The 112,950-nt window shown below is 70.5% G+C and carries 105 protein-coding genes, 1 tRNA gene, 5 pseudogenes and 1 riboswitch (1 of these 112 only partly in view); of the genes and pseudogenes, 77 read left to right on the top strand and 34 right to left on the bottom strand.

Going from position 1 to position 112,950, the window contains the following annotated elements; translation table 11 throughout:
• Positions 1-469: the 5' portion of an N-acetylmuramoyl-L-alanine amidase gene (locus ACFV6X_RS02600; protein WP_365456205.1), read on the bottom strand. It extends 122 nt beyond the left edge of the window; only the first 469 of its 591 coding nucleotides appear in the window; it begins with the start codon at positions 467-469; its stop codon lies off the left edge, out of view.
• Between the two features lie 291 nt (positions 470-760).
• Between ACFV6X_RS02600 and ACFV6X_RS02595 the strand changes: the two genes are divergently transcribed.
• The 6 genes and pseudogenes from ACFV6X_RS02595 (at position 761) to ACFV6X_RS02570 (ending at position 6,120) form a co-directional block, all read left to right on the top strand.
• On the top strand, positions 761-2,167 hold the full coding sequence (locus tag ACFV6X_RS02595; RefSeq protein WP_385376528.1) for a family 2B encapsulin nanocompartment shell protein: 1,407 nt from the start codon (positions 761-763) through the stop codon (positions 2,165-2,167).
• Between the two features lie 118 nt (positions 2,168-2,285).
• Positions 2,286-3,431 carry a family 2 encapsulin nanocompartment cargo protein polyprenyl transferase gene (locus ACFV6X_RS02590; RefSeq protein WP_385376525.1) on the top strand — a complete coding sequence of 382 codons (1,146 nt, stop codon included), beginning with the start codon at positions 2,286-2,288 and terminating at the stop codon, positions 3,429-3,431.
• Between the two features lie 185 nt (positions 3,432-3,616).
• Positions 3,617-3,772: pseudogene (locus tag ACFV6X_RS02585) on the top strand (dihydrofolate reductase); the annotation flags it as partial.
• Positions 3,773-4,178: 406 nt separating this feature from the next.
• Positions 4,179-4,595 carry a YciI family protein gene (locus ACFV6X_RS02580; RefSeq protein ID WP_385376522.1) on the top strand — a complete coding sequence of 139 codons (417 nt, stop codon included), beginning with the start codon at positions 4,179-4,181 and terminating at the stop codon, positions 4,593-4,595.
• 9 nt (positions 4,596-4,604) lie between these two features.
• Positions 4,605-5,831 carry an RNA polymerase sigma factor gene (locus ACFV6X_RS02575; protein ID WP_385376519.1) on the top strand — a complete coding sequence of 409 codons (1,227 nt, stop codon included), beginning with the start codon at positions 4,605-4,607 and terminating at the stop codon, positions 5,829-5,831.
• A gap of 37 nt (positions 5,832-5,868) precedes the next feature.
• Positions 5,869-6,120 (top strand): hypothetical protein, encoded by a 252-nt coding sequence (locus ACFV6X_RS02570; protein ID WP_385376516.1) that lies wholly within the window; start codon positions 5,869-5,871, stop codon positions 6,118-6,120.
• On the opposite strand, the gene ACFV6X_RS02565 is transcribed toward ACFV6X_RS02570, so the two are convergent.
• A complete protein-coding gene (locus ACFV6X_RS02565) occupies positions 6,107-6,841 on the bottom strand; it encodes a VOC family protein (RefSeq protein ID WP_385376512.1) in 735 nt (244 codons plus the stop codon). The genes ACFV6X_RS02570 and ACFV6X_RS02565 overlap by 14 nt on opposite strands.
• Before the next feature lie 126 nt (positions 6,842-6,967).
• Between ACFV6X_RS02565 and ACFV6X_RS02560 the strand changes: the two genes are divergently transcribed.
• Both ACFV6X_RS02560 and ACFV6X_RS02555 read left to right on the top strand, forming a co-directional pair.
• Positions 6,968-8,122, top strand: coding sequence for an anion permease (locus ACFV6X_RS02560; RefSeq protein WP_385376509.1), 1,155 nt, complete (start codon positions 6,968-6,970; stop codon positions 8,120-8,122).
• An 18-nt stretch (positions 8,123-8,140) separates the two neighbouring features.
• A pseudogene (locus ACFV6X_RS02555) lies at positions 8,141-8,375 on the top strand (hypothetical protein).
• A 128-nt stretch (positions 8,376-8,503) separates the two neighbouring features.
• Here ACFV6X_RS02555 and sodN read toward each other — a convergent pair.
• A complete protein-coding gene (gene sodN, locus ACFV6X_RS02550; protein ID WP_141312035.1) occupies positions 8,504-8,899 on the bottom strand; it encodes a superoxide dismutase, Ni in 396 nt (131 codons plus the stop codon).
• Positions 8,900-9,044: 145 nt separating this feature from the next.
• Between sodN and sodX the strand changes: the two genes are divergently transcribed.
• Positions 9,045-9,479: a nickel-type superoxide dismutase maturation protease gene (gene sodX, locus ACFV6X_RS02545; RefSeq protein ID WP_385376889.1), complete on the top strand. Its 435-nt coding sequence runs from the start codon at positions 9,045-9,047 to the stop codon at positions 9,477-9,479.
• Here the strand turns inward: sodX and ACFV6X_RS02540 are convergent.
• A complete protein-coding gene (locus ACFV6X_RS02540; protein ID WP_385376507.1) occupies positions 9,383-10,012 on the bottom strand; it encodes a CGNR zinc finger domain-containing protein in 630 nt (209 codons plus the stop codon). The two genes, sodX and ACFV6X_RS02540, sit on opposite strands and share 97 nt — an antisense overlap.
• 100 nt (positions 10,013-10,112) lie before the next feature.
• Here ACFV6X_RS02540 and ACFV6X_RS02535 point away from each other — a divergent pair, with 100 nt between their 5' ends.
• The gene (locus ACFV6X_RS02535; RefSeq protein WP_385376504.1) at positions 10,113-10,871 is read left to right on the top strand and encodes a class I SAM-dependent methyltransferase; all 759 of its coding nucleotides are present in this window, start codon (positions 10,113-10,115) and stop codon (positions 10,869-10,871) included.
• Between the two features lie 68 nt (positions 10,872-10,939).
• Here ACFV6X_RS02535 and ACFV6X_RS02530 read toward each other — a convergent pair whose 3' ends face one another.
• The 3 genes from ACFV6X_RS02530 to ACFV6X_RS02520 all read right to left on the bottom strand — a co-directional run bounded on the left by ACFV6X_RS02530 (position 10,940) and on the right by ACFV6X_RS02520 (position 13,717).
• Positions 10,940-11,692, bottom strand: coding sequence for an amino acid ABC transporter ATP-binding protein (locus ACFV6X_RS02530; RefSeq protein WP_385376886.1), 753 nt, complete (start codon positions 11,690-11,692; stop codon positions 10,940-10,942).
• An 86-nt stretch (positions 11,693-11,778) separates the two neighbouring features.
• Positions 11,779-12,717, bottom strand: a complete 939-nt coding sequence (locus ACFV6X_RS02525) for an amino acid ABC transporter permease (RefSeq protein ID WP_385376502.1) — start codon at positions 12,715-12,717, stop codon at positions 11,779-11,781.
• Between the two features lie 37 nt (positions 12,718-12,754).
• Positions 12,755-13,717 carry an ABC transporter substrate-binding protein gene (locus ACFV6X_RS02520; protein ID WP_385376499.1) on the bottom strand — a complete coding sequence of 321 codons (963 nt, stop codon included), beginning with the start codon at positions 13,715-13,717 and terminating at the stop codon, positions 12,755-12,757.
• A 569-nt stretch (positions 13,718-14,286) separates the two neighbouring features.
• Here ACFV6X_RS02520 and ACFV6X_RS02515 point away from each other — a divergent pair.
• The 5 genes from ACFV6X_RS02515 (at position 14,287) to ACFV6X_RS02495 (ending at position 18,746) form a co-directional block, all read left to right on the top strand.
• Positions 14,287-15,510 (top strand): NADP-dependent malic enzyme, encoded by a 1,224-nt coding sequence (locus ACFV6X_RS02515; protein WP_385376496.1) that lies wholly within the window; start codon positions 14,287-14,289, stop codon positions 15,508-15,510.
• Between the two features lie 627 nt (positions 15,511-16,137).
• Positions 16,138-17,103 carry a zinc-binding dehydrogenase gene (locus tag ACFV6X_RS02510; protein ID WP_385376493.1) on the top strand — a complete coding sequence of 322 codons (966 nt, stop codon included), beginning with the start codon at positions 16,138-16,140 and terminating at the stop codon, positions 17,101-17,103.
• 104 nt (positions 17,104-17,207) lie between these two features.
• On the top strand, positions 17,208-17,417 hold the full coding sequence (locus ACFV6X_RS02505) for a helix-turn-helix domain-containing protein (protein WP_365447533.1): 210 nt from the start codon (positions 17,208-17,210) through the stop codon (positions 17,415-17,417).
• A complete protein-coding gene (locus ACFV6X_RS02500; RefSeq protein ID WP_385376883.1) occupies positions 17,417-17,998 on the top strand; it encodes a Clp protease N-terminal domain-containing protein in 582 nt (193 codons plus the stop codon). Before ACFV6X_RS02505 ends, ACFV6X_RS02500 begins: the two co-directional genes overlap by 1 nt.
• Before the next feature lie 124 nt (positions 17,999-18,122).
• Positions 18,123-18,746, top strand: coding sequence for a hypothetical protein (locus ACFV6X_RS02495; RefSeq protein ID WP_385376490.1), 624 nt, complete (start codon positions 18,123-18,125; stop codon positions 18,744-18,746).
• A 37-nt stretch (positions 18,747-18,783) separates the two neighbouring features.
• Here ACFV6X_RS02495 and ACFV6X_RS02490 read toward each other — a convergent pair whose 3' ends face one another.
• The 3 genes from ACFV6X_RS02490 to ACFV6X_RS02480 form a co-directional block, all read right to left on the bottom strand.
• Complete coding sequence (locus tag ACFV6X_RS02490) at positions 18,784-19,821, bottom strand: helix-turn-helix transcriptional regulator (protein WP_385376487.1); 1,038 nt, start codon at positions 19,819-19,821, stop codon at positions 18,784-18,786.
• A gap of 1 nt (position 19,822) precedes the next feature.
• Positions 19,823-20,767, bottom strand: coding sequence for a DUF4097 domain-containing protein (locus tag ACFV6X_RS02485; RefSeq protein WP_385376484.1), 945 nt, complete (start codon positions 20,765-20,767; stop codon positions 19,823-19,825).
• A 405-nt stretch (positions 20,768-21,172) separates the two neighbouring features.
• Positions 21,173-21,352: a DUF6104 family protein gene (locus ACFV6X_RS02480; RefSeq protein ID WP_023586593.1), complete on the bottom strand. Its 180-nt coding sequence runs from the start codon at positions 21,350-21,352 to the stop codon at positions 21,173-21,175.
• A 135-nt stretch (positions 21,353-21,487) separates the two neighbouring features.
• Between ACFV6X_RS02480 and ACFV6X_RS02475 the strand changes: the two genes are divergently transcribed.
• From ACFV6X_RS02475 to ACFV6X_RS02460, 4 genes are all read left to right on the top strand, one after another.
• Positions 21,488-21,838: a CU044_2847 family protein gene (locus tag ACFV6X_RS02475; protein ID WP_385376481.1), complete on the top strand. Its 351-nt coding sequence runs from the start codon at positions 21,488-21,490 to the stop codon at positions 21,836-21,838.
• Positions 21,835-23,799 (top strand): trypsin-like peptidase domain-containing protein, encoded by a 1,965-nt coding sequence (locus ACFV6X_RS02470; protein WP_385376478.1) that lies wholly within the window; start codon positions 21,835-21,837, stop codon positions 23,797-23,799. Before ACFV6X_RS02475 ends, ACFV6X_RS02470 begins: the two co-directional genes overlap by 4 nt.
• Before the next feature lie 169 nt (positions 23,800-23,968).
• Positions 23,969-25,009 (top strand): AAA family ATPase, encoded by a 1,041-nt coding sequence (locus tag ACFV6X_RS02465; RefSeq protein WP_385376475.1) that lies wholly within the window; start codon positions 23,969-23,971, stop codon positions 25,007-25,009.
• A 4-nt stretch (positions 25,010-25,013) separates the two neighbouring features.
• Positions 25,014-28,265 carry an SAV_2336 N-terminal domain-related protein gene (locus tag ACFV6X_RS02460; RefSeq protein ID WP_385376472.1) on the top strand — a complete coding sequence of 1,084 codons (3,252 nt, stop codon included), beginning with the start codon at positions 25,014-25,016 and terminating at the stop codon, positions 28,263-28,265.
• Between the two features lie 93 nt (positions 28,266-28,358).
• On the opposite strand, the gene ACFV6X_RS02455 is transcribed toward ACFV6X_RS02460, so the two are convergent.
• From ACFV6X_RS02455 to ACFV6X_RS02440, 4 genes are all read right to left on the bottom strand, one after another.
• A complete protein-coding gene (locus ACFV6X_RS02455; protein WP_385376469.1) occupies positions 28,359-32,165 on the bottom strand; it encodes a multifunctional oxoglutarate decarboxylase/oxoglutarate dehydrogenase thiamine pyrophosphate-binding subunit/dihydrolipoyllysine-residue succinyltransferase subunit in 3,807 nt (1,268 codons plus the stop codon).
• 281 nt (positions 32,166-32,446) lie between these two features.
• Positions 32,447-33,556 carry an ATP-binding protein gene (locus ACFV6X_RS02450; RefSeq protein ID WP_385376466.1) on the bottom strand — a complete coding sequence of 370 codons (1,110 nt, stop codon included), beginning with the start codon at positions 33,554-33,556 and terminating at the stop codon, positions 32,447-32,449.
• On the bottom strand, positions 33,553-34,293 hold the full coding sequence (locus ACFV6X_RS02445; protein ID WP_365447553.1) for a response regulator transcription factor: 741 nt from the start codon (positions 34,291-34,293) through the stop codon (positions 33,553-33,555). The genes ACFV6X_RS02450 and ACFV6X_RS02445 overlap by 4 nt, the downstream gene beginning before the upstream one ends.
• Positions 34,294-34,406: 113 nt before the next feature.
• Entirely contained in the window at positions 34,407-35,084 is a 678-nt protein-coding gene (locus ACFV6X_RS02440) for a spermidine synthase (RefSeq protein WP_385376463.1), read from the bottom strand.
• 203 nt (positions 35,085-35,287) lie between these two features.
• On the opposite strand from ACFV6X_RS02440, the gene lon reads away from it, so the two are divergent.
• Together lon and ACFV6X_RS02430 are read left to right on the top strand one after the other, a co-directional pair.
• The gene (gene lon / locus ACFV6X_RS02435; protein WP_385376460.1) at positions 35,288-37,702 is read left to right on the top strand and encodes an endopeptidase La; all 2,415 of its coding nucleotides are present in this window, start codon (positions 35,288-35,290) and stop codon (positions 37,700-37,702) included.
• Between the two features lie 228 nt (positions 37,703-37,930).
• Positions 37,931-38,422, top strand: coding sequence for a MarR family winged helix-turn-helix transcriptional regulator (locus ACFV6X_RS02430; protein ID WP_385376458.1), 492 nt, complete (start codon positions 37,931-37,933; stop codon positions 38,420-38,422).
• A 10-nt stretch (positions 38,423-38,432) separates the two neighbouring features.
• Here the strand turns inward: ACFV6X_RS02430 and ACFV6X_RS02425 are convergent, their stop codons facing one another.
• Entirely contained in the window at positions 38,433-39,221 is a 789-nt protein-coding gene (locus ACFV6X_RS02425; RefSeq protein WP_385376455.1) for a protein phosphatase 2C domain-containing protein, read from the bottom strand.
• A 375-nt stretch (positions 39,222-39,596) separates the two neighbouring features.
• Between ACFV6X_RS02425 and ACFV6X_RS02420 the strand changes: the two genes are divergently transcribed.
• Genes ACFV6X_RS02420 through ACFV6X_RS02400 form a run of 5 tightly spaced genes read left to right on the top strand, consistent with a single transcriptional unit; the run spans position 39,597 to position 45,634 of the window.
• Positions 39,597-42,809, top strand: coding sequence for a nitrate- and nitrite sensing domain-containing protein (locus ACFV6X_RS02420; protein WP_385376452.1), 3,213 nt, complete (start codon positions 39,597-39,599; stop codon positions 42,807-42,809).
• A complete protein-coding gene (locus ACFV6X_RS02415; RefSeq protein WP_365447565.1) occupies positions 42,806-43,309 on the top strand; it encodes a roadblock/LC7 domain-containing protein in 504 nt (167 codons plus the stop codon). Before ACFV6X_RS02420 ends, ACFV6X_RS02415 begins: the two co-directional genes overlap by 4 nt.
• Positions 43,306-43,725, top strand: coding sequence for a DUF742 domain-containing protein (locus ACFV6X_RS02410; protein ID WP_385376449.1), 420 nt, complete (start codon positions 43,306-43,308; stop codon positions 43,723-43,725). Before ACFV6X_RS02415 ends, ACFV6X_RS02410 begins: the two co-directional genes overlap by 4 nt.
• On the top strand, positions 43,706-44,344 hold the full coding sequence (locus ACFV6X_RS02405) for an ATP/GTP-binding protein (RefSeq protein ID WP_365447569.1): 639 nt from the start codon (positions 43,706-43,708) through the stop codon (positions 44,342-44,344). The genes ACFV6X_RS02410 and ACFV6X_RS02405 overlap by 20 nt, the downstream gene beginning before the upstream one ends.
• Positions 44,345-44,368: 24 nt before the next feature.
• Positions 44,369-45,634: a styrene monooxygenase/indole monooxygenase family protein gene (locus ACFV6X_RS02400; protein WP_385376445.1), complete on the top strand. Its 1,266-nt coding sequence runs from the start codon at positions 44,369-44,371 to the stop codon at positions 45,632-45,634.
• On the opposite strand, the gene ACFV6X_RS02395 is transcribed toward ACFV6X_RS02400, so the two are convergent.
• The 4 genes from ACFV6X_RS02395 to ACFV6X_RS02380 form a co-directional block, all read right to left on the bottom strand.
• Positions 45,609-46,787, bottom strand: coding sequence for an NlpC/P60 family protein (locus tag ACFV6X_RS02395; RefSeq protein ID WP_385376442.1), 1,179 nt, complete (start codon positions 46,785-46,787; stop codon positions 45,609-45,611). The genes ACFV6X_RS02400 and ACFV6X_RS02395 overlap by 26 nt on opposite strands.
• A 103-nt stretch (positions 46,788-46,890) precedes the next feature.
• Positions 46,891-47,187, bottom strand: a complete 297-nt coding sequence (locus ACFV6X_RS02390) for a hypothetical protein (RefSeq protein ID WP_385376439.1) — start codon at positions 47,185-47,187, stop codon at positions 46,891-46,893.
• 10 nt (positions 47,188-47,197) lie between these two features.
• Positions 47,198-47,854 (bottom strand): helix-turn-helix domain-containing protein, encoded by a 657-nt coding sequence (locus ACFV6X_RS02385; RefSeq protein ID WP_365447575.1) that lies wholly within the window; start codon positions 47,852-47,854, stop codon positions 47,198-47,200.
• A gap of 119 nt (positions 47,855-47,973) precedes the next feature.
• Positions 47,974-48,912, bottom strand: coding sequence for a diiron oxygenase (locus tag ACFV6X_RS02380; protein WP_365447577.1), 939 nt, complete (start codon positions 48,910-48,912; stop codon positions 47,974-47,976).
• A gap of 88 nt (positions 48,913-49,000) precedes the next feature.
• Between ACFV6X_RS02380 and ACFV6X_RS02375 the strand changes: the two genes are divergently transcribed.
• Positions 49,001-50,113, top strand: coding sequence for a ferritin-like domain-containing protein (locus ACFV6X_RS02375; protein WP_385376436.1), 1,113 nt, complete (start codon positions 49,001-49,003; stop codon positions 50,111-50,113).
• 7 nt (positions 50,114-50,120) lie between these two features.
• Here the strand turns inward: ACFV6X_RS02375 and ACFV6X_RS02370 are convergent, their stop codons facing one another.
• From ACFV6X_RS02370 to ACFV6X_RS02345, 6 genes are all read right to left on the bottom strand, one after another.
• Positions 50,121-51,578: a penicillin-binding transpeptidase domain-containing protein gene (locus ACFV6X_RS02370; RefSeq protein ID WP_385376433.1), complete on the bottom strand. Its 1,458-nt coding sequence runs from the start codon at positions 51,576-51,578 to the stop codon at positions 50,121-50,123.
• Positions 51,575-52,939 carry an FtsW/RodA/SpoVE family cell cycle protein gene (locus tag ACFV6X_RS02365; protein ID WP_385376431.1) on the bottom strand — a complete coding sequence of 455 codons (1,365 nt, stop codon included), beginning with the start codon at positions 52,937-52,939 and terminating at the stop codon, positions 51,575-51,577. Before ACFV6X_RS02365 ends, ACFV6X_RS02370 begins: the two co-directional genes overlap by 4 nt.
• A 43-nt stretch (positions 52,940-52,982) precedes the next feature.
• Positions 52,983-54,170: an SH3 domain-containing protein gene (locus ACFV6X_RS02360; RefSeq protein WP_385376428.1), complete on the bottom strand. Its 1,188-nt coding sequence runs from the start codon at positions 54,168-54,170 to the stop codon at positions 52,983-52,985.
• A gap of 76 nt (positions 54,171-54,246) precedes the next feature.
• Positions 54,247-55,542: an ATP-binding protein gene (locus ACFV6X_RS02355; RefSeq protein ID WP_385376426.1), complete on the bottom strand. Its 1,296-nt coding sequence runs from the start codon at positions 55,540-55,542 to the stop codon at positions 54,247-54,249.
• Positions 55,539-56,282 (bottom strand): hypothetical protein, encoded by a 744-nt coding sequence (locus ACFV6X_RS02350; protein WP_385376423.1) that lies wholly within the window; start codon positions 56,280-56,282, stop codon positions 55,539-55,541. The genes ACFV6X_RS02355 and ACFV6X_RS02350 overlap by 4 nt, the downstream gene beginning before the upstream one ends.
• A 141-nt stretch (positions 56,283-56,423) precedes the next feature.
• Positions 56,424-56,930 carry a dual specificity protein phosphatase family protein gene (locus tag ACFV6X_RS02345; protein WP_385376420.1) on the bottom strand — a complete coding sequence of 169 codons (507 nt, stop codon included), beginning with the start codon at positions 56,928-56,930 and terminating at the stop codon, positions 56,424-56,426.
• A gap of 111 nt (positions 56,931-57,041) precedes the next feature.
• Here ACFV6X_RS02345 and ACFV6X_RS02340 point away from each other — a divergent pair, with 111 nt between their 5' ends.
• Positions 57,042-57,848: a nuclease-related domain-containing protein gene (locus ACFV6X_RS02340; protein WP_385376417.1), complete on the top strand. Its 807-nt coding sequence runs from the start codon at positions 57,042-57,044 to the stop codon at positions 57,846-57,848.
• A 6-nt stretch (positions 57,849-57,854) separates the two neighbouring features.
• Here ACFV6X_RS02340 and ACFV6X_RS02335 read toward each other — a convergent pair whose 3' ends face one another.
• The gene (locus tag ACFV6X_RS02335) at positions 57,855-59,147 is read right to left on the bottom strand and encodes a vanadium-dependent haloperoxidase (RefSeq protein ID WP_385376414.1); all 1,293 of its coding nucleotides are present in this window, start codon (positions 59,145-59,147) and stop codon (positions 57,855-57,857) included.
• Positions 59,148-59,190: 43 nt separating this feature from the next.
• Complete coding sequence (gene ligD, locus ACFV6X_RS02330; protein ID WP_385376412.1) at positions 59,191-60,072, bottom strand: non-homologous end-joining DNA ligase; 882 nt, start codon at positions 60,070-60,072, stop codon at positions 59,191-59,193.
• Positions 60,073-60,143: 71 nt separating this feature from the next.
• Here ligD and ACFV6X_RS02325 point away from each other — a divergent pair, with 71 nt between their 5' ends.
• Together ACFV6X_RS02325 and ACFV6X_RS02320 are read left to right on the top strand one after the other, a co-directional pair.
• Positions 60,144-61,184 carry a Ku protein gene (locus ACFV6X_RS02325; protein WP_385376409.1) on the top strand — a complete coding sequence of 347 codons (1,041 nt, stop codon included), beginning with the start codon at positions 60,144-60,146 and terminating at the stop codon, positions 61,182-61,184.
• Between the two features lie 126 nt (positions 61,185-61,310).
• A complete protein-coding gene (locus tag ACFV6X_RS02320) occupies positions 61,311-61,535 on the top strand; it encodes a hypothetical protein (protein ID WP_385376406.1) in 225 nt (74 codons plus the stop codon).
• 22 nt (positions 61,536-61,557) lie between these two features.
• On the opposite strand, the gene ACFV6X_RS02315 is transcribed toward ACFV6X_RS02320, so the two are convergent.
• The 4 genes from ACFV6X_RS02315 to ACFV6X_RS02300 are packed head-to-tail and all read right to left on the bottom strand — an operon-like array spanning position 61,558 to position 64,227.
• Positions 61,558-62,412 (bottom strand): energy-coupling factor ABC transporter ATP-binding protein, encoded by an 855-nt coding sequence (locus tag ACFV6X_RS02315; RefSeq protein WP_385376403.1) that lies wholly within the window; start codon positions 62,410-62,412, stop codon positions 61,558-61,560.
• Positions 62,409-63,158 carry a cobalt ECF transporter T component CbiQ gene (gene cbiQ, locus ACFV6X_RS02310; RefSeq protein ID WP_385376400.1) on the bottom strand — a complete coding sequence of 250 codons (750 nt, stop codon included), beginning with the start codon at positions 63,156-63,158 and terminating at the stop codon, positions 62,409-62,411. Before cbiQ ends, ACFV6X_RS02315 begins: the two co-directional genes overlap by 4 nt.
• Before the next feature lie 5 nt (positions 63,159-63,163).
• Positions 63,164-63,523, bottom strand: a complete 360-nt coding sequence (locus tag ACFV6X_RS02305; RefSeq protein WP_385376398.1) for an energy-coupling factor ABC transporter substrate-binding protein — start codon at positions 63,521-63,523, stop codon at positions 63,164-63,166.
• Positions 63,520-64,227: an energy-coupling factor ABC transporter permease gene (locus ACFV6X_RS02300; RefSeq protein WP_385376395.1), complete on the bottom strand. Its 708-nt coding sequence runs from the start codon at positions 64,225-64,227 to the stop codon at positions 63,520-63,522. Before ACFV6X_RS02300 ends, ACFV6X_RS02305 begins: the two co-directional genes overlap by 4 nt.
• 33 nt (positions 64,228-64,260) lie before the next feature.
• A riboswitch (cobalamin riboswitch) is annotated at positions 64,261-64,445 on the bottom strand.
• Positions 64,446-64,734: 289 nt separating this feature from the next.
• On the opposite strand from ACFV6X_RS02300, the gene ACFV6X_RS02295 reads away from it, so the two are divergent.
• The 10 genes and pseudogenes from ACFV6X_RS02295 (at position 64,735) to ACFV6X_RS02250 (ending at position 75,174) form a co-directional block, all read left to right on the top strand.
• Positions 64,735-66,177: a tol-pal system YbgF family protein gene (locus ACFV6X_RS02295; RefSeq protein WP_385376393.1), complete on the top strand. Its 1,443-nt coding sequence runs from the start codon at positions 64,735-64,737 to the stop codon at positions 66,175-66,177.
• 1,501 nt (positions 66,178-67,678) lie between these two features.
• Complete coding sequence (locus ACFV6X_RS02290; protein WP_385376390.1) at positions 67,679-67,930, top strand: hypothetical protein; 252 nt, start codon at positions 67,679-67,681, stop codon at positions 67,928-67,930.
• A gap of 175 nt (positions 67,931-68,105) precedes the next feature.
• A complete protein-coding gene (locus tag ACFV6X_RS02285) occupies positions 68,106-68,552 on the top strand; it encodes a hypothetical protein (RefSeq protein WP_385376387.1) in 447 nt (148 codons plus the stop codon).
• A gap of 12 nt (positions 68,553-68,564) precedes the next feature.
• The gene (locus ACFV6X_RS02280) at positions 68,565-69,623 is read left to right on the top strand and encodes a zinc-dependent alcohol dehydrogenase family protein (RefSeq protein ID WP_385376385.1); all 1,059 of its coding nucleotides are present in this window, start codon (positions 68,565-68,567) and stop codon (positions 69,621-69,623) included.
• Positions 69,624-69,808: 185 nt separating this feature from the next.
• Positions 69,809-69,964 carry a hypothetical protein gene (locus tag ACFV6X_RS02275; RefSeq protein WP_385376382.1) on the top strand — a complete coding sequence of 52 codons (156 nt, stop codon included), beginning with the start codon at positions 69,809-69,811 and terminating at the stop codon, positions 69,962-69,964.
• 474 nt (positions 69,965-70,438) lie between these two features.
• A pseudogene (gene snpA / locus ACFV6X_RS02270) lies at positions 70,439-71,092 on the top strand (snapalysin); the annotation flags it as partial.
• Between the two features lie 181 nt (positions 71,093-71,273).
• Positions 71,274-71,462: pseudogene (locus ACFV6X_RS02265) on the top strand (site-specific integrase); the annotation flags it as partial.
• 731 nt (positions 71,463-72,193) lie between these two features.
• Positions 72,194-72,841, top strand: a complete 648-nt coding sequence (locus ACFV6X_RS02260) for a hypothetical protein (protein WP_385376379.1) — start codon at positions 72,194-72,196, stop codon at positions 72,839-72,841.
• An 18-nt stretch (positions 72,842-72,859) separates the two neighbouring features.
• Positions 72,860-73,846 (top strand): McrB family protein, encoded by a 987-nt coding sequence (locus tag ACFV6X_RS02255; protein ID WP_385376376.1) that lies wholly within the window; start codon positions 72,860-72,862, stop codon positions 73,844-73,846.
• Entirely contained in the window at positions 73,846-75,174 is a 1,329-nt protein-coding gene (locus ACFV6X_RS02250; protein WP_385376373.1) for an McrC family protein, read from the top strand. Before ACFV6X_RS02255 ends, ACFV6X_RS02250 begins: the two co-directional genes overlap by 1 nt.
• Before the next feature lies 1 nt (position 75,175).
• Here the strand turns inward: ACFV6X_RS02250 and ACFV6X_RS02245 are convergent, their stop codons facing one another.
• Positions 75,176-76,483 (bottom strand): DNA-methyltransferase, encoded by a 1,308-nt coding sequence (locus ACFV6X_RS02245; RefSeq protein ID WP_385376370.1) that lies wholly within the window; start codon positions 76,481-76,483, stop codon positions 75,176-75,178.
• Between the two features lie 672 nt (positions 76,484-77,155).
• On the opposite strand from ACFV6X_RS02245, the gene ACFV6X_RS02240 reads away from it, so the two are divergent.
• Entirely contained in the window at positions 77,156-77,950 is a 795-nt protein-coding gene (locus tag ACFV6X_RS02240) for an NUDIX domain-containing protein (RefSeq protein WP_385376367.1), read from the top strand.
• Here the strand turns inward: ACFV6X_RS02240 and ACFV6X_RS02235 are convergent.
• The gene (locus ACFV6X_RS02235) at positions 77,934-78,977 is read right to left on the bottom strand and encodes an XRE family transcriptional regulator (RefSeq protein ID WP_385376880.1); all 1,044 of its coding nucleotides are present in this window, start codon (positions 78,975-78,977) and stop codon (positions 77,934-77,936) included. The two genes, ACFV6X_RS02240 and ACFV6X_RS02235, sit on opposite strands and share 17 nt — an antisense overlap.
• A gap of 422 nt (positions 78,978-79,399) precedes the next feature.
• Between ACFV6X_RS02235 and ACFV6X_RS02230 the strand changes: the two genes are divergently transcribed.
• The 12 genes from ACFV6X_RS02230 (at position 79,400) to ACFV6X_RS02175 (ending at position 86,621) form a co-directional block, all read left to right on the top strand.
• On the top strand, positions 79,400-79,756 hold the full coding sequence (locus ACFV6X_RS02230; RefSeq protein WP_385376364.1) for a hypothetical protein: 357 nt from the start codon (positions 79,400-79,402) through the stop codon (positions 79,754-79,756).
• A 2-nt stretch (positions 79,757-79,758) separates the two neighbouring features.
• Entirely contained in the window at positions 79,759-81,114 is a 1,356-nt protein-coding gene (locus ACFV6X_RS02225) for an FtsK/SpoIIIE domain-containing protein (RefSeq protein WP_385376361.1), read from the top strand.
• An 83-nt stretch (positions 81,115-81,197) separates the two neighbouring features.
• Positions 81,198-81,884, top strand: coding sequence for a DUF2637 domain-containing protein (locus tag ACFV6X_RS02220; protein WP_385376359.1), 687 nt, complete (start codon positions 81,198-81,200; stop codon positions 81,882-81,884).
• Positions 81,885-81,903: 19 nt separating this feature from the next.
• The gene (locus ACFV6X_RS02215) at positions 81,904-82,098 is read left to right on the top strand and encodes a hypothetical protein (RefSeq protein ID WP_385376357.1); all 195 of its coding nucleotides are present in this window, start codon (positions 81,904-81,906) and stop codon (positions 82,096-82,098) included.
• Position 82,099: 1 nt separating this feature from the next.
• Entirely contained in the window at positions 82,100-82,291 is a 192-nt protein-coding gene (locus ACFV6X_RS02210) for a mobile element transfer protein (RefSeq protein WP_385376354.1), read from the top strand.
• 10 nt (positions 82,292-82,301) lie between these two features.
• A complete protein-coding gene (locus ACFV6X_RS02205) occupies positions 82,302-82,457 on the top strand; it encodes a hypothetical protein (RefSeq protein ID WP_004987943.1) in 156 nt (51 codons plus the stop codon).
• A gap of 12 nt (positions 82,458-82,469) precedes the next feature.
• On the top strand, positions 82,470-82,790 hold the full coding sequence (locus tag ACFV6X_RS02200; RefSeq protein ID WP_385376351.1) for a SpdD-like protein: 321 nt from the start codon (positions 82,470-82,472) through the stop codon (positions 82,788-82,790).
• Between the two features lie 94 nt (positions 82,791-82,884).
• Positions 82,885-83,436, top strand: a complete 552-nt coding sequence (locus tag ACFV6X_RS02195) for a GGDEF domain-containing protein (RefSeq protein WP_385376349.1) — start codon at positions 82,885-82,887, stop codon at positions 83,434-83,436.
• A gap of 85 nt (positions 83,437-83,521) precedes the next feature.
• A complete protein-coding gene (locus ACFV6X_RS02190; protein WP_385376346.1) occupies positions 83,522-83,707 on the top strand; it encodes a hypothetical protein in 186 nt (61 codons plus the stop codon).
• A complete protein-coding gene (gene repSA, locus ACFV6X_RS02185; protein ID WP_385376343.1) occupies positions 83,700-85,064 on the top strand; it encodes a replication initiator protein RepSA in 1,365 nt (454 codons plus the stop codon). The genes ACFV6X_RS02190 and repSA overlap by 8 nt, the downstream gene beginning before the upstream one ends.
• A gap of 16 nt (positions 85,065-85,080) precedes the next feature.
• The gene (locus tag ACFV6X_RS02180) at positions 85,081-85,251 is read left to right on the top strand and encodes a helix-turn-helix transcriptional regulator (RefSeq protein WP_385376877.1); all 171 of its coding nucleotides are present in this window, start codon (positions 85,081-85,083) and stop codon (positions 85,249-85,251) included.
• Positions 85,248-86,621: a tyrosine-type recombinase/integrase gene (locus ACFV6X_RS02175; RefSeq protein WP_385376340.1), complete on the top strand. Its 1,374-nt coding sequence runs from the start codon at positions 85,248-85,250 to the stop codon at positions 86,619-86,621. Before ACFV6X_RS02180 ends, ACFV6X_RS02175 begins: the two co-directional genes overlap by 4 nt.
• Positions 86,622-86,834: 213 nt before the next feature.
• Here the strand turns inward: ACFV6X_RS02175 and ACFV6X_RS02170 are convergent.
• Positions 86,835-86,906: transfer RNA gene (locus ACFV6X_RS02170), tRNA-Arg, on the bottom strand.
• Positions 86,907-86,970: 64 nt separating this feature from the next.
• Here ACFV6X_RS02170 and ACFV6X_RS02165 point away from each other — a divergent pair.
• From ACFV6X_RS02165 to ACFV6X_RS02050, 24 genes and pseudogenes are all read left to right on the top strand, one after another.
• Positions 86,971-87,550, top strand: a pseudogene (locus tag ACFV6X_RS02165) (response regulator).
• Between the two features lie 274 nt (positions 87,551-87,824).
• Entirely contained in the window at positions 87,825-88,964 is a 1,140-nt protein-coding gene (gene nrtL / locus ACFV6X_RS02160; protein WP_385376337.1) for an ArgS-related anticodon-binding protein NrtL, read from the top strand.
• 16 nt (positions 88,965-88,980) lie between these two features.
• Positions 88,981-90,372 carry a diaminopimelate decarboxylase gene (lysA, locus tag ACFV6X_RS02155; protein ID WP_385376334.1) on the top strand — a complete coding sequence of 464 codons (1,392 nt, stop codon included), beginning with the start codon at positions 88,981-88,983 and terminating at the stop codon, positions 90,370-90,372.
• Positions 90,373-90,744: 372 nt separating this feature from the next.
• Positions 90,745-92,037, top strand: a complete 1,293-nt coding sequence (locus ACFV6X_RS02150) for a homoserine dehydrogenase (RefSeq protein WP_385376331.1) — start codon at positions 90,745-90,747, stop codon at positions 92,035-92,037.
• A gap of 6 nt (positions 92,038-92,043) precedes the next feature.
• Positions 92,044-93,102 carry a threonine synthase gene (thrC, locus tag ACFV6X_RS02145; protein WP_385376329.1) on the top strand — a complete coding sequence of 353 codons (1,059 nt, stop codon included), beginning with the start codon at positions 92,044-92,046 and terminating at the stop codon, positions 93,100-93,102.
• Between the two features lie 279 nt (positions 93,103-93,381).
• Positions 93,382-94,326: a homoserine kinase gene (thrB, locus tag ACFV6X_RS02140; protein WP_385376327.1), complete on the top strand. Its 945-nt coding sequence runs from the start codon at positions 93,382-93,384 to the stop codon at positions 94,324-94,326.
• 405 nt (positions 94,327-94,731) lie between these two features.
• Positions 94,732-96,759, top strand: a complete 2,028-nt coding sequence (gene rho / locus ACFV6X_RS02135) for a transcription termination factor Rho (RefSeq protein ID WP_385376324.1) — start codon at positions 94,732-94,734, stop codon at positions 96,757-96,759.
• A gap of 224 nt (positions 96,760-96,983) precedes the next feature.
• The gene (locus ACFV6X_RS02130) at positions 96,984-98,120 is read left to right on the top strand and encodes an LCP family protein (protein WP_385376321.1); all 1,137 of its coding nucleotides are present in this window, start codon (positions 96,984-96,986) and stop codon (positions 98,118-98,120) included.
• A 162-nt stretch (positions 98,121-98,282) separates the two neighbouring features.
• The gene (gene rpmE, locus ACFV6X_RS02125) at positions 98,283-98,504 is read left to right on the top strand and encodes a 50S ribosomal protein L31 (RefSeq protein ID WP_365262144.1); all 222 of its coding nucleotides are present in this window, start codon (positions 98,283-98,285) and stop codon (positions 98,502-98,504) included.
• A 146-nt stretch (positions 98,505-98,650) separates the two neighbouring features.
• Positions 98,651-99,727 (top strand): peptide chain release factor 1, encoded by a 1,077-nt coding sequence (gene prfA, locus ACFV6X_RS02120; RefSeq protein ID WP_365456781.1) that lies wholly within the window; start codon positions 98,651-98,653, stop codon positions 99,725-99,727.
• A gap of 71 nt (positions 99,728-99,798) precedes the next feature.
• Positions 99,799-100,638 (top strand): peptide chain release factor N(5)-glutamine methyltransferase, encoded by an 840-nt coding sequence (gene prmC / locus ACFV6X_RS02115; protein ID WP_385376874.1) that lies wholly within the window; start codon positions 99,799-99,801, stop codon positions 100,636-100,638.
• Positions 100,639-100,689: 51 nt separating this feature from the next.
• Positions 100,690-101,337, top strand: coding sequence for an L-threonylcarbamoyladenylate synthase (locus tag ACFV6X_RS02110; protein ID WP_365456784.1), 648 nt, complete (start codon positions 100,690-100,692; stop codon positions 101,335-101,337).
• Between the two features lie 52 nt (positions 101,338-101,389).
• Positions 101,390-102,052, top strand: coding sequence for a protein-tyrosine-phosphatase (locus tag ACFV6X_RS02105; protein ID WP_385376316.1), 663 nt, complete (start codon positions 101,390-101,392; stop codon positions 102,050-102,052).
• Positions 102,053-102,146: 94 nt separating this feature from the next.
• Positions 102,147-103,382, top strand: coding sequence for a serine hydroxymethyltransferase (glyA, locus tag ACFV6X_RS02100; protein ID WP_385376313.1), 1,236 nt, complete (start codon positions 102,147-102,149; stop codon positions 103,380-103,382).
• A gap of 129 nt (positions 103,383-103,511) precedes the next feature.
• Entirely contained in the window at positions 103,512-104,816 is a 1,305-nt protein-coding gene (locus ACFV6X_RS02095) for an MraY family glycosyltransferase (RefSeq protein WP_385376310.1), read from the top strand.
• A gap of 286 nt (positions 104,817-105,102) precedes the next feature.
• Entirely contained in the window at positions 105,103-105,540 is a 438-nt protein-coding gene (locus tag ACFV6X_RS02090) for a hypothetical protein (RefSeq protein WP_385376307.1), read from the top strand.
• Positions 105,541-105,813: 273 nt separating this feature from the next.
• A complete protein-coding gene (atpB, locus tag ACFV6X_RS02085) occupies positions 105,814-106,584 on the top strand; it encodes a F0F1 ATP synthase subunit A (protein WP_385376304.1) in 771 nt (256 codons plus the stop codon).
• Between the two features lie 77 nt (positions 106,585-106,661).
• Complete coding sequence (gene atpE, locus ACFV6X_RS02080) at positions 106,662-106,898, top strand: ATP synthase F0 subunit C (RefSeq protein ID WP_189701479.1); 237 nt, start codon at positions 106,662-106,664, stop codon at positions 106,896-106,898.
• Positions 106,899-106,940: 42 nt separating this feature from the next.
• Positions 106,941-107,489, top strand: coding sequence for a F0F1 ATP synthase subunit B (locus ACFV6X_RS02075; protein ID WP_385376301.1), 549 nt, complete (start codon positions 106,941-106,943; stop codon positions 107,487-107,489).
• Entirely contained in the window at positions 107,486-108,301 is an 816-nt protein-coding gene (locus ACFV6X_RS02070; RefSeq protein WP_385376298.1) for a F0F1 ATP synthase subunit delta, read from the top strand. Before ACFV6X_RS02075 ends, ACFV6X_RS02070 begins: the two co-directional genes overlap by 4 nt.
• Before the next feature lie 129 nt (positions 108,302-108,430).
• The gene (atpA, locus tag ACFV6X_RS02065) at positions 108,431-110,020 is read left to right on the top strand and encodes a F0F1 ATP synthase subunit alpha (RefSeq protein WP_385376295.1); all 1,590 of its coding nucleotides are present in this window, start codon (positions 108,431-108,433) and stop codon (positions 110,018-110,020) included.
• Positions 110,021-110,041: 21 nt separating this feature from the next.
• Complete coding sequence (locus ACFV6X_RS02060) at positions 110,042-110,959, top strand: F0F1 ATP synthase subunit gamma (protein ID WP_385376292.1); 918 nt, start codon at positions 110,042-110,044, stop codon at positions 110,957-110,959.
• The gene (atpD, locus tag ACFV6X_RS02055) at positions 110,959-112,395 is read left to right on the top strand and encodes a F0F1 ATP synthase subunit beta (protein ID WP_385376289.1); all 1,437 of its coding nucleotides are present in this window, start codon (positions 110,959-110,961) and stop codon (positions 112,393-112,395) included. Before ACFV6X_RS02060 ends, atpD begins: the two co-directional genes overlap by 1 nt.
• A gap of 118 nt (positions 112,396-112,513) precedes the next feature.
• Positions 112,514-112,891: a F0F1 ATP synthase subunit epsilon gene (locus ACFV6X_RS02050; protein WP_385376286.1), complete on the top strand. Its 378-nt coding sequence runs from the start codon at positions 112,514-112,516 to the stop codon at positions 112,889-112,891.
• The last annotated feature ends 59 nt before the right edge of the window (positions 112,892-112,950 follow it).

Raw genomic sequence — 112,950 nt, 5'->3', positions numbered from 1 at the left:
GGCAGATCGCGGCGGACGCCCGCTCGATGGCCTCCAGCTGCACCTCGGGCCAGGGGTCCTTGCCGTCGCCGAGGTTCTCGCACTCGAAGCCGTAGAAGTGGCGGTTGCCGTCGGTGTTCGCCTCGTTGTCCGGTGGCAGCGCCTTCTCCGCGATCACCGCGCGCAGGACGTCGTCGTCGCCGAGCCCCGCGTGGTTGGCGCGGCCGTAGCCGACGAGGTGGACCCTGCCGTCCTTGGTGATGACGCCGTGGCACAGCGGGCCGGGCAGGCCCTCGTAGCCCTTGCGGCACAGCTCGACGGTCTGCGCGCTGCCCCGGGTCACGGTGTGGTGGATCATGACGCCGTGCACGGGGGCCCAGGGGCCCTTGTGGTTGCGGTTGTGTTCTCTCCAGTTGCCGACCTCGACGACGGTGAGGCCCTCGTCCCGCAGGCAGTCGAGGAAACGGTTCGCGGACAGGGGTGAGGCCATCGGTGCCTCCTTCGCGGCGCGACGGCCGCCCGGCGCGGCCGCCTCGTACATGCTGCTTGTACCGAATCGGGAAGAAACGGAACCTCCCGTTCGTACAGTGAGCGAGCTTATTCGGCCAAGGGGGTGGTGGGGTGCTGTTCGGAGCGAAACCCGCGTGTGCCCAGGGGGAGTTGATCCATTCCCGCTCTTTCGGGTAATAGCACGATCACGGTCCGTGCTGGAAGGCTTTTCCGCGGAGATCGGTGCCCGGGGCAATCCGTTGCCAGGGCATGACCGGGAGGGCAATTCCTTATGTCGGTAGGCGAAGAGGTCCGCACGGAGCAGACCAAGCCGCAGCAGAGCCTCGGCACGGCGGCCGCGCGGAACCTGGCCACCACGACCAAGTCCGTACCCCAGATGCAGGAGATCAGCTCGCGCTGGCTGCTGCGCATGCTGCCGTGGGTGGATGTACAGGGCGGCACGTACCGCGTGAACCGACGGCTCACCTATGCCGTGGGAGACGGACGCATCACCTTCGTGAAGACCGGCGACCGCGTCGAGGTCATCCCCGCGGAGCTGGGCGAACTGCCGGCGCTGCGGTCCTACGAGGACGAGGAGGTGCTGGCCGAACTGTCCCGGCGCTGTGAGCAGCGCGAGATCGCCGCGGGCGAGGTGATCGCCGGCTTCGGCAACCAGACCGACGAGGTGTACCTGCTGGCGCACGGCAGGGTCGAGAAGATCGGCACCGGCCCGTACGGCGACGACGAGAGCCTCGGTGTGCTCGCCGACGGCGCGTACCTGGGCGAGCAGGCGCTGCTCGACCCGGACGCCATCTGGGAGTTCACGGCCCGCGCCATCACGCCCTGTACGGTCCTCGTGCTGTCCCGGCAGGACGTCGAGCAGCTCGCCGAGCGCTCGGACTCGCTGCGGGAGCACCTGGAGGAGCGGCGCGCCGTCCCCCAGCAGCGCACCAACAAGTACGGCGAGAAGGAGATCGACCTCGCGGCCGGACACGCGGGCGAGCCGGACATCCCGCACACCTTCGTGGACTACGAGGCGCGGCCCCGCGAGTACGAACTGAGCATCGCCCAGACGGTGCTGCGCATCCACTCCCGCGTGGCCGACCTGTACAACCAGCCGATGAACCAGACCGAGCAGCAACTCCGGCTGACGGTGGAGGCGCTGAAGGAGCGCCAGGAACACGAGCTGATCAACAACCGTGAGTTCGGCCTGCTCACCAACTGCGAGTACGACCAGCGGATCCAGCCGCACGACGGTGTGCCCGGCCCGGACGACATGGACGAGCTGCTCAGCCGCCGGCGCGGGACCAAGATGTTCCTCGCCCACCCGCGCGCGATCGCCGCTTTCGGCCGCGAGCTCAACAAGCGGGGCCTGGTGCCGGAGACGATCGACGTCGGCGGCAACCGCATCCCGACCTGGCGCGGTGTCCCGATCTACCCGTGCGGCAAGATCCCGGTCACGGAGGCCCGGACCACCTCGATCATCGCGATGCGTCTCGGCGAGGCGGACCAGGGTGTGATCGGCCTGCGCCAGTCCGGCCTCCCGGACGAGCTGGAGCCGAGCCTGTCGGTGCGGTTCATGGGCATCAACGAACAGGCCATCATCAAGTACCTCGTGACGGCCTACTACTCGGCGGCGGTCCTGGTGCCGGACGCGCTCGGCGTGCTGGAGAACGTCGAGATCGGCCGCTGGCGGTGACCTACCCGGTCTCAGTGTCGTGTCCCCGCCCGGCAGGGCGGGTACACCTCGGGGTACGCGCCCGGCCGGAGCGGAAGCGCCGCTGTCCGCAGACTCTCCGAGGGGGGACCTCGCTCTCATGACCGAGTCCGTGACCGAGTCGAAGAACGACTCCCCGGCACCTGCCGTGCGGCGTCCGGCCGGGGTGCCCGAAAGCCGCAGCACCCTCGCGCCCCGGTCGGACGGCGGGCCGGGGCCGCTCGACGGTCCCGAGGCGGCGGTGATCCTGGAGCGCGCGCGGGCGTCGGTGGACCCCGAGTTGCACTCGGCGATCGACTCGCTGCCCGCCGCGATGCGCCGGGTCGCGCGCTACCACTTCGGCTATGAGCACGCGGACGGCACCCCCGCGTCCGGCAACGCGGGCAAGGCGATCCGGCCCGCGCTCGTCCTCACCGCGGCGTCCGCGCTCGGCGGTTCCCAGGCGCAGGCGAGCGCGGCACGGGCGGCCGCGGCGGTGGAGCTGGCGCACAACTTCACGCTGCTGCACGACGACGTGATGGACCGGGACACCACGCGCCGGCACCGGCCCACCGCGTGGACGGTGTTCGGCGTCAACGACGCGATCCTCGCCGGGGACGCCCTCCAGGCGCTCGCCCTGCGACTGCTCGCGGAGGACCCCCACCCGGCGTCCTCCGCAGCCGCCGCCCGGCTCGCGTCCTGTGTCGTCGAGCTGTGCGAGGGCCAGCAGGTCGACACGGCGATGGAGCGCCGCGGGCCCACGGAGGTCACCCTCGACGAGGTGCTCGCCATGGCCGAGGCCAAGACCGGGGCGCTGCTGGGGTGCGCGTGCGCGGTCGGCGGGCTCTACGCCGGGGCGTCCTCGGCCGATGTGGAGGCGCTGGACGCGTTCGGCCGGCAGGCCGGGCTCGCCTTCCAGCTCATCGACGACGTCATCGGCATATGGGGCGACCCGAGCCGCACCGGAAAGCCGGCCGGGGCGGATCTGGCGGCCCGCAAGAAGTCCCTGCCGGTGGTCGCCGCGCTGGCCTCGGGGACACCGGCCGCCGTCGAGCTCGCCGGGCTGTACGAAGTGCCGTACGAGGGCGGTGACCTGGAGCCCACGGTGATGGCCGTGGAGCGGGCGGGCGGACGGGACTGGGCTCAGGTCCAGGCATCCGAGCGGATGGCGCGGGCGATGCAGGAGCTGTCCCGCGCGATTCCCGACCCGGAGGAGGCAGGCGGGCTGCTCGCCCTGGCCGAGTTCGTGACGCGGCGCAGCACCTGAGCGCCGGGCGCGGCGAGAAGGACCCCGGACCGGCCGGGGCGGGCGGTTCCTGACCCGCACGCCCCGGCCGTTCCGGCTCGGGCGGTCCCGGACATCCCCACGGTGTGCGGGGCCCGCCCTCGTTCCGCCCGTCCCGCCGCCCCCACCGGGGACGCCACCTGCGCCCACCGGATGCGCCGCCTTACGAGATCGACGAGCTCGTCATCAAGACGTACCCGATCGTGCTGGGGAGCGGCATGCCGATGTTCGGCTCCGGCTTCGCGGTCGGCGAGTGCACGCCGGAGTCGGGGCGCACATTCGGCAACGGCGTGCTCGTGCGGACGTACAGCAGGAAGCGCTGAGCCGCCGTCCGCCCTACGCTTGGGGCATGGACAGCGCACAACATGTCTGTCCCGACTGTGGACAGCCCGTCGATACGGTCGTCCGGCGTCACAAGACGCTGGGCGCGTGGGTCCCGGTGTGGGTTGCCGGACCGTGCCAGAACCCCCACTGCGGAGCGTCCGCCACGGAAGGTGCCGCATCCGAGCAGGAGCGGCCGGCGACGCCCGACGTGGAGCAGACCGAAACCGGGACCGTGGCGAAGAACCCCTGAGAAGCTGGGTGGACGTCCGGGGAGAATCCCCGGACGCATGCCCGGCAGAAGTCCCGGGGAAAAATTCTCCGACTCCGTGTCGAGAATCCCCGGCCGGCTCCGACGTCCCTTGCGAGAGTCGCCCACGCCGGGCGGCCCGAGCCGAGGAGACGACAATGAAGTACCTGGTCATGGTGCTGGGCACGCAGGCGGACTACGAGGCGATGGGGGGCAACGCGTCCGAGGACTCGCCGGCCTGGGGCGAGCAGGATCTGCAGGCCATGTACGCGCACATGAGCGCGCTCAACGACGACCTCGCCGAGACCGGTGAGCTCGTCGACGGGCAGGGTCTCGCGGAGCCCGCCAGGACCCGGCTCGTCGGCCTCGACGCGGACGGCAAGACGGTGATCACCGACGGCCCGTACGGCGAGACCAAGGAAATGCTGGCCGGCTACTGGGTGCTGGACTGCGCGAGCCTGGAGCGGGTCACGGAGATCGCCGAGCGGGTGGCCCGCTGCCCGCAGCCCCCGGGCGTCCCGGAGTACCCGGTGGTGATCCGGCCCATCATGGACGGCGCCGGCGACATCGGCTGACCGGCACCGATGCACCGCACCGACGAGGTCGAGGACCTGCTGCGCCGGAACGCGCCGCAGGTCCTCGGCGCGCTCGTGCGCCGGTACGGGCATTTCGACGCCGCCGAGGACGCCGTTCAGGAGGCGTTGCTGGCGGCGGCCGGGCAGTGGCCCTCGGCCGGGGTCCCGGACAATCCACGGGGCTGGTTGATCAAGGTCGCCGCGCGGCGGCTGACCGACGCGCTGCGCAGTGAGGCGGCGCGGCGGCAGCGGGAGGAGCGGGCGGCGGCGCTCACCCCGCGCGACGCGTTCACCGCTCCACCGCCCGGCACGGACCGGGGGCCGCGCGAGGACGACACCCTGACGCTCCTCTTCCTGTGCTGTCACCCCGGCCTCACCCCGCCCGCGCAGATCGCCCTCACCCTGCGCGCGGTCGGCGGCCTGACCACGGCCGAGATCGCCCGCGCCCACCTGGTGCCCGAGCCGACCATGGCCCAGCGGATCAGCAGGGCCAAGCAGAAGGTGCGGCGGGCGCGCTTCGGCCGCCCGGACGACTGGACGGACAGGCTGCCCGCCGTCCTGCACACGCTCTACCTGATCTTCAACGAGGGCTACACCGCCACCTCAGGCGCCGCCCTCCAGCGGCGCGAACTGGCCGGCGAGGCGATCCGGCTCACCCGTACGGTCCACCGGCTGCTCCCCGACGACGGCGAGGTGGCCGGGCTGCTCGCCCTGATGCTGCTCACCGACGCCCGCCGCGAGGCGCGCACGGGGCCGCACGGCGAGCTGATCCCGCTCGACGAGCAGGACCGGGCCCGCTGGGACACGGCGGCGATCGAGGAGGGGGTCGGCCTGGTCACCCGGGCGCTGTCCGGCGGCCGCCCGGGCCCGTACCAACTGCGCGCCGCCATCGCCGCCGTGCACGACGAGGCCCCGTCGGCGGAGGCGACGGACTGGCGGGAGATCCTCGGCCTGTACGACGTCCTCGTACGCCTGGTCCCCGGCCCCGTCGAACGCCTCAACCGTGCCGTCGCCGTCGCCATGGTGCACGGCCCACGGGCCGGCCTGGGCGAACTGGACGCGCTGGCCGACGATCTGGGCACTGGTCACCGTCTCGACGCGGTGCGGGGGCATCTGCTGGAGCGGACGGGGGAGCACGAGGCCGCCCGCGCCGCCTACGAGTCGGCGGCCGGAAAGACACTGAGCCTGCCGGAGCAGCGGTACCTTCAGGCGCGGGCGGCGCGGCTGAGGCCGTAGCGCGGCTCTCAAGTGCGGCGACACGGGGAGGGTCGGAGTGACGACGGAGGCCGGGGGCAGGCGGTGCGGGCTGTGGCGGGGGGCCGTGCTGGTGTGGGCCGTGACCGTGGCCGTCGCGGGCGGGCTGACGCTGTGGATGCAGGACTCGGTGGAGCCGTCGGGGCCGTATCGCTGGGAGAAGGCGACACCCACGCCGCTGCTTCAGCAGGACCGGTACACCGCATGCCCCTCGGCGCCGACGCCCGCCGGCGACGGGCATGCCGTGCTCTGCGTCCTCAAGGCCGGCTAGGCAGCCCGCCGGTCTGCGGGTCCCGGCCGGTCAGGCAGTAGGTGCCGCCCGCCGGGTCGCGCATCACCGTCCAGTGGGCGCCGGCGGCGACGGACGTGGCCCCGAGCCGCTCGTGCTCGGCGCGGGTCGCGACGATGTCCGCGCAGGCCAGGTCGAGGTGGGCGGAGAGGGGCTGCTGGGCGTCGAGCCGCTGGAGCAGCATCCGCACCGGCAGCCCGGCCGGCGGCCTGACCACATGGAACTCGGGGCGCGCGCCCGGCACGGACTTCCAGCCGTCCAGCAGCCCGGTCCAGAACGCCACCTCGGCGTCGAACGACGCGGGCGGCACGTCGACGCACACCTGATCGAGCCGGCTGCCCCGCACGACGGGCGGCCGCACCGACTCCCCGTGCCACGGCACGGCACAGAACAGCTGACCCGCCGGCGAGCGCAGTACGGCCCACCCCTCGTGCCCGGCGGCCACCTCGGCGCCCGCACGCACCGCGGACGCGGTGAACTCCTCCACGTCGTCGACGGCGAAGTCGAGATGCGCGCCCCCGGGCCCCTCGTCGACGCCCTGAACCTTCACGCACGGGTCCGTTCCCTCGGCCGGCAGGAGGGTGACGAACTCGCCCCGGCGTGCGGAGAGCCGGGTGTCCGTGACGGCGGTCCAGAACTCCTCGGCCGCCGGGAGGTGCCCGGCCGGGCGGTCGATGAAGGCGTGGGTCCAGTGGATCGTCATGGCGGTGATCGTAGGCCGCGGGGGCCGGTCGCGAGGGACGCGCGGGCCGGGCGGGCGCCCTGGAGTCCAGACGCAGCCTTTGCCTCTCGTTCAGCGGCAGTTGGGACGGGGCGGAATACATCCAGCATGGACCACATCACGTTTCTCGTGGCGGTCGTCGTCGTCACCGCGCTCGCCTTCGACTTCACCAACGGATTCCACGACACGGCGAACGCGATGGCCACGTCCATCGCCACCGGCGCGCTGCGACCCAGGACAGCGGTCCTGATCAGCGGCGTCCTCAACGTCGTGGGCGCCTTCCTGTCCACCGAGGTGGCGAAGACGATCTCCGGTGGCATCGTGGACGACTCCCTGGTCACACCAGGGATGATCTTCGCGGGGCTGGTCGGGGCGATCCTGTGGAATCTGCTGACCTGGCTGCTGGGTCTGCCGTCGAGTTCGTCGCACGCGCTGTTCGGCGGGCTGATCGGAGCGGTGTGGGTGGGCGCGGGCACGCACGGCGTCAACTTCGACATGGTGGTCGAGAAGGTGATCATCCCGGCGGTGGCCTCCCCGCTGGTCGCCGGCGTCGCGGCGCTGGCCGCGACGTACCTCGCCTACCGGATCACCGCCCGCGCCTGCCGCCACCCGGTCGAGAAGGGGTTCCGGGCCGGGCAGGTCGCCTCGGCCTCGCTGGTCTCGCTCGCGCACGGCACGAACGACGCGCAGAAGACCATGGGTGTGATCACGCTGACCCTGATCTCGGCGGGCGCGCTCAGCCCCGGCTCGGGTCCGCCCCTGTGGGTGATCGCCTCGGCGGGCCTCGCCATCGGCCTCGGCACCTACCTCGGCGGCTGGCGGATCATCCGCACCATGGGCAAGGGACTGACGGAGATCCAGTCACCGCAGGGTTTCGCCGCGGAGACCGCCTCCACCGCCGTCATCCTCTCCTCCGCGCACCTCGGGTTCGCGCTGTCCACCACCCAGGTCTGCTCCGGGGGCATCCTCGGCGCGGGCCTCGGGCGACGGCTGGCGGAGGTGCGCTGGGGAGTGGCCGGCCGGATGCTGATCGCCTGGATGGTCACCCTGCCCGCGGCCGCCCTGGTCGGCGGCCTCGCGGCGAGCGCCGTCACGCACGGCGGCACTCCGGGCACCGCGCTGGTCGCGCTGGTCGGCCTGGCCCTCGCCGTCGGGATCTTCGTCCTCTCGCGCCGCAATCCGGTGGACGCCCGCAACGTCAACGAGACCTACGAGGTGACCGTTCGCCCCGCCTCGCACAACAAGGTCAAGACGGCAACCTGACGCAGGAGTTGAGTATCGATGCAGCTGAACTGGAGCGCGCTCGGCGAGGTCGCCGCGGTGAGCCTCGGCGCCACCGTGGCGGTGGTGGTCGTCTTCGCCCTCGGCGTCCTCGGACTCGACCCGGGTGGAGCAGGGGCGCGAGCAGGGGCGTGGGACGCCGGTACTGGCACTCACCCAGGCGGGGGTGTGCTTCCTCGCGTGCGCGACCGTGGTCGCGTACGGGATCTATCTGCTCGTGCCGCACTTCCACTGAGGCACGAGGCATTTCAGGTGGCGGGGCAGGCGGTCGGAACGCCGACGGGGCCCGGCCGCACATACGGCCGGGCCCCGTCGCTTGCCTCTGACAGGCGGTGGTGCACCGACCGCCGGTCCTGTGCGAGGTCAGGCCTTCTTGGTCTCCCAGAAGATCTTGTCGATCTGGGCGATGTAGTCGAGGGCCTTCTGGCCGGTGGCCGGGTCGGTGGACGCCTTGGCGGCCGAGAGGGCCTTCAGGGTGTCGTTGACCAGCTGGTGCAGCTCCGGGTACTTCTCGAAGTGCGGGGGCTTGAAGTAGTCGCTCCAGAGCACCGAGACGTGGTGCTTGGCAAGCTCGGCGCGCTGCTCCTTGATCGTGGTGGCACGAGCCTGGAAGTGCGGGTCGTCGTTGCCGGCCATCTTTTCCTGGATGGCCTTGACCGACTCCGCCTCGATGCGGGCCTGGGCAGGGTCGTACACACCGCAGGGCAGGTCGCAGTGCGCGCTGACCTTGACCTTGGGGGCAAACAGGCGGGAAAGCATGGAGCATTCCTTCCTCGTGATCGTCTTCTCAGGGGGGACATTACTCCCTGAGCGACCTGTTTTCGCGAGTGCCCCCATGGGCTTAGGACAAAAGTCCGGGGTGAGACTGAGACTGGTGGAGGATCGGACCGGGGAGGTGCCGGGGATGCCGGAGCTGTCGCAGGAGACCGGGCGTGAGAGGGGTGACCCGCCCTTCGGACTGGCCGAGGTGACCGGCCCGTCGATGGTGCCGACGCTGTACCACGGGGACCGGCTCCTGCTGCGCTACGCCGCCCGGGTCCGGCCGGGTGACGTCGTGGTGCTCCGTCACCCCTTCCAGCAGGACCTGCTCGTCGTCAAGCGGGCCGCGGAGCGACGCGAGGGCGGCTGGTGGGTGCGCGGCGACAACGCGTACGCGGGCGGGGACAGCACCGACTACGGGGTCGTGCCCGACGAGCTGGTCCTCGGCCGGGTGATGTTCAGGTACCGGCCGCGCAAGCCGGGTCAGCGCTCGCCGACGGCGGTGCTGCGCTGGGCGCTCTCGGCGGCCAGGCCCGTCTTCTCCGGCCGGTCGGCCTCCAGGCGTTTGCGCGCCCGGTAGGCGGCCACGTTGGCGCGGGTGGCGCAGCGGTCGGAGCAGTAGCGCCGGGAGCGGTTGGTGGACGTGTCGAGGTAGGCGTTGTGGCACGGCGCCGCCTCACACAGGCCCAGGCGGTCAACGCCGTGCTCGGTGAGGTGGAAGGCGAGACCCATCGCCGCGATGGCCGCGTAGCCCGCGGTGGCGTTCGACGGGTGGTCCGCGAGGTGCATGTGCCACAGCGGGCGGCCGTCGTCGTCGCGGAAGTCGTGGCCGGAGATCTGGGGGCTGACCGGGAACTCCAGCAGCAGGGAGTTCAGCAGGTCCACGGCGAGGGTCTCGTCGCCGCTGTCGGCCGCCTCGAAGACCGCGCGCAGCCGGGCCCGGACCGAGCGGAACCGCGTCACGTCGGCGTCGGTGGCGCGACGGGCCGCGGACTGGTTGGCACCGAAGAGCTCCCGGACGGCCTCTACCGACGTCAGCGAGTCCTTGCCCCGGGCCGGCTCCTCGCTGTTGACGAGGCGTACGGCATAGTCCGAGTAATAGGCCAGTTCCACTTGTAGTCCTTACGGTCGGGCTCTATGGTCATGTCTGCGGTCACGTAACAGCCGATCGTGCTTCCAGGGTATTACGCGGCTGCGTCAAGGAGGGGTTCCCATGACCACGAGCATCGGCACCGACTGGAACGCGTGGCAGGAGAGCTGGGACCGGCAGCAGGAGTGGTACATGCCGGACCGGGAGGAGCGCTTCCGGGTCATGCTCGACATGGTCGAAACGTTCGCCGGCACCGCACCGCGCGTGCTGGACCTCGCCTGCGGCACCGGCACCATCACCGCCCGCCTGCTCACCCGCTTCCCCGACGCGACCAGCACCGGAGTCGACCTCGACCCGGCCCTGCTCACGATCGCCCGCGGCACGTTCGACGGCGACGAGCGGGTCTCCTTCGTCGAGGCCGACCTGAAGGATCCGGACTGGCCCGCGCGGCTGCCCCACGAGACGTACGACGCGGTCCTGACCGCCACCGCCCTGCACTGGTTCCATGCCGAACCCCTCCAGGCGCTGTACGGGCGGATCGCCGGGCTCGTGCGGCACGGTGGCGTCTTCATGAACGCCGACCACATGATCGACGACACCACGCCCCGCATCAACGCCGCCGAGCGCGCCCTCCGTCATGCGCGCATGGGCCGGGCACAGCAGGAGGGCGCCCTCGACTGGGCCGACTGGTGGCAGCTCGCCGCCAAGGACCCGGCCCTCGCCGAGCCCACCGCCCGCCGCTTCGAGATCTACGGCGACCACGCGGACGGCGACATGCCCGCACCGGCGTGGCACGCGCGCGTGCTGCGGAAGCAGGGCTTCGCGGAGGCGCGGGCGGTGTGGTGCTCGCCGTCGGACACGCTGCTGCTCGCGGTGAAGTAGGCCCCGCGCACGCGAAGGGGCGGTACGGAGACTTCCGTACCGCCCCTTTTCGGCTCTGCCCGGCCGCGTTACAGCACCTTCGACAGGAAGGCCTGCGTCCGCTCGTGCTGCGGGTTCGTCAGCACCTCGCGAGGATCGCCCGACTCGACGACCACGCCACCGTCCATGAAGACCAGGCTGTCGCCCACCTCACGGGCGAAGCCCATCTCGTGGGTGACCACGATCATGGTCATGCCGGACTCGGCGAGGTCGCGCATGACGTCGAGGACGTCACCCACCAGCTCCGGGTCCAGCGCCGACGTCGGCTCGTCGAACAGCATCAGCTTCGGGTCCATGGCGAGGGCCCGGGCGATGGCCACGCGCTGTTGCTGGCCGCCGGAGAGCTGCGAGGGGTAGTTCCCGGCCTTGTCGGCCAGGCCGACGCGGTCCAGGAGTTCGAGCGCCCGTCCCCTGGCCTGGGCCCGGCTGGTGCCCTTGACCTGGATCGGCGCCTCGATGATGTTCTCCACCGCCGTCATGTGCGGGAAGAGGTTGAAGCGCTGGAAGACCATGCCGATGTCGCGCCGCTTGAGCGCGACCTCGCTGTCCTTCAGCTCGTACAGTTTGTCGCCCTTCTGGCGGTAGCCGACGAGCTCGCCGTCGACGTACAGCCGCCCGGCGTTGATCTTCTCCAGGTGGTTGATGCACCGCAGGAAGGTCGACTTGCCGGAGCCGGAGGGGCCGATCAGGCAGAAGACCTCGCCGGTCTTCACCTCCAGGTCGATGCCCTTGAGGACCTCGACGTGACCGAAGGACTTGTGCACGCCCTCGGACTTGACCATGGGGACGCCGTCGGCCTTGACCGTCTTGCCGGCCTGGTCGGTCTTCCCGGCCTCACCGGACTCGTCCGTCTTCTGGATCTTCTCGGTCATGCCACGCCTCCCTTCGGGCGGCCGAAGGAGAACATGTTGGCCCTGATCTTCTGCATCGGTGTCGGCGGCAGCGAGCGGCTCGAACCGCGGGCGTAGTACCTCTCGAGGTAGTACTGGCCGACGCTGAAGACCGAGGTCAGCAGCAGGTACCAGGCCGCGGCGAGGAAGAGCATCTCGGCCGGGGCGCCGGAGGTCTGGCCGATGTCCTGGGCGACGCGGAGCAACTCGGAGTACTGGACGACCGACACCAGCGAGGTCGTCTTCAGCATGTTGATGACCTCGTTGCCCGTCGGCGGCACGATCACGCGCATCGCCTGCGGGATGACGATCCGGCGCAGCGTCTTGGCGTGGCTCATGCCCAGCGCGTGCGCCGCCTCGGTCTGGCCCTCGTCGACCGCGAGCAGACCGGCACGGCAGATCTCCGCCATGTACGCGGCCTCGTTCAGGCCGAGGCCCAGCAGCGCGGTCAGGAACGGGGTCATGAAGTCCGACCACTCGTCCCGGTAGACCGGCCCGAGGTTGATGTACTCGAAGACCAGGCCCAGGTTGAACCAGACGATCAGCTGGACCAGGACCGGGGTGCCGCGGAAGAACCAGATGTAGAACCACGCGATGGACGAGGTCACCGGGTTCCGCGACAGGCGCATCACCGCCAGCAGGACGCCGCCGACGATGCCGATCGCCATGGACAGCACGGTCAGCAGGAGCGTGTTGCCCACGCCGCCGAGGATGCGGTCGTTGAAGAAGTAGTCCGGGATCGCTCCCCAGTTGATCCTGCCCTGGGAGAACGCGTAGATGACGCTGCCCAGCAGGGCGAGCGCGACGACGGCGGTGACGTACCGCCCGTAGTGCCGGACCGGGATGGCCTTGATGGCCTCCGGTCCGGCCGGGGGCGTGTCGGCCGGACCCGTCGTCTTGTCGATGTCAACAGTCACGGGTGTTGCCTTTCAGTGCCGCTCGATGACCGAGCGGTCACTTGCCGCCGTTGATGGTGGCCTTGTCGACGGCGCCGTCCTCGACGCCCCACTTCTCTATGATCTTGTCGTACTCGCCGTTGGCGATGATCGCATCCAGGGCGGCCTGCAGGGCGTCCCGCAGCTGGGTGTTGCTCTTGGCCACCGCGATGCCGTACGGAGCGGCCTCGACCTGCTCGCCGACCAGCTCGAAGTCGTTGCCGCCACCGGAGGTCTTCACCGCGTACGCCGCGACCGGGAAGTCGGAGGAGCCGGCGTCGGCGCCGCCCGCGCGCAGGCGGGTCTGCGCCTGCTGGTCGTTGTCGAAGGCCTCGATGGAGAGCTTCTTGTTCTTCGGGCACTTCGCGGCCTCGGCCTTGGCCAGGTCCTCGGAGACCGTGCCGCGCTGCAGCACGATCTTCTTGCCGCACAGGTCGGACCAGGTCTTGATGCCCTGGTCGTCGCCCTTCTTGGTGTAGATCGAGACGCCGGCGGTGAAGTAGTCCACGAAGTCCACGCCTTCACCGACCTTCTTGCCGGTGTCGGAGTCGACGCCCTCCTGGCGGTCCTTGGTGTCGGTCATCGCGGACATGGCCATGTCGTAGCGCTTGGAGCGCAGACCGGTGAGCAGGGTGTCGAAGGTGCCGTTCTCGAACTCGAACGTCACACCGAGCTGCTTGCCCATGGCGGCGGCGACGTCCGGGTCGATGCCGACCGTCTTGCCGGAGCTGTCCTTGAATTCGACCGGCGCGTACGCGATGTCCGAACCGACCTTGATCACGCCCTTGTCGCGGATCTCCTGGGGCAGCTTGTCGGCCAGCGGGGCCGCGCTCTTCGACGCGGTGTCCGTGCTGTCCGAGCCGCCGCTCTCCGTCTGGTCACCGCAGCCGGTGAGAAGCAGGGCGCCTGCGACCGCGATCGCACCGACCGCGGCTAGCCGGGAACGCGCGGCGGTCGTACGACGGGTGGAGCTTGCGGTCATTGTGGGTTCCTCCGGCGGATGGGTGAAGTGCCGATGGGTCGGCAGTTGCCGATGGGTCGACGAGAACACACAGCTTCGGGTGTCGCGACCTCGTGTGATTACGGCATCTTGCCATTCGGACTGGCCCATTCAGGTGAGCCGTCATGTCAAAATCGGATAACGGGTGACCCCCGAACCCGACCACTCCGGTACATCACGACCGGACCTTCTACGGGAATATCAGCTTCCGGCCGCAAGATCTTCGGTATGTCTCAGGATGTGGATGTACGGAAGCCGGTACTTGGCGGCCCTTGCGGCTTTGTCAAGGGTTTAGCGGGCTCTTGTCCCCATATTCGGTCATGAGTCATGTCACCGGCATGTGATCTTCCCGCTACGGACTCGTCGGCGGTGCCCTCCGTCCGGTAAGAAGGTTCTTTACACCCCTCATCCGGGGCTCAGGGCGCGTGTGCGGCGCGCCCGTCGCGTAGCTGCCCGAACGCATCACCGACAGGGCCTGCGCGGTGCCCGCCCGCTCCTCACCAGGAGTGGAACCCACCCTCAAACCATGAAGACTTAAGGGGTCAGACAAAGTGGCAGCGGAGATCGTCAATCCTCGCAGCGACAGCAGTACGGAGAAGGAGGGAGGGGCGGAGCCCCTCGATTCCTTCGATCCGGCGTTCGCGCTGCACCGCGGCGGCAAGATGGCCGTGCAGGCCACCGTGCCGGTCCATGACAAGGACGACCTGTCCCTGGCGTATACGCCCGGCGTCGCGAAGGTGTGCACCGCGATCGCCGAGCAGCCGGAACTCGTCCATGACTACACGTGGAAATCGTCCGTCGTCGCCGTCGTGACCGACGGTACGGCGGTGCTCGGACTCGGTGACATCGGGCCCGAGGCCTCCCTCCCGGTGATGGAGGGCAAGGCGATCCTGTTCAAGCAGTTCGGCGGGGTGGACGCGGTGCCGATCGCGCTCGCCTGCACCGATGTGGACGAGATCGTCGAGACCGTGGTTCGCCTCGCTCCCTCCTTCGGCGGCGTGAACCTGGAGGACATCTCGGCGCCGCGGTGCTTCGAGATCGAGCGCAAGCTCCAGGAGCGGCTGGACATCCCCGTCTTCCACGACGACCAGCACGGTACGGCGGTCGTGACGCTGGCGGCCCTGCGGAACGCCGCACGGCTGACCGGCAAGACGCTCGCCGAACTCCGGGCGGTCATCTCGGGCGCGGGCGCGGCCGGTGTCGCGATCGCGAAGATGCTGATCGAGGCCGGTATCGGGGACGTCGCGGTCGCCGACCGCAAGGGTGTCGTCTCCGCCGACCGGGAGGACCTGACGCCGGTCAAGCGCGAGGTCGCCGGGTTCACCAACAAGGCAGGGATCTCCGGGTCGCTCGAGGCGGCGCTGGAAGGCGCGGACGTCTTCATCGGCGTCTCCGGCGGTACGGTGCCCGAGGAGGCAGTCGCCTCCATGGCCGAGGGTGCCTTCGTGTTCGCGATGGCCAATCCGGATCCCGAGGTGCACCCCGATGTGGCGCACAAGTACGCGGCGGTCGTCGCCACGGGCCGGTCGGACTTCCCGAACCAGATCAACAACGTGCTGGCGTTCCCGGGGATCTTCGCCGGGGCGCTGCAGGTGCGGGCGTCCCGGATCACCGAGGGCATGAAGATCGCGGCGGCCGAGGCGCTGGCGGGCGTCGTCGGGGACGACCTTGCCGCGGACTACGTCATTCCGTCGCCGTTCGACGAGCGGGTGGCGCCTGCGGTGACGGCCGCTGTCGCGGCGGCGGCGCGGGCGGAGGGCGTGGCTCGTCGCTGAGGCTCGCTTGCGTGGCCCCGTCCTTTTGGGCGGGGCCATTTTCTTTGCCCACCCGCCCGTCCGTTCGGGTGGAGGAGGGGTGGGCGTCGCTGGTGGGGGCGGGGCGCCGTTGGCGGGTGCGGGTGCGGGTGCGGGTGCGGGTGCGGGTCGGGTGCGGGCGCGGGCCGGGTGCGGGTCGGGTGCCGGCTTTGGGTGCGGGTGGGGTCCGGTGTGGGTCCGGGTGTGGGTGTGGGTGCGGGTGGGGTCCGGTGTGGGTGTGGGGTCCGGTGGGGGTCGGGTGCGGGCCGGGTGCCGGCTTTGGGTGCGGGTGGGGTCCGGTGGGGGTCGGGTGCGGGTTTGAGTGCGGGCGCGGGGTCCGGTGGGGACCGGGTGTGGGTGTGGGTGTGGACGTTGGGTCCCGTGGCCGGGTGGGGGGGGCGTTCGTGCGGGCCGTGGTGGTGTGGGGGACGGGCGCGCGGTGGTGCAGTCCCCGGCGTGGGGTTGCGGGGAGGGGCGCGGCGGAGCCGTGGGCACGGATTCCGGGCCGGGGTGTTAGAGGCGGCCGTACGGGGTGGTCCTGGCAAGTGGGTATGTGTCACAGGGGTGTGTGGTTCCGTCCGGGCGGGGGTGGAGCCTATCGTCGGCCCCATGTTCGCTGTCTACGCCGCCCGAATCGACCGCGACCAGCCGCTCGACGGCCTGGAGTTGGGGGAGCGCCCCGCCCCCGAGGCCAGGCCCGGCTGGAGTGTCGTCGACGTCAGGGCCGCCTCCCTCAACCATCACGACCTCTGGTCCCTGCGCGGCGTGGGCCTCGCCGAGGACAAGCTGCCGATGATCCTCGGCTGTGACGCCGCCGGCGTCGACGAGGACGGCAACGAGGTCGTCCTGCACTCCGTCGTCGGCCAGACGGGACACGGGGTCGGCCCGAAGGAACCCCGTTCCATCCTCACCGAGCGTTACCAGGGCACGTTCGCCGAACAGGTCGCCGTACCCACCTGGAACGTCCTGCCCAAGCCCAAGGAGCTGTCCTTCGAGGAGGCCGCCTGTCTGCCGACCGCCTGGCTGACGGCGTACCGGATGCTGTTCACCAACGCCGGTGTACGCCCCGGTGACTCGGTCCTCGTGCAGGGCGCCGGCGGTGGTGTCGCCACGGCCGCGATCGCGCTCGGCAAGGCAGCGGGGCTGCGGGTCTTCGCGACCAGCCGGGACGAGGCCAAGCGCAAGCGCGCCCTGGAACTCGGTGCCGTGGAGGCGCTGGAGTCGGGTGCGCGGCTGCCGCAGCGCGTGGACGCCGTGATCGAGACGGTCGGCGCCGCCACCTGGTCGCACTCGGTGAAGTCGCTGCGCCCCGGCGGCACGCTCGTCATCTCCGGTGCCACGAGCGGTGACCGCCCCTCCCACGCCGAACTGACCCGGATCTTCTTCCTGGAGCTGAAGGTCGTCGGTTCCACGATGGGCACCAAGGACGAGCTGGAGGACCTGCTGTCCTTCTGCGCCGCCACCGGCGTCCGCCCCGTCATCGACGAGGTGCTGCCGATGGAGCGCGCCCGCGAGGGCTTCGAACGGCTGGAGTCGGGCGAGCAGTTCGGGAAGGTCGTGCTCACCAACGGCTGAGGTTCCGCCGGTCGCCGGCCGGCACCCGGCACCCGGCACCCGGCACCCGGCACTGATGTCAACTTGGGTTGACAGGGTCTCGCCTGTCAATCTAAGTTGACATCATGACCGATGCCACGGAACTCGCCGAGCGAGCCGGTGATCGCGACCCACGGGTGGGACTGCGTGCCGTCGCCGCGTTGCGGAAGCTGCTGGAGCAGTTGGAGGCCGTGCAGGTGCGCAGTGCGCGCCATCAGGGCTGGTCCTGGCAGGAGATCGCCGCGGAACTCGGTGTGAGCAGGCAGGCCGTGCACAAGAAGTACGGGAGGCGATGATGTTCGAGCGGTTCACGAAGGACGCCCGTGCCGTGGTGAAGGGCGCCGTCGAGCACTGCGAGCGAGTGGGGGCGCAGACCGTCGCCGCGGAGCACCTGCTGCTCGCCCTGCTCGATCACGGGGCCGGCCGGGGCTCGTTCGCGCTGGCCGCGCTCGGGCTGGTCGAGCGCCGGGACTCCGTGGTGCGGGCGCTTGACGAGGCGCGGCGGCGTGCGGGGCTGTCGCAGGCGGACGCCGACGCGCTGGCCGGGCTGGGGATCGACGTCTCGGAGATCGTCTCCCGGGTGGAGGAGGCGCACGGCGTGGGCGCGATGTCCGGCGGCCGGGCGGGCCGGCGCGGGGACGGGGAAAAGGGCTGGTGGGGCGGGCATCGCCCGTTCGGCCGGGACGCCAAGGACGTACTGGTGAAGTCCCTGCGCATCGCCGTCGCCCGCCGCGAACGCACCATCGGCGACGAGCACATCCTCCTCGCCCTGACCACCGGCCCCGGCGTCCCCGCCGAGGTGCTCGCCGACCACGGCGTCACCCACGAGTCGGTGACACGGGTGATCGGCGGCGGGGGAGAGGCGAAGGCGGGCTGAGCGGTCGGGGCCGCTCCCTCGGCCCAGGCGCGCCCATGCCGGAATGTCAGTGGTGGGTCCTACGGTGGGCGGTGTCGACGTCGTTTCCCGGGCGTCCCGGACATCTCGCTGCCGAGGAGCTTCCATGACCGTGTCCGAGCCGGTGCCGATCGCTTTCGTGCGGACGGAGGACGTCGTCCGAGGGGCGGTGACGAAGGTCGGCGGGCAGCCGGTGTGGCTGGCGGAACCGCAGTGGCCGTTGTCGCGCAGGACCGGCGAACCGATGGAGTTCCTCGGGCAGTTCGCCCTGGACGACGGGCGTCTGGCCTATCTCTTCATGACGGACGACGAGGACGAGTTCATCGACGGCACCTACGAGCCGGAGGCCGGGGAGAACGCGTTCGTGATCCAGCCCGACGGCCGCATCCCCGACTTCGTGACGGTGGACGGGCGGGCCGTCGGGCCGAGCGCGGGCACCGACCATTTGCCGCAGCCCTCCACGGACGAGGCCGGTGAGGGTGACGAGGGCGACGAGACCGACGACGGGGAGGAGGACGGCGACGGGCGGCCGTTGCAGTTCCTCGGCGGACCCGGCATCGAGCCGAACTGGCTCCAGGGCGAGGAACTGCCCGGCGAGGGCTGGCGACTCGTCGCTCAGCTGGACTCCTGCGACCTCCCCTTCTCCGTCAACTTCGGCGATGCCGGTATCGGATACGCCTTCGTCTCGCCGGACGGCAAGGAGGGTCGCTTCCTCTGGCAGTGCTGCTGACGGCTCCTGAGGCGCTCGGACGGCAGGCCGCCGATCCCTACGCCTTCGGCGCCCGCAGCAACGCCCCGATGTGTGCCGCCGCCGTCGACAGATGGCGTCGCGCGTCCCGGAGCTGGTCCTGCGTCACCCCGTGGTCGCGGGCCGCGTCGCGGATGTCGTCGCGGAAGCGGTCGAGGAGGCGGTCCAGGTCGCGGGCCGGGTCGCCGCTGGGGGAGTCCTCGTGGGCCCAGACCGGCTCGTGGTCGGCAGGGAAGTCCTCCGGCGTCGTCGAGTACTCCGGCGTCGGCCTGGCCGCTGCGCCGCGCCCGAAGCCGAGGTCCTTGCCGAACTCCTTGCCGAAGTCCTTCCCGAACTCACCGAACTCCTTGGCGAGTTCCGTCAGGCCCTCGCGCAGCCCTGTCGGCCAGTCCCCCCGCGCGAAGTGGTCCTGCACCTGCTTCTGCACCTTCTGGGCGATGCGCTGCATCTCCTCCTGGGCCTGCTCGTGGGCGCGGTCCTGCGCCTCCTTGGCCTGACGCCGCGCCCGCTGGGCCTCCTCGCGGGCCCGGCGGCTCTCGTCCTTGGCGCGCCGGGCCTGCTCCTTCCACTCCTGCTTGACCCGCCGCATCTCCTCCTTCGCGGCGCGCCAGGCCTCCTTGTCGGTGTGGTCGGTGAAGTCCCCGGCGTCGCCGTTGACCGTGCCGGTCCTGCGGGCCTCGGTCGCCGCCGCCCGCATCTCGCGCCGCAGATCACCCGCCGCGCCCCGCACGTCGGCGCGGATCTCGGCGGCGAGTTCCGCCACCGACTCACGGATCTCCAGCTCCAGATCGGCCAGTTCACCGCTGCGGTCGGCCAGCTCGGCGCGTCCGGCGTCCGTGATGGCGTACACCTTGCGGCCGCCCTCGGTGGTGTGGGTGACCAGGCCCTCGGCCTCCAGCTTGGCCAGGCGCGGGTAGACGGTGCCCGCCGAGGGGGCGTACAGCCCCTGGAAGCGTTCCTCGAGGAGGCGGATCACCTCGTAGCCGTGTCGCGGGGCCTCGTCGAGCAGCTTCAGCAGGTAGAGGCGGAGACGGCCGTGAGCGAAGACGGGGGGCATGTCAGAGCACCTTCTTGTCGGTCGTGCCATCGGCCGGGGCGCTGGACGGACCTGTGTCCTCGCCCGGACCGGAATCCGAATTGTCCCCCGATGTGGTGTGCTGCCCGTCCGCCGGGGCGGGCCAAGGTCCGTCGTCCTCCACGGGCGGGCGGCGCAGCAGCGCGATCGAGCCGGAGACGGTCGTGGCCTTCAGCCGGCCGCTGCCCGCGCCGAGGCGGCCGGTGATGCGCTTGGCGCCCCACTGGCCGGTGACCCGCAGGTCCTCGAAGGCGTTGGAGACGGCGCCGCTCGCCGTGTTGGCCTCCACCTCCGCGTCGGCCGGATGCGGAAGCCGGATCGCGATCTCGCCCGAGACGCTGGTCAGGGTGATGTCGCTCGGGCCGCCGGTCGGGTCGAGGTCGACGATCATCGAGCCGCTGACCGAGTCGGCCTTGACGGAGGAGCCCGCGCCCTCGACCACGGTCAGGTCGCCGGAGACCGAGTTGAAGCGCAGATGGCCGCTGAGCGCCTGGGCCTCCAGGCTCCCGGAGACGGTGTCCGCGCGGACCGGTCCGGCGAGCCCGACGAGCGTGGTGTCCCCGGAGATGCCCTTGACCTCCGCGCGCCCCTCGATCCCGGAGAGCACGGCGGCGGCGCTGACGGCGCCGACCTCCACGCGCGTGCCCGCCGGAACAGCCAGCGAGACCTCCGCGCTGCGGCGCCAGCCCTTGCGGTCGAGCCACTTGAGGAAGCCCTTCCAGGGCAGGTCCTCGTAGGCCACCGTGAGCGTGCCGCCCTGCTGGGTGACGATCAGGGGCGGTCCCTCGATCCGGCCGATCTCCAGGCGGGCGGAACCTTCGTCGGTGCCCACTACGTTCACCGTTCCCCCCACGATGCGTACGTGGAGCTCGCTCACGGGCTCGTCGAAGGTGAGCTTCCTGGGCTCGGCGACGGACCATTCGGGCATGGTGCTGACCTCCTCGACCTGCCTGACCGCACGCGGGAAGGACGGACAGACTCGACACGCCATATCGCGTCTTACGTGATTCACGATATATCGTGGCAGCCGGAAGTCAAGACACCCTTTCCGGTGACCCCACGACATCGCGCCCCGAGGTGCGCATGGGATCAGGCGGCCGCCTGCTGGGCGACGACGCCGGTGACGACGACCCGGGCTGGATCATGGGGGGCGACCCGCCCCGATCACACGCCTCCCGCCCGGCGGACCACGACCGTCTCGCCCGGCACCGAGCACAGGCACCTCCACCCGCGCCGGTTACGCGCCCCCGCCTCCACTCCGCGTACTACGCGCCCCCCGCCTCCACTGCGCGTACTACGCGCCCCCGCCTACTCCGCCAACTGCGGGCCCGCCCTACTCCTCGTCCTCGTCGTCCAGTCGCGCCAGCCACGTGGCCAGGCGCTCCACCGGCACCTCGAAGTCCGGGTTCAGGTCGACGAACGTGCGCAGTTGCTCGGCGAGCCACTCGAAGGTGACCTCCTCCTCGCCGCGCCGTTTCTCCAGTTCTTCGATGCCTCGGTCGGTGAAGTACATGCCTTCAGAATATGCGTCACTTGGCGAGTTAACGGCCTCCCCCGTGAGCGGTACGGAAGGCTGGCCTCGTCGCACTCCAACGGTGCGCCGGCCGTGGTCGGCCGACCGGAAACGCAAGCTCGTCGGGGGAACGCCATGAGTCACATCCAGGACATCGAACTGCCCAACGGCATGGTGGTCACCGCCCGGATCGGGAGCACGGACGCCTACGGCGACCAGGAGGACGTCGGCTTCGCGGAGACCGCGCGGGCCAAGGTCGAACAGCTCCACGAACTGATCACCGGCGTGGGCGGCACGGTGCTCGACGCCGCCCGCGCCGCCGGACCCACCGAGGCCGCCATCACCTTCGGCGTGGAGCTGACCGCCAAGGAGGGCCTGGCCGTCGCCGTCCTCGCCCGGGGAGAGGCCAAGGCCTCGCTCCAGGTCACCCTCACCTGGCAGCTCGACCGCCAGGCCGACCACGCCCCGGAGCCCACCGGCGCATGACCGAGCCGAACGAACGCCTGCACGCCCTGGCCAAGGCCGCCACCGTGCACCTCCTCCCGGCCGGCGGCGACGACAAACCCCTGTGGGGCAGCGGTTTCTTCGTGGCCCCGGGCTGGGTGCTGACCGCGGCCCATGTGGTGCGCCAGCACCTGAGGGCGGACCGGGAGCTGACCTTCCGGGTGCGGGGCGAGGGCGTCGACGCCGAGGCGCGGCTCGCCGAGTGGCTGCTCACCGACCCCGACCGGCCCGTCGTACCACTGGACGAGGACCTGGCGCTGGTGCGCCTGCTCGGGGAGGCCGACGAGCAGCCCCACGAGTGTGTCTGGCTCGCCGACCGGGCCGTACGGCACTCCGGTCCCGTCAAGGTGTACGGCTACTACCCCGAGCCGCCGCACACCCACGCCCGCGCCGTGGACGCCGACATCAACGGCCACGAGGACGGGTACGGCCTGATCATCAGGCCCGACATCGACTTCCCGGCCGGCGTCTCGGGCGGCCCGCTGCTCGACCCGGCCACCGGGGCCGTCGTGGGCCTGGTCAAGTCGCGGCGCAAACAGCAGGACGGTGGGAAGGCGGTCGCGATCGCGGCGCTGCGCCGGTTCGGCGAGACCTACCGCACCGTCATCGCCGCGCACGACCGGTGGCACGGCACGGAGCCGGTCTCCGAGAGCGGGGACAACTGGATCGACCAGCAGTCCGGTCCCGGCGCCGACGGCGGCGCCGGATGGACGCCGGCGGACCGCCGGGAGGCGCTGAACCTGCTGGCCGCGCTGCCCGCGCCCCCCGACGCGCCCACCGTGGAGGCGCTCGCGACACGCGCCCGCAGCGGCACCAGGTGGCCGGGCCCGCCGCCCGACCTGCGCACCTGGCGCGACGGCTACGGGCTCCTCTACGAGGGCGCGCACCCGCTCGACCCCCTCGCGTTCCTGCGCTACCTGAGGTTCGTCGACGCCTACGTGCGGTCCCGGGGCGAACCGTGCGCCCCGCTCGACGCCTGGATCGAGCGGCGGCTGCGCCGGGACCCGCGCCGCGAGATGCACGCCTTCGTCCGGGACGTGCGGCTCCCGGACGAGCTGTCCGCCGCACCGGCGGAGCGGACCGGCCGCATCGTGATCCCCTACCCCGGTCCCGGCGAGGGCCCCACGGTCGCCGTCCTCCTCGACCCGGTGATCGGCTCGGAGCCCACCCGCTTCTTCTGGCAGATCTGGCTCGACGACGGCGACGGCACGGGCGAGCCGGAGCTCTACCAGACCGACGACTCCGTCCACGGCCGGCTGCCCGGCGAACTGGTCCAGGCGCTGCGCAGACCGCTGGGCGACCTGCTGCGGGCCAAGGACCGGCAGAACCGTCCGGTGCCCCTGGAGGTGGCCCTGCCCACCGAGCACCTCGACACCGCGGTGCACCGCTGGCGGTTTGACGACATCGCACAGCTCGACGACGCCGGACACCTCGGCGCGCGCCGCCATGTGGTACTGCGCTCCCTCGCACGCCGTGGAGATCCGGACAAACTGTGGGCCGACCGCTGGCAGGGCATGACCGCCCAGCAGCGCTTCGCCTGCTGGCGCACCCCGCAGCGCGGGGTCGTGACCACGGGCCGCGGCTACCGGGAGGCGGCCTTCGACCGCATCCCCGTGATGTGCCGCCCGGCCGGCCGCGGACCGGGGCGGACCGCGCTGAAACTCGCCCTGGAGAACGGGCACGGCGTCGCCCTCTGGCACATCGACGGCCATGTCACCCGAACCTGCGCCGAGGACTGCGACACCCTCCACGCCAAGGCGCAGGAACTGCTCGGCAGCCTCGGCTCGCTGGCCGAGCTCCCCGACCGGCTGCGGCAGCTGCGGCAGGACATCAGCGAGCGCCGCGCCGACCACACCTGGGCCGAACCGCTCGCGCTGCTCTACGACGACCCGGGGCGCCCGCTCCCCGCCGAGGAGACCGAGACCCTGGACGCGCCCCTGTGAGCACCCCGCCCGCCCGCCGCCGCCGGCCGCCGGGCCCCGGTGGCGGGCGGCCGAAAAGATCGGTGCCGCAGGTCGGATCTGGGTACATTTCGATGGGCCCGTCGTGGGTGCGCGACGCCCCCGTCAGCCAGGACGTGGACCACCACCGACCGTCGACGAGGAGCGCAGCATGAGCGAGTGGTTCGTCTACCAGGGAGACGGGCGCCCGGATCCGGCCAGGATCGACCGGCTGCCCGACCCGCCGCCGTGGCGGGCCTTCGACGCCCCGGTCGTGGCGTACGACGTCCCGGGCCTCGACTCCGCCACCCACCGCAGGCTCGGCGCCGTCACCGCGCCGCTGCCGATCCAGGACCCCGACACCCTCGAACTGGTCAACGCCGCCCTGTACCTGAGGCGCCCGCTGCTGGTCACCGGCGAACCCGGCGTCGGCAAGTCGACGCTCGCGCACTCCGTCGCCCACGAGCTCGGACTGGGCCGGGTCCTGGAGTGGCCCATCGTGAGCCGCAGCGAGCTGCGGGACGGCCTCTACACGTACGACGCCATCGGCCGGCTCCAGGACGCCCAGCTCAGACGGGCCGGCGAGGACCTCACGCCGCGTGTCCGCCGCCGGCGTTCCGCCGGACCGGAGTCCGAGGACATCGGCCGGTACATCAAGCTCGGCCCGCTCGGCACCGCGCTGCTCGCCGCCGGGCGGCCCCGCGTGCTGCTCATCGACGAGCTGGACAAGAGCGACATCGACCTGCCGAACGACCTCCTGAACGTGCTGGAGGAGGGCAGGTTCCCGATCCCCGAGCTGGAGCGGATCGCCGACCGGACGCCGGTGGTGCGGGTGCTCACCGACGACGGCCGCAAGGTCGAGGTCACGGAGGGGCAGGTGCGCTGCCGCGCGTTCCCGTTCGTCGTCATGACCAGCAACCGCGAGCGTGAGTTCCCCGCCCCGCTGCTGCGCCGCTGCATCCCGCTGGACCTCAAGGCGCCCCGCGACGAACGTCTCGCCGCGCTGGTCCAGGCCCACTTCGGCCAGGACGCCCACGAGGCCCACCACGACATCGTCGACCACTTCACGGAGGCCGAGGCGGACGGCGCGCTGCGCCCCACCGACCAACTGCTCAACGCCATCTTCCTGGCCCAGCACGCCGCCCGGGACGCGGCACGGCGCGAGGAGATCGCGGAGCTGCTGATGCAGCCCCTGGACCGCGGGCCCAGGTAGCGCGATGTCCCCACGGGCCCCCGGCGTCCCCGCCGGCGTCACGAGCGACGCGCTCGCGGCGCTGGTCGCACGCCTGCGCCACGCGGGCGTCGCCCCCGGCGTGGAGGAGCTCGCGGACGCCCTGTGGCTGGCCCGCCACCTGCCCGCCCCCGACCGGCCGCAGGACCCCGCCGCCACCGGGCCCCGGGCCGCGGCGCCCGCACCGGTGGACGGCGTCGACCCGGTGTCCGTGCGGCTGGGCCCGGACGGCCCGGTCACCGCGGACGGCCAGGACCGGCAGCCCGACGGCGCCCGGCTGTTCGCCCCCGGCCACGGCGGCGACGCCACCGGCATCCGGACGGCGCCCGTCAGCGTGCCGGCGGCCCCGGTCCTGCCCGAACCCCTCGCCCTGCAACGCGGGTTACGCCCCCTCCAGCGCTACCGCGCACCGGTGCGCCCCGTGCCGCGCGTCCTCGACGAGCGGGCCACCGCCGAACGGGCCGCCGAATCCGGGATCGTGCTGCCCGTGCTGCGCACCGAGCGGCGCCGCGAGGCACGGCTGCTGCTCCTGATGGACGTCTCCACCTCGACGGTGGTCTGGCAGCAGGTGCTCGACGAACTGCGCCAGGTCTGCGAGCGGGCCGGTGCCTTCCGCGAAGTACGGGTGCAGTACCTGCACGAGGCCCCCGGCGGCCTCCCCGGCTACGCCGCCGCACCCGAGCGCGTCCGCCCGCTGCACGCTCCCGAGCAGCTCAGCGACCCGACCGGACGGCGCCTGACCCTCGTCCTCAGCGACTGCGCGGGCCCCATGTGGCGCAGCGGCCGGATGCAGCGGCTGCTCCACCGCTGGGCGTCGACCGCGCCCGTCGCCGTTGTCCAGCCGTTGCCGCAACGGATGTGGATGCGCACCCATCTGCCCGCCAGGCGCGGCATGCTGCGCCGTCGTGAAGGGCCCGCCGGAACCCTGGAGTTCCGGCCGGACAAGGGGCGCGTCGAGCGGGGCGCGCTGCCCGTCCCCGTGCTGGCGCTGCGCCGGGGCTCGGTGGAGGGCTGGGCCCGGCTGGTGTCGGGCACCACGGGGCAGTCGCTGGCCACGGCGGCCGGCTGGGTGCACGCCGACCACGCCGAGTCCCGTGCGCCGGTGCGGGCCGCCGAGGACGTCAGCGGCGCCGACCGCGTGCGGGTGTTCTGGCGGGCCGCCTCCCCGGAGGCCCGCCGCCTCGCCGTGTACCTGTCGGCGGTGCCGCTGTACCTGCCGGTCATGCAGCTCGTCCAGCACGCCATGCTCGCCGGCAGCGGCCCCGAGGCGCTGTCCGAGGTGCTGCTCGGCGGGCTGCTCAGACGCCGCGAGGACGCGGACGACCCGCGTGCCGTGCGCTACGACCTCCTGCCGGGGGTGGCGAGCGAGCTGCGGTCCCGGCTGACCCTGGAAGAGGCCCAGCTCCTGTTCAAGCACTGCTCCGAGTACGTGGACCGGAAGTTCGGGCGCAGCGCCCGCAATTTCCCGGCCCTGGCAGGGGCGTTCCTGCGGGGCGCGGTGGACCCGCAGGTACCCGGGCCGCCCGTCGGTCCGGTCGAGGACGAACCGGCCGGGCTGCGCGCGTTCGCCGAGGTCTCGGCCGACGTGCTGCGGGACCTCGGGGCGCGGATCCCGGCGGTCCCCAAGCGGCCCGAGCTCACCGCCGGAGAGCTCCTCGGCAAGGGCAAGGAGGCGATAGGCCGGTTCGAGGGGGAGGGCCTCACCCGCGCCCTCGACGCCGCCGTACGGTACCTGCACCAGGCCCTGGAGGTCTCGGCACCGGACCCGGAGCGGCTGTCCGCCGCCGAGGAACTGGCCAACGCCCTGCTGGTGCGCTGGCGGGTGCGGCGGGTCGGGGACGATCTACGCGACGCCTGGGAGGTGATCAGGGACCCGGACCGCTTCGGGGCCTCCGGAAGCCTCACCCGCGGACTGGTCTGCTGGGCGCTCGCCGGTGAACTGAGCGGCCGCGACCTCGACTTCGAGGGCGTACCCGCCGCCCTGCGGGACTGGGCGCGTGGGGCGGCGGACGGCCGGTACCGGGCCGAGGAGTTCGCCCGCGCCGTGCTGCTGTACGTGGCCGACCGGGACCTGTCCCTCGCGATGCGGGGCGCTGGCTCCTGCCCCGACGGACTCAACGGCCCGCGGACCGCCGCGGCGACGCTTCCCTATGTGCGCCGGGCCGTCGCGGAGGCGGGCGTCGACCACCCCGGGGCGCAGGGGCCGTACCGGGCGCGCGACGCCGAGCAGTGGTACCTGACGCACCTTCACCGGGCCGTCGACGCGGCCGACGTACGGCTGGCGTTCCCGAGCCGGGAGCGCGCGCAGATCGTACGGGGGCAGCTGCTGCTGGACCTGGCGCGCCAGTACGCCGGGGAAGGGCGGGTTCGCACCTCCCGGCCGCTGCCGGAGCGGGCCGCCGAACTGGCGTTGCGCGCCATGGACGACTTCCAGGGCGCGGCCCGCACCAAGCGCGTCCTGTCGGACGAGGAGCGCTGCCGGACCTGGCTGGCGGTGGCGTCGGCCACCGAGCTCGCCCGGCCCGCGGACGACGAGGGCCGGGAGCGGCAGACGCTGTACGCCGTGGACCAGGCGCTGCGGGCCGCCGGCGAGGACCTGGCGCTGCGGCGCGAGTGCTACGCGCGCTCGGCGCGGCTCTACCGGGCCGCCTACCGGCGGACCCGTGACGCAGCCCGGCTGGATCACGCCGTCGAGGCGTGGGCGCAGGCCGAACGGCTGCTGGGCGCCGACGACCCCGACCGCAGCGACCTGCTCTTCGAGTACGGCACGGCCCTGATGGACAGGGGCGTGGCGAGAAAGTCCGCCGACGACGCCGCCCGGGCCGTCTCCGTACTGCGTACCGCCCTCCAGGACACCCCGCCCGGCCACTCCGGCCTCGCCGGACGCTGGTCCGGCCTGGGGCGGGCCCACTACGGGCGTTACGACATCAAGCGGGTGCTGTCCGACCTCTACGAGGCCGAGTGGACGATCGGCGAGGCCCTCCGCAGCTCCGAGGAGCCCGCGTTCCTCGCGGACCACTGGCGGCTGCGCGCCTCCATGCTGGCGCTGCTGCACCACCGCACGGACACCCTCACGCATCTGCACCGGGCGATCGAGGCCTACGGGCGCGCCGCCGAGCACGCCGAGGAGGCGGGCCTGGACGACGTACTGGCCGAGGCCCGACGGCAGCGCGCCCAGCTCGGTGAGCGACTCGGCCGCAGCCTTCGTACCGCGGGCCCCGAAGCGGCGCCGGAGTGACCGGATGGGCCCGGCCCCGAGTTCTGGGAACTCGGGGCCGGGCCCTTCCGTGAGCCGATGCGCGGACGCACCGACGCACCGACGCTCAGAGGCTCACGCCTCGAACACCTCGCGCACCAGCTGCTCCTGCTCCGCCTGGTGCCGCTTCGCGGAACCCACCGCGGGGGACGAGCCGTGCGGCCGCGAGATGCGGCGCAGGCGCTCGCCGTGCGGGACGTCCGCGCCGACCGCCAGGTCCAGGTGGTCGATCAGGTTGAGCGCGATGAACGGCCAGGCACCCTGGTTCGCCGGCTCCTCCTGGGCCCACAGGTACTTCTCGGCGTTCGGGTACTTCTTGATCTCCGCCTGGAGCTCCGCGCCCGGCAGCGGGTACAGCCGCTCGATGCGGATGATCGCCGTGTCCGTGACGCCGCGCTTGACCCGCTCGGCCTCCAGGTCGTAGTAGACCTTGCCCGCGCAGAAGACGACCTTCTTCACCGCGGCCGGGTCCACCGACGCGTCGCCGATGACCGGGCGGAAGCCGCCCGTGGTGAACTCCTCCGCCTTCGACGCGGCGGCCTTCAGGCGCAGCATCGACTTCGGCGTGAAGACGACCAGCGGCTTGTGGTGCGGGTTGTGCACCTGCCACCGCAGGAGGTGGAAGTAGTTCGACGGGGACGTGGGCATCGCGACCGTCATGTTGTTCTGGGCGCAGAGCTGGAGGAAGCGCTCCGGGCGGGCGGACGAGTGGTCCGGGCCCTGGCCCTCGTAGCCGTGGGGGAGGAGCAGCGTCACACCGCTCGTCTGGCCCCACTTCTGCTCCGCCGACGAGATGAACTCGTCCACGACCGTCTGCGCACCGTTGACGAAGTCACCGAACTGAGCCTCCCACAGCACGAGTGCGTCGGGGCGGGCCAGCGAGTAGCCGTACTCGAAGCCCATCGCCGCGTACTCGGACAGCAGGGAGTTGTAGACGTTCAGGCGTGCCTGGTCCTCCGACAGGTACTGCAGCGGCGTGTACTCCTCGCCGGTGCTGCGGTCGATGATGACCGCGTGCCGCTGGCCGAAGGTGCCGCGCTGGGAGTCCTGGCCCGCGAGGCGGACCGGGACGCCCTCCAGGAGCAGCGAGCCGAAGGCGAGGGTCTCGCCCATGCCCCAGTCGATCGTGCCGTCCTCGACCATCGACGCCCGGCGCTGCAGCTGCGGCAGCAGACGCGGGTGGACGGTGATGTGGTCGGGGATGTTGACCTGGGACTCGGCGATCCGCTTGACGATCTCCGAGGAGACGGAGGTGTTCACGGCGACCGGGAACTCGGCCTGCGCGTCCGGGGTCTCCACCGTCGCCGGCTGCGAGGTGGCCTCGCGGACCTCGGTGAAGACCTTCTCCAGCTGGCCCTGGTAGTCCTGGAGCGCCTGCTCGGCCTCCTCCAGGGTGATGTCGCCGCGACCGATGAGGGACTCGGTGTACAGCTTGCGCACCGAGCGCTTCTTGTCGATCAGGTCGTACATCAGCGGCTGGGTGAAGGCCGGGTTGTCCGACTCGTTGTGACCGCGGCGGCGGTAGCAGATGAGGTCGATCACCACGTCCTTGTTGAACGCCTGGCGGAACTCGAAGGCCAGTCGCGCGACGCGGACCACGGCCTCCGGGTCGTCGCCGTTCACGTGGAAGATCGGGGCCTCGATCATGCGGGCCACGTCGGTGGCGTACATCGAGGAGCGCGAGGACTCGGGCGCCGCGGTGAAGCCGACCTGGTTGTTGATGACCACGTGGACCGTGCCGCCGGTGCGGTAGCCCCGCAGCTGCGACATGTTCAGGGTCTCGGCCACCACGCCCTGGCCCGCGAAGGCCGCGTCGCCGTGGATCGCCACCGGCAGGACCGTGAAGTCCGTGCCGCCCTTGTTGATGATGTCCTGCTTGGCGCGGGCGATGCCCTCCAGGACCGGGTCGACCGCCTCCAGGTGCGAGGGGTTCGCGGCCAGCGAGACCGTGATCTGCTCGCCGTCCAGGCCCGTGAAGGTGCCCTGGGCGCCCAGGTGGTACTTCACGTCGCCGGAGCCGTGCATCGACTTCGGGTCGAGGTTGCCCTCGAACTCGCGGAAGATCTGCGCGTAGGACTTGCCGACGATGTTGGCCAGCACGTTCAGGCGGCCGCGGTGGGCCATGCCGATGACGACCTCGTCCAGGCGGGACTCGGCCGCGCTGTCGATGACCGCGTCCAGCAGCGGGATGACGGACTCGCCGCCCTCCAGGGAGAAGCGCTTCTGGCCGACGTACTTCGTCTGCAGGAAGGTCTCGAAGGCCTCCGCCGCGTTCAGGCGGCGCAGGATGCGCAGCTGCTCCTCGCGCTCCGGCTTGGTGTGCGGGCGCTCGATGCGGTCCTGGATCCACTTGCGCTGCTTGGGGTCCTGGATGTGCATGAACTCGATGCCGGTGGTGCGGCAGTACGAGTCGCGCAGCACGCCGAGGATGTCACGCAGCTTCATCAGGGACTTGCCGGAGAAGCCGCCGACCGCGAACTCGCGCTCCAGGTCCCACAGGGTGAGGCCGTGCTCGGTGATGTCCAGGTCGGGGTGCTTGCGCTGGCGGTACTCCAGCGGGTCGGTGTCGGCCATGACGTGGCCGCGGACCCGGTAGGAGTGGATCAGCTCGAAGACGCGGGCGGCCTTGGTGACGTCGTCGTCGTGGCTGGCGTCGATGTCCTTGAGCCAGCGGACCGGCTCGTAGGGGATGCGCAGCGCCTCGAAGATGTCGTCGTAGAAGCCGTTCTCGCCGAGCAGCAGGTTCGCGACCTGGCGGAGGAACTCGCCGGAGGCGGCGCCCTGGATCACCCGGTGGTCGTAGGTCGACGTGAGCGTCATGACCTTCGAGATGCCGAGCTTGTTCAGGGTGTCCTGGGAGGTGCCCTGGAACTCCGCCGGGTAGTCCATGGCGCCGACGCCCATGATCACCGACTGGCCGGGCATCAGGCGCGGGACCGAGTGGACGGTGCCGAGGCCACCGGGGTTGGTCAGGGAGACCGTCACGCCGGTGAAGTCGTCCATCGTCAGCTTGCCGTCGCGGGCGCGGCGGACGATGTCCTCGTAGGCCTGCCAGAACTCGAAGAAGTTCAGCGTCTCGGCCTTCTTGATCGCCGCGACGACCAGCTGGCGGTCGCCGTTCGGCTTGACCAGGTCGATGGCGAGACCGAGGTTGACGTGCGGCGGCTTGACGAGGGTCGGCTTGCCGTCCTTCTCGCCGAACGACCAGTTCATCGCCGGCATGGCCTTGATGGCCTGCACCATCGCGTAGCCGATCAGGTGCGTGAAGGAGATCTTCCCGCCCCGGGCGCGCTTCAGGTGGTTGTTGATGACGATGCGGTTGTCGAAGAGCAGCTTCACCGGGACCGCGCGGACCGAGGTGGCCGTCGGCAGCTCCAGCGAGGCGTTCATGTTCTTCGCGACGGCGGCGGCCGGCCCGCGCAGCGTGACCAGCTCGGGGCCGTCGGGGGCACCGGCGGCAGGCTCGGCGGCCTTGGCCTTCTGCTGCTGCGGCTTGGCGGCGGCCGGGGCGGGAGCCGGGGCCGGGGCCTTCGGCTGCGCGGGGGCCTGAGCCGGCGCGGCAGCGGCGGGCTTCGGCGCTGGAGCCGCGGGTGCGGCCGGGGCCGCCGGAGCGGGCTGGGCGGGCGCCTGAACCGTGCTGGTGGTCTCCGCGGCCCCCGCGGCCGCGGGGACCACCGGCGCCGGGGTGGCAGCCGCCCCCGGCTTGTAGTCGGCGAAGAAGTCCCACCAGGCGCGGTCTACCGAATTCGGGTCCTGGAGGTACTGCTGATAGATCTCGTCGACGAGCCACTCGTTCGGACCGAACGCGGCAGCGGGATTCTTGCCCGCTTGGTCTGCGTCGGTCGAGATGCTCGATGCGTTACTGGGGGACTGTGGCGACACGGCGGCAACCGCCCTCTTCCGCTTCACAAGGTGATGGACAGCGGGAATCAAGGCTACGCCTCCCTGACCGTGAAGGTCAGGCCAGGTCCGTTCAACGTCGCGCACATCACATCGAAGGGCGTGTTTCGGGGGTTGAAATGGCGGGAAACAAGCGTGGTTCTGTTGCGAAAGGGGTGCGACGACCCGGGCCCGGCGCGTACGCGGCGCGGGCCTCTGCCTGATCACACGTGTCCTGCTGTGCGGACGCCCGTGGATCTTGTGGCTCCGCTTCGAACTTTACGTCAACTTGGCAGAGAAGGCAGGCCCGGAAGGGTGATAAGAATCCGGCAACCCCGCTCGGATTCGGCCACTCCGATCCTGCCGCCGTGCAGATCCACCGCCCAGCGGGCGATCGCCAGGCCGAGGCCGGTGCCGCCGTCGCTGCCGGGGCCGTGCGGCCGGCTGACCGCCCCCCGGTTGAAGCGCTCGAAGACCCGGTGCCACTCCGAGCGCGGAATGCCCGGACCCTCGTCCAGAACCTCCAGCTCCAGCGACTCCGGCAGCGACCCGCGCCGCGCCTTCACCGTCACCCGGCCGTGCGGGGGGCTGTGCTTGACCGCGTTGTCGATCAGGTTGACGACGACCTGGTGGATCCGCTCCGGGTCGGCGTGCGCGGTCAGCTCCGGCGGGGACACGTCGAGGTGCAGATGGACGTCCGTACGGGTGTGGCTGCCCGAGCCGGAGGCCATGCCCGCGCGCGCGGAGGCGACCATGTTGGCCTCCTTCAGCACCCCGGACAGATACGGCCACACCTCGAAGCGCCGCTGCTTCAGCGGTACGACGCCGTTGTCCAGGCGGGACAGGTCGAGCAGCGTCTCGACGAGGCGCCCCAGCCGCTCGGTCTGTTTCAGGGCCGTGCGCATCGTCTCGGGGTCGGCCTGCGTGACGCCGTCCACGATGTTCTCCAGCACGGCGCGCAGCCCCGCGATCGGGGTCCGCAGCTCGTGCGAGACGTTGGCCACCAGCTCCTTGCGCTGGCGGTCCTCGGCCTCCAGGTCGTCGGCCATGCGGTTGATGGTGACGGCCAGGTCGCCCAGCTCGTCCCAGCGGTTCTCACGCACCCGGCGTGTGTAGTCGCCGTGCGAGATCGAGCGGGCCACGGCGTTCATCTCGTCCAGCGGCGAGGTGAGCGAGTGCGCCACGAACTGCGTTATCAGCAGTGTGGCGATCATCGAGAACACCGTGATGAAGCGCAGCTCCGTCTCGGTGCGCAGGGCGATCATCATCAGGCCCGTGGTGATCAGCACCGAGATGACGACCAGCGCGCCCAGCTTTGTCTTGATCGAGAACGGGCGTACGCCGCCCCAGGGTTCCCCGGGGCTCCTCCGTGCGGCCGACCGCCCTTCGCTCATGGCGTCGGTGTCTCCAGCGCGTAGCCCACGCCGTGCACCGTGCGGATCCGCTCGGCGCCGATCTTCCGGCGCAGCGCCTTGATGTGGCTGTCGACGGTCCGGGTGCCGGAGGCGTCCGCCCAGTCCCACACCTCGGCCAGCAGCTGCTCCCGGGAGAGCACCGCGCGCGGGGTGTTCGCCAGGCAGACGAGCAGGTCGAACTCGGTGGGCGTGAGGTGGACGTCCTCGCTGCGCACCCGCACCCGGCGCTGCGCGTGGTCGATCTCCAGCTCGCCGAGGCGCAGGATGCCGGTGCGCGGCGTGGCGGCCGCGACCGCGGCCCGCTCCACCCGGCGCAGCAGCACGTGCACGCGTGCGGCCAGCTCACGCATGGAGAAAGGCTTCGTCATGTAGTCGTCGGCGCCGACGCCGAGGCCCACCAGCATGTCGGTCTCGTCGTCGCGCGCGGTCAGCATCAGCACCGGCACCGGCCGCTGGGCCTGCACACGACGGCAGACCTCCAGGCCGTCGAAGCCCGGCAGCATGATGTCGAGGATCAGCAGATCGGGCTGCCAGGCCTCGGCCGTGTCGACGGCGGCCGGACCGTCGCCGGCCGTCTGCACGAGAAAACCCTCGGCACGCAGGCGGGCCGCGATGGCGTCGACGATCGTCGGGTCGTCCTCGACCACCAGAACCCGGCGCTGTGCGCCCGGGGTGGCCGCCGCCGTGCCGTTCTGGGAGGTGTGTGTCTGCTCCATCGCCCGCCCCTGAAGTGTGCTTTCCGGAATCCGTGGGGTGATCCCATGACTGCGATTGACGCTTGAATGATCGGCGTCAGGCAAGCAGGGTACGGGGAGTCACCGCAGCTCGGCTATTCAGGTCGGACGCCGAGGTGCACGACGTCGGGAACGCCCCGGGCAACCGGGATCTCTTCGGTACGCACATGCCGGAAACCGGCATTCCGCAAGGTTCCTTCAAATTCCGGGGAGGGTTTCGCCGACCATACGGCGAGTACCCCGCCTGGTCTCAACACCCGTGCGCAGCCTGCGAGTCCGGCCTTCGAGTACAGCCCTGAGTTGGCCTCCGTGACGGTCCAGTCGGGCCCGTTGTCGATGTCCAGGCACAGCGCGTCGAACGTGTCGGAAGTCTCATTGACGTAGGCGATCAGATCCGCTTCGACGATCCGCGTGCGGGGGTCGGCAAGCGTTTTGCCCGAAACCGTGGAAAGCGGGCCCGCGCGGTGCCAGTCGATGACCGCGCGTTCCCGCTCGACCACCGTGATCCGGCCCCAGCGTGGGTTGCCTCCGGCATGTGCGAGCGAGAATCCGACGCCGAGGCCGCCGATCAGTACCCCCGGGTCGGGGCGGTCGTCGAGGGCGTCGAGCGCCGCGTCGACCAGCAGCCGTTCCGAACGTCCGTCGGAGGTGTCCATCAGGAAGCAGCCGTTGGCGATGATCTGCAGCAGCGCCCCGTGCCGCCGCAGCACGACCTCGCCGTACGGGCCCTCACGACGGTCCAGGACCTCGGGGATGTCGTAGGTGGTGGGCATCGGCCCATCCTGGCACTTCTCTGACGGAATGTTGACGGAATTGCGGAGACCTCATCTACAGGAGGAGGCCCCTCGGCAGGGAGGCGGTCCCCCGCACCCAGGGATCCTCCTCGATCGCTGACAGCGAACGCCTCCAGGGGAACAATGCGCCGCGGCCAAGCATTGAGTCGGCATAGCTCAACTTGACTGCCGAAGGGGAGATCATGGCTTCGACGTCCACACCGCTCACTCTGCCCGTGCTGCCGCTCGACGGCGAGGTCGTCCTGCCCGGCATGGTGGTCCCGCTGGACCTGAGCGACGCAGATGTCCGGGCGGCGGTGGAGGCCGCGCAGGCGGCTGCCCGTGCCACGTCCGGGAAGCCCAAGGTGCTGCTGGTGCCGCGCAACGACGGCGCCTACGCGAGCACGGGTGTGCTCGGCACGGTCGAGCAGGTCGGGCGGCTCGCCGACGGTGACCCGGGCGCCTTGATCAGGGGCCGGAGCCGGGTGCGGATCGGCGCCGGGACCACCGGGCCGGGAGCGGCGCTGTGGGTCGAGGGGACCAGCCTCGACGAGAACGTGCCGGACCCGTTGCCCGGGCACGTGACAGAACTGGTCAAGGAGTACAAGGCGCTGGCCTCCGCATGGCTGAAGAAGCGCGGTGCCTGGCAGGTCGTCGACCGCGTGCAGGCCATCGACGACGTGTCCGCCCTCGCCGACAACTCGGGGTACTCGCCCTTCCTGACCCTCGACCAGAAGATCCAGCTGCTGGAGACCGCCGACCCCGTCGCGCGCCTCAAGCTCGCCACCCAGCAGCTGCGCGACCACATCGCGGAGCAGGACGTCGCCGAGACGATCGCCAAGGACGTCCAGGAGGGCGTCGACAAGCAGCAGCGGGAGTTCCTGCTGCGGCGTCAGCTGGAAGCCGTCCGCAAGGAGCTGCGCGAGCTGAACGGCGAGCAGAAGGGCGAGGAGTCCGACGACTACCGGGCCCGTGTCGAGGCCGCCGACCTGCCCGAGAAGGTCCGTGAGGCCGCGCTCAAGGAGGTCGACAAGCTGGAGCGGTCCTCCGACCAGTCCCCCGAGGGCTCATGGATCCGCACCTGGCTCGACACCGTGCTCGAACTGCCGTGGAACGAGCGGACCGAGGACGCGTACGACATCCAGGGCGCGAAGGCCGTGCTGGACGCCGAGCACGCGGGCCTGGAGGACGTCAAGGAGCGGATCACCGAGTACCTGGCGGTGCGCAAGCGGCGTGCGGAGCGCGGGCTCGGGGTCGTCGGCGGGCGGCGCGGCGGCGCCGTGCTGGCCCTGGTCGGCCCGCCGGGCGTCGGCAAGACGAGCCTCGGCGAGTCCGTGGCCCACGCCATGGGGCGGAAGTTCGTCCGGGTCGCCCTCGGCGGCGTGCGCGACGAGGCCGAGATCCGCGGGCACCGGCGTACGTACGTCGGCGCGCTGCCCGGCCGGGTCGTCCGCGCCATCAAGGAGGCCGGGTCGATGAACCCGGTCGTGCTGCTCGACGAGATCGACAAGGTGGGGTCCGACTTCCGGGGCGACCCGGCCGCGGCCCTGCTGGAGGTCCTGGACCCCGCGCAGAACCACACCTTCCGCGACCACTACCTCGAAGTCGAACTCGACCTGTCCGACGTCGTCTTCCTGGCCACCGCGAACGTGCTGGAGGCCATCCCGGAGGCCCTGCTCGACCGGATGGAGCTGGTCCGTCTCGACGGGTACACCGAGGACGAGAAGGTCGTCATCGCCCGCGACCACCTGGTGCCGCGACAGCTGGAGCGCGCCGGGCTGGAGAAGGACGAGGTGACCCTCGACGAGAGCGCGCTGCGCAAGCTGGCGGGCGAGTACACCCGCGAGGCGGGCGTGCGCAACCTGGAGCGGTCCGTCGCGAGGCTGCTGCGCAAGGTGGCGGCCCAGCACGAACTGGGCGAGCGCAAGCTGCCGTTCACCGTCACCGACGAGCACCTGCGCGACCTGATCGGCCGGCCGCACCACGTCCCCGAGTCCGCCCAGGACCCGGCGGAGCGGCGCACGGCGGTGCCGGGTGTCGCGACCGGCCTCGCGGTCACGGGCGCCGGCGGTGACGTGCTGTTCGTCGAGGCGTCGCTGGCCGACCCCGAGACGGGCGCGGCGGGCCTGACGCTGACCGGTCAGCTGGGTGACGTGATGAAGGAGAGCGCGCAGATCGCCCTGTCCTTCCTGCGCAGCCACGGCGCCGAGCTGGAGCTGCCGGTCGCCGACCTCAAGGACCGGGGCGTGCACATCCACTTCCCGGCGGGCGCGGTGCCGAAGGACGGCCCGAGCGCGGGCATCACCATGACGACCGCGCTGGCCTCGCTGCTCTCCGGCCGCCTGGTCCGCACGGACGTGGCGATGACCGGCGAGGTCTCGCTGACCGGCCGGGTGCTGCCCATCGGCGGCGTGAAGCAGAAACTGCTCGCCGCGCACCGGGCGGGAGTCACCACCGTGATCATCCCCAAGCGCAACGAGCCCGACCTGGACGACGTCCCGGCGGAGGTGCTGGACAAGCTCGACGTCCACGCCGTCACCGACGTCCGCCAGGTCCTGGAGCTGGCGCTGTCGCCGGCCACGAACGGCGCGGCGTCGGAGGTTCCGGTCGCGGCGTGACGGGCGCGACCGGAAAGGCAAGGCCCGGGTCCCCTGAGGGAGGCCCGGGCCTTCGCCGTGCGGCGGCCGTGGCCCGCCGCGTCCGGGCCGGTCCGGGTGTACTCCAGGTGACCGTCGGGGGCCCGGCGGCTGCCGTCGGCCCGCGCCTGCGAAATACTGACAGTGCTGCGGTGACGACCGCCGTCGGCGGCAGGTTCCACGACCAGGAAAACGGATCAGGGTGCTGACGTGCACGAGGGTGGAAACGACGGCAGACATCACGGCGAGGCGGATGCGTCGCGAAGTGGTGTGGACCAGGAGTTCCTGGAGCTGGAGCGCGAACTGACGGTGTTCCTGCGGCGGGCCCGCGCCAACCAGGGCGAGATGGCCCGCGAGGTCCACCCCGACCTGGAGTCGGCGGCGTACGGACTGCTCGTGCGCCTGGACGAGTGCGGTCGGCAGCGGGCCACCGACCTCGCCGCCTACATCGGGGTGGGCAAGGCCACCATGTCGCGTCAGCTGCGCGCCCTGGAGGACCTGGGGCTGGTGGCCCGTGAACCGGATCCGGCGGACGGCCGCGCCTGGCTCGTGCACCTCACCGAGGAGGGGCGCGCCCGGGTGCAGCGGGTCCGTGTGGCCCGCCGCGCCCGTTACGTCAGCAAGCTCGACCACTGGGACCGCCGCGAGGTGGCCGAACTGGCACGGCTGCTGCACCAGATGAACTCCGGGATGGAGAAGTAGCGCGGGGCGCTCACAGCTCCGCGTAGACGACCGTCGCGTCGTCGTGGGTCTTGCTGCGGCCCAGATACGTCCGCTGCTCGCGGTCGGCGGCCTCCAGCGCCCGTACCCGGTCGACCAGGGCCTCGGCGCCCTGCTTGCGGACCACGGCGAACAGGTCCGCCCAGTCGCCCTCCCGGAAGGTCTCCGTCCACCGGCTCGCGCCGTCCGTCAGCGCGGCCAGCGCCCGCACCCGGTCGCGCGGCAGCACCCCGGTCACCGCCCGCGCGGCCACCGACGGATCCGCGGCGGCGGTGAAGAAGCCGCCCTCCTTGTTGCGGACCGTCGCGTCGACCAGGGCGTCGGTGGCCAGGGTCGCCCGGGGAAGCCTGGCCAGGCGGTCGTCGAGGCACGGGGTGACCAGACCGTCGGGGGACTCCACCAGGAGGGCCGAGTCGGAGAGGACCAGGTACTCGACGGTCTCCTGCGACCAGCGGGCGAGGACCACGGTTGCCTGTGGGGTTCGCGGGTGAGAAAGGTCACAGGTTTCCCGGTGTGCCTCGGCGGTGCGCGCGATGGCACGGGCCAGGGCGTCGGACAGGGGGACATCCGGGAGCGAAACGGTCAGTTCGGTCAGGGCCCCGCCCAGACGCGCGGTGTACCAGTGAACGGAATGCAGACAGCCGCTGCCGTCCCTCGGTGGGGTCACTCCGTCCAGCACCACGAGGGAACCGCCCTGTCCGCAGACGGGTAGTCCGACGCTGGCGAAGTCCTCGTTGGGGCGGGCCGGGTCGCCCGGCAGGGAGAGAAGTTCCGTGCGCATCCGGCCAGTCTGCACGAGCCCTTCACAGCGTCCGCGAAAGGGTGGCAAGGATCGCCGGATCACCGTAGTGCCGCAGGTCAGCCGCCGGATTTGGGTTGGAATGGCGGAGTCCGGGAACACGTGGCGGCGAATACTGCCAAAGCCCGCCGTCGACGTCCAACCGGCCCGCCGTGCGGCGCCGACGCAAGCGCAGGAGGAACTTGCCCGCCAACTCCCCTCCGAGGTTCACTCCTTCGGGTGGCCGGTCAGGTGATGTGCGATGACCGACCACCGGCACTGGGAGGGTCGGGGACCGTACGTACCGGGTGGTGTGCACACCAGTTGACGGAGCGTCACCCGGGCCCATGGGTACACGAGTCAGGAATGCGAGCACCGGTGCAGAAGACGCGGCCTCGGCGCACAGGCAAGCAGACGGCCTCCGAGGGGAGCGCGGAGCGCACCTCGGTCGGCAAGGGCCGTAAGACCCACGTGCGCAACCGGCTCATCGTGGCCGTGGCGGTCGTGGCCGCCGCCATCGCCGGCGCGGGCACCCCCTCGGTGATCGCCGCCTCCGGGCAGTTGAGCGACAGCCAGGACCTGGTGACCCTGGGCGGGCAGACGCAGGACGCGCTCGCCCTCGCCCACTCCCTCGCGGACGAGCGGGACGAGGTCACCTCCTACATCGCGGCCGGCCGGCCGAAGGCCAAGGCGCCCTCGGAAGAGCGCAGCGCGCGGGTGGACCGGCAGGTCGAGGAGCTGCGCGCCAACACGGACACCCCGGCCGGGCTGCGCTCGGACCTGGACGGCATCGCCGGCGTGCGCAGGGCGGCGCTCACCGGGCAGAGCGGCGCTCTCGAAGCGCACGAGGCCTACTCCGAGGCCATCGCCGAACTCCACCGGCTCGCCGAGGACCTGGCCGAACAGCTCCCGCCCCGCGCGGGCTCCGGCGCCCACGCCCTCGCCGAACTCGACACCGCCGTCCAGCAGGCCGCCGCCACCCGGGGCCTGCTCCTGGCCGCCCTCAGCGTGCCCAGCAGCACCGAGTCGGTCTACGACCCCGTCACCGGCCTCACCACCGAGACCAGCGTCTCCTCCGAGGCCGACAGCAAGCGGCGTGCCGCCCTCACCGCCGCCGCCCAGCAGGCCCGGGTGCGTTCCGATGCCGCGCTCGCCGAATTCCACGACACCGCCACCAAGGCCGCCCGCGGGAGCTACGACTCCACGGTCACCGGCCCCGAGGTCAACTCGGCCGACAAGTACCTCGCCGACCTCACCGACCAGCCCACGCTCACCGACGCGGACCTCGGCATCGGTGCCGACAAGCTGAACGCCGCCCTCACCGCCCGTATCGACCTGATGCGCGGCGTCGAGTCCTCTCTCTACGAGCGCCGCACCACCGGTCTCGAGCAGCTGCGCGACGACGACGTCACCGCGCTGGAGATCCGCATCGCGATCCTCGGCGCCCTGATGCTGCTCGCCGTCGGCGTCGCCACCGGCATGGCCCGCGGCCTCACCCGCCCGCTCGCCGTGCTGCGCATCGGTTCCGCCCGGCTGGCCGCCGCCGAGAACCCGGCCGCCGAGGAACCGGTCAAGTTCACCGGGCGCAACGACGAGTTCGCCCAGGTCGTCCGGTCCGTCAACGCCCTGCACGCGCACGCCGCCGGTCTGCACGAGCGGATCACCACCCTGGAGTCCGACCGCAAGCACCTGGTCGGCCAGCGGCAGAGGATGGCCGACGCCCGCGCGGAGCTGCGCTCCGAACTCGCCGATTCCGCCGCCCAGCTGGACCGGCTGCGCGACAGCATCGGCGGCACCTTCGTCAACCTCGCGCTGCGCACCCTCGGCCTGGTCGAGCGCCAGCTCGGCGTCATCGAGAGCCTGGAGGAGCGCGAGCAGGACCCCGAGCGGCTCGCCACCCTCTTCAAGCTCGACCACTTCGCCACCGTCATGCGCCGGCACAGCGAGAACCTCCTCGTGCTGGCCGGCACCGAGCACGTCCAGCAGCACGCGGGCCCGGTCCCGATGGTCGACGTCGTACGGGCCGCGGTCAGCGAGATCGAGCGGTACGAGCGGGTCCGGATCACCGCGCTGCCGCCGCACGCGCACATCGCCGGGTTCGCCGCGGACGACCTGTCCCACCTGCTGGCCGAACTCATGGAGAACGCCACGTCGTTCTCCCCGCCCGACCTGCCCGTCGAGGTCTCCGGCTGGCTGCTGGAGAACGGCGAGGTGATGCTCTCCGTCCAGGACGAGGGCATCGGCATGACCGACGAGCGGATGACCCGGCTCAACGCCCGGCTCAGCGACTTCGACCCCGAGGCGCCCTACGACCAGGAGGGCGCCGACGGTCTCGGGCTCGGCCTCTACGTCGTCGCCCGGCTCGCCCACCGGCACGGGGTGCGCGTCCAGCTGCGCGAGCAGAAGCAGGGCGGTATCGCCGCCGTCGTGGTCCTGCCGCAGTCGCTGTTCGCCGAGGCCCCGGCCGCGGCGGTGCCGTCCCCCGCGCCCGCCTCCCTCGCCGAGGGCGCGCAGGGCTTCTCCCTGCCCGGCGCCGACGCGGAGGCCAACTCCAACGTGCTGCACGGCCGCGCGGAGAACGGCGACCCGCTGGTGGCGCTGGCCGAGCGCGCGGTACGGGCCCAGCGGCCGGCCGCCGACCGGGGGATTCCGGAGTCCCCGGCCGAGACCACGATGGAACTCCTGCTCCCGGAGCAGCTGAGCGAGCCGGTCGAGGACCGGCCCACCGACGAGGACCAGGGCACCGGTCAGGGCCGCGAGGCGCAGGCCGGACCGGGCTCGGAGACCGAGCCGGGCGTGGTCGCGCAGGCCGGACCGGGCCGCGTGGCGGACCAGGACCGGGATGTGCCGGCGCAGCCGGGACCGGCGGCACGGCCGCGCCGGGAGGCGGACCCGCTGCGGGACCGGCCGGCTCAGCCGGGCCCGGAGGCCGCCTCGCGCCCGGCGGCGGACGGCGGGCCGGGCCCGTCGGTCCAGCGGGCCCCGGAGGCCGATCTTCGTCCAGAGGCCGCCTCGCGCCCCGAGGCCGACCGGCGGCAGGATTCGTCCGCCGAGCAGCACCCTGACACGGGCCGGCGTCCGCAGTGGCGGGACGCGGGCGCCGGGCACGCCCAGCTGGACGAGCTGCCCCGGGCCAGGCCGGCCCACCCGGACTCCGCGCCGGCCGTGCCCCCCGCCGCCCACGACCCCTACGCCATAGGCCCCGACGCCCACGAGCGCACCCCCGACGAGGGGGACGAGCCCGAGCGCGTCACCGACAAGGGGCTGCCCAAGCGCACGCCGAAGATCAACGCGCCCGCGTCGGCGCCCCGGCCCCGCAGCGGCTCCATCGACGCCGACGCCCTGCGCCGCCGCCTGGGCGGCTTCCGCCAGGGCGCCGCGGCCGGCCGGCGCGACGTCGAGGCCGAGATCGCCGAGCGGACCGGCCAGGCGGAGTCCCCGTCCGGCCCGGCGCCGGAGGAGACGCACGAGGCCACGACCCGTGACGCGGCGGCGCCCGGCGTGCCCGCCCGCGACGCCGCGGAGTCCGGTCCAGCACACGTACATGCCGAAGGATCCACGGGGGGCACCGTCGAGGAGGCAAGCAGTTGACCGCGCCCAGTACGTTCGGACTGAGCAGTGAGGCCCGCAATCTGCACTGGCTGCTGACGAACCTGGTCGAGGAGGTGCCCGGCATCCAGTCCGTCGCGGTCGTCTCCTCGGACGGGCTGCTGCTGCTCTCCTCCGACGCCGGGAGGAACGCGGCCGCGCGTGAGGCGCGCGAGACCCGGCCCACCGGCCCGCGCGGCTCGGCCGCCGACCTCGCCACCGTCGTCTCCGGCATCGGCAGCCTCACCATCGGCGCGGCCAAGGTGCTGGAGTTCGGCTCGGTGAAGCACACCATGGTCGCGATGGAGGAGGGCAGCCTGTTCGTGATGTCGATCAGCGACGGCTCGCTGCTCGGCGTGCACGGCTCCGCGGACTGCGACATGAGCGTCGTGGCGTACCACATGGCACTGTTCGTGGGCCGCGCCGGCCATGTCCTGACGCCCGAACTCCGCAGCGAACTCCGTAAATCCCTGGAGTCCGAACCTACGGGGAGTGCCCGATGAGCAGTACACCCGGTACGCCGAAGAAGCTCCCGGTACGCGGCGGCGAGCGCAAGCCCGCCCGCGTCCGCCCCTACTCCCTCACCGGCGGCCGTACCCGCTTCGGGCACGTGCTGCTGGTCGAGACCTTCGTGGCCGCACTGGAGGCGCCCGAGGAGCGCAAGGAACTGACGAACGGTTCCCTGCGGTCCACGGTCATGCCGGAACTGCGGGCCATCGTCGAACTCTGCCGCCGGATGCGCACGGTGGCCGAGATCGCCGCGCTGCTGAAGATGCCGCTCGGCGTGGTCCGCGTGCTGCTCAGCGATCTCGCGGACCAGGGAAAGATCCGTGTGTACGGAACAGGAACCGGTCACGGCACGGGCCGGCCGGACCGCGCTCTGCTGGAAAGGGTGCTGAGTGGACTCCGTCGTCTCTGACGCCGCCCCGGGCGTCTCCCCGCTCGTCGAGCCCGACGAGAATCTCAAGTCATGGCAGACGGACCGCACCCGTGCCCCCATCGCCACCAAGATCGTGGTGGCGGGCGGCTTCGGCGTCGGCAAGACCACGCTGGTCACCTCCGTCTCGGAGATCACGCCGCTGCAGACCGAGGCGCTGATGACCGAGGCGAGCGAGGAGACCGACGACCTCACCGCCACGCCGGGCAAGCTGACCACCACGGTGGCCATGGACTTCGGCCGCATCACGCTCGACGACGACCTCGTGCTCTACCTGTTCGGCACGCCGGGGCAGCAGCGGTTCTGGTTCATGTGGGACGACCTGGTGCGGGGCGCGATCGGCGCGGTCGTGCTGGCCGACACCCGCAGGCTCAAGGACTGCTTCCCGGCGCTCGACTACTTCGAGAGCTGCGGACTGCCGTACGTCGTGGCGGTCAACCACTTCGACGGCAGTGATCGGTTCGAGGCGGAAGACGTGCGGGAGGCGTTGACGATCCCGCGGCACATACCTGTAATGATCATGGATGCGCGCCGCCGGATCTCCGCGATCGAGACCCTCCTGGCTCTCGTCGGCCACGCGCTCGACGAAACACCTGAGTAGACCGACCTAGGAGTCACCACCCGCATGCGGAAGATACTCGTCGTCGGAGCCGGTCAGTCCGGACTCCAGCTCGCCCTCGGACTCCAGTCGAACGGGTACGAGGTCACCCTGATGTCGAACCGGACGGCGGACGAGATCCGCTCCGGCCGGGTCATGTCGACGCAGTGCATGTTCCACACGGCCCTCCAGCACGAGCGCGACCTGAAGCTGAACTTCTGGGAGTCCCAGGCCCCGAAGATCGAGGGGCTCGGCGTCTCGGTGGCGGCCCCCGGCTCGTTCGACCCGGGCCCCTCGCAGCGGGCGATCGACTGGGTGGGCAAGCTGGACGGGTACGCCCAGTCGGTGGACCAGCGGGTGAAGATGGCCGGCTGGATGGAGACGTTCGCGCAGCGCGGCGGCCAGCTGGTCATCCACGGCGCGGCGGTCGGGGACCTCGACTACTTCTCCCGTACGTACGACCTCGTGCTGGTCTCGGCGGGCAAGGGCGAGCTGGTGCAGATGTTCGCCCGCGACCCGGAGCGCTCCCCGTACACCGAGCCGCAGCGCGCCCTCGCCGTCGCCTACGTGCACGGCCTCGGTCCGCGTCCGGAGCACCCGGAGTACGACGCGGTCCGCTGCAACCTGGTGCCCGGCGTCGGCGAGCTGTTCGTGATGCCGACGTTCACCACCTCCGGCCGTGCCGACATCCTGTTCTGGGAGGGCATACCCGGCGGCCCGCTGGACGCCTTCAACGGCGTCAAGGACCCCGCGGAGCACCTCTCCCTGACCCTGGAACTCATGGAGCGGTTCCTCCCGTGGGAGTACGCGCGGGCCACCAAGGTCGAACTGACCGACGCGAACGGCACGCTCGCCGGCCGTTACGCCCCCACCGTGCGCAACCCCATCGGCCGGCTGCCCGGCGGCGGCCTGGTGCTCGGCGTCGCCGACGTCGTCGTCGCCAACGACCCGATCACCGGCCAGGGCTCCAACTCGGCGTCCAAGTGTGCCGCCTCGTACCTCGCCTCGATCATGGAGCACGGCGACAGGCCGTTCGACGAGGACTGGATGCGGCAGACCTTCGACCGCTACTGGGACACCGCCCAGCACGTCACCAAGTGGACCAACGCGATGCTGGCCCCGCCGCCCGAGCACATCCTCAACCTGATCGGCGCCGCCGGCCAGCTCCAGCCCGTCGCCGACCGCTTCGCCAACGGCTTCAACGACCCGGCGGACTTCGAGAACTTCTTCTACGAGCCCGAGAAGACGGCGGCCTACCTGGCCGAGGTCACCGGCTCCGGGGCGGGGGCGTGACCGCCACGGGTGTGGCCCGCGCCGGAGCCGTCGCCGACGCGTAGCCGTCGTCCTTCCCCTCCAGGGCCCCCGCGGGGAGCCTCGGCGGTGTGTAGTGCCGCAGGGGCCTGCCCCGCGGGTCGGGGCGTACGGCGCCGAGGACCGGGTTGGCCGCGATCGGCGAGACCTTGACCTTGGCGCCGGGGCGCGGTGCCTGCACGACCATGCCGTCGCCCAGGTACATCGCCACATGCGTGGCCTCGGGGAAGTACACGACCAGGTCGCCGGGGCGCAGTTCCTTGAGGGGGACGCGGTGCAGCCGCGCCCACTGCTCCTGGCTGGTGCGCGGGATCGGCGTCCCGGCGTCAGCCCAGGCCTGCGAGGTCAGCCCCGAGCAGTCGTAGGAGCGGGGGCCCTCCGCGCCCCACTCGTACGGCTTGCCGAGCTGGCGCACCGCGTAGCGCACCGCCCGGTCGCCCTCCCTGGTCGGCACGTGCAGCCTGCTGGGGGCGCCGGCGGCCATGAACTTCTGCTGCGCCTTGGCGATCCCGGCCTTCTCCAGCTTCGCCACCGCGGTGAGCTGCTCGACGGTGAGCGAGGCCAGCAGCCTCTCCACCTCGCCGAGCCGTTCGCGCACCTCGTCGCGTTCCTTCTTCCGGCGTTCCGTGAGCGCGAGTTGCCGGTCCAGCGCGGCGCGCGCCTTGCGGGCCAGCCCGTCGGCCTTCTTGGCGCTGCCGGACAGCTCCTCCACCGTCTTGGCCCGTTCCCGCGCCAGCTGCCCGATCACATGTCCCTGTTCGAGCGCGTGCTGCGGATCGCGGGCGAGCAGCAGGCGGACGTACGGCGAGATGTCGCTGCGGCCCTGGTACTGCTGCCGGGCCAGCCGGCCGGCCGCGCCCCGGCTGGAGTGCAGGGCGAGCCGGGCGCGGGCCAGCTCGCCGTCCAGCCGCCGGGCCACGGCGCGCTGCCTCTTCAGCTGCTCCTCGGTGGCGTTGTAGGTCTCGGTGGCCTTCTCGGCCTCGCGGTACAGTCGCTGAAGATCCGTCAGCAGACCGGACACCGCCCGCCCTTCGGACTCGCCCGGTCCGGGCGCGGCCGCCGCCGGCACGGCTGCGAGAACGGCGTGGGCCGCCACGGTCGCCGTACACACCAGGCGCAGTAGCCTTCCTGACACGTCATCACCTCCGGTGCGGGGCAGCGGGTCCGCTCCGCTCCGTGAGCATGTGACGTGTGCGCGCGGCCCGCGCGCCGAAGGTCTGCGGGATGGCGTAAGGAGGTCACCCGTTCGCGTCGTCCGGCTTGCCTCCCGGCGTGGCGTCTGGCTTGCGCCAGGGCCACCTGGGCCGGCCCCCGCCCTGGTCGCCGGCGGGATCGTGGACGTACTTCCAGCGCCGGGTGAGCCGACCCTGGCCGCGGGGCTCGCGCCGGTACACGAGGACCGTGGCCCGACCGCCGTGCGGGTCCGGGACCGGGATGCGGTACGTCTTCGGCGGGTGCCCGGTGATCCCGAGCAGCACGGGCAGCACACGGCCGTCCATGGGCCCGCCCTCGAAGGGGGTCTCTTCGCTCTTCACGGCACCAGTCTCAGTCATCCGCCGAGGCCAGCGCGGCCACGACCGACGCGGTCTGCGGGTCACGGGCGGCGGTGACGGACAGGACGGCGACGAACTGGTCCACGAGCCAGTCCCGCAGTTCGTCGAGGGGTGGCTGCTTGTCCTCGTCGAGCCAGATGAGGGAGGCCGCCTCGACCGCGGTGATCCACATCCGGACGGTCATCCGCAGGCGGGGGCCCGGGTCCGTGACGCCGAGGTGACGCTGGATGTGCACGGCGGCGGCCCGCCGTACGCCGTCCACGATGGCGGTCGTACGAGAGGTCTCTACCACGCTGCCCCCCTGGAGCAGGGCGCTGAAGCCGGTGTCGTGCTGGTCCACGAAGGCGAGGTAGCGGTCCAGGGCACGGGACAGCCGGGGCAGCAGGGGCCCCTCGCGCGGCTCGTCGAAGCACAGCCGCAGTTCCTCGGCGGCGGAGCGCAGGGCGGCCTCGTACAACTGCTGCTTGCCGCCCGGGAAGTACCGGTACACCAAGGGGCGGGAGACCCCGGCCGCCTCGGCCACGTCGTCGAGGGAGACGTCCTCCGGGGCGCGGTGGGCGAAAAGGGTGAGTGCGGCGTCCAGCAGTTGGCTGCGGCGTTCCTCGACGCTGAGGCGGCGATAGGCGGGGGTGGGCGCGGCGGGGGTCATACCGGGCAGGGTAGTCGGCCGGGTGCGGTTGCACGGCCGGGCGAGAACGCCGACGTCGAGGGGCGCGGGGAACCCCGCCGCCAGCCCCGTACCACCCGCACCCGTACGACGGGCTCCTCCTACGCCAGCAGGCCCGACGACCGCCACAGCCGCCGCCCGACCCCCCGCAGCACGCCGATGTCGTCCAGGAAGTCCGTCAGGCGCTTCGCGCCGGTCTGCATGACCTCCCGGCGGTGGCCGCTCGCCTTCACCTGGGCGAGCGCCTCCCGCCGGTCCAGGCCCACATTGGTGTAGACCTCGGGGTTGACGAAGGCGACCGAGAAGACCCGGGCGAACTCGCCGGACGTGATCCGCGTGAACTCCTGGGACCACTTCGGTGCCGTGACCATCTGGCGCCTCAGTTCCTCACGGGCGTACCGGACGTGCCGGGCCTCCTCCACGACGTGGATGCGCGTGACCCCGCGGACCAGCGTCTGCACCCGCTCGTCGGGGAAGGTCAGCCGCTGCATCCAGTCGAGGACCTCCTCGCCGAGCAGGGTCGCGGTGAAGGAGCCGGGCGTCGTCGAGATGGTCTTGAACAGCCGCCCGAGGTGCTGGTGGGCGCGGCTCACGGGGTACCAGGGCGTCTCGCCGCGGGCTATCAGCCGGGCGAACATCTTCGAGTGCCGGCACTCGTCCTCGATCTCGGTCAGCGCGTAGCGCACGTGCGCGCTCGTCGCCGCCTTGTCGTAGATGTGCCGGACCAGCAGCTGCATCAGGATGATCTCGAACCAGATGCCCAGCGACGCCAGCGCCGCCGCCTCGTGCTGGGAGAGCAGGATCCGCTGTTCCTCGCTCATCCGCCGCCACATCGGTGTGTCGTACAGCGACACCAGCTCCGGCGGCCAGAACCACTTGCCCTCCTCGAAGGGCGCGTCCCAGTCCAGTTCCTTGTCCGGGTCGAAGGAGTGCTTCGCGGAAGAGTCGAGCAGCCGCTCGGCCACCTGCTCGCGATCCTTGAGCAGGCCCAGTGCGTCGCGCAGCCCTTCCAGGGCTTCGGCTTCGGTGAGGGTCGTCATGCCCTTATGAGACTGCTTGTCAGTAAGCCCGTCAATCCCTTGCGCGCTACTTGTTGACCGCGCGTCTACTACGTGTGAGCCTGCGGACATGTCGACCTTCGACCTGTACGCCATGGACCCCGGCGAGCCTCTCTGGCCGGTTCCCGCGACCGGGAAAGCCCGGTTCAACTGGGAGTACGACGACGGACGCGACCGCCTGCTGGCCCTGTACCAGAAGGGCAAGGACAAGCAGTGGGACGGGCAGAAACGGATCGACTGGGACCTCGAGGTCGACCCGTACGACCCCCTCGGCACCCCCGACGAGACGCTCTCCCTCTACGGCACCAGGCACTGGGCGAAGCTCTCCGAGCGGGACAAGGGCGATCTGCGCCGGCACTACACCTCCTGGCAGTTCAGCCAGTTCCTGCACGGCGAGCAGGGCGCGATGATCTGCGCGGCCCGCATCGTCGAGTCCGTCCCCGACCTGGACGCCAAGTTCTACTCGGCGACCCAGACCATGGACGAGGCCCGGCACGCGGAGATCTACGCCCGCTTCCTCCAGGAGAAGATCGGGATGCTCTACCCGATCAACGACAACCTTCAGTCCCTGCTCGGCGACACCCTGCGCGACAGCCGCTGGGACATGCCCTACCTGGGGATGCAGGTGCTCATCGAGGGCCTCGCGCTCGCCGCCTTCGGCATGATCCGCGACACCACCGACAAGCCGCTGCCGAAGCAGATCCTCGCCTACGTCATGCAGGACGAGGCCCGGCACGTTGCCTTCGGGCGGATGGCCCTGCGGGACTACTACCGGCAGCTCGGTGACGCCGAACTGCGCGAACGCGAGGAGTTCGTGATCGAGGGCTGCTATCTGATGCGGGACCGGCTGCGCGGCGTGGAGGTGCTGGAGAACTTCGGCATCCCGCGGGCCGAGGCGGAGGAGTACAGCGAACGCTCCGAGTTCCTCGCCCTGTTCCGCAAGCTGCTGTTCAGCCGGATCGTGCCGTGCGTGAAGGACATCGGCCTGTGGGGCAAGCGCCTCCAGCAGGCCTATGTCGACATGGGCGTCCTCGAGATGGGTGACGCCAACCTCGATCTGCTGATGGCCCAGGACGAGGAGATCGCCGAGAAGCTCGACGCGGAACGGTTCGCGGCCGAGGAACGGGAGCGGGTGGCCGAGGTGACGGAGGCGATCGAGTCGGGAGCCGGTCAGGACTCCTAGACCCGGGTCACGACTTGAGCACCGTCTGCATCACCGCCCGCGCGATCGGTGCCGCCATGCCGCCCCCGGTGATGTCACGGCGGTGCGCCGCGGCGTCCTCCACCACCACCGCGACCGCGACCTTCGGCTCCACGTCGTGATCGCCCTGCGCCCAGGAGACGAACCAGGCGTACGGCGTGCCGGAGTTGTCGACGCCGTGCTGGGCGGTGCCGGTCTTGCCGCCGACCGTCGCGCCCGGGATCGCGGCGTTGGTGCCGGTGCCGTGCTCCACCACGTCGCGCATCAGCTTCCGCATCCGCGCCGCCGTCGAGGGGTACATGGCCTGCCGCAGCGGGCGGGCGCCGGCCGAGGAGACGGTGGCGCCGCGGCCGGTGGTGGTCCGCTCCACCAGGTACGGCTCGCGCAGCTGGCCGCCGTTGGCGACCGCCGCCGCGACCATCGCCATCTGCAACGGCGTGGCCCGCGTGTTGTACTGCCCGATCGACGACAGGGCCAGCTGCGCCCTGTCCACCGTGGCGTCGAAGGTGCTCGGCGCCACCGAGTAGGGAATGCGCAGCTCGGTGTCGTTGAAGCCGAACGCGTGGGCCGTCGCGGCCATCCGCGTCACGCCGACGTCCACGCCCAGCTTGGCGAAGACCGTGTTGCAGGACCACTCGAAGGCCTTCCGCAGCGAGGCGTTGGCACAGCGGCCGCCCTCGTTGCGCAGTCTCGTCGTGGTGCCGGGCAGGGTGTACGGGTCGGGCGAGCGGGTCCGCTCGTCGAGATCCTTGATCACCCCGGCGTCCAGCGCCGCCGCCGCGGTGACCACCTTGAACGTCGAACCCGGCGGATAGGTCTGCCGTACCGCGCGGTTCAGCATCGGCTTGCCCGGGTCCTCGTTCAGGCGCAGCCAGGACCGGGCGACCGCCGGTCCGTTCCCGGACAGCGCCGCCGGGTCGTACGACGGGGTGGACACCAGCGCCAGGATCCGGCCCGTGGCCGGTTCGATCGCCGCGACCGCGCCCTTGCGGTTGCCCAGCCCCTGGAACGCCGCCCGCTGCGCCGCCGCGTCGAGGGTGGTGACGACGTCACCGCCGACGTTCCGCGCGCGCGTGAAGTCGTTCCACAGGGGGAACGGCGAGAGCACCGGGTCGCTGCCGGAGAGGGTGCCGTCCTCCGCGTGCTCCAGGAACGTGGTGCCGTACACCTGCGAGGCGAAGCCGGTGACGGGGGCGTACAACGGGCCCTGCTGGTAGGTGCGTTCGTAGCGGAGGGGCTCACCGGTGTCCTTGGAGCCGGTGACCGGGCGGCCGCCGACCAGGATGTCGCCACGCGGCTGGCCGTAACGGCTGATCTCGTGGCGGCGGTTGGCCGAGTTGGCGTCGTACTGGCCGGCCTGGAAGACCTGGACGCGGGCCGCGTTGACCAGGAGGGCGACCAGCAGCAGGGCGCAGAATGCGGCGGCGAGTCGGATGTGACGGGTCATGAGGCGACCTGCCCGTCGTACTCACGGCGGGCCGAATGGCTCACCCGGATCAGCAGGGCCACGATCGCCCAGTTGGTGACCACCGAGGAGCCGCCCTGCGCGAGGAACGGCATCGCCATGCCGGTCAGCGGGATCAGGCCGGTCACCCCGCCCGCGATCACGAACACCTGGAGCGCCACGATCGAGGCGAGGCCCACCGCGAGCAGCCGCCCGAACGGATCACGCTGGGCGAGGCCCGCCCGGTAGCCGCGCTCGACCAGCAGGCCGTAGAGCAGGAAGATCGCGGAGAGGCCGGCCAGGCCCAGCTCCTCGCCCGCCGTCGCCAGGATGAAGTCCGACTTGGTGGCGAAGCCGATCAGGACGGAGTTTCCGAGCCCCAGGCCTGTGCCTAGGACGCCGCCCGCCGCGAAGGCGAACAGCGACTGGGCGAGCTGGTTGGGGCCCTGGCCCGCCTCGATGGACGCGAACGGGTGCAGCCAGTCCTGGATCCGGGCGGCCACGTGAGGTTCCGTGCGGCCGACGGCGACCGCGCCGAGCGTCGCCAGCAGCAGGCCGACGGCGATCCAGCCGGTGCGGCCGGTTGCGACGTACAGCATGACGACGAACAGACCGAAGAACAGCAGCGAGGTGCCGAGGTCGCGTTCGAGGATCAGTACGCCGACGCTGACCAGCCAGATGGCGACGATCGGACCGAGGACCCGGCCGGTGGGGATCTGGAGCCGCCACACACGCCGGCCGGCGTAGGCCAGCGCGTTGCGGTTCGCGGCCAGGTACGCGGCGAAGAACACGGCCAGCAGCACCTTCGCGAACTCGCCTGGCTGGATCGAGAACCCGGCGATCCGGATCCAGATGCGGGCGCCGTTCACGGCCGGGAAGAAGATCGGCAGGGTGAGCAGGATGAGCGCGGCGGCGACGCACACGTACGCGTAGCGCTGGAGCACCCGGTGATCGCGCAGGGCGGCGACGACGTAGGCGAACAGGGTGACTCCCAGCGCCGACCAGACCAGCTGGGCGGGGGCCGCGCGGTCGCCCGGTGTCTCCAGGTCCAGCCGGTAGATCAGCACCAGGCCCAGGCCGTTCAGCAGCACCCCGATGGGCAGCAGCAGCGGATCGGCGTAGGGCGCGCGCAGCCGGACCGCGAGATGTGCGAGCAGCGCGAGGACGCCGAGGCCCGCGCCGTAGCCCACGGCACCGGGCGGGACGGCGCCGGTCCTGGCGAGGCCGGTGACGCAGTAGCCGTACACCGACAGGAGGACGGCTACGACGATGAGGGTGAGTTCGATGCCGCGGCGCCGGGGGAGACGGACCTCGGGTGCGGGCGCGTCCGCTGCCACGGCGGTTCCGGTTCCGGCCTTCGTCATGTCCGGAACCTACCCAAATGGTGTGGCTCGCGTGCCGTCGGCGTCAGCACCAGCGTGGCGCGGGCCCCTCGTTGTCGATGTGGCGGGCCGGGCCCCAGGCCCATGTGCGGCCCTTGAGGAGGTACCAGAGGGCGTTGCCCTGCACCCGGTCGCCCGACGCCTTGCAGTAGATGCGCACGATGTCGCCCCGGTCGACCCGGCCGATGACCCGGCCGCGCACGCTGGGGCGGGAGCGCAGTGCCAGGTTGTCGGCGGTGACGACACCCCGGTAGCGGGCCTGGTCGGCGCCCTCGTCGCCGCCGACGCCGTCGTCGAAGTCACCGTCGTCGAAGTCGCCGCCGTCGTCACCGAGGTCCCAGTCGTCCCCGTCGTCGAAGTCGTCGTCGCCGCCGAAGTCACCCTCGTCGTCGAAGCCGTCGTGGTCGTTGTTCCCGTTGCCGCCGTTGCCGCCGTTGCCGCCGTTGCCGCCGTTGCCGCCGTTGCCGCCGTTGCCGCCGAAGTCGTCGTGGTCGTTGTTCCCGTTGCCGCCGAAGCCGTCACGGCCGTCGAACCCGCCGCGGTTGCCGGCGAACACGTCGACCCGGCCGTTGCCGGCGAAGACGCCGACACGGCCGTTGCTGCCGTTCCGGAACCAGTCGTTGCCGTTGAACCCGCCGACGCCGTTGTTTCCGTTCCCGTTCCCGTTGAATCCGCCGACGCCGTTGTTGCCGTTGCCGTTGCCGTTGAACCCGCCGTTGCCGTTGAACCCGCCGACGCCGTTGCCGTTCCCGTTGAACCCGCCGAAGCCGTTGTTTCCGTTGAACCCGCCGCGGTTGCCGGCGAAGACGTCGACGCCACGGTTGCCCGCGAAGACGTCGACGCGGCCGTTGCCGGCGAAGACGTCGACGCGGCCGTCACCGCCGTAGTCGTCGTGGTGGCCGAAGTTGTTCCCGAAGCCCGGTCCGAAGCCCGGTCCGAAGCCCGGTCCGAAGCCCGGTCCGAAGCCCGGCCCGATGCCGGGTCCGACGCCGGGGACGGGCACGGGGACGGGCACGGGGGCGGGAACGGCACCGGTCCCGGACTCGCCGCCGGGGGCGGGCGCGGGTACGGAACCGGTGCCCTTGCCGGGGCCGGGGCCGGATTCGTCGCCCCAGATACCACCGGCGAAGGCCGGCGAGACCGCCAGCGCGGTGGCCAGGGCACCTCCGGCTGCCGTCATGGCGAGACGGGTGCGGGAAGAGCGCAGGGACATGGGGAGAACCTCCCGTGACAGGGCGGGGCGAAGCTGACTAATCGCCACATTAGGAGCGTGCTTCGCGAGGCGCCCGTCACAGTGCGCCATCGGGGAGGGGGCACTCCCCGTCCGCCGTACCCCCGTTCGGCGGAGCCTGAGGCAGTGTCAGCCGCGCCACCGCTCCGCCGCCCGGCGCATGGCGGAACTCCAGACGGGCGCCCAGCACCTCCGCCTGGCCCAGCGCGATGGTCAGGCCGAGGCCGTGCCCCGTCGCCCCGCCCTCGGTGCGGAACCGCTGCGGCCCGTGCGCCACCAGGTACGACGGATAGCCCGCACCGTGATCCCGCACGGTCACCACCGGGCCGTCCACCGTCACCACGACGGGCGGCCGCCCGTGCTTGTGCGCGTTGGCGACGAGATTGCCCAGCACCCGCTCAAGCCGCCGCCGGTCGGTCTCCACCCGGGTGTCCCGCACGACCTGCACCGCCGTGTCCGTGCCGGCCCCCCGGACCACCCGCTCCGCCAGCGCGCCCAGTTCCTCGGTGTCCAGGTCCAGGCGCTCGCGCCCGGTGTCCAGCCGGGAGATCTCCAGCAGGTCCTCGGTGAGCGTGCGTAGCGCGGCCACCCGGTCGCGGACCAGCTCCGTCGGGCGTCCCGGCGGCAGCAGCTCGGCCGCCGCGTGCAGGCCGGTCAGCGGGGTGCGCAGCTCGTGCGCCACGTCCGCGGTGAACCGCTGCTCGGCGAGCAGCTTGCCCTGCAGCGACGCGGCCATGGAGTCCAGCGCGGCGGCGACCGAGGCCACCTCGTCCTGCGGGCGCGACCGGTCCAGGGTGCGCGGGTCGTGCACGCGCGCGTCCAGGTCGCCCACGCTGATCCGCCGGGCGACCCGCGCCGTGGCGTGCAGCCGCTGGGTCACCCGGGACACGGCGAACGCCCCCACCAGCATCGTCGCCCCGATCGCCAGCGCCGACGACCAGCCGATCGCCCGGTCGAGGCCCTCGATGGTGCGGGCCTGCTGGGAGTAGTCGACGGCCACCGCGAGGGCCCGGCCGCCGTCGACCGGGCCCGCCGCCCACATCGTGGGCCGGCCGTCGTTGTCGGCGACCATCGTGCCGCGTTCCCCGCCCGCCGCGAGCGAGCGCAGCGGCGCGGGCAGGTCGCCGGGATCGACCGCCGCGCCCGGCGACAGCGGATCCCCGGCCTCGTAGGCCTTCGTCGCGTCCGCGAGCCGGGCCAGCGCGAGGGTGCGGGCCTGGCCGACGGTCTGGTTGGTCACCGAGACATGGACCAGCACGCCGAGCAGCGCGGCCAGGGCGCAGCACATCACCGTGATGAAGACGGCGGCCTTCACCGCGAGGGCGCCGGCCCACTGCGGCAGCGCCAGTCTCATCGGGAGCTCGCGGAGGGCGTGCCGGAGGTGCGGTGCGGGCCCGGCCGCTTGCCGGTGCGCAGCATCTCGTCGCTGGTGAGCAGCATCGCGCCCTGGTCGGTGTCCCAGCTCCACTGGAGGCGGTACTCGTACCCCGGGACCTCGGACGGCGCCCGCAGGGTCACCGACTGCCCGGCGATCTCGATCCCGGTCAGGGCGTCGTCGTAGGCCATGACCTGCACCAGCCGGTGCTTTTCGACGGTGTACACGCGGACGGCGGTCATCTCGCCGGGCAGCAGCCGGAAGCCCAGCGTCATCTCGGGCCGTCCGTCGCCGGTCAGATCGCGGTAGTACGGCTCCAGCACCGGACAGCCGGTGCCGGCCCCGTCCTGCGGCCCGCCGCACTCCGCCATCCGGCTCTCCGTCCCGCGGTACGGCGCCTTGGGGCCCTCGTAGTCGGCGGGGCTCCGGGCGATCTCCGCCCGCACCACCGCCACCGGGTCCACCTCGCGGATGTCGTCGCCGGGCACCGGGACGCCCTTGACGGTCTGGATGTCCACCTCGCCGATGTCGAAGGCCGGGCTGGACGCGGGCGGCAGCTTCGGCCACAGCCGGGCCGGGCCGTCCGCGGTCGCCGTCGGCCCCGCGCCGCGCAGCTCGCCCGCGTCACCGCAGGCCGTGGCGGTGACCGCGAGCAGCGCGAGGGCGCTGACGGCGCGGACGCGGGCGCGGGTGAGGAGCGGGGTGGGGCTGCGGGGCACGGGGCTCCTGTGGTCGGGGAGGTCGGCCCGTACACCTTATGCGTGCGCGCACATTATTCGTGCGTACGCCTTATTTACACGGAAGTCCTTTATGCGCATGGGAGTACTTATTGGGTGCTCGGGTGGCGTCCCGGTGCCGGGCTACTCCGCGAGCTCCTCCAGGAACCGTGCCGTCGGCAGCCCGGTGCGCAGGTACTCCACGAACAGCTCGTTGTGCAGTGCCCACGGGGAGCGGCGGGCGCGGATCAGCCGGATCGCCGACTCGGCGGAGCGGCCCTGGCGCATCAAGGCGTGCGCGATGACCAGTCCGGAGCGGTTGTAGCCGTGGTGGCAGCGGACCAGCACCCGGCGGCCCCGGTCCAGCGCGTCGCAGGCCGCCTCGGCCAGCCGGATCACCCCGGCCAGCTGGGTGCCGTCGAGCGGGCCGTCCGGGATCGGCCAGATCTGGTGGTGGACGTCCGGGGCGGGGCCGTGGCCGGGCAGCCGCAGCAGGGTCTGGACGAGATCGAACTCGTCCTGGACGACGGCGAACTCAAGGTGCCCCGAACGGCCCGTGAACTCGTGCCCGCCCATCCACAGACCGGGCACGATCTCGTTCCACGGCATGTCCGGAGCCGGTACGTCGGAGTGCTTCCTGCGGGTACGCAACGCGCCTCCCCAACGGTCACACGGGCGGGCCGGTCCCAACTGCTGTCAAAGGTAGCCGGGTTCTTGCCCCTGGAGCACCCCGCCTGTTCCCATGGTCGTGGGGTGATGTGCATGAGCGGACTGCGCGTCGTACCGACCTGGCGACACGGTCGGGAACGGCTCTACGTCTGCCTCACGGACGGCAGGAACATCGCCTGGTACGACCGTGAGGCGGCCCGGGTCAACCTGCTGAGCGAGGACCGCGGAGACGACGTCCTGGAGGCTCTCCGCCCCTTCCTCACCGGCTCCGTCACGGTCGGCCCGCCACCGGTCCCGACCCCCGCGGAGCTGGCCCGGCTGAGCCTCCACCCGGACGACGACCTCGCTCCCAACCGGCCTGGCGAGGCCCTCCTGGTCGCCCTGGACCGGGACCCCGGCGCGCCGGGGCCCCGGCTGCGGGCCGACCCCCGGCGCCGGGCGCTGGAGGCCGAGCAGGCGGTGGGGGAGGCGCTGGACCGGATGGACGGCGCGGGCTGGCACGCCCTGCACTCCGTGCCGCTGCCCGGCGGCGACCGCGTCCACCACCTGGTGATCGGCCCCGGTGGCCTCTTCGCAGTGCACGCGCTGTACGCCCGCAGGCAACGCGTCGTGATCGCCGATCCGATGGTCGCGCTGGGCCGGCGGGAGGGGCGACCACTGCTGCGCCTAGTCCGCGCGGAGGCCGACCGTGCCTCGTACGCCCTGACCGCCGAGGTCCGACCCGTTCTCGCCCTGGTCGGCCCGTCCCGTGTCTCGGTCCCCGGCCCGGTCCGCGAGGTCCGCGTCCTGAAGGACACGGACCTCGACGGCCTCACCCGCCTGGGCGGCGTGCTCAAGCCGGCCGACGTGGAGGCCCTGCACGCGATGGCCAGGGACCGGAACACCTGGGCGAGGGTGTGACCCGGGTCAGCCCACGGGACGGAAGTGGTGGTCCAGGGCGTAGTTGCCGATCGCCTGACCCACCCGGTTGCCCGCCTCGCCGCTGGTCCGGTACTGGATGCCGCCCCACATGCCGGCGCCGGTCACGTCACGGTTGTAGTCGGCCGCCTTGGTGTACGTGCGGGTCGTGCCGGTGACCGCCGACGAGATGCGGAAGTCGATGTTCCCGCCGGTCAGCCGGTGCAGGACGGCCATCGCGGCGCCGTCGGCCGCGGTGTGGCCGCTGATGTGGTCCGGGTGGGCGGGCGTGCGCAGCAGCGGCTCCCACGCCGGGTCGGACGCGGTGGCCAGGTTGCCGTCCGTGCCGGCCTGCCGGATCGCCGTGACCGGCCGCCACTGGGCGTGCGTGTACTTGGCGTTCCACGCGGTGATCGTCGCGTCGGCGGCCGCCGTGTTGGCCGCCGCGAACAGCCGCGCCGCGTCCACCAGGTCCAGCCCGTGTCGCTTGACGTGGTCGCGGTAGCCGGCCTGGAGCTGCACCGGCAGCACGTCCGTGAAGAACTTCGCGGTCTCCGTCTGGCGCGGCGTGCGCACCTTGCTGTTCTTCGCCCCCAGCACCCGTACCTCGGCCAGTTCGCGGGCGTAGCGCCGGGTGTTCGTCGCGGGCGGAGCGCCCGGCCGGAACCGCTCGGCGGAGTCCAGCACCATCGGCTTCACCTTCGCCAGCCACGGAACGCGGAAGGGCGTGTTGTCCGGCGGGGTGGGCCGCCACACGCCGGGCGCGGGCGACTTGGTGAAGGCCACCGCCGCTCCGCGTCCGTCCTGCACGCGCAGCTGGACGAGACGGTCGGCGGCCCGCCTGCCGAAGGCGGCGCCCTGCTCCTCGGCCTGCCCGTCGGGGACGTTCTTCAGCGACTTGGTGTAGGCGGCGTCCAGCCGGGCCTTGGACTTCGGGAAGTAGGTCAGCAGCACCCGGTGCGCGGCGGCGGCGGCCGCCGCCTCGGCGGAGGCACCGGCCGGACCTCGCCCGTCCCACTGGTACGGCGCGTACCGGCCCTCGATGCCCACGACGGCGTTGTACACGGCGGCCGAGACGAATCCGAGCCAGACGTTCTGCTCGGGCGCGTACCGCTTGGCGTCGCCGTTGACCGTGGCGACGGCGACCGCGTTCCAGTCGAGGAGTACCTGGGCCCTGGCCGTGTCGGCCGGGGCACGGTGCGGGGCGGCGACCGTGGTGGCGGTCGTGGCGCCCAGGGCGAGCGCGGTCAGGCCGACGACGAGCGTGCGGCGGCGGAGGGTACGGGGGCGGGTCGTTTCCATGCTGGTCCCTTGCTGTGAGGTGCCCGTCGAGGGGCGCTGTGGCTCACGGCAGTGGACTGGCCCGCCCCTCGTCGAGCAGCGGGGCCAGCACATCGCCGTAGTCCTGCACGCGCGGGGCGATGTCGGTCGCCAGGAAGGTGAGTTGGCCGACGTCTCGGCACGCCTCGACTTCCTCCCAGGTCACCGGTGCCGAAACGGTCGGCGTCGCCCGCGCTCGCAGGGTGTAAGGAGTCGCCGTGGTCTTGCGCGCGGCGTTCTGACTCCAGTCGACGAAAACCTTTCCGGGCCGCAGACTCCGCGTCATCCGGTGTACGACCAGTCGGGCCATCGCCCGCTCCGCCTCGACCGCGAGCCCTTTGGCGTACTCCGTCACCCGGTCGGAGGGGGTGGGCCGGACCGCGGCCAGCAGATGCAGCCCCTTCGAGCCGGACGTCTTCGGGTACGCCTCGATCCCGTCCGCCGCCAGCCGATCCCGCAGCCACAGCGCGACCTCGCAGCACTGCACGACGGTCGCCGGCGGCCCCGGGTCGAGGTCGAGGACGATCCGGTCGGCGACACCCGGCGCGGAGATCACCCATTGGTGGGTGTGGAACTCGGCCACCAGGTTCGCCGCCCACATCAGGCTCGGGAGGTCCTGCACCAGCACCATCCGGGCCGGCCCCTCCGAGCGGGGCACCTCGGCGGTGGTGACCCACTCGGGGGTACCCGGCGGCACGTTCTTGGCGAAGAACACCTGCCCGTCGGGTCCGTCGGGATAGCGCAGGAAGGACACCGGCCGATCCCGCAGATGGGGCAGCAGCACGTCGGCGGTCGTCGCGTAGTAGTGCAGCAACTCGCCCTTGGTGAAGCCGGTCGCCGGATGCAGCACCTTCTCCAGATTGCTGAGGGCGACCCGTCGCCCCTCCACCACAGTGATCGGCGTCATACGATGAGAATCACACGAAAACCATGAGAATCGTACTAACCCTTGTGATGCCGACATGAAAGCCCTGAAAGGTGCTGAATGTGCGATCCATATGGAACGGTGCCATCTCGTTCGGCCTGGTCAGCATCCCGATCAAGCTGGTGAACGCCACCGAGAGCCACACGATCTCGTTCCGCCAGATCCACACCGAGGACGGCGGCAGGATCCGCTACCGCAAGTTCTGCGAGCTGGAGGACCGCGAGGTCAGCGGCGCCGAGATCGGCAAGGGGTACGAGGACGCGGACGGCTCCATCATCCCGATCACCGACGAGGACCTGGCCCATCTGCCGCTCCCGACCGCCAGGACGATCGAGATCGTGGCCTTCGTGCCGGGCGACCGGATCGACCCGCTGCAGATGGACGCGGCGTACTACCTCGCGGCGAGCGGCGCCCCCGCCGCCAAGCCCTACACGCTGCTGCGCGAGGCGCTCAAGCGGAGCAACAAGGTCGCCATCGCCAAGTTCGCGCTGCGCGGCCGGGAGCGGCTGGGCATGCTGCGGGTGGTCGGCGACGCCATCGCGATGCACGGGCTGCTGTGGCCGGACGAGGTCCGCGCGCCGGAGGGCGTCGCCCCCGACACCGGTGTCACGGTCCGCGACAAGGAACTCGACCTCGCGGACGCCCTGATGGACACCCTCGGCGAGGTCGACCTGGAGGATCTGCACGACGAGTACCGCGAGGCCGTCGAGGAGGTCATCGCCGCGAAGGCGGCCGGCGAGGCACCCCCCGAGGCGCCGGAACCCGCGGCCGGCGGGAAGGTGCTCGACCTGATGGCGGCCCTGGAGAGCAGTGTCCGCGCGGCGCGGGAGTCCCGCGGCGAGGCACCGGCCGAGGAGGCCGACGTCCACGCGCTCCCGCAGCGCGCGTCCAGCCGCAGCGCACCCAAGGAACCGGCCGGCAAGAAGTCCACGGCGAAGAAGACGGCCGCCAGGAAGACCACCGCGTCCGCGAAGAAGACGGCGTCCAGGTCGGCCCAGGGAACGAAGAAGACGGCGGCGTCGAAGAGCACGGCCAAGAGCACCGCGAAGAAGACGACGGCGAAGAAGACGGCGTCACGCAAGCGTTCGGCGTGACCCGAGCGCGCCGAAGTCGACAGCCGGGTCACAGAGTTCGGGCTGCTGCCGCAGGAGGGCAGGAGGGCAGGAGGGCAGGAGGGCAGGAGGGCGGGAGGGCGGGAGGGCAGGACGCGGGACGAGGTGATGCCCGGTGACGCCTGGTGGGCGGGGATCGGCCCGGTCGACGGCCTGGTCCCGGTGCTGATCGGTGTCGCCGTGGCGGCCTGGGCGTTCCTGGACCTGCGGTGCAGCCCCGGCGGCGAGCACGCCGTCCACCAGGGCGCCAAGGCCGGGGCGATCGGAGCCGTCGTCGCGGGTACGACCCTGCCCGCGCGGCGCGGGCGGCGCGGGGACGCCCAGCAGGACTGAAGGTTCCGGCACGCGGCGGCTCTCAGCCGCGCGGCCCCGCCTGCGCCGCCGCCAACGCCGCCAGCTCCTCCGCCGTGCGCGGACCGGTCGCCGTGCCGTCCAGCAGGCCCTGGCCGCGCAGCAGTTCCGCCGCCGCGACGCCCCACGGCAGGCGCAGGCCCGCCGCCCGCAGGAGTTCCGTGCGCGCCAGGTTCTCGGGCGCGGGGCCGGTGCGGACGCCGGACGGGGTGAGCAGGGCCGCGTCGTCGGCCCAGCGCAGGGCCAGGTCGACGTCGTGGGTGGCCATCACCACCGTCGTGCCGCTCGTACGCAGCCCGTCGAGGGTGGCGAGCAGCCGTTCCTGGCCGTCGGGATCGAGCCCGGCCGTCGGCTCGTCGAGGATCAGCACCCGCGGCCGCATGGCGACGGCACCGGCGATCGCGGTCCGCTTGCGCTGCCCGTACGACAGCAGATGCGTGGGCCGGTCCGCCAGCGCGGTGATGTCCAGCGCCGCCAGCGCCTGAGCCACCCGCGCCCGCACTTCGGAGTCCGGCAGCCCCAGGTTGAGCGGCCCGAAGGAGACGTCCTGCGCCACCGAGGCGGCGAAGAGCTGGTCGTCCGGATCCTGCACCACCAGCTGGACGGTGGTCCGCAACCGGGTCAGCCCCTTCCGGTCGTACGACACCTTGGTGCCGTCCACCGTCAACTCCCCGCCTCGCGGCCTGAGTCCCCCGCTGAGAAGCCGCATCAGCGTGGTCTTGCCGCTGCCGTTGCGGCCGAGCAGCGTGAGCGCGCGCCCCTCGCGCACCTCGAAGTCGAGGCCGCTGAGCACGGCCGGGCCGTCCTCGTAGGCGAACGACGCGCCCCGCAGGGCGACCAGGGGGGCGGCCTCGCTCATGACAGCGGCCTTTCGAGTACGAAGGTGAGGGCGGCCAGCGCCGCGAGCAGCGCGACGCTCACGGCCGTGAACGGCACGGAGACGCGGGCCTCGGGCACCAGGACGCGCAGGGTGCCGTCGTAGCCGCGCCCGGCGAGCCCGGTCTGAAGGCGCGTCGCCCGGTCGAAGGCGCGCACGAAGGCGGTGGCGCCCAGCCCGGCCAGCGACCGCCACCGGGCGGCGCGCGTGGTGTGCCCGAGCCGGGCCGCCTGCGCGTCGCGGATCCGGCGTACGGAGTCGAGGAGCAGGAAGCTCATGCGGTACGTCACCAGGGCCACGTCGACGACGGGCGCGGGGACGCCGGCCCGGACCAGGCGGGGCAGCAGGTCGGACATCGGGGTGGTGAACGCGAACAGCAGCACGCCGAGGGAGGCCGCCGAGGTGCGCAGCAGCAGCTCCCCGGCACGCACCGCGCCGCCCTCGGCGACACCGACGAACCCGTCCGGGCCGCCGACCCGCACCAGCAACGGCAGCGCGCCGGTGACACAGAAGCCCAGCGGCACGCGGTACGCGAGCCAGAGCCGCCGCCCGGGCACGCCCGCCGGCCCGAGCAGCACGGCCAGCGCCGTCACCAGCACCAGCGCGGCCCCCGGCCAGGGCGGCAACGAGATCGCGAGCACCGTGAGTCCCAGCCCCAGCACGGCCTTGTCCACGGGATGGCGGCGGCGCCAGCGACTGCTGTGCGCCGCCGCGTCGATCGGCAGCACGAGGCTCAGGCCCCTTCGGCTCCGTCGGGCTCGGGCACCCGCACCCCGCCCCGCTGCTCCCTGGCCCGGGCCTCACCCTGACGACGCCCCCGCCGGACCCCGAAGTAGTACGCGAGCGCGCCCGCGCCGACCGCCGCCTGAAGGGCGAACAGCCCGGACTCGATCTCACCGGACGGCGGCTCGTACAGCGGCGAGAACCAGGGCTCGTAGTCCGGGTCCAGCTCGGTGATCGCCGTCTCCGCCTCGGAGTCGGCGCCGGTGAACGGCTCCTCCTTGTGGTCGCCGAGCCCGAACACCAGGGGCAGCACCGCGAGGGCGGCTACGGCGAGCAGCAGCAGGAGGTTGATCCTCGTGTTGCGCTTCATCGGGCCACCGCCTCGGTACCGCTGTTCTCGCTGCCGGTCTTCTTGGTGAGCAGCACGCCCAGCCGGGTCAGTTCACCCTTGCTGGACTGGACGAGCAGCCGCATCACCAGCACCGTGAGCAGCCCCTCGCTCACCGCGAGCGGGATCTGCGTGACCGCGAAGATGGAGCCGAACTTGCCCAGCGCGCCCAGAAATCCGCTGCTCGGGTCGGGGAAGGCGAGCGCCAGCTGGACGCTGGTGACGCAGTACGTGGACAGGTCGGCGACGAACGCGCCGAAGAACACGGCGACCATCAGCGGCACGTCGTACCGCCGCAGCAGCCGGTAGATGCCGTACCCGGCCCAGGGGCCGACGATCGCCATCGAGAAGACGTTGGCGCCGAGCGTGGTCAGCCCGCCGTGCGCCAGCAACAGCGCCTGGAACAGCAGGGTGATGGTGCCCAGCACCGCCATGACCGGCGGCCGGAACAGGATGGCGCCCAGTCCCGTGCCGGTGGGATGCGAGCAGCTTCCGGTCACGGACGGCAGTTTCAGCGCCGACAGGACGAAGGTGAAGGCGCCCGAGGCGCCGAGGAGCAGGGTGCTCTCGGGATGTTCCCTGACCTCACGGGTGAGGGAGCGGACTCCGTGGACGACGAACGGCGCGGACGCGGCACCCCAGGCGATCGCGTGCGCCGGAGGCAGAAAACCCTCGGCTATGTGCATGGCTTCAGCAGACCCTCTCCAGCACCTCGTGGATGGTGTACAACGTGCCTCGGCCGGTCTCCTGGCTGACGGGTGACACCGCCCGTGCTCCGCCTTCCCGGGTCACTAGGACCCAGTGGCTGCCCATGAGGGCCGGAGCCGGACTTCCCGATCACAGTGGCGAGGGCCGCACCGGTATCGCACCGGATTTCCCGTTCACCAAGGCGTGGTGACAGTAGTGCGCCCGCGGGGGTGGTGACAAGCGGCGCATCGGGGGCGCGAAGGCGCTGGTCACGCGGCGCACCGAGGTGGCGCGAGACGCCGGCGTCCCTGGTCGCCGGTGGGTTCGGGACCCCTCCCGGCGGGGGCACCGTAGAAAGGGCGTGCCGAATCGCTGGACAGCAACGGCAAAGAGACATAAGTGAGTTGAGAGGCCGTAGCCGGCCGGGGGGCACGCCGAAGCCGGGGTCCGGTGACTTCGGCACCGAAGGCTGCTTTCAGAACCATTCACACCAGGGGGAGAGCACGATGGACGAACCGACCTACACCATGCCCTTCGCACCGCCGCCCGAGCCGCCCAGGCCGCCCGGGCCGCCCCGCCCACAGCACCACGACCCCCTGGCCGCCGCCCTCGGCAACGCCTCCCTGCTCGGCGTCGGCTACTGGCTCCTCGGGCGGCGCGCTCTCGCCGCACTGGCGCTGCTGGGCACGGTCGTTCTCGTCTCCGTGCTCGCCTCCACCGCCGCGTGGGGGTACGAGATCGCCGCGCTGGTGTGGTGGGTCGCGGTCGTCGCCCACGGATGGTTCCTGGCGAGCCGCGGCACCCCGCGCGTCGTGTCCCGCGGGCAGCGCCTGATCGCGCTCTGCGTCACCGTGCCGGTGCTGCTGGCGGTGGGACTCCTGCGGTACGACGCCGTGCGCATCGGGCAGGACGTCACCGAGGCCCGCGACAAGGGCGACTGCGCCGGGGTGTTCCGCGCCCAGGACGAGGTGTGGGCCGGGCACCGCGTGGCCGGCGCCACGGTCAGCGCCCGGGGCGACGAGGTGGTCGAGGACTGCCGGAACCTGGGGACGGCCGAGGTGCTGCTGGACAGAGGCCTCGGCAACGACACCGACGCGCTGGAGCAGGGCTTCGGCATCCTCACCTCGGTGCTCCGCGAACCCGGCAACGAGCGGACCGTCCGCGCGGTCCTGGACGGCTTCCTCGACGGTCTGCCCACGGACAACCCCTGCGGCACCGTCGGCGTCACCGAATGGCTGCGCGACCGCGAGCCGACCCGCGACCAGCTCGACCGCTCCGCGGGCACCGCCAACCGCGTCGCGCCCGCCGCGCTCGTCGCATGCGGTGACAGCTTGATGCAGGGCAGCGACTGGCAGGCCGCCAAGGCGCAGTACCGGCAGCTGCTCGACGAGTATCCCGACGACAGCCTCGGGAGCCGGGCCCGCACCGGCGTCACCAAGGCCACGCAGGCCATCGAGCTGGACAACGTCCGCTCCCTGCTGTCCGGCACGGAGGACGAACAGCCCGAGTACTGCTCCAAGCCGGCCAGGTACAGCGCCGCCAAGCCCATGGGCAAGGGCACCAACCGCGCGCTGTACTTCGGCAACACGGAGTACACGAACCAGCTCCCCGGCAACTGGAAGGCCACCGACGCCGCCCGCGCGGCGGCGGTCGTCTGCGTGGGCGAGCCGGAGTTCGGGACCTCCGTCCAGACGTGCCCGTACCAGGGCCGGAACTCCGGCGCCATCACCTACGTGACCTTTCACAAGATCGCGATCCCGGTGCGGGTCTACGAGGTGCGCACCGGCAAGCTCGTCTCCCGGCGCACGGTCCAGATCAGCGGATCGAGCTGCCCGGCGGTCCTCTCGTACTTCTCCTACGGCGACGACGACACCCCGCCGAGGGACCGGTACGTCACCGACTCCCGGTCCGACGTGCGCAACGCGTTCAGGCCACTGACCAACCGGTGACCGGCGGCGCGGGGGACGGGCCCTGACAGTGGTCCATGCCCGCGCCGCAGCGGGGGCAGCCGTGGTCGGCCGCCTGGGGCACGCCCCGGCCGAGCTCGGCTGCCCCACGTGGTCCATGCGGCGGCTCTCGCCGCAACGCGGGCGGGTGAGACCGAGGGTGGTGTCACAGCCGGCGTACACCTTGCAGTCCCCGCGGGCCCGGAGCCCGGCGAGTTCGCCCGTGTCCGTCAGCTTGCCCAGGTGGGACTCCCACCGCTTGCCGCACTCCGCGCACGACCGCACCCCGGGGCCCGGTGCCGAGGCCGGCACCTGGCTCTCCGAGATGATGACGACCGGCCGGCCCCCGGCCGACGCCCCCACTCGGCGGTGCGACCACCCGGGCGTCCGGCCCACACCTCGCTCCTCACCCGACGTCCAGCAATGGTGGCGGAGTGTACTCAACGGCCGTTGCCGCCAGGCGACTTCGGCCACACCGGCACAGGATCGCCGCAGGGCGCCCCGATTACCCCCTGGTAATGCCTGACTATCGCTGATTTCCCGGCACTTGAGGCCGACGTACTAGGCCGTCGCCTCGCGGCCCGCGACGTCAGTCCCCGGCCGCGACAGCTTGGGTGGTGAGAAGCGCCCCGTTCGCCTCGCCTCCGGCCCGATGCGCGCACCGACCGTCCCGGACCTCACCCGCAGGGCAGCCGCCCCGATCCGGCGCGGAACTCCGGCAAGGAGCCGCGTGCGGCGGCATCGCTCGCCCTGCCCCGCAGCAAGATCGTCGAACGCGGCGGAAAACAAGGGTCTTCCGTTTCGGTAAGCGGAGGCGTAGGTTCCGTGTACCCCGCGCGGCGCCTTCACAGGCTGGCCCGCCAGTTCCGGACGGCGGGCCGCGCGGGGGCCAGACCAACACCGTCTCGGCCGCGCTCGCCGCAGGGCGCTCGCTGCCGGAGCGGTCAGCTGCGGGAGACCCCGTGGTGGTGGCTTCGAACCCCGGGAGCGCAGGCGGCTCGGGACCGCCCGCCCGGTGCGGTCGTACACCGGCCGTGCACCGGCCGTGCACCGGCCGAGTGCCGCCGCGGTACGGCGGATGGGGGAGGGCGTCGGCCGCGGGCAGCCACCGCCGGTCGATCCGCTGGAACCGGCCCAGGGACCGCCCGCCACCGCCACGAAGAAGTCCGTGATCGGCACGGCCACGCCCAGCAGCGGATGCGGGAGCCACGATGCCCCACGGCAGACGTGGAGCGCGCACACGGGTGACGGAGGATCAGTCATCACGTCGGGGCGGCCCTGAGGCCGACGGCGGGGGTGGGACCGCTCACTGCGCAGGCACGATGCCGAACCGGCTGCCGCGGGGGTACCGGCCGGACAGCCCGCAGCCATTCGTGGCCGATGGAGCCTCAGAACCCCTGGATGGACTTCCCGATGAGCGCCGCGGGAGAAGTCGATCTAGCCTCCGAAATGAGCGCTGAGTGGATCTTTCGGCAGCGCTCCCTATCCGGCCCAAGGAGGAGATATGCGCAGGTTTCACAAGGCCGCTGTTGCGACCGTCATCATAAGCAGTGTCAGTTTCATGGGTATCTGCCCCGCCACCGCCGCAGTCGCGCAAGGCCCACATGGCGGCGGATGCAGATCCCACGACTTGAACATCGACATCCTGGGCCAGGTGGGCATCCTCAACGGCCTCGGCGCAAACCTCATCAACGGTGAGGGCAGCCCAGGTGCACAGGTCACTGACATCGGTTCCGAATGTGACGGCGACCATTAGTCGACTCACATAGCCAACCGAATGGGCAGCCGGCGCTCGGACCCTCATCCAGGCGCCCGCCCATGAGTGGCCGCTTGCGTTCGTCTCGAAGTGGGTGCGAAGGCCCCGGACCGAAACCGGACCGGGGCCTTCGCGACGCTCCCCGTCCCTGGTCGCCCACTGAAACGGCTGGAAATTGACCGACAGGACGACGCCGGCATATCTGGGCAGCGGCGACCCGGCGCGGCAGCGTACGGACTACCACCCCCTCTGGCTGGACAACCTCGCCGACGACGTGACGACGGAAGGCTCGGTCCTGAACGGGATCGCGCGCGGAACCGAGGACGTCCGCACGGTGCTGGGTCACGCGGGCACTCCGTGCGAGTACCAGGACTTCTTCTTCCTCGGTGAGTACGGAGAGAACGGCTTCGTCGAGGACTATGCGTCGAAGGTGCGCGGTGAGCCGATCGCGGACATCGCCGTCGTCTACAGGAACTCAGCCGGACAGACGCAACATCTCGTGATGAACCACCGTCCACTGCCGTCGGTCCTGCTCTCCTCCCGAATTATGGGCGAGCATTTCGCGGGGACGCGGTACGCGCGGTATTTCCTCGCCCCGTCCGCCGATGCCGAACGCGGCTGAAGGAGAAATATCATGTCGACGCCAGAATCCATGAGCGCGCTGGTGGCCCACGAGATCGGCGAACCGAGCGAGGTCCTACGGCTGGAGACCCGGCCCGTCCCCCTGCCCGGGTCCGGCCAGGCGCTGATCCGGGTGAGGGCGACTCCGGTGCACGCCAGCGACCTGCACGTACTGCGCGGCCGCTACGGTTTCTCCCCCGAACTCCCCACTGTCGGGGGGCACATGGAATGCGTGGGCCACATCGAGGCCCTGGGGCCGAACACCAGGGGGCTGCGGATCGGCGAGCGCGTGCTGAATGTGGCGATCCCGGCGGTACCCGGCCCGCATGTCGCCGGCACCTGGCAGCAATACCTTGTCGCCGACACGCAAAGGCTCCTGCCGGTCCCCGACCGCCTGAGCGATTCCGACGCCTGCCAACTCGCCGTCAATCCGCTGACCACGCTGCTCCTGGTGACACGCGAACTCGACGTGAGGGCCGGGGAATGGCTGCTCCAGACGGCCGCGGGCTCCACCGTCGGCCGGCTCGTCATCCAGCTGGCCAGGCATCTGAACATCCCGACGATCAACGTCGTGCGGCGACGCGATGCCGTCGAGGAGATCAAGGCGCTGGGCGGTGACGAGGTCATCTGCACGGAGGACGAGGACCTGGCGCAGCGCGTGGCCGAGATCGCGGGACCGGCCGGCGTGCACAGGGCCATCGACTGTGTCGCGGGCCCTGTGGGCGCCCAGGTGTCCCAGGCATTGGCTCCGGGAGGAGACCTCGTGGTCTACGGCGCGCTCTCGACCCACCGGCAGACCGACCCGGCAGCGCTGACGATCCCCCTGCCCGCCCGCTCGCTGATCTACGAGACCAAAGCGGTCCGCGGCTTCTGGCTGAACCGCTGGTTCGGCACCGCCTCACCCACGGACGTACTGGACGCCCTGTCCGAGGTACGCACCCTCGTCACAGACGGAGTCCTGACGATCCCCGAAGGCCGACCGTTCCCCCTCGACCGCTTCGCCGAAGCCATCACACTCGCCGAAACCCCCGGACGCGGAGCCAAGCCACTCCTCGTCTTCGAGGACAGCTAGGACGAGGCATCCTCGGCTTGGCTGTGTGCGTCTGCCGGGCGCGTGCGCGGTGTGCTCGACATTGACGGTGGCCGTGCGAGCACCGGGGCATCCGCGGACCTCGGCTGGCTGATCTTCAGGCTGCCGCCCGCCGAGTCGCCGCGAACCCCACCGGCGCCGGCACGCCGAAGCACGAGTTCTACCTGATGTGCGACGACCCCGACGCCATATGCGCCCAGCACGCAGAGCACGGCGCGGAGCTCACCGGCACGCTGCCGCAGGCCGGCGAGCAACCGACCGACCCTTTCGTGCCGCTCTCCGTGCCGCATGGCGGGCCCCGCTTCCACCCTGATCAGGACTGAGCGATGGCGGCTCAGCGGTGAGAGCGACTTGGGGCCGGTGGGGCGCAAAAGAAGCGGAAGCCCATTATTTCGTGACGTCAGTCACAGTGCTCCGCCAATCAATGGGTGCGCTTAGTAGATGCGACGTGGCGGACATCTGAGTGTTTGTCCGTCTTGGCCCGAATGCGGAATGCGTCGCGCATCCTTGAATTCCGACCGGCCGACCCGCACGCCCACTGCCCGGCGCTGTAAGGCTTCTGACGGCACGAAAGTTCTCCCTCCTGCTGCCGTGTGCGGGCCGGAGGCCCGAGCACGGCCCTGGCGAGGCCCCGGCACCTACGAAGCGACGTAGTGGCGGGACCCATTGCGCGCCCTGCCGAGCCGTTCCAAGAATGTCGCCCCACAGGACGTCGCTGCAGTTCGGAACCGGTGTTCACGCCGAGTCGACCGCGCGCTGTGGCGCTCGGCGTCACCGAGTGAGTTGGAGCCCCCCACATGAAGTCGTCCCGAACGTCCCCGAGATTCCTCGCCGTCGCTCTCGGCCTGGGTCTGGCCTCCAGCGCGCTGGGTGCGGCGGTGCCGGCGAGCGCCCAGACGGCCGCCCTCCCGTCTGCTTCCGCCGATACCTCCGTGGCGCGGTACGACGGGTCGGCCGAGGAGGCCGCGAACAACAAGGCGTTCTTCGAGGCCGTGCTCCAGTCGGTCGCCGAGAAGCACGCCGTCCAGCCCACCGCGCAGGCGGTGACCCTCTACTACGACGCATCCAAGGCACCGAGCTTCCGTTCGCAGATATCCAGCGCGGCCTCGATCTGGAACAGCTCCGAGTCCAACGTCAGGCTCGAGGAGGCTTCGAGCGGCGCCGACTTCTCCTACCTCGAGGGCAACGACCCCCGCGGGTCCCACGCCTCCACCAACGGCCACGGAAGCGGCGTCATCTTCATCGACTACACCCAGAGCCGGCAGAACGACTCGATCCGCGTCGTCACCCACGAGACCGGGCACGTGCTGGGCCTGCCGGACAACTACAGCGGGCCGTGCAGTGAGCTGATGTCGGGCGGCGGCGCCGGCCCGTCCTGCACCAACCGCTACCCGAACGCCACCGAGCGCGCGCGTGTCGACGAACTGTGGGCCAACGGACTCGCACAGGCCCCGGGCACGGAGAACGAGCCCGCTGAAGACCCGAGTACTGCACCACCGGCACCGCCCACGGCCCCGGAGGGTACGGAGAACCAGCCGCCCGGCGACCCGAGCGCCGCACCGCCGATACGGCCCGTGCCACCGGGCCCCGGCCCGTGGCGTCCACTCCACCGCACGCCCTGGAGCTGATCGCGCTCGACCGTACGACCTCCGGCACTCGGCGCTGTCGACCTGGCTCAACTCCGGGGTGGACCCGACGGAGGTCGCCGAACGTGCGGGCAACAGCGTGGAGGTCCTGCTGAGCCGCTATGCCAAGTGCATCGACGGCCGGCAAGAGATCGCCAACCGCAAGATCGAGGAGCTCTTGCGCGAGTACGAGTGACATCGCGCGGCGTTAGGGTTCAAGCCCCTGGATTCGTCCAGGGGCTTCTGCCGTTGAAGGGCTGACAGGGACAGGGGTTGGTTCCTGTCGTCATCCGAGAGACCGCGCCTTGTGATCTTTGGGAGATGCCATGGGCTTGTTTGTCGTCCTCGATGAAGCAGTGGCCACTCTCAAGTCCCCCCTGGGGGAGGGCGACCGGGCGCAGGGCTGGACTGATGATCTACGCAGAGAAGTGCAGGAAGAGATCTCGATCAGCCGCTCAGTGCTGCGTCGCCACGGGGTGGGTATGACGCGACACCTGCGACCTGGCTTGGACGAGTGGATGGAACGTGAGGGCATTGCGCCGGGGCGTCTCCGTGACCTGGTGTGCGAGGTGCAGCGGTCACTCGTGGAAGCTCGGACCATGACGTGACAGGTGCCCGCCGACCTGGGCGTTCGTCACCCACCGCCAGTCCACAAATAAGTCCACGGACCCCGACATAGGCCCGCTCCGAGCGGCACACGCCTGCACACACGCGAAGACCCCGGCCTCAGCGTTTCCGCTGGTGACGGGGTCTTTGGGCACCTCATGCAGGGTGCCCCCGGCAGGATTCGAACCTGCGCACACGGCTCCGGAGGGCGCTTGCGGCTCATGAGTCACCGCAGTTCAGGTCTCTGCGATCCCTTGGCCGGTCATCCTTCGTCCACGAATGGTCCACGCGGCACATGTCGGTCGCCCTAGAGTGATCCACGTGACTGACGAGCAAGTAAGCACTACACGGCACTACGTGCTGAGCACCGGGGTCGTCCGCTGGGCAATCGATACCCTCACCACCCGCAAGATTCACCCGTTCTTCTTGGCCTACATCTACCTGCACGGGCTGACCACTGATGAGGGGCGCCCCACGCCGGTGGTGCCCACGTGGACGGACCTAGCCAAGTACCTCGCAATGCCAGGTGGACCACCTAAGAAGCCATTCTATCGCCCGTTTTTTCAGGAAATAAGCAGGCCTGAGCGATATTGGCTCAATGCCAATCTCGCTGGCAGCTATGCGCCTAGTTCTCTCAGGCAAGTTCCTAGGCGCATTGTGGATATCGGCGAGGATGGCGACTTTCGTCTCAAGGAAGACAGTGCAGAGCTGGTGCTCGAGCACCTGCTCTATGGTGAGCCGGCGCCGCTTGTGGCTCTAAGTGCGTTTATGTTGCGCAATCACGGATTCAGGTCGGAAGAGGGTTTGCCGAGCGAGTGGGATCTATGTTCGTCTTTCTTGACTGAATTCAATTTCCTGTTCGATCAGGATCCAGGTTGGACCCTGACTGGGGATGCTGCGGTGGTGTTTGCCGTGGATGATCTATCGTCAATGACTGAGGCTTTTGAACCCTTGGCTAGCCACAACTGAAACGGAGGGAGAATCACCTTGGCCGCAACTTTGAGTAACAGCCCGATCCGCTTGCTCACTGCAGATGACCTGGGAATTGGTATCGCTGCGGCCACTGCCGGGCATGCCTCGAACCGCCCTGACGAGCCTGAAGTGCCTATCACAGACCCTATCGCTGTGGAGGCCCTATGGCTACTGGAAAGGTTCGGGGGAATCATTTACACCGGACCTCCGGGTACAGGCAAATCTTGGACGGCGAACAAGGTAGCTAAAGCACTAACCGCTAATGATGTGGCAAGAGTTAGGTATGTGCAATTCCATCCCTCGTATCAATATGAAGACTTCATGCAAGGGTTCAGGCCCCGCGAGGGCGGCGGCTTTAAGATGGAAGACGGGCACTTCGTTCGCATGTGTAAGGCAGCCCATAAAGACGCTGCACATAGATACGTTCTAGTCATTGATGAACTCAGCCGAGGCGACTGTGGAAGAATTTTCGGCGAGGCCCTTACATACCTTGAGACATCGAAGCGAGGACTCCCGTTCAAGCTGGCGTCCGGTGAGGAAATCTCGGTTCCAAGTAACCTGGTGGTGCTGGCTACGATGAATCCTCTGGATCGTGGCGTGGACGAGGTTGACGCCGCATTTGGGCGTAGGTTTGCTCAGGTTTCCATGGAGCCAAGCAGAAATACTCTGCAGAAGTTCATGGAAATCAGTGAGCTGCCGGAATCGTTGGCCGAAGGCCTGCTGCGCTTCTTTGACTTCATCAATAAGCGTGCGCGGACCAATCCGCATGCCGCAGTAGGCCACGTCTTCTTTCGTGACGTTAGCGATGCGGAGTCGCTGGGTGCGGTTTGGAAGTATCAACTTCGCTTCATGCTGGAGAAGGCGTTTAGGCTTGACCAGCAAGGTTTTCGAGAGGTGCAGGGTAGGTGGCAAGCCATCTTCCCGCCCGGCGATTCAGCCTCCAATGCCGAGGCTGAGGTGGAAGCATCTGCTAGTGGGCAAGCTGATACGGAACAATCCTAATGTCCTACGCAGACATGCCCCGTGTAATCCCGTGCTCTGAACAAGGTCAGATCGACCTCCCGCTACATGAGCTCATGGACGAGTCCGGCACGCTTATGCTAAATCCGGAGATTAGCAAGAAGGACTTTCTGACGGTTACGTTTCGTGCGGGTAAGCTTCGCCTCCAGGCTCGCGGTTTCATTGGGTTGATCCCCTTGAATGGAAAGGTAGCCATTTTCGTAGAGCCCCGTGTTCCGGTATCGAATCTCACACGAATGGCGACAATCTCGGGCTCGAGCCGCCTTCCGCTTCCCGTGATCCGCGCATATAAGACCGGCGAGGGGCGGGAGGAACTCCTACTCGACCTTTATTCTGCAGCGCTCATTCATCATGTTGAGAGAGTCATCGAAGGGGGACTGCTCCGCGAGTACCAACGAGTTGAGCAGGAATCTAGTTTTCCCGCTGGGCGCCTCCTGATTCATCAGACGGCTCGCCTGCTAGGGCAGGGCGTAACACACAGGGTTTGGGCGAGTCATTTTGAGCGATCTGCCAACAACCCGGCTAATCGCTGCTTGAAGTATGCACTCTGGAGACTTGCTGAACAGAGTCAAGATCCTTCAGTGCAAAGTTTGAAGCGGACTCGCCAGGAGCTGAATAGACTGTACGCTGCCTTCGAGGGGGTGTCACTAGATCATTCACTACGGTTCCTCGATGACGATTACGTCACTGGGAGAAGAGAACTCCCATCCCTGCGTGCGTATTACAGAGACGCTTTGGACGTGGCCAGGGCTGCGCTGTTGCAAAGAAAAATATTCCTGGATCGCTCCAAGGGGGGAGTGCAACTCCCCTCCATCGTTTTTGACATGAACGATCTTTTCGAGAGATACGTTCGCCGAGCCTTGGAGATGCACGGCGCCGGCGCCGGATGGTCGGAGGTTGTGACAGACGGCAACACTTTGGCCAAGCGTGTTCTGTTTACGAACCATCGAGATGTTGGGTCGGAAGTCCCAAAACTCGAGTATGCCGACTCTTTCGCTACTCCCGACGTCGTGATCCTTCGTGAAAATGGGCAGGACGTAGCGTGCGTGCTCGACGTGAAAAATAAGCTTGTCAAGCGACGTTCGGACCGGGACGGCGAAGATCAGGTCATCGCATACGCACTCCGGTACGCAACTGATCGAGTAGTTCTTGTCCATCCTGCTCAAGAAAATCAGCAAGCAGGGATGTATAAGGTTGGAGACGTCGGCGAAGTCAGTTTGTTTCAGTATCGCATCAACTTGGCTGCGCCGCATCCAGAGGTTGAGGAGCGAAAGTTCGGAGAGGCTGTAGCCAAACTGATTAACTCATAAGTTATTCCTGAACCGGGACTGGATTGAGGTCGACGCCGATGACGCTGCGCTTCATTTCATACGCAGCGTTTAGTGTCGTTCCTGTACCCAAGAACGGATCCAGCACCGTGCCATGCGTCCAACTGGCATGACCGCAATCGGTCCAAGCGACCGTCCGCTTCGGGGCGAAGGTGAACTCGCGGAAGTAGCCGCCTAGGGCTGTTTTGGCTTCCGCTGCTAGCTGGCGAACATGTTCGGCATTGCGACCTGTTCCAGTTTGCACGTGGAGTGCCTTGCCAGCATCGGAGATACCCGTAGCCTGAATAGCGGCGATGTGCGCTGCAGTTAGCCCTTTCTCTCGAGCAATCGTCATGGCGCGCTTAGCCTGTGGACGTGAAGCATCAAGGTCAGCCGTCTTCTCGACAACCCTCTCACGGGGGCGGCCGCACTCCGAGCAAACTACGAGAGGACAAGCCAGGGTGACTGCTCGTTGGACAATTTCGCTTGGGAATGGTGCGAGGTGGCGAGCCATGTTCCGCTCGAGATCGATATCCCAAATGTCGCCCGGATTTTCGAGATTCCAATCTACTTTAGAAATCGGGCTTTCCTCATCCCAGAGTGAGCTGTTTTCCTCGTAGGGGATGTTGCGAAAATCCCACACGTCGCCGGGGTTGGCCGTGCTACCGGCCCGCCCATATTTGCGAGAATAGGCAAAAAGATCGTAGTAGTAGGAGCGCTGGGGGGTCAGGTGAATAACGTATTCGTGTCGGCTGGCCAAGCGATTTTGAACGGGGTCAGGCATGCCTCGGGTCTTCGCCCAGATGATGCGATTGCGGATAAGCCATCCCGCGTCTGCAGCTGCCGCTTCAATGCGCCCGGGAATTCCTGCGAGAGACTGATTCTTCCAAGTGTCGCCCACGTTCAAGAAAACAGAACCCGTTGGGCGCAGTACTCGCCGCCATTCAGTGAGGCAATCCATCATTGCCGCCACATAGCCCGCAGGATCTGATTCCTGACCGATTTGGCCAGCGACCTTATAATCACGCTTCTGCCAGTAGGGGGGAGACGTCACCACAAGATCAACTGCGTTGTCGTCCAGGGGGATGTGCCTGGCATCACCTTGGATCACGCGGCGCTGCGGGCGCTCAGGTGCCTCAGGATCGGCAACAGCCGGCTTGACTCCTAGGTCGTCTGTTGTGTCGGCAGAGGGGGCGTCGACTTCGAACAGGGCCTCACTGCTCTCCGTCCGGCGGTTCCTCGGCAGCACGATCCGGGCAGCTGCTGTGCGCGCCGCGTCCCCGTCCGTAGCGGAGGCGTCCTGAGAGGCCATGCTGGCACCCTTCCTTGCTTCTACCTAGATCCCGACTCGCGAGGATACCAAGCGGTGCGGACAACGTACGGCGTCGTGCGCGGCCCGCACTGGTGCGTGCCCGCGGCGTCTGTGTGTTGCGGCGGCGAAACCGTATCGCTGTCAAATTTGACCGAAACGGGCGATCTCCGAGCGCGTGCTAAACGCTGGGCTAGTTCTTCGGTGAGTGTGCTTTAGCGAGCTGAGCGGCCTATCTGTAGGTCGGTGGAGCGGCTTTGGGCTGGAGCTGCTTTGGCGCGAGTGATCATGGCCCCGTAAGCTTCCGGCGCGTCGGGCAGTCTGTGGACCTGCCCGCTAAAGCACGACGTTGGGGCCATGATCTTCGAGGCTCGCGCCAAAGTGGCTGCCTAAAGCCGTGGAGCCGACCGGCCTCAGCCATCGAGGGTGTCTCCCACTTCCTGCCCGCAGCCGCCGAGCGCGCCGCCGGGCGCGGCCAGCCGGGGCGGAGACAGGAGGCAGGCCGCGCCGCAGAGGCGGCGCGCGCCCGCGCCGTGCGCGGGCCTTGATGAAGTAGGGAAAGTCTTACCGCGCTCTGCCTGCCGCTGGCCGCTCGGTCGTTGCCTACTCACGTGAGTAGGTTGGTGGCTACGCTTGTGTCGACCGACAACAGACGGCAAGGAGCGTGCTCAGGGGATGGGACCCAAGTCAGAGCGGGTCTACCGCACGATTTGTGAGTGGATCGCGGGGGGCAAGTACTCGCCAGGTTCCAAGCTCCCGTCCGAGCGGACCTTGTCGGAAGACCTAGACATCGGTCGCACTGCTCTGCGCCAGGTGCTGGCCAGGCTCGTAGCCGAAGGCACCGTTGAGGTACACAACCGCAGCTCCTACCGTGTGCCCGATCGTTCCGTGACGACTGAAGCGCCGGCGGATGTCGAGGCCTGGCAGATCCACGGTGAGCGCACCCTGTACGACAACCGGTGGGTGACGCTGAGTCTCGTCGACGTCGAACCGCCTGGGGTCAACCGCTTCGAGCATCACGTCGTGCGGCTGCACCACGTGGCCGTCGCTGCCGTCATCGACGACCAGGACCGCGTACTCATGATGTGGCGGTACCGCTTCGTCCCCGACTCCTTCGGCTGGGAGCTGCCCGGCGGCATCGTCGACGAGGGTGAAGACCCCTTGCAGACGGCCATGCGTGAAGTCCAGGAAGAGACCGGCTGGCGACCGAACTTCCTGGAGCACGTGGTCACCTATCAGCCCATGGTCGGTATGGTCGACTCACCACACGAGATCTTCGTGGGCCAGGGCGCCAAGCTCGTCGGCGAGCCGACGGACTTGGAAGAGGCGGGGCACATCGCCTGGGTGCCGCTGTCCGACATCCCCGGTCTGATGGCTCGTGGCGAACTCGTGGGCTCGGGCACTCTCGTCGCCCTCCTGCACGTGCTTGCCTCGCGCGGCGCCGGGGCTTCGCCTACAACCGCTGCGTGAGCTGTTCGATGCGGCGCCGATGACGGACTGACCCGGTACGGCTCGCCACCAGACGGGCCTGCCGCAGATGCTCGTGCGCCTGGTCGTACTCGCCACGCGCCAAGTGCGCCTCCGCGAGATCGCAGCGCAGTCCAGCCGATGCTCTGATGAACGTGGGGTCGGCCGTTTCGAGAGCCGTGTACAAGCTGCCTACTGCCTCGTCATCGCCTATCAGCGCGAGCGCGTTGCCACGCCACCTGGACAAGTGCCCTTCGTTCAGGAAGATGCTCAGCATGTCCGGGTCGCGGGCATCCTCCCCAGACGGCAGGTGCCGCACCGCGCGTTCCAGGGCCCGCCGGCACTCATCGTGAAGACCAGCTCGGGCACAGATCTCGGCCTCAGCCGCGCACAGCCATGCCGTCAGCCGCGGGGACATGACTTTCCCGCCGAGCCGCTGCGCGTCTCGCACCAGCTGCACCGCCATGTCAGCGCGTCCGGCATCGCAGAGCACATACGCCTGCTCGGCCGTGGCGTGCGCGAGGTACATCGGCTCTTCTGCCTCCTGGGCCGCGCGCTTGCCCAGTTCATAGTGACGCCAGGCGCGTTCCACGGCACCCACATCGAGAGCCTGCCAGGCAGCCAACGTCGCCGCTCCCGCCAGTGCCCGCGCGACCGGACGGCGCGTCTCCGGAAGCACCGCAAAGGTGAGCGCGTCTTCCAGCGTCCCCAGGTGGGCGGTCATCTGGTCGACCAGACTGGCGGCGCCCATCTGCCGGTCCATCGTGCGGAGCAGTTCCGTCTGATCCATGAACGTCTTGACCATGGTCATGCTGACATTTCGAGCTGCGTCGATCCGGCTTATGAGTTCGTCGTACCCGTCGGCCGCGACGAGTGCCGGCGCTGACTGGGACTGGCCACTCAGCTCGTCATCCGTGATCCCGAGAAGTGCTCGAAGGATCTTCGCGTAGTGGCCGGAGATCGTCCGTCTGCCGTTCTCCCACTCCGAGACGTAGACCCGCAGGCTCGCCGTCGACGCGACAGTGATCATGTGCTGGCGCGCGTAACGTTCGATCTCCCGGACCAGGCGCTCCTGCGACCACTCCCGCGCCGTCCTCGCTGCCTTGAGTCCACTCATCTGTAGTGCCGCCCTGTGTAGGGGTGTTGAGTCGTAACAGCAGCATGCCTCACATCACCGCAGGTCGGCAGGGGTTAACCGGACGGCTGTTAACCCCTGTTGTCTACCGGTGGGTTGGAGAGAGCGCTTCTCTAGTGGTGTCGCAGGAAAGCAAGTTGAGACGCCAGACCGGCGACACCGCTTGACAGCTGGTGCGCACCAGATGCAACCTGCTGGTGCGCACCAGTTGGAAGCGCCGAACGCCCGCAGTTGCTGCGGACCTCTGCCAACGCACAGGAGCGGCGACCCACCGCCAAGCAAGTACGCCGCTCCCGCCCCTGAAAGGGAGTCCCATCATGCGTCAGATCCCCGTCGACACCTCCGCCGCGACCGTGATGGTCGCCAAGACCCCGCAGCCCAAGGTCAAGGACCGCCGTACCGGCGAGATCGCCACGGATGCCGAGACCGGCGCGAAGCTGATGACCGTGGACGTGATGTTCGCGGCCAACGACGAAGTCGAGATCCTGTCCGTCACCGTTCCCGAGACCGGCATCTCCGGTGACCTGGTCATGGGTACGTCGGTGGCGCTGACCGGGCTGATCGCCCGGCCGTGGGAGAACGAGTTCAACGGCCAGAAGCGGCACGGCATCGCCTTCCGGGCGGTCGCGGTCACCTCGCTGGCCGCCACCGGCTCGGCGTCCAAGGCGGCTTGATCATGACGTGGTTCATGGTCGCCGGGGTTGTGGTCGTCGCCGCTGCGGGTCTCCTGCGGTGGCGGCGCCCCGCCTGGTACTGGCTGACCTTCGGCGTCACGCTCGCCACGCTGCGCGTCCTGGTCCGGTACGCCTCGGTCATGGAAGCCTGCGGGCTGACCGTGCCGCCCTCACGCTGGCGCCTGGTGCTCGCCCGGATGACGAACCGGCCGGTGCCCGAGTCCCGTCCGCCGCGCATCCTGCGCCTGCGGCCGACCCGGACCGGGCTGATCCTGCGGCTCAAGCTCCAACCGGGACAGGACGCCTTCGACGTGGCCGCCGCCACGGACCGGCTGCGCCACTCCTTCTCGATGTACGGCGTCACCTCCCGTGAGCTGCGCTCGGGAGTGGTCGAGGTGCGGATGACCGGCTACGACGTGCTGGCACGGGTGCAGATGCCCGCCAAGACGGACAGCCGCCCGATGAGGGTCCCGGTCGCGCTGCGGGAGGACGGCTCAGTCCACTACCGCGACTACCGCGCCGTCCCGCACGGCCTGACCCTCGGCGCCACCGAGTCCGGCAAGTCCGTCTACCAGCGCAACCTGGTCGCCGGGCTCGCCTCACACCATGTCGCCCTGGTCGGCATCGACTGCAAGCAAGGCGTCGAACTCTTCCCCCTGGCCCGCCGGTTCACCGCGCTGGCCGACAACCCCGACACCGCCCTCGACCTGCTCGAAGCACTCGTCAGCCACATGGAGGAGGTCTACCAGCTCATCCGGGCCGAGCAGCGCATCAGCGTCGCCATCCCGGACGCGGAGATAGCCGCCGACATCTGGGACCTCCCAGAAGGTGTGCGTCCGGTACCGGTGGTGGTCCTGGTCGACGAGGTCGCCGAACTCGCCCTGTTCGCCAGCAAGGAGGAGGAGAAGCGCCGGGACCGCATCATCACCGCCCTGGTCCGCCTCGCCCAGCTCGGCCGCGCGGCCGGTATCTACCTGGAAATCTGCGGGCAGCGTTTCGGGTCTGAACTCGGCAAGGGCATCACTATGCTCCGTGCCCAGCTCACCGGCCGCACCGCCCACCGCGTCAACGACGAAACGTCCGCCAACATGGCCTTCGGCGACATCTCCCCGGACGCCGTCTTGGCCGCCATTCAGATCCCCGCCGAGACACGCGGTCTCGCCATCGCCGGTGACTCCACCGGAGGCTGGCACCGCATCCGCGCCCCGCACACCTCGCTGCGCCATGCCGTGAACATCTGCAACAAGCACGCCGACCGCACCCCCGACCTGCCCGCCCTCGCGGCCTACCGGCCCGCGGTAGCCGCGTCGCCGTCGCCTCGGGTCTCGCTGTCCAAGACAGCCCCCGCCACAGTCTGACCTCTTCCCTGCCTCACGGTCGGCGCGACCGCCTCGCGCCAGGTCCCTACCCCTCCCATGCCTCCGACAGGAAGGAGCCTGTGATGGCTCGCCCCGCACTCCGCGTGGACGCCGTCCTGGTCCAAGCCGTCATCGCCGGGGCACTGTCCTTCGCCCACCTGCACGACCTGGCTGCCGCTGCCGGACAGGACGGCTGGAAAGCCTGGGCCTACCCGATCTCCGTAGACCTGCTCCTGGTCGCTGCCTGGCGCCGACTGCGCACGGACGGGCCGTCCCGACTGGCCTGGTGCTGGTTCGTGATCGCCCTGGTCGCATCCCTCGGCGCCAACGTCGCCACCGCCGGGCTCCTCGACCTGGGCGACGTCCCGGCCTGGCTGCGCATCCTCGTCGCCGCCTGGCCCGCCCTCGCCTTCATGGGCGGCACCCTCCTTGCCCATTCCGCCACCAGCCGGGAGCCGGATGCGCCGGCACCCTCCGTCCCGGCCCCGGAACCCTTGCCCACGGTGGAGCCCGAACCGGCCGCCGTCGCTGCTGAGCCGGACCCGGTGACCGACCCTGTCGCGGTCCCGGCATCCGAGGAACCCCCGGCTCTGCCCGCCGCCGAACCGTCCCCGGTTGTGCCTGTCCCGGCTGCGCTGGTCGACCACGCCCGCAAGGTCGCCGCCGACCACGAGGAACGGACCGGCGCCCGGATCGACACCGACACCCTGCGCGCCCGGCTCGGCGTCCCGCCGCACCTGGCCGACGCCATCGCCGCCCAACTCACCTGACACCGACGGGAGACACGCCATGACCAGTGATCCGGCCGACCTGACCGCCGCCGACCACCTCGATGCCGCCCGCGAGATGACCGCCGCCAACCGGCCCTTCCTCGCGCACCTGCTCGCCGAGGAAGCCGCCCGCCGCACCGCCGACCCGGCCACCGCCGCCGGTATCCGCGCCGCCTTCCCCGACCCCGCCCTGACCCGAGAGGAGACCGACTGACATGCCTGCCCGCGACTTCTTCCACTCCGTGATGCGGATCGGCCCGGTGCAGATCGGCACCCACCGCGACCGCCACGGCCAGACCAAGCACGCCGCCGTGTGCAGCTCGGACAGCTGCGGCTGGTCCGCCGACTACTCCAGCCAGTCCGCCGCCCAGCTCGCCGCCCGTACTCACCGCTGCAAGGTCCGCTAGGAGGCCACCCGTGGACGTTCCGCTCTGGTTCGCCCTGCTGTGCGTCGGAGTCCTCGGCGTCAAGCTCATCCGCCCGCCGCTCTGGCTGGTCCTGGTGCTGCTGCTCGGCGGCTACCTCCTCGCCGACAGCCTCCTCGCCCCGGTCATCGACACCGCCGTCAAGTAAGGAGATCCGCTCATGTTCCGGCCCAAGCTCCCGACCATGCCCCAGCCCACCGGTACGGCCATCCCGCCCGCGGTCGTCGTCGAGCCGACCGCCATCGCCCCCGGCACCCCAGCCCCGCCGCCGGCCCCCGTTGCCCCGGCTCCGTCCCGGCCCGTCGTCCAGCTCACCCCCGGCACCGCCCTCGCCCTCGTCGGCGGTGGCACGGCCGTGGTCCTGGTCGTCGGCGCGGTCCTGGTCTCCATGCTCCTGACGGTCGCCGTCACGGCCGTCTCGGTCGCCGTCTGCGCCATCGTCCTGCGCTCGCTCCTCGCCTCGGACGCCACGCGCCGCTGAACGGGCCCCGGGGCGTCGCGCAAGCCGCCAAGACGCCGCCGCCACCGGGACCCCGCGCTCTGCCAGCCAACCGCAATCGCCTAGGGAGAACACCGTGGATCTGCATATAGCCGCCAGCATCGTGCCGTTACTCGGCTGGGCCGTGCACGGAGGCATCCTCACCCAGCGGCTCGCCTCCGCCCGCCGCGATCCCCTCACCGGCCTGCACACCCGCGCCGGATGGACCGCCCGCGCCGAACACTGCATCCGCCGGCACCCGCACGCCGCCGTGCTCCTGGTCGACCTCGACCACTTCAAGACCCTCAACGACACCCACGGCCACGCCGCCGGAGACGCCGCCCTCATCGCCACCGCCGACCGCCTCCGGGCCTGGTGCGGACACCACGGCACCGCCGGACGCCTGGGCGGAGACGAATTCGTCGCCGTCGTCCAGGACCTGACCGCCGCCGATCTCGACGCGCTCACCGCCGCACTGCACCAGCCGCTCGCCTACGCCGGGAAGGTGCTGCCGCTGGCCGCCTCGGTCGGCGTCTGCCACCTCGCGGAGCTGCCGCTCCCGACGCTGACCGAGGCTCTCGCCGCCGCCGATGCGGCCATGTACGCCGCCAAGGGCCGCAGCCGCCGGGGCTTCCGCCTCTCTCGCTGACCGGCCACCGAGTGGCGCACAAGCCGCCAAGCACGCCGCCACCCGGGGCCGTTCCTTCCAACCGCAATCGAAAGGAACCACCATCATGGCCCAGCACACCCCACCCGCGCCGAGGATCTGCCCGGCCTGCGACGGCTTCGCCTCCGCCGCCATCACCCTCGGCAACCGCGACGCACGCGGCCACCTGCGCACCATCACCGCCCACTGCCCGACCTGCCACGGCCTGGGAACCGTCCCCGCCCGCCACAGCCGGGAGGGCGCCCGTGCCTGACCTGCTGCTCGACCCGACCACCCTCGGCGACCTGCTGAGGGTGGCCTCGGCCCCCGACTACACCCGCTGGGAAGACCAGATCCGCCGCACCGGCGGCTGCGCCGACCCCATCCACCTGACCGGCTGGACTCTGACCAAGGACAAGACCTCCGGCGAGACTCTGCACCACTACAGCACCGAGACCGAGCCTGGCGGGCGCCTCCGCCTCGCCTGCGGCAACCGCCGTGCCTCCCGCTGCCCGGCCTGCGCCTTCACTTACGCGGGCGACACCTACCACCTCATCCGCGCGGGGCTGGCCGGGGACGACCGCCGCGACATCCCCTCAACCGTCCGCGAGCACCCGCGCGTCTTCACTACCCTCACCGCCCCCTCCTTCGGCCGAGTCCACAACCGCCCCGACCACGGCGCATGCCGCTGCGGCACCCGCCACCCCTCGGACGCACCGGAACTGGGCACCGCCCTGGACCCCGCCACCTACGACTACGCGGGCGCCGTCCTCTTCAACAACCACGCCGGACAGCTCTGGCAGCGCTTCACCAACAGACTCCGCCGCGAACTCGCCGCCCGCGCCGGCATCACCCAACGCGAACTCAAGGAGCGGGCCCGCCTGTCGTTCGGCAAGGTCGCCGAGTTTCAGAAGCGCGGCGCCGTCCACTTCCACGCCGTCATCCGCATCGACGGCCCCGACGGCCCCGAAACCGCCCCACCGGCCTGGGCCACCGTGCAGCTGCTCGACGACGCCATCCGCGCCGCCGCCACGCACTCCTACACCTCGGTCTCCGTCCCGGCCGCCGAAGACCAACCGGCCCGCACCTTCCGCTGGGGCACCCAGCTCGACATCCGCCCCGTCAAGGCCTTCGGTGACGGCTCCGACATCACCGAACAAGCCGTCGCCTCCTACGTCGCCAAGTACGCCACCAAAGCCGCCGAGAACACAGGCACCCTGGACCGCCGCATCGGCGAACTCGCCGAACTCGACCGCCACGGCGTGCCTGACCACACCCGCCGCCTCATCGAGGCCTGCAAAGAGCTCGACCCCCTCTACCCAGACCGCCGCCTCTGGGCCTGGGCGCACATGCTCGGCTTCCGCGGCCACTTCTCCACCAAGTCCCGCCACTACTCCACCACCCTCGGCGAACTCCGCCAGGCCCGCGCCGACTACCGCGCCACCCAAGAGGCCGCCGCCCTCGGCCTCGACGACCAGGAGCCGGACACCGTCCTGGTCCTGGCCGACTGGCAGTACGCCGGACACGGCCACACCCCCGGCGAATCCGCCCTCGCCGCCACCATCGCCCGCACCCTCCAGCACAACCGCCAAACCGCCCGCGAAGAACTCGCAGCCCTGGAAGGAGCCTGACGTGAAAGACGAGCTGATGACTGTCCCGCAGATTCTCAATGAGCTCGGCGGAGTGTCGCGGCGGACGTTCTACCGGTGGCGCGAGCTGGGGCAGGGGCCGGCCGCCTTCAAGCTTCCCAACGGGGAGTTGCGAGTTTGGCGCAGCGACTTCCGGACCTGGTTGCGGCAGTTGGAGGCCGCCGCGTGAAGTCTCTCGACGTGAAGGTCTGGGGGGTCCGAAAGAGGAACACGAAAAAGTCGTCATATGACGTCCGTTGGATTGTGGCCGGGAATGTATTTTCCGAACAGTTCCGCACTAAGGGGCTGGCGGATCACTACCGTTCCAAGCTCCTCCGGGCCGCTCATGGAGGCGAGGAGTTCGACACGGTCACGGGGCTGCCTGACTCGGTGGTCGAAAAGGCGGCCTCTACGAGCTGGTACGCCTTCGCTCTGAGGTACCTCGCCATGAAGTGGCCGCACGCCGCTCCCAACACACGTAGTGGCATCAACGAGTCGCTTACCGCAGTGACCATGAACCTGCTCGACGATCGACCGGGCCGGCCGCCGGAGGAATTGATCAGGAGGGCGCTGCGTAACTGGGCTTTCGTCCTTCCTGGTCCGGCTGACCGCGAACTGCCGGATGAGATCGCGCACGCGCTGCACTGGGTGTCGAAGGCTTCCCGCCCACTCTCCGATCTCGGTGACGCTGCAATCGCCAGGGCCGTGCTGGACGCGTTGAAGCTGAAACTGGACGGTACAGCCGCAGCTGCGGAGACTGTTCGGCGCAAGCGCCGTACGCTCGTCAACGCCATGCACTACGCGGTGGACCTCGGGGAGTTCAAAGAAAACCCAATCACTGGCATTCGCTGGAAGAAACCGAAGGTCGCTGGAGAAGTCGATCCACGGGTGGTGGCCAATCCAGAACAGGCGCGTTCCTTGCTGACCGCTGTGTCGTACGTCGGTGGGTATGGTCGGGCCCGCGGCCGTCGGCTGGTCGGCCTGTTCGCCTGCATGTACTACGGGGCCTTACGTCCTGCTGAGGCTGTGGGCCTCACTGCGGCAGATCTAAAGCTGCCGGAGACAGACTGGGGCACGGCGTGGCTGCACCGGACGCGGCCCAGTGCCGGAAAGCAGTGGACGGACTCGGGGGAGACCCACGACGACCGGGGGCTGAAAAACCGCCCTGCCGAGGAAGTGCGGCCGGTACCGGTCCCGCCCCAGCTCGTTGCCATCCTCAGGCAGCACCTCGATACCTTCGGCACCGCCGAAGACGGGCGGCTGTTCACCAATGAGCGTGGGGGAGTAGTCGGCTCCTCGACGTACTACCGCGTCTGGCAGGAGGCTCGTACGCTCGCTCTACCGCCGGCCACGGTGGCCTCACCGCTCGCTGCGCGTCCGTACGACCTGCGGCACTCGGCACTGTCCACTTGGCTCAACTCCGGTGTCGACGCGACCGAGGTTGCCGAGCGAGCGGGCAACAGTGTCGAGGTCCTGTTGGGCCGCTATGCCAAATGCCTCGACGGCCGGCAGGAGGTGGCCAACCGCAGGATCGAAGAGCTGTTGCGCGAGTACGAGTGACCCGCGCTGTGCCACGCTTCAGGCCCCTGGACTCGTCCGGGGGCCTGCTCGTTTGCTGGGGCTGACCTGGGCGGATGCCACAAGATCCTGTCCACGAATAGTCCACAGGCCCCGACATACGGCCGCTCCGGCTGGCATACGGCTGCACATACGCGAAGACCCCGGCCTCAGCGTTTCCGCTGGTGACGGGGTCTTTGGGCACCTCATACAGGGTGCCCCCGGCAGGATTCGAACCTGCGCACACGGCTCCGGAGGCCGTTGCTCTATCCCCTGAGCTACGGGGGCGTGTCTCGCGGTGGTGGTTCCTCGCGGCGACGGGTAGAACACTACCAGCTCCCTCGGGGTGTTCATGAACGGGTTTCCCCGTGGTCGTGCCGTGGTCAGGGACGTTGTGGGTCGCCCGCAGGGGGTGGAAGTGGGGAAAACCCGGACGCGGTGGCCGGTCCCGACCTACTCTCGAAGTTGTGCCAGGCGCGTCTGGCCGGGTGCTTGTTGTGGACGACAACAAGGTCATCCGGCAGTTGATCAGGGTCAACCTCGAGCTGGAGGGCTTCGAGGTCGTGACCGCGGCCGATGGTGCCGAGTGTCTGGAAGTCGTCCATCAGGTGCGGCCCGATGTCGTCACGCTCGACGTCGTCATGCCGCGGCTGGACGGGCTGCGGACCGCCGCCGGGCTGCGGGCGGACCCCCTGACCCGGCACCTGCCCATCGCCATCGTCAGCGCCTGTACGCAGTACGAGGTCGAGAGCGGCCTGGATCTCGGCGTCGACGCCTTCCTTGCCAAGCCGTTCGAGCCCGCGGAACTGGTGCGGCTCGTGCGGCAGTTGATCGAACGGGCGGCGGAGCAGGGTTCCGAGGGCGGTGACGCCGGGTTGGGTGAGTGGCTCGGGGCTGCCGAGGCCGAACGGGCCGGGCGTACGGGTGGGTGAGGGCGGGGCGCCGCGCCACTGTGCCGGGCTGGCCGCCGTAGCGACGTTTGTTTGATGCCGGGTGCCGTGGCGACAGTCGTTTGTGATGCCGGGTGCCGCAGCGAGGCTCGTCTGATGCGGGGTGCCGTAGCGACGCTTGGCTGATGCCGGGTGTCCTAGCGACACTCGTCTGATGCAGGGCGCCGTCGTGACGTTCGTCTGACCTCGTCCATATCCCGGAACAGCGCTCAAATCGGCTCGCATACCCACCCCCCTCCTCCCATACGCTTGTCCCGTGACCCCCGTCGAGCTCTCCCGCACCGTGCTGCACGCCGTGCGTCGTGCTGTCGACGAGGGTCGGTTGAGTGTGGTCGTGCCTGCTCGGGCCGTCGTGACGCCGCCCGGGCCGGGGGGATGGGGCGACTACGCCACCAACATCGCCCTCCAGCTCGCCCGGCCGGCCGGGCAGCCGCCGCTGCGGGTCGCCGAGGTGCTGCGGCCGTATCTGGCGGGGGCCGAAGGGGTCCGCGGTGTCGAGGTCACCGGGCCCGGGTTCCTGAACATCGCCCTGGAAGCGGACGCCTCCGTCGACGTCGTACGCCGAGTTCTGCGGGACGGGGTCCGCTACGGGCGCAGCGGCGTCCTCGCCGGGCAGGTCCTGCACCTGCACGCCCCCCACGAGGTGCGCGCCCTCGTCGTGCTCGACGCCTCCGCCCGCATCCTGCGTTCCCAGGGCGCCGTCGTCCGCACCAGCAGTGATGCCCGGCCCGAGCCCGAGTGGGAGGCCGTACTCGGCGTCCACGTCGACGCCCCCGGCATCCAAGACACCCACGGCGACACCCACGCCACCCACGGCGCCGGCACAGACGTCACCAGCGACGTCGTCCTCATCCGGCCCACCCCCGCCCCGGCCGACCCCACTCCCCTCGCCCGCGCCGCCGCCCGCTGGGCGCTGCTCCACCCCGCCCCCCACGACCGCCCCCGCATCACCGCCGACCACCTGGCGCAGCGCGAGAGCAACCCCCTCTTCCGCGTCCGCTACGCCCACGCCCGCACCCGTGCCCTCGTCCGCAACGCCGCCGACCTGGGCTTCGCCGCCGAACCCGGCAGCATCGACGTACCGCATCACAGCGCCGCGCACAGCGCCGAACGCAGCGCCGCGCACAGCGCCGTACTCGCCGCCGTCCTCACCCCCCTCGCCGACCACCCCCGCATCCTCGGCGCCGCCGCCACCCAGCACGCCCCCGACCGTCTCGCCCGGCACCTCGTCGACGTCGCCGATGCCGTCCTGCCCCTCCTGCACACCGTTCTGCCGCGTGGTGCGGAGAAACCCTCGGCCGCCCACCGCGCCCGGCTCGCGCTCGCCGAAGCCGCCGGGACGGTGCTGGCCGGTGGCCTGTCCCTGCTCGGCATCGACGCACCCGAACACCTTTGAGAGAGCCAAAAGAGAAATGAGCCGTTCCGCACACCCCGCCGGGCCCCGTCACGCCGACGTCTTCACCGAGGGCCACTACAGCGCCCCGCCCGCCGACCTCAACGCCCTCGACGGCAAGGTCTGGGCGCAGACCGTCACCCGGGACGCCGATGGCGTCGTCAGCGTCGGCGGTCTTCCGGTGACGCGGCTCGCGGAGGAGTTCGGCACCCCCGCCTACCTCCTCGACGAGACCGACTTCCGGGCGCGCGCCCGCGCCTGGCGCACCGCGTTCGGGCATGACGCCGACGTCTTCTACGCGGGGAAGGCGTTCCTTTCGCGTGCCGTCGTGCGGTGGCTGCACGAGGAGGGGCTGAACCTGGACGTGTGTTCCGGTGGCGAGCTCGCCACCGCGCTCTCCGCCGGGATGCCCGCCGACCGCATCGCCTTCCACGGCAACAACAAGTCCGAGGACGAGATCCGGCGGGCCGTCGAGGCCGGCGTGGGGCGGATCGTGCTCGACTCGTTCCAGGAGATCGTCCGTGTCGCCCACATCGCCGAGGAGCGGGGCCGGCGGCAGCCCGTGCAGATTCGTATCACCGTCGGCGTGGAGGCACACACGCACGAGTTCATCGCCACCGCGCACGAGGACCAGAAGTTCGGCATCCCGCTCGCCGGCGGGCAGGCCGCCGAGGCCGTCCGACGGGCCCTGCAGCTCGACGGGCTGGAACTCATCGGCATCCACAGCCACATCGGGTCGCAGATCTTCGACATGTCCGGGTTCGAGGTCGCCGCGCATCGGGTCGTCGGGCTGCTCAAGGACATCCGGGACGAGCACGGCGTCGAGCTGCCCGAGATCGATCTCGGCGGTGGCCTCGGCATCGCCTACACCAGCGACGACGACCCGCGCGAGCCGCACGAGATCGCCAAGGCGCTGACCGAGATCGTGACCCGCGAGTGCGAGTCCGCGAAGCTGCGGACACCGCGTATCTCCGTCGAGCCGGGGCGCGCCATCGTCGGGCCCACCGCCTTCACGCTCTACGAGGTCGGCACGATCAAGCCCCTCGACGGGCTGCGGACGTATGTCTCGGTCGACGGGGGAATGTCGGACAATGTTCGTACCGCGCTGTACGACGCGGAGTACAGCGTGGCGCTGGTCTCCCGTGCCTCCGAGGCCGAGCCGATGCTGGCCCGCGTCGTCGGCAAGCACTGCGAGAGCGGCGACATCGTCGTGAAGGACGCCTTCCTGCCGGCCGACCTGGCCCCGGGTGACCTGATCGCCGTACCGGCCACGGGCGCCTACTGCCGGTCCATGGCCAGCAACTACAACCACGTGACCCGCCCGCCGGTCGTCGCCGTGCGGGACGGCGAGGCGCGCGTCATCGTCCGCCGCGAGACGGAGGAGGACCTGCTGCGTCTCGACGTCGGGTGAGGTGACATCGGCAGACATCGGCGGAGCGCATCGACCGGGCAGGTCGCGGCGCCGGGCGGCCGGCCGGGGCGGCCAGGTCGCAGCGCCGCTCCCAGCGCTGGGTGCCGGCCGACGCCGACGCCGCAGCGCTGGACGCCCCACCGACGCCGACGCCGCAGCGCCGACTGCCCCGCCGACGTCAGGGCCACGGCGCCCGGCCCGAAGGGACGCCCCGCGCACCCCGTGCCAGGCCGCCCGCGGAAACGGAAGATCTTCTTCTTCCGCCCCCGGGAAAATGAAATAAACGTCTCACGATCCGGACGAGGGGCCAGAAACTCCCGTCCGGTGAGTGAGACTGGTGCAACCGAAGACGGTAAGAGGAAACGAGGTCGGATGATGCGTACGCGTCCGCTGAAGGTGGCGCTGCTGGGCTGCGGAGTGGTCGGCACAGAGGTGGCGCGCATCATGACGACGCACGCCGACGACCTCGCCGCGCGCATCGGCGCCCCGGTGGAGCTCGCGGGCGTCGCGGTCCGACGGCCCGACAAGGTGCGCGAGGGCATCGACCCGGCCCTCGTCACCACCGACGCCACCGCCCTCGTCAAACGCGGCGACCTCGACGTCGTCGTCGAGGTCATCGGCGGCATCGAGCCCGCCCGGACCCTCATCACCACCGCGTTCGAGCACGGCGCCTCCGTCGTCTCCGCGAACAAGGCCCTCCTCGCCCAGGACGGCGCCGCCCTGCACGCGGTCGCCGAGGAGCACGGCAGGGACCTCTACTACGAGGCCGCCGTCGCCGGTGCCATCCCGCTGATCCGCCCGCTGCGCGAGTCCCTCGCCGGCGACAAGGTCAACCGCGTGCTCGGGATCGTCAACGGCACCACCAACTTCATCCTCGACGCCATGGACTCGACCGGCGCCGGCTACCAGGAGGCCCTCGACGAGGCCACCGCCCTGGGGTACGCCGAGGCCGACCCCACCGCCGACGTCGAGGGCTTCGACGCGGCGGCCAAGGCGGCGATCCTCGCCGGCATCGCCTTCCATACGCGGGTGCGCCTCGACGACGTCTACCGCGAGGGCATGACCGAGGTGACGGCGGCCGACTTCGCCTCCGCCAAGGAGATGGGCTGCACCATCAAGCTGCTCGCCATCTGCGAGCGGGCCGCGGACGGCGGTTCCGTCACCGCGCGCGTGCACCCGGCGATGATCCCGCTGACCCACCCCCTCGCCTCCGTGCGCGGCGCGTACAACGCCGTGTTCGTGGAGTCCGACGCGGCCGGACAGCTGATGTTCTACGGCCCCGGTGCCGGTGGTTCCCCGACCGCCTCCGCCGTCCTCGGCGATCTGGTCGCCGTCTGCCGCAACCGGCTCAGCAACGCGACCGGCCCCGGCGAGTCCGCCTACGCCGCGCTGCCCGTCTCGTCCATGGGCGAGGTCGTCACGCGCTACCACATCAGCCTCGACGTCGCCGACAAACCGGGTGTTCTCGCCCAGGTGGCCACCGTGTTCGCGGAGCACGGGGTGTCCATCGATACGGTTCGGCAGCAGGGGAAGGACGGCGAGGCCTCCCTCGTCGTCGTCACGCACCGCGCCTCCGACGCCTCCCTCACCGGGACGGTCGAGGCGCTGCGCAAGCTCGACACCGTGCGGGGTGTCGCCAGCATCATGCGGGTTGAAGGAGAGTAACCAGCAATGACCCACCAGTGGCGCGGAATCATCGAGGAGTACCGGGACCGGCTGCCCGTCTCCGACACCACGCCGGTCGTGACGCTCCGCGAGGGCGGTACGCCCCTCGTGCCCGCGCAGGTGCTCTCCGAGCGCACGGGCTGCGAGGTCCACCTGAAGGTGGAGGGCGCGAACCCGACCGGGTCCTTCAAGGACCGCGGCATGACCATGGCCATCTCCAAGGCCAAGGAGGAGGGCGCGAAGGCGGTCATCTGCGCCTCCACGGGCAACACGTCCGCCTCCGCCGCCGCGTACGGCGTGCGCGCCGGGATGGTCTCCGCCGTCCTCGTGCCGCAGGGCAAGATCGCGCTCGGCAAGATGGGCCAGGCCCTGGTGCACGGCGCGAAGATCCTCCAGGTCGACGGCAACTTCGACGACTGCCTCACGCTCGCCCGCGCGCTCAGCGACAACTACCCCGTCGCACTGGTGAATTCGGTCAACCCGGTACGTATCGAGGGCCAGAAGACCGCCGCCTTCGAGATCGTCGACATGCTCGGCGACGCCCCGGACATCCATGTCCTGCCGGTGGGCAACGCGGGCAACATCACGGCGTACTGGAAGGGGTACAAGGAGTACGCCGCCGACGGCGTCGCCACCAGGACGCCCCGGATGTGGGGCTTCCAGGCCTCCGGCTCCGCGCCCATCGTGCGCGGCGAGGTGGTCAAGGACCCGTCGACCATCGCCACCGCGATCCGGATCGGCAACCCCGCCTCCTGGCAGCACGCGCTCGACGCGCGGGACGCGTCCGGCGGCCTCATCGACGAGGTGACGGACCGTGAAATCCTACGCGCCTACCGCCTGTTGGCCGCTCAGGAGGGCGTCTTCGTCGAGCCCGCCTCGGCCGCATCGGTGGCCGGTCTGCTGAAGGCCGCCGAACTCGGCAAGGTCGACCCGGGCCAGCGCATCGTGTGCACGGTCACCGGCAACGGCCTCAAGGACCCCGACTGGGCCGTCGCCGGCGCACCGCAGCCGGTCACCGTGCCGGTGGACGCGGCGACCGCCGCCGAGCGCCTCGGACTGGTCTGACGTACCGCTTGACCCGGGGCATTCCCTGACAGGGGGGCACAGGGGGCTTACGACACGCATCGTGCGCCTCCTGTGCGCCCTATGTCGCCACAGAACCTTCCTTCGATAGGCTGTACTGAACCCGCCCCCCGCATATGCCTCGCATAGGCAGGGCGCCGCGCCGTCGTCGTGATCCCGGAGTGACCGGAGGGATCCGGCAACGGCCCGAAGGGTCCGTCGTACGTCATCGAATGTCTTCGGCATTCACGAATCACGCAGCTCAAGGAGAGTCATCGAGCGATGGCCGGTCCAGCGTTCCGCGCCGCCGCCGTACGGGTGCGCGTCCCCGCCACCAGCGCCAACCTCGGCCCGGGCTTCGACGCCCTCGGCCTCGCGCTGGGGCTCTACGACGACGTCGTCGTCCGCGTGGCCGACTCCGGGCTGCACGTCGACATCGCGGGGGAGGGCAGCGGGACGCTGCCACGTGACGAAAGCCACCTTCTCGTACGCGCTCTCCGTGCCGCCTTCGATTCCCTGGGCGGACAGCCCCGTGGCCTGGAAATCGTCTGCGCGAACCGCATTCCGCACGGCCGTGGCCTGGGCTCCTCCTCGGCCGCCATCTGTGCCGGAATCGTCGCCGCCCGGGCCGTGACCATAGGCGGCGAGGCCCGGCTGGACGACAGGGGCCTGCTGGAGCTGGCCACCGAGATCGAGGGCCACCCGGACAACGTCGCGGCATGCCTGCTCGGCGGGTTCACGCTCTCCTGGATGGAGGCCGGCGCCGCGCGGGCGATCAGGATGGACCCCGCCGATTCCATCGTTCCGGTGGTTTTCGTGCCCGGGAAGCCGGTTCTGACGGAGACCGCGCGCGGTCTGCTGCCGCGCACCGTGCCGCACGTCGACGCCGCCACCAACGCGGGCCGTGCCGCGCTGCTCGTCGAGGCCCTGACCAGGCGCCCCGAGCTGCTGCTGCCCGCCACCGAGGACCGGCTGCACCAGGAGTACCGCGCCCCCGCCATGCCCGAGAGCGCGGCGCTGGTGGAGCGGCTGCGGGCGGACGGCATCGCCGCGGTCATCTCCGGCGCGGGACCCACCGTGCTGGCGCTCGCGGACGAGGGTACGGCCGACAAGGTGGAACAACTGGCGGGCCCGGGCTGGGCGGCGAACCGGCTGGCCCTGGACGTGCCGGGGGCGAGCGTACTGCCGCTCGCGACCAGCGGCGCCGACGTGGCGAGCGTCGATTAAAAGCACGCGATTGCCGGATTTCGAGAGGGGGAATGTTTGTTGGATCCGGTAGTGTTAACCTCAAGTCTGCACCCGACCCCACCATGGCGAGGTGCCTCGTGTCCCAGTTCGGGACAGACATTCTTCCGGGAGCTCCCCAAGCCGCACTGTGTCTCGTACCTCGTACGCGGGCAGTACGTCGTACGTCGACACTGAGCGGTCCGACGGGCACGCTCCGGAACCGGTGCGACCACGCCACGTGACACTGGGTGCCACGGCTCAAGGAAGCGCCATCACCAGATATTTCCTCCGCCGCTTTGGCGGACCACCGCCCCGGCACGGTTCGGTCAGCAAGAACCGAAGCCGGACAGCACAACCGGTCGCCGAGCCAGACAGGCCGACGTCCGCTCCAGGGAAGGACCCTTCGTGAGCGACACCACCGATCTGATGGGCGCACGTGTCGAGGAGACCGCTGCCGCGCCCGCCACGGACGCCTCCGCGCCTGCCACCGGTGCCGGCTCCCGGCGGCGCCGCGGTACCGGCCTCGAGGGCATGGTGCTGGCCGAGCTGCAGCAGGTCGCATCCGGCCTCGGTATCAGGGGCACCGCGCGGATGCGCAAGAGCCAGCTGATCGAGGTCATCAAGGAGGCGCAGGCGGGAGGGGGAGCCCCGGCGAAGACCGCCGAGGCCGCCACCGAGACCAAGCCCAAGCGCCGCGCCACGTCCAAGGCACGTACCGGCGACGACGCGCCTGCCGAGAAGGCCGCCAAGCCGGCCGAGGCGCCCGCCGAGAAGGCAGTGGCCCAGCAGCAGATCGAGATTCCCGGCCAGCCGGGCGGCGGCGCCGCCCGCGCGAGCGAGGCCGAGCGTGGGGGAGAGGACGCCCCCGAGCGCCGGCGTCGCCGGGCCACCGCCGAGGCGGGCAGCCCCGAGACCGTGACGGCCGAGGCGAAGAGCGAGCCGAAGGCCGAGTCGCCCGCGCAGCAGCCGCAGGGCGACGCCGACGGCGGCGAGGGCCGTCGTCGCGACCGCCGTGAGCGCGGCCGGGACCGCGAGCGCGGCGACCGGGACAACCGGGACCGTGAGCGCGGCGACCGGGACAACCGGGACCGTGACCGCCGCGGCAAGGGCGACGACCAGCAGCAGGGCCAGGGCCAGCAGCGTCAGCAGCAGGGCGGCGGCGGACAGGGCCAGAACGACGACGACTTCGACGGCGGCCGCCGTGGCCGTCGCGGCCGCTACCGCGACCGCCGGGGTCGCCGGGGCCGTGACGAGATGGGCGGCAGCAGCAGCGAGCCGCAGATCGCCGAGGACGACGTCCTGATCCCGGTCGCGGGCATCCTCGACATCCTCGACAACTACGCGTTCATCCGCACCTCGGGCTACCTGCCCGGTCCGAACGACGTGTACGTCTCCCTCGCCCAGGTCCGCAAGAACGGCCTGCGCAAGGGCGACCACATCACCGGTGCGGTCCGTCAGCCCAAGGAAGGCGAGCGGCGCGAGAAGTTCAACGCGCTCGTCCGCCTCGACTCCGTCAACGGCATGGCGCCCGAACACGGCCGTGGCCGCCCGGAGTTCAACAAGCTGACGCCGCTCTACCCGCAGGACCGCCTCCGCCTGGAGACGGACCCCGGCGTCCTCACCACCCGCATCATCGACCTGGTCTCGCCGATCGGTAAGGGCCAGCGCGGTCTGATCGTGGCCCCGCCGAAGACCGGCAAGACCATGATCATGCAGGCGATCGCCAACGCGATCACGCACAACAACCCCGAGTGCCACCTGATGGTCGTCCTCGTCGACGAGCGTCCGGAAGAGGTCACCGACATGCAGCGGTCGGTCAAGGGCGAGGTCATCTCCTCGACCTTCGACCGCCCGGCCGAGGACCACACCACGGTCGCCGAGCTCGCCATCGAGCGCGCCAAGCGGCTGGTGGAGCTGGGCCACGACGTCGTCGTGCTGCTCGACTCGATCACGCGTCTGGGCCGTGCGTACAACCTCGCCGCCCCGGCCTCCGGCCGCATCCTGTCCGGTGGTGTCGACTCGACCGCCCTGTACCCGCCGAAGCGCTTCTTCGGTGCGGCCCGCAACATCGAGGACGGCGGCTCGCTGACCATCCTCGCCACCGCACTGGTGGACACCGGGTCCCGCATGGACGAGGTGATCTTCGAGGAGTTCAAGGGCACCGGCAACGCGGAGCTCAAGCTCGACCGGAAGCTCGCCGACAAGCGCATCTTCCCGGCGGTGGACGTGGACGCGTCCGGTACCCGTAAGGAAGAGATCCTGCTCGGCAACGAGGAGCTCGCCGTCACCTGGAAGCTGCGCCGGGTGCTGCACGCGCTCGACCAGCAGCAGGCGATCGAGCTGCTCCTCGACAAGATGAAGCAGACGAAGTCGAACGGCGAGTTCCTGATGCAGATCCAGAAGACGACGCCGACCCCCGGCAACGGCGACTGAGGCGCCGGACGGGCCCGCTGACCGCGGCCCGCTGAGATCGGCCTGGTGAAGGGCCGCGTCCGTCACATCGATGACGGATGCGGCCCTTCACAGTTTTTTGTGCAACCCTGCCCCGAGTTTCCCCGTCTGACCGGACAGGGCGACGATGGTCTGGTGCATGCCCATTCCTGATCGCATTCCTGACCGCAGGGGGTACCCGACATCCGACGAGAGCTGAGGAGCACATGCCTGCCGACAGCACGCCGGAGCCCGGTATACCGGGTGAGTCCGGCACACACGGCCCGCGCCGACGGGCCAAGGGACGCCGCCGCAAACCGCGGGCCAAGGGCCGCAGAGGGCTGCTGATCGCAGCCTGGACCGCCGCGGGCATCGTCGTCCTCGGCGGCACCGGCGTCGGCTACGTGTACCTCAAGCTCAACGGCAACCTCAAGAGCGTCGACATCGATCAGGCCCTGGGCGCCGACCGGCCCGGCAAGGCCGACAACGGCTCCGAGAACATCCTGGTCCTGGGCTCGGACACCCGCGCCGGCGGCAACGAGAAGCTGGGCGGCGGCACCGACGACGGCAGCGCCCGATCGGACACGGCGATGATCGTGCACGTCCATGAGGGCCGGAAGAAGGCCAGCGTCGTCTCCGTCCCGCGCGACACACTGATCGACCGCCCCGCGTGCACGGACGCCGACGGCGGCAGCCACGACGCGGTCTCCGGCGTGATGTTCAACTCCGCGTACAGCACCGGCGGCGCCGCCTGCGCCGTGAAGACCGTCGAGTCCCTCACCGGCATCCGCATGGACCACTACCTGGAGGTCGACTTCGCCGGCTTCCAGAAGCTCGTCGACGAACTGGGCGGCGTCGAGGTGACCACGACGCAGGACATCGAGGACCCCGAGAGCCACCTCGACCTCGAAGCCGGCACGCACCAGCTCACCGGCGAGCAGGCCCTCGGCCTGGTGCGCACCCGGCACGGCGTGGGCGACGGCTCGGACCTCGGCCGCATCCAGCTCCAGCAGGCCTTCGTCAAGGCGCTGGTCGAGCAGGTCAAGGAGATCGGCCTGTTCACCAGCCCCAAGAAGCTGTACGACCTCGCCGACACCGCCACCAACGCGGTCACGACCGACTCCTCCCTCGGCTCGGTCGACGCCCTGACGTCCTTCGCGAGCGGCCTCAAGGGCATCAGCGCCTCGAAGATGAACATGGTGACGATGCCGGTGCGGTACAACCCCGCCGATCCCAACCGCGTCCTGCTCGACGAGGCGAAGGCCCAGCGGGTGTGGGACGCCCTGAAGAACGACAGGCCCATCCCGAGGTCGGCCACCGAGGGATCGGCGACAGGCGAAGCCAGGGGCGTGATCACGTCCTGAAGGGGCGCGGCAGCGCCCACCCCCGCCCGCACGGGATAGTTCGGAGCAACCCCCGGTTTTGGGGGATGGCACCAGTCCTGGCAGACTGGTACGTCGGCTCCGGTTCACGCTCCCGCATCCCGCGGCTGCGACCCGGCGCCCTCCCGAACCATAGGAGACACCTTGAAGCGCGACATTCACCCCGAGTACGTCGAGACGCAGGTCAGCTGCACCTGTGGCGCCTCGTTCACCACCCGTAGCACCATCCAGTCCGGCGCCATCCGGGCCGAGGTGTGCTCCGAGTGCCACCCGTTCTACACGGGCAAGCAGAAGATCCTCGACACCGGTGGCCGTGTGGCCCGCTTCGAGGCCCGCTTCGGCAAGGCCGCCGGCTCCAAGAAGTAGCGAGCCCCATTTCGCCGGTCCACGGCCGCGCCCCCTTGCGGGCGCGCCGGGACCGGCGTTTTTGGTCGCCCGCCCACTTCACCCCGTACCCTTCCCCACGCGCTCACCTACGTTCGAGCAGGGGATGCCCCCATCAGGAGCCAGAGATGTTCGAGGCCGTCGAGGAGCTCGTCGCCGAGCACGCCGACCTGGAGAAGCAGCTCGCCGATCCGTCGGTCCACGCCGATCAGGCCAACGCGCGCAAGCTGAACAAGCGCTACGCCGAACTCACGCCGATCGTCGCCACGTACCGCTCCTGGAAGCAGTCGGGCGACGACATCGAGACGGCCCGCGAACTGGGCGCCGACGACCCCGAGTTCGCCGCCGAGGTCAAGGATCTGGAGCGACAGCGCGAGCAGCTCACCGAGAAGCTCCGCCTGTTGCTGGTCCCGCGCGACCCCAGCGACGACAAGGACGTCATCCTGGAGATCAAGGCGGGCGCCGGCGGTGACGAGTCCGCGCTGTTCGCCGGGGACCTGCTGCGCATGTATCTGCGGTACGCCGAGCGCGTCGGCTGGAAGACCGAGATCATCGACGCCACCGAGTCCGAGCTGGGTGGCTACAAGGACGTCCAGGTCGCCGTGAAGACCAAGGGCGGGCAGGGCGCCACCGAGCCCGGGCAGGGCGTGTGGGCGCGGCTGAAGTACGAGGGCGGTGTGCACCGCGTGCAGCGCGTGCCCGCCACCGAGTCCCAGGGACGCATCCACACCTCCGCCGCCGGCGTGCTCGTCACCCCGGAGGCCGAGGAGATCGACGTCGAGATCAACCCCAACGATCTGCGCATCGACGTCTACCGGTCCTCCGGCCCGGGCGGGCAGTCCGTGAACACCACCGACTCCGCCGTGCGCATCACGCACATCCCGACCGGAGTCGTCGCCTCCTGCCAGAACGAGAAGAGCCAGCTGCAGAACAAGGAGCAGGCACTGCGTATCCTGCGCTCCAGGCTGCTCGCAGCGGCACAGGAGGAGGCGGAGAAGGAGGCCGCCGACGCCCGCCGCAGCCAGGTCCGCACCGTCGACCGGTCCGAGAAGATCCGCACGTACAACTTCCCGGAGAACCGCATCTCGGACCACCGCGTCGGCTTCAAGGCGTACAACCTGGACCAGGTCCTTGACGGCGAGCTCGACGCGGTGATCCAGGCCTGCGTCGACGCGGACTCGGCCGCCAAGCTCGCAGCCGCGTAAGGAACTTACGAGTACGACGGAGGACGAGCGTGCAGCCATCTTTTGGGGGGCGACCCCCGGGCCCCCGCAGTCTGCTGCTCGCGGAGGTGGCCCAGGCCACCCAGCGGCTGGCCGACGCCGGCGTGCCCTCGCCGCGCACCGACGCGGAGGAGCTCGCCGCGTTCGTGCACGGCGTGAAGCGGGGCGAGTTGCACTCCGTGAAGGACTCCGACTTCGACGCCCGCTACTGGGAGGTCATCGCGCGCCGTGAGCAGCGCGAGCCGCTCCAGCACATCACCGGGCGCGCCTTCTTCCGGTACCTGGAACTCCAGGTCGGGCCGGGCGTGTTCGTGCCGCGCCCGGAGACGGAGTCCGTGGTCGGCTGGGCCATAGACGCCGTGCGCGCCATGGACGTGGTCGAGCCGCTGATCGTCGACCTGTGCACCGGCTCCGGTGCCATCGCGCTCGCGCTCGCCCAGGAGGTGCCGCGCTCCCGCGTGCATGCCGTGGAGCTGTCCGAGGACGCGCTGCGCTGGACCCGTAAGAACGTCGAGGGGTCGCGGGTCGACCTGCGGCAGGGGAACGCTCTGACCGCCTTCCCGGACCTCGACGGGCAGGTCGACCTGGTCATCTCGAACCCGCCGTACATCCCGCTCACCGAATGGGAGTACGTCGCCCCCGAGGCCCGGGACTACGACCCCGAGCTGGCCCTGTTCTCCGGCGAGGACGGCCTCGACCTCATCCGGGGCCTGGAACGCACCGCGCACCGGCTGCTGCGCCCCGGCGGCGTCGTCGTCATCGAGCACGCCGACACCCAGGGCGGCCAGGTGCCGTGGATCTTCACCGAGGAGCGGGGCTGGGCCGACGCGGCCGACCACCCCGACCTCAACAACCGCCCGCGCTTCGCCACCGCCCGTAAGGCGCTGCCGTGAGCACCCACCAGACTTCACCCCCGCAGTACGGGTACGAGGAGGACCGCTGAAATGGCACGGCGATACGACACCAACGACGCCACCGACCGTGTGACCGGTCTGCGTGAGGCCGCGTCCGCCGTCCGCCGTGGCGAGCTGGTGGTCCTCCCCACCGACACCGTGTACGGCATCGGTGCCGACGCGTTCTCCTCGGAGGCTGTCTCCGACCTGCTGGAGGCCAAGGGCCGCGGCCGCAACATGCCCACCCCCGTCCTCATCGGCTCCCCGAACACCCTGCACGGCCTGGTCACCGACTTCTCCGAGCTGGCCTGGGAGCTGGTCGACGCGTTCTGGCCGGGCGCGCTGACCCTGGTCGCCAGGCACCAGCCGTCGCTCCAGTGGGACCTGGGCGACACCCGGGGCACGGTCGCCGTGCGCATGCCGCTGCACCCGGTCGCCATCGAACTGCTCACCGAGGTCGGCCCGATGGCCGTCTCGTCGGCGAACCTCACCGGGCACCCGGCGCCGGAGGACTGCGACGCCGCCCAGCAGATGCTCGGCGACTCCGTCTCCGTCTACCTCGACGGCGGCCCGACCCCCGGCAACGTGCCGTCCTCCATCGTCGACGTCACCGGCCCGGTGCCCGTCCTGCTGCGTGAGGGCGCCCTCTCGCCGGACGAGCTGCGCAAGGTCGTACCCGACCTTGAGGTGGCCAATTGACAGCCCCTGACTCCCCCAAGCTCTCGGCTCCGCTCGAGCAGGGGGCACCCCCATGCGTGGCATAGGCAACCGGGAAAGCGCGGCGGAGATCACGACGACGTTCGTGGGGCTTCCGCGTGACAGTTTCCGCATCCTCCATGTCAGCACCGGAAACGTGTGCCGCTCGCCCATCACCGAGCGGCTGACCCGGCATTTCGTGTCGGAGCGGCTCGGTGTCCTCGGCGGCGGGCTGATCGTGGAGAGCGCCGGCACCTGGGGCCACGAGGGCGCGCCCATGGAGGCCAACGCCGAGACGGTGCTGGCCGACTTCGGCGCGGACGCCTCCGGCTTCGTGGGCCGGGAGCTGCTGGACGAGCATGTCATCCGGGCCGACCTGGTGCTCACCGCCACCCGCGACCACCGTGCCCAGGTGATCTCGATGGGGCACTCGGCGGGGCTGCGCACCTTCACGCTGAAGGAGTTCACCCGGCTGGTGAAGGCCATCGACCCGGCGACCCTGCCACCGCTGGAGGACGGGGTGGTCGCCCGGGCCCGCGCCCTGGTGCGGGCCGGCGCCGCGCTGCGCGGCTGGCTGCTGGCACCCACCGCCGAGGCCGACGAGGTGTACGACCCGTACGGGGCGCCGCTGACGTTCTTCCGGTCGGTCGGCGAGGAGATACACCAGGCGCTGGACCCCGTGGTGACGGCGCTGACGGGGGTGGCGGCCCGGACCTGAGTCCCGGCCGCCCCCGCAGCCCTACGACAGCGGGCGCCCGCGACCGCCCCGGCCTACATTGGACCTACGTCATCGTCGACGCCCGGAGTCCACCATGTCGGTCACCCATGCCCCAGAGGCCGATCTGCTGCGCCGGCAGGATCCCGCGCTCGCCGAGATCCTGCTCGGGGAGCTGGACCGGCAGTCGACCACGCTCCAGCTGAACGCCGCCGAGAACTTCGCCTCGCGGGCCGTGCTGGCCGCCCTCGGCTCGCCGCTCTCCAACAAGTATGCCGAGGGCTATCCGGGGTCCCGCTACCACGGCGGCTGCGAGATCGTCGATGTCGCCGAGGGGCTCGCCGTCCGGCGCGCCCAGACACTGTTCGGCGCCGAGCACGCCAACGTCCAGTCCCACTCGGGCAGTTCGGCCGTCCTGGCCGCGTACGCCGCCCTGCTGCGCCCCGGCGACACGGTCCTCGCCCTCGGCCTGCGCCACGGCGGCCACCTCACCCACGGTTCGCCCGTCAACTTCTCCGGCCGCTGGTTCGACTTCGTCGGCTACGGCGTCGACGAGGAGACCGGCCTCATCGCCTACGACCAGGTGCGCACCCTGGCCCGCGCCCACCGCCCCAAGGCGATCGTGTGCGGCTCGATCGCCTACCCGCGGCACATCGACTACGCCTACTTCCGCGAGGTCGCCGACGAGGTGGGCGCCTACCTCGTCGCGGACGCCGCGCATCCCATCGGGCTCGTCGCCGGGGGAGCGGCGCCGAGTCCGGTGCCGTACGCCGATGTGGTGTGCGCCACCACGCACAAGGTGCTGCGCGGACCGCGCGGCGGCATGCTCCTTTGCGGCGCCGAGCTCGCCGAACGTGTCGACCGGGCCGTCTTCCCCTTCACCCAGGGCGGCGCCCAGATGCACAGCATCGCCGCGAAGGCGGTCGCCTTCGGCGAGGCGGCAACACCGGCCTTCCGGACGTACGCCCATCAGGTGGTCGCCAACGCCCGCTACCTGGCCGCCGCCCTCGCCGCCGAGGGGCTCGCCGTCACCACCGGCGGCACGGACACCCACCTCATCACCGCGGACCCGGCGCCGCTCGGCGTGGACGGCCGTACCGCCCGCGGCCGGCTCGCGGCCGCCGGGATGATCGTCGACTGCTGCGCCCTGCCGCACGACGCCCGCGGCCTGCGGCTGGGCACCGCTGCCGTCACCACCCAGGGGATGAGCGAGGGTGAGATGGCTCGCATCGCCAAGCTGCTCGCGGAGGTGCTGCGGGACCAGGCCGACAGCAGGTCGGTGCGTGAAGAAGTGCGGGATCTCGCACGGGGATTTCCGCCGTATCCGCGCTGAGCCGGGGTAGCCGGGCATCCGTACACAGCCACACGTGCAACCATCGTCGCTACCCGGAAGTCCCCAACCATATGCGTCCCTCGCTAGGGTGTGGGGCTGAGATGGCCAGCGAGATCTGTGGGGAAGCCCGTGCGTGAATACCTGCTGACGCTCTGCATCACGGCCGCGGTGACGTACCTGCTGACAGGGCCGGTGCGGAAATTCGCGATCGTGGCCGGAGCGATGCCGGAGATCCGGGCACGTGACGTGCACCGGGAGCCCACTCCGCGGCTCGGCGGGATCGCGATGTTCTTCGGCCTGTGCGCGGGCCTGCTGGTCGCCGACCATCTCACCAACCTCAGCGAGGTCTTCGAGAAGTCCAACGAGCCACGCGCCCTGCTCTCCGGGGCGGCGCTGATCTGGCTCATCGGTGTGCTGGACGACAAGTTCGAGATCGACGCCCTGATCAAGCTGGGCGGCCAGATGATCGCCGCCGGCGTGATGGTGATGCAGGGCCTGACGATCCTGTGGCTGCCGGTGCCGGGTGTCGGCACGGTCGCGCTGACCCAGTGGCAGGGCACGCTGCTCACGGTGGCCCTGGTAGTCATCACCATCAACGCGGTCAACTTCGTCGACGGGCTGGACGGCCTGGCCGCGGGCATGGTGTGCATCGCCTCGGCCGCCTTCTTCATGTACGCGTACCGGATCTGGTACTCGTACGGCATCGAGGCCGCCGCCCCGGCCTCCCTCTTCGCCGTGGTGCTGATGGGCATGTGCCTGGGCTTCCTGCCGCACAACATGCACCCGGCCCGCATCTTCATGGGCGACTCGGGCTCGATGCTGATCGGCCTGGTGCTGGCGGCGGGCGCGATCTCGGTCACGGGGCAGGTCGACCCGGACCTGATGAACCTGTTCACCGGGTCCGAGCGCAACTCCGTGCACCAGATGGTGCCGGTCTACATCCCGCTGCTGATGCCGCTGACCATCATCGCGATCCCGGCCGCGGACCTGATCCTCGCGATCGTGCGCCGCACCTGGCGGGGCCAGTCGCCGTTCGCCGCGGACCGGGGGCACCTGCACCACCGGCTGCTGGAGATCGGGCACTCGCACAGCCGGGCCGTGCTGATCATGTACTTCTGGTCGGCGCTGATCGCCTTCGGCGCCCTCGGCTACTCGGTGAACTCGGCGTCCATGTGGATCGTCCTGGGCGTGGTGCTGCTCAGCGCCCTGGGCCTGGTCCTGCTGCTGCTGCCCCGCTTCACCCCGCGCACCCCCCTGTGGGCCGAGCACTTCGTGCCGCCGCGCTACCGCCGGAGCCGGGCCGTGCCGCCGCCCGAGTCGGAGGTTCCGGTCGAGTCTCCCGCCGAGGAGGAGGAGCGCACGCCGGTCGCCGTCGGGGTCTCCGGGGTCAACGGAGCGACCGCCGTCGGCTCCCGCTCACGCTTCACAAGGTAAGAATCTGACTAAGGCATTGCCAGGCCGTGGGGGAACGAACGCCCCTATACCAGACAAGTCGGCTCGAATTCTGCACAGACGCGCAGCATCACTCTCATGTGTGACAGTGCGCACACCCCCAGGTAAAGACCTCATCAAATAGTTTGTGATACGGTTCACGAGAACCCCCCGGATAGAGCCGACGGACCGTGGTGCGACGGTCCACCGGCATGAGGTTCTCTCTCAGCCCGGGACTACGCTCGTCCATGACGACACCCTGCCCCCCTGTGAAAGCGGAGTTGCCGCCATGCCGTCCAATGACGCCCGGAACCTTCTGCAGACAGCTGTGCCCACAGCCGCTGTCGGTGTGGTCACGGTCGCGGTCAGCGGTGTGGTCGCAGGTGGCAAGGGAGCGCTCGGTGCCGGTATCGGCACACTGCTCGCCATCCTCTTCATGGGGATCGGTCTGTTCGTTCTGCAATGGACGGCGAAAACGCTCCCCCAGCTCTTCCAGGCCATGGGGATGATGCTCTACGTCGCCCAGCTCCTGTTGCTCCTGATCTTCGTCGCCCTCTTCAAGGACACCTCTCTCTTCCATCCGAAGACGTTCGCCATCGGCCTCGTCGTCGCGACCGTCGTATGGATGGCCGCGCAGGCTCGAGCGCACATGAAGGCCAAGATCTTCTACGTCGATCCGGATGCCGCGAAGAGCGAGAAGCCCGAGAAGACAGGGCCGTCGTCGTGAGGGGTAGGGGCGGGATAAGGGCCAGTGAGAACTCCTGCTATCGTCCGGTGCCAACTGCGGCATCGCGGGCGCGGGCATCCGAGCTGACGCCTGCTCGATCGCGAGGCTTGATGTCCCCCAGCCGCCCCCACATCCGTAACACCTGTCCGGTGCCGACCCGCGGCCCTGTGCCGCGCCGACACAACGAGGTTGCCGTACCCATGCGTCACGCCGAAGGAGCCCGTGGTGAGTGCTGACCAGACCCAGCTCGCCTTTGACTGGAGTTGTCGGATCATGTCCGACAACGGGTGTGGCTTTCCGGCTCCGGGCCTGCACTCGTTTCTCTTCCAGCCGATCACCACGGTGGGAGGGTTCGAGTTCAACAAGGTGATGCTGCTCGCGCTCATCACCACCGTGCTCGTGATCGGCTTCTTCTGGGCGGCCTTCGGCAAGGCGAAGGTGGTTCCGGGCAAGCTGCAGATGATCGGCGAGGCCGGCTACGACTTCGTGCGCCGCGGCATCGTCTACGAGACCCTTGGCAAGCGTGAGGGCGAGAAGTGGGTCCCGCTCATGGTCTCGCTCTTCTTCTTCATCTGGATCATGAACATCTGGTCGGTGATTCCGCTGGCCCAGTTCCCGGTGTCGTCGATCATCGCGTACCCGGCAGTGTTGGCCGCGATCGTCTACCTCACCTGGGTCGGACTGACCTTCAAGCGCCACGGCTTCGTCGGCTTCTTCAAGAACGTGACCGGCTACGACAAGTCGCTCGGTCCGGTGCTGCCGCTCGTCATGATCATCGAGTTCTTCTCGAACCTGCTGGTCCGCCCGTTCACGCACGCCGTGCGACTCTTCGCCAACATGTTCGCCGGCCACCTGATGCTGGTCATGTTCACCGTCGCCTCCTGGTACCTGCTGAACAGCTGGCTGATCCCGGCCGCGGGCGTCTCCTTCATCATGACGATGGCCATGATCCTCTTCGAGCTTTTCGTGCAGGCCGTCCAGGCGTACGTCTTCGTACTGCTGGCCTGCACGTACATCCAGGGCGCTCTGGCCGAGCACCACTGAGCCCCTAACGCCCGCTAGCCCCCAGAACGTCCGGTGGCCAACCCCCGCCGGTCCATGAAAGAGAAGGAAGATTCAGCATGGCTGCCACTGAGACCCTCGCCGCTGTCTCCGGTTCGCTCGGCTCCATCGGCTACGGCCTCGCCGCCATCGGCCCCGGCATCGGCGTCGGCATCATCTTCGGCAACGGCACCCAGGCCCTGGCCCGTCAGCCCGAGGCCGCCGGCCTGATCCGCGCCAACCAGATCCTGGGCTTCGCCTTCTGTGAGGCGCTCGCCCTCATCGGCATCGTTATGCCGTTCGTGTTCGGTGTGTAAGTAGCCACCGCTTACCGACACGATTCGACGAAAGGCACTGATGTGATCGCCAACCTGGTGCAGCTGGCGGCCGAGGAGGAGCAGAGCCCGCTCATCCCGCCCGGCCCCGAGCTGCTCGTCGGCACCATCGCCTTCGCCATCGTCTTCTTCATCTTCTGGAAGAAGCTGCTTCCGAACATCAACAAGGTTCTGGAGGAGCGCCGCGCGGCGATCGAAGGCGGTATTGAAGAGGCCGAGACCATGAAGGTCGAGGCTCAGAGCGTCCTTGAGCAGTACAAGGCCCAGCTCGCCGAGGCCCGGCACGAGGCCGCGCGGCTGCGCCAGGAAGCTCAGGAGCAGGGTGCCGCGCTCATCGCCGAGATGCGCGCGGAAGGCCAGCGGCAGCGCGAGGAGATCGTCGCCGCAGGTCACACCCAGATCGAGGCCGACCGCAAGGCCGCCTCGTCCGCGCTCCGGCAGGACGTCGGCAAGCTGGCCACCGACCTGGCCGGCAAGCTGGTCGGTGAGTCCCTCGAGGACCACTCCCGCCAGAGCCGTGTGATCGACCGCTTCCTCGACGAGCTCGAGGAGAAGGCCGAGGCGTCTCGATGAACGGAGCGAGCCGCGAGGCCCTGGCAGCCGCACGTGAGCGTCTCGACGCGCTGACGGACGCCACGTCCGTGGACACGGCGCGGCTCGCCGACGAGCTGGCCGCGGTGACCGCGCTGCTTCACCGCGAGGTCGGCTTGCGTCGGGTCCTCACCGACCCGGCGCAGGCCGGTGAGAGCAAGGCGGAGCTGGTCCAGCGCCTGCTCGGCACCCAGGTCGGCGGCGAGACCGCGGACCTGGTGTCCGGCATGGTGCGCTCCCGCTGGTCGCAGTCCCGCGACCTGGTGGACGCGCTGGAGGAGCTGGCGAACACCGCCGACCTCACCGCCGCACAGCAGGGCGGCACGCTCGACAGCGTCGAGGACGAGCTGTTCCGGTTCGGCCGGATCGTCGCCTCCAGCACCGAGCTGCGCGCCGCGCTGACCGACCGCAAGGCCACGGTCGCCGCCAAGAGCGAGCTGCTGCGCAGCCTGCTCGGCGGAAGGGCGGCCCCGGCCACCGAGCGTCTGGTGACGCGCCTTGTGACCGCGCCGCGGGGACGTAGCCTGGAGGCGGGACTTGAGTCCCTGTCCAAGCTCGCCGCCGAGCGGCGGGACCGCATGGTGGCCGTCGTCACCTCGGCCGTGCCGCTGAGCGACGCACAGAAGCAGCGCCTCGGCGATGCTCTCGCGAAGCTCTACGGCCGTCGGATGCACCTCAACCTCGACCTGGACCCCGAGGTCCTCGGCGGGATCCGGGTGCAGGTCGGCGACGAGATCATCAACGGCTCCCTCGCGGACCGCCTCGCGGACGCCGAGCGCCGGCTGGCGAGCTAGCCGCAACTGAACACGCAAGTCGTACTTACGGCCCGGTTGGGCCGTGCAGAGGATTCACCTCTCTTAGGGGGGAGTCCCCATCCCCCCAAAGTGAAACTTCGGGCCCAACAAGGAGAGCAGGGAACCCAGATGGCGGAGCTCACGATCCGGCCGGAGGAGATCCGGGACGCACTGGAGACCTTCGTCCAGTCGTACAAGCCGGACGCGGCCTCGCGCGAGGAGGTCGGTACGGTCACCCTTGCCGGCGACGGCATCGCGAAGGTCGAGGGTCTGCCCTCGGCCATGGCCAACGAACTGCTGAAGTTCGAGGACGGCACCCTCGGCCTCGCCCTCAACCTCGAGGAGCGCGAGATCGGTGCCATCGTCCTCGGTGAGTTCAGCGGTATCGAGGAGGGGCAGCCGGTCACCCGCACCGGTGAGGTCCTCTCCGTCGCGGTCGGCGAGGGTTACCTCGGCCGCGTGGTCGACCCCCTCGGCGCCCCGATCGACGGCCTCGGCGAGATCGAGACCTCGGGTCGTCGCGCCCTTGAGCTGCAGGCCCCCACGGTCATGCAGCGCAAGTCGGTGCACGAGCCGATGGAGACCGGCTACAAGGCCGTCGACGCGATGACCCCGATCGGCCGTGGTCAGCGTCAGCTGATCATCGGTGACCGCCAGACCGGCAAGACCGCCCTGGCCGTCGACACGATCATCAACCAGCGTGACAACTGGCGTACCGGCGACCCGAACAAGCAGGTCCGCTGCATCTACGTCGCCATCGGCCAGAAGGGCTCCACCATCGCGTCGGTCCGCCGCGCGCTGGAGGAGAACGGTGCGCTGGAGTACACGACCATCGTCGCCGCCCCGGCGTCCGACCCGGCCGGCTTCAAGTACCTTGCGCCGTACACCGGTTCGGCCATCGGCCAGCAGTGGATGTACGAGGGCAAGCACGTCCTCATCATCTTCGACGACCTGTCGAAGCAGGCCGACGCCTACCGTGCCGTCTCCCTGCTGCTGCGCCGCCCGCCGGGCCGTGAGGCCTACCCGGGTGACGTCTTCTACCTGCACTCCCGCCTGCTGGAGCGCTGCGCGAAGCTCTCCGACGACATGGGTGCCGGCTCGATGACCGGTCTGCCGATCGTCGAGACCAAGGCCAACGACGTCTCGGCGTTCATCCCGACCAACGTCATCTCCATCACCGACGGCCAGTGCTTCCTGGAGTCGGACCTGTTCAACGCCGGTCAGCGCCCCGCGCTGAACGTCGGTATCTCCGTCTCCCGAGTCGGTGGTTCCGCGCAGCACAAGGCGATGAAGCAGGTCTCCGGCCGTCTGCGCGTCGACCTGGCCCAGTTCCGTGAGCTGGAGGCGTTCGCCGCCTTCGGTTCCGACCTGGACGCCGCGTCGAAGTCGCAGCTGGAGCGCGGTCAGCGCATGGTCGAGCTGCTGAAGCAGGCTCAGTACCAGCCGATGTCCACCGAGGACCAGGTCGTCTCCGTCTGGGCCGGCACCACCGGCAAGATGGACGAGGTGCCGGTCTCCGACATCCGCCGCTTCGAGAGGGAGCTCCTGGAGTACCTGCACCGCAAGGAGCAGGGCCTCATGACCTCCATCAAGGAGGGCGGCAAGATGTCGGACGACACCCTCACGGCCGTCGCCGACGCCATCGCCGAGTTCAAGAAGCAGTTCGAGACCTCGGACGGCAAGCTGCTCGGCGAGGACGCTCCGTCCACCGCCAAGTGACGTAAGGAAGGGACCTGACTCATGGGAGCCCAGCTCCGGGTCTACAAGCGTCGCATCCGATCCGTCACCGCGACCAAGAAGATCACCAAGGCGATGGAGATGATCGCCGCCTCGCGCGTCGTCAAGGCGCATCGCAAGGTGACGGCCTCCAAGCCGTACGCGCAGGAACTGACCCGCGCGGTCACGGCGGTCGGCACCGGGTCGAACACCAAGCACCCGCTGACCACCCAGGCCGAGACGGTCACGCGGTCCGCGGTGCTGCTGCTGACCAGCGACCGGGGTCTGGCAGGTGCGTTCAACTCCAACGCCATCAAGGCGGCGGAGCAGCTGACCGAGCGGCTGGAGCGCGAGGGCAAGCAGGTCGACACGTACATCGTCGGCCGGCGCGGTGTCGCGCACTACAACTTCCGTGAGCGCACGATCGCGGAGTCGTGGAGCGGCTTCACCGACGAGCCCTCGTACGCGGACGCCAAGAAGGTCGCGGCCCCCCTCATCGAGGCCATCGAGAAGGAGACGGCGGACGGCGGCGTGGACGAGCTCCACATCGTCTTCACCGAGTTCGTCTCGATGATGACGCAGAACGCGCAGGACGCGCGGCTGCTGCCGCTCAGCCTCGACGAGGTCGCCGCGGAGGCCAAGCCCAAGGGCGAGATCCTCCCGCTGTACGACTTCGAGCCGTCGGCGGAGGACGTCCTGGACGCCCTGCTTCCGCGGTACGTCGAGAGCCGGATCTACAACGCGCTGCTCCAGTCGGCGGCTTCCAAGCACGCCGCCACCCGGCGCGCGATGAAGTCGGCCACCGACAACGCGGGTGAGCTGATCAACACGCTCTCCCGTCTTGCCAACGCGGCCCGCCAGGCCGAAATCACCCAGGAAATCAGCGAGATCGTCGGTGGCGCGAGCGCCCTGGCCGACGCGACCGCGGGGAGTGACAACTAATGACCACCACTGTTGAGACGGCCACGGCGACGGGCCGCGTCGCGCGGGTCATCGGCCCGGTCGTCGACGTGGAGTTCCCCGTCGACGCGATGCCGGAGATCTACAACGCGCTTCACGTCGAGGTGGCCGACCCGGCCAACGCCGGCGAGAAGAAGACGCTGACCCTGGAGGTCGCCCAGCACCTGGGTGACGGCCTGGTCCGCACCATCTCCATGCAGCCCACCGACGGTCTGGTCCGCCAGGCCGCGGTCACCGACACCGGCACGGGCATCACCGTCCCGGTCGGCGACTTCACCAAGGGAAAGGTGTTCAACACCCTCGGTGAGGTGCTGAACGTCGACGAGTCCTACGACGGTGAGCGCTGGTCCATCCACCGCAAGGCGCCGCGCTTCGACGAGCTCGAGTCGAAGACCGAGATGTTCGAGACCGGCGTCAAGGTCATCGACCTTCTCACCCCGTACGTCAAGGGTGGAAAGATCGGTCTGTTCGGTGGTGCCGGCGTCGGCAAGACGGTGCTCATCCAGGAGATGATCTACCGCGTCGCCAACAACCACGACGGTGTCTCCGTGTTCGCCGGTGTCGGCGAGCGCACCCGTGAGGGCAACGACCTCATCGAGGAGATGTCGGAGTCGGGCGTCATCGACAAGACCGCGCTGGTCTTCGGTCAGATGGACGAGCCCCCGGGCACCCGTCTGCGCGTGGCCCTCGCCGGTCTGACCATGGCGGAGTACTTCCGCGATGTGCAGAAGCAGGACGTGCTGTTCTTCATCGACAACATCTTCCGCTTCACGCAGGCCGGTTCCGAGGTCTCGACGCTGCTCGGCCGTATGCCCTCCGCGGTGGGTTACCAGCCGAACCTGGCCGACGAGATGGGTCTCCTCCAGGAGCGCATCACCTCGACCCGCGGTCACTCGATCACCTCGATGCAGGCGATCTACGTCCCCGCGGACGACCTGACCGACCCGGCCCCGGCCACCACCTTCGCCCACCTCGACGCGACGACGGTTCTGTCCCGTCCGATCTCGGAGAAGGGCATCTACCCGGCCGTGGACCCGCTGGACTCCACGTCCCGCATCCTGGACCCGCGGTACATCGCGCAGGACCACTACGACGCCGCCATGCGCGTCAAGAACATCCTGCAGAAGTACAAGGACCTCCAGGACATCATCGCGATCCTCGGTATCGACGAGCTCGGCGAGGAGGACAAGCTCGTCGTCCACCGTGCCCGTCGCGTGGAGCGCTTCCTGTCCCAGAACACCCACGTCGCCAAGCAGTTCACCGGTGTGGACGGCTCGGACGTGCCGCTGGAGGAGTCGATCGCGGCGTTCAACGCGATCTGCGACGGCGAGTACGACCACTTCCCCGAGCAGGCGTTCTTCATGTGCGGTGGTCTTGAGGACCTGAAGAAGAACGCGAAGGAGCTGGGCGTCTCCTGACCCGGGCCTCGTGCTCGTGTCGTGAGGGGGCGGGGTCGTCCCGCCCCCTCTGCCACGCCTATTAGACTTGTAACCAACACCCGGCAGAACCGCCGGGTGGTGACCCGAGGAGCCACCCTTGGCTGCTGAGCTGCACGTCGAGCTGGTCGCTGCCGACCGCCAGGTCTGGTCCGGCGAGGCCACCCTGGTCGTCGCGCGCACCACGTCCGGCGACATCGGCGTCATGCCCGGTCACCAGCCGCTGCTCGGTGTGCTGGAGTCGGGCCCGGTGACCATCCGTACGAGTGATGGTGGAACGGTCGTCGCCGCGGTGCACGGCGGTTTCGTCTCGTTCGCGGACAACAAGCTGTCGTTGCTGGCGGAGGTCGCCGAGCTGGCCGACGAGATCGATGTCAAGCGCGTCGAGCAGGAACTGGAGCGTGCGAAGGCGGAGGACGACGCCGAGGCCAGGCGCCGCGCGGACGTCCGGCTTCGCGCGGCGACGGCGGCGCGTTGACCCAGCAAGCCGTGCGATGACGTCACTCAGCCGCGGTCGGCACCGGAGCAATCCGGTGC

This window comes from Streptomyces sp. NPDC059861 (assembly GCF_042731435.1).
Classification (GTDB): Bacteria; Actinomycetota; Actinomycetes; order Streptomycetales; family Streptomycetaceae; genus Streptomyces.
Note: the sequence above shows the minus strand (reverse complement) of the source record. Positions and strands in the feature narration are given on the sequence as shown.

Excerpts from the sequence above, each read along its gene's own strand:
- ACFV6X_RS02235 (WP_385376880.1), bottom strand. The coding sequence starts at position 78,977 with ATGATCACTGTCGCGTCGACGGCGAGCCTGCGGGTCTACGTCTCGGAG.
- ACFV6X_RS02595 (WP_385376528.1), top strand. The coding sequence starts at position 761 with ATGTCGGTAGGCGAAGAGGTCCGCACGGAGCAGACCAAGCCGCAGCAG.
- ACFV6X_RS02425 (WP_385376455.1), bottom strand. The coding sequence starts at position 39,221 with ATGCGCACGGAACTTCTCTCCCTGCCGGGCGACCCGGCCCGCCCCAAC.
- ACFV6X_RS02305 (WP_385376398.1), bottom strand. The coding sequence starts at position 63,523 with ATGAAGCGCAACACGAGGATCAACCTCCTGCTGCTGCTCGCCGTAGCC.
- ACFV6X_RS02580 (WP_385376522.1), top strand. The coding sequence starts at position 4,179 with ATGAAGTACCTGGTCATGGTGCTGGGCACGCAGGCGGACTACGAGGCG.
- ACFV6X_RS02320 (WP_385376406.1), top strand. The coding sequence starts at position 61,311 with ATGCCCGGTGACGCCTGGTGGGCGGGGATCGGCCCGGTCGACGGCCTG.
- ACFV6X_RS02470 (WP_385376478.1), top strand. The coding sequence starts at position 21,835 with ATGACCGAGCCGAACGAACGCCTGCACGCCCTGGCCAAGGCCGCCACC.
- ACFV6X_RS02475 (WP_385376481.1), top strand. The coding sequence starts at position 21,488 with ATGAGTCACATCCAGGACATCGAACTGCCCAACGGCATGGTGGTCACC.
- ACFV6X_RS02180 (WP_385376877.1), top strand. The coding sequence starts at position 85,081 with ATGACTGTCCCGCAGATTCTCAATGAGCTCGGCGGAGTGTCGCGGCGG.
- ACFV6X_RS02295 (WP_385376393.1), top strand. The coding sequence starts at position 64,735 with ATGGACGAACCGACCTACACCATGCCCTTCGCACCGCCGCCCGAGCCG.
- thrB (WP_385376327.1), top strand. The coding sequence starts at position 93,382 with ATGGCCGGTCCAGCGTTCCGCGCCGCCGCCGTACGGGTGCGCGTCCCC.
- sodX (WP_385376889.1), top strand. The coding sequence starts at position 9,045 with ATGCCGGAGCTGTCGCAGGAGACCGGGCGTGAGAGGGGTGACCCGCCC.
- thrC (WP_385376329.1), top strand. The coding sequence starts at position 92,044 with ATGACCCACCAGTGGCGCGGAATCATCGAGGAGTACCGGGACCGGCTG.
- atpB (WP_385376304.1), top strand. The coding sequence starts at position 105,814 with ATGTCCGACAACGGGTGTGGCTTTCCGGCTCCGGGCCTGCACTCGTTT.
- ACFV6X_RS02380 (WP_365447577.1), bottom strand. The coding sequence starts at position 48,912 with ATGACGACCCTCACCGAAGCCGAAGCCCTGGAAGGGCTGCGCGACGCA.
- ACFV6X_RS02360 (WP_385376428.1), bottom strand. The coding sequence starts at position 54,170 with ATGTCCCTGCGCTCTTCCCGCACCCGTCTCGCCATGACGGCAGCCGGA.
- ACFV6X_RS02070 (WP_385376298.1), top strand. The coding sequence starts at position 107,486 with ATGAACGGAGCGAGCCGCGAGGCCCTGGCAGCCGCACGTGAGCGTCTC.
- lysA (WP_385376334.1), top strand. The coding sequence starts at position 88,981 with ATGAGCCGTTCCGCACACCCCGCCGGGCCCCGTCACGCCGACGTCTTC.
- ACFV6X_RS02445 (WP_365447553.1), bottom strand. The coding sequence starts at position 34,293 with ATGGAGCAGACACACACCTCCCAGAACGGCACGGCGGCGGCCACCCCG.
- ACFV6X_RS02245 (WP_385376370.1), bottom strand. The coding sequence starts at position 76,483 with ATGGCCTCTCAGGACGCCTCCGCTACGGACGGGGACGCGGCGCGCACA.
- ACFV6X_RS02480 (WP_023586593.1), bottom strand. The coding sequence starts at position 21,352 with ATGTACTTCACCGACCGAGGCATCGAAGAACTGGAGAAACGGCGCGGC.
- ACFV6X_RS02110 (WP_365456784.1), top strand. The coding sequence starts at position 100,690 with ATGGCACGGCGATACGACACCAACGACGCCACCGACCGTGTGACCGGT.
- ACFV6X_RS02215 (WP_385376357.1), top strand. The coding sequence starts at position 81,904 with ATGACCAGTGATCCGGCCGACCTGACCGCCGCCGACCACCTCGATGCC.
- ACFV6X_RS02210 (WP_385376354.1), top strand. The coding sequence starts at position 82,100 with ATGCCTGCCCGCGACTTCTTCCACTCCGTGATGCGGATCGGCCCGGTG.
- atpA (WP_385376295.1), top strand. The coding sequence starts at position 108,431 with ATGGCGGAGCTCACGATCCGGCCGGAGGAGATCCGGGACGCACTGGAG.
- lon (WP_385376460.1), top strand. The coding sequence starts at position 35,288 with ATGGCTTCGACGTCCACACCGCTCACTCTGCCCGTGCTGCCGCTCGAC.
- ACFV6X_RS02565 (WP_385376512.1), bottom strand. The coding sequence starts at position 6,841 with ATGACGATCCACTGGACCCACGCCTTCATCGACCGCCCGGCCGGGCAC.
- ACFV6X_RS02300 (WP_385376395.1), bottom strand. The coding sequence starts at position 64,227 with ATGCACATAGCCGAGGGTTTTCTGCCTCCGGCGCACGCGATCGCCTGG.
- ACFV6X_RS02500 (WP_385376883.1), top strand. The coding sequence starts at position 17,417 with ATGTTCGAGCGGTTCACGAAGGACGCCCGTGCCGTGGTGAAGGGCGCC.
- ACFV6X_RS02490 (WP_385376487.1), bottom strand. The coding sequence starts at position 19,821 with ATGCCCCCCGTCTTCGCTCACGGCCGTCTCCGCCTCTACCTGCTGAAG.
- ACFV6X_RS02130 (WP_385376321.1), top strand. The coding sequence starts at position 96,984 with ATGCCTGCCGACAGCACGCCGGAGCCCGGTATACCGGGTGAGTCCGGC.
- ACFV6X_RS02465 (WP_385376475.1), top strand. The coding sequence starts at position 23,969 with ATGAGCGAGTGGTTCGTCTACCAGGGAGACGGGCGCCCGGATCCGGCC.
- ACFV6X_RS02220 (WP_385376359.1), top strand. The coding sequence starts at position 81,198 with ATGGCTCGCCCCGCACTCCGCGTGGACGCCGTCCTGGTCCAAGCCGTC.
- prfA (WP_365456781.1), top strand. The coding sequence starts at position 98,651 with ATGTTCGAGGCCGTCGAGGAGCTCGTCGCCGAGCACGCCGACCTGGAG.
- ACFV6X_RS02535 (WP_385376504.1), top strand. The coding sequence starts at position 10,113 with ATGACCACGAGCATCGGCACCGACTGGAACGCGTGGCAGGAGAGCTGG.
- ACFV6X_RS02560 (WP_385376509.1), top strand. The coding sequence starts at position 6,968 with ATGGACCACATCACGTTTCTCGTGGCGGTCGTCGTCGTCACCGCGCTC.
- ACFV6X_RS02315 (WP_385376403.1), bottom strand. The coding sequence starts at position 62,412 with ATGAGCGAGGCCGCCCCCCTGGTCGCCCTGCGGGGCGCGTCGTTCGCC.
- ACFV6X_RS02250 (WP_385376373.1), top strand. The coding sequence starts at position 73,846 with ATGTCCTACGCAGACATGCCCCGTGTAATCCCGTGCTCTGAACAAGGT.
- ACFV6X_RS02190 (WP_385376346.1), top strand. The coding sequence starts at position 83,522 with ATGGCCCAGCACACCCCACCCGCGCCGAGGATCTGCCCGGCCTGCGAC.
- ACFV6X_RS02105 (WP_385376316.1), top strand. The coding sequence starts at position 101,390 with ATGCGTGGCATAGGCAACCGGGAAAGCGCGGCGGAGATCACGACGACG.
- sodN (WP_141312035.1), bottom strand. The coding sequence starts at position 8,899 with ATGCTTTCCCGCCTGTTTGCCCCCAAGGTCAAGGTCAGCGCGCACTGC.
- ACFV6X_RS02530 (WP_385376886.1), bottom strand. The coding sequence starts at position 11,692 with ATGGTCAAGTCCGAGGGCGTGCACAAGTCCTTCGGTCACGTCGAGGTC.
- ACFV6X_RS02495 (WP_385376490.1), top strand. The coding sequence starts at position 18,123 with ATGACCGTGTCCGAGCCGGTGCCGATCGCTTTCGTGCGGACGGAGGAC.
- ACFV6X_RS02340 (WP_385376417.1), top strand. The coding sequence starts at position 57,042 with ATGAGCGGACTGCGCGTCGTACCGACCTGGCGACACGGTCGGGAACGG.
- ACFV6X_RS02365 (WP_385376431.1), bottom strand. The coding sequence starts at position 52,939 with ATGACGAAGGCCGGAACCGGAACCGCCGTGGCAGCGGACGCGCCCGCA.
- ACFV6X_RS02355 (WP_385376426.1), bottom strand. The coding sequence starts at position 55,542 with ATGAGACTGGCGCTGCCGCAGTGGGCCGGCGCCCTCGCGGTGAAGGCC.
- ACFV6X_RS02280 (WP_385376385.1), top strand. The coding sequence starts at position 68,565 with ATGTCGACGCCAGAATCCATGAGCGCGCTGGTGGCCCACGAGATCGGC.
- atpE (WP_189701479.1), top strand. The coding sequence starts at position 106,662 with ATGGCTGCCACTGAGACCCTCGCCGCTGTCTCCGGTTCGCTCGGCTCC.
- ACFV6X_RS02275 (WP_385376382.1), top strand. The coding sequence starts at position 69,809 with ATGTGCGACGACCCCGACGCCATATGCGCCCAGCACGCAGAGCACGGC.
- ACFV6X_RS02460 (WP_385376472.1), top strand. The coding sequence starts at position 25,014 with ATGTCCCCACGGGCCCCCGGCGTCCCCGCCGGCGTCACGAGCGACGCG.
- ACFV6X_RS02485 (WP_385376484.1), bottom strand. The coding sequence starts at position 20,767 with ATGCCCGAATGGTCCGTCGCCGAGCCCAGGAAGCTCACCTTCGACGAG.
- ACFV6X_RS02385 (WP_365447575.1), bottom strand. The coding sequence starts at position 47,854 with ATGACCCCCGCCGCGCCCACCCCCGCCTATCGCCGCCTCAGCGTCGAG.
- ACFV6X_RS02290 (WP_385376390.1), top strand. The coding sequence starts at position 67,679 with ATGCGCAGGTTTCACAAGGCCGCTGTTGCGACCGTCATCATAAGCAGT.
- ACFV6X_RS02400 (WP_385376445.1), top strand. The coding sequence starts at position 44,369 with ATGCGGAAGATACTCGTCGTCGGAGCCGGTCAGTCCGGACTCCAGCTC.
- ACFV6X_RS02150 (WP_385376331.1), top strand. The coding sequence starts at position 90,745 with ATGATGCGTACGCGTCCGCTGAAGGTGGCGCTGCTGGGCTGCGGAGTG.
- ACFV6X_RS02510 (WP_385376493.1), top strand. The coding sequence starts at position 16,138 with ATGTTCGCTGTCTACGCCGCCCGAATCGACCGCGACCAGCCGCTCGAC.
- ACFV6X_RS02225 (WP_385376361.1), top strand. The coding sequence starts at position 79,759 with ATGACGTGGTTCATGGTCGCCGGGGTTGTGGTCGTCGCCGCTGCGGGT.
- ACFV6X_RS02200 (WP_385376351.1), top strand. The coding sequence starts at position 82,470 with ATGTTCCGGCCCAAGCTCCCGACCATGCCCCAGCCCACCGGTACGGCC.
- ligD (WP_385376412.1), bottom strand. The coding sequence starts at position 60,072 with ATGACGCCGATCACTGTGGTGGAGGGGCGACGGGTCGCCCTCAGCAAT.
- ACFV6X_RS02520 (WP_385376499.1), bottom strand. The coding sequence starts at position 13,717 with ATGACCGCAAGCTCCACCCGTCGTACGACCGCCGCGCGTTCCCGGCTA.
- ACFV6X_RS02450 (WP_385376466.1), bottom strand. The coding sequence starts at position 33,556 with ATGAGCGAAGGGCGGTCGGCCGCACGGAGGAGCCCCGGGGAACCCTGG.
- atpD (WP_385376289.1), top strand. The coding sequence starts at position 110,959 with ATGACCACCACTGTTGAGACGGCCACGGCGACGGGCCGCGTCGCGCGG.
- ACFV6X_RS02240 (WP_385376367.1), top strand. The coding sequence starts at position 77,156 with ATGGGACCCAAGTCAGAGCGGGTCTACCGCACGATTTGTGAGTGGATC.
- ACFV6X_RS02440 (WP_385376463.1), bottom strand. The coding sequence starts at position 35,084 with ATGCCCACCACCTACGACATCCCCGAGGTCCTGGACCGTCGTGAGGGC.
- ACFV6X_RS02060 (WP_385376292.1), top strand. The coding sequence starts at position 110,042 with ATGGGAGCCCAGCTCCGGGTCTACAAGCGTCGCATCCGATCCGTCACC.
- ACFV6X_RS02335 (WP_385376414.1), bottom strand. The coding sequence starts at position 59,147 with ATGGAAACGACCCGCCCCCGTACCCTCCGCCGCCGCACGCTCGTCGTC.
- ACFV6X_RS02370 (WP_385376433.1), bottom strand. The coding sequence starts at position 51,578 with ATGACCCGTCACATCCGACTCGCCGCCGCATTCTGCGCCCTGCTGCTG.
- ACFV6X_RS02590 (WP_385376525.1), top strand. The coding sequence starts at position 2,286 with ATGACCGAGTCCGTGACCGAGTCGAAGAACGACTCCCCGGCACCTGCC.
- ACFV6X_RS02090 (WP_385376307.1), top strand. The coding sequence starts at position 105,103 with ATGCCGTCCAATGACGCCCGGAACCTTCTGCAGACAGCTGTGCCCACA.
- ACFV6X_RS02375 (WP_385376436.1), top strand. The coding sequence starts at position 49,001 with ATGTCGACCTTCGACCTGTACGCCATGGACCCCGGCGAGCCTCTCTGG.
- ACFV6X_RS02575 (WP_385376519.1), top strand. The coding sequence starts at position 4,605 with ATGCACCGCACCGACGAGGTCGAGGACCTGCTGCGCCGGAACGCGCCG.
- ACFV6X_RS02410 (WP_385376449.1), top strand. The coding sequence starts at position 43,306 with ATGAGCAGTACACCCGGTACGCCGAAGAAGCTCCCGGTACGCGGCGGC.
- ACFV6X_RS02505 (WP_365447533.1), top strand. The coding sequence starts at position 17,208 with ATGACCGATGCCACGGAACTCGCCGAGCGAGCCGGTGATCGCGACCCA.
- glyA (WP_385376313.1), top strand. The coding sequence starts at position 102,147 with ATGTCGGTCACCCATGCCCCAGAGGCCGATCTGCTGCGCCGGCAGGAT.
- ACFV6X_RS02230 (WP_385376364.1), top strand. The coding sequence starts at position 79,400 with ATGCGTCAGATCCCCGTCGACACCTCCGCCGCGACCGTGATGGTCGCC.